At 49.5% G+C, this 114228-nt stretch carries 107 protein-coding genes, 1 tRNA gene and 1 other annotated feature (2 of these 109 cut by a window edge); of the genes, 62 read left to right on the plus strand and 46 right to left on the minus strand.

All coding sequences use genetic code 11. From position 1 onward, the window contains the following. Together NDA01_RS05580 and NDA01_RS05585 are read left to right on the plus strand one after the other, a co-directional pair. Positions 1-1623, plus strand: the 3' portion of a protein-coding gene (locus NDA01_RS05580) for an O-linked N-acetylglucosamine transferase, SPINDLY family protein (protein ID WP_348227165.1). The gene continues 627 nt to the left of window position 1, outside the view; only the last 1623 of its 2250 coding nucleotides appear in the window; its start codon lies beyond the left edge, outside the window; it ends in the stop codon at positions 1621-1623. A 17-nt stretch (positions 1624-1640) separates the two neighbouring features. Beyond that, on the plus strand, positions 1641-5969 hold the full coding sequence (locus NDA01_RS05585) for an O-linked N-acetylglucosamine transferase family protein (protein ID WP_348227166.1): 4329 nt from the start codon (positions 1641-1643) through the stop codon (positions 5967-5969). On the opposite strand, the gene NDA01_RS05590 is transcribed toward NDA01_RS05585, so the two are convergent. Next, a complete protein-coding gene (locus NDA01_RS05590; protein ID WP_348227167.1) occupies positions 5966-8050 on the minus strand; it encodes a chromosome segregation ATPase in 2085 nt (694 codons plus the stop codon). The genes NDA01_RS05585 and NDA01_RS05590 overlap by 4 nt on opposite strands. A 164-nt stretch (positions 8051-8214) precedes the next feature. Continuing rightward, positions 8215-9111: an Hsp33 family molecular chaperone HslO gene (gene hslO / locus NDA01_RS05595; RefSeq protein WP_190431250.1), complete on the minus strand. Its 897-nt coding sequence runs from the start codon at positions 9109-9111 to the stop codon at positions 8215-8217. 223 nt (positions 9112-9334) lie between these two features. Here hslO and NDA01_RS05600 point away from each other — a divergent pair, with 223 nt between their 5' ends. Continuing rightward, positions 9335-9724, plus strand: a complete 390-nt coding sequence (locus NDA01_RS05600; RefSeq protein ID WP_348227168.1) for a hypothetical protein — start codon at positions 9335-9337, stop codon at positions 9722-9724. 65 nt (positions 9725-9789) lie between these two features. Beyond that, positions 9790-10368 carry a GNAT family N-acetyltransferase gene (locus NDA01_RS05605; protein WP_348227169.1) on the plus strand — a complete coding sequence of 193 codons (579 nt, stop codon included), beginning with the start codon at positions 9790-9792 and terminating at the stop codon, positions 10366-10368. A 6-nt stretch (positions 10369-10374) separates the two neighbouring features. Here the strand turns inward: NDA01_RS05605 and NDA01_RS05610 are convergent, their stop codons facing one another. From NDA01_RS05610 to NDA01_RS05660, 11 genes are all read right to left on the minus strand, one after another. Further along, positions 10375-11043, minus strand: coding sequence for a DUF6882 domain-containing protein (locus tag NDA01_RS05610; protein WP_348227170.1), 669 nt, complete (start codon positions 11041-11043; stop codon positions 10375-10377). A 17-nt stretch (positions 11044-11060) separates the two neighbouring features. Further along, the gene (locus NDA01_RS05615; protein WP_348227171.1) at positions 11061-14393 is read right to left on the minus strand and encodes a PAS domain-containing sensor histidine kinase; all 3333 of its coding nucleotides are present in this window, start codon (positions 14391-14393) and stop codon (positions 11061-11063) included. A 148-nt stretch (positions 14394-14541) separates the two neighbouring features. After that, the gene (locus NDA01_RS05620; RefSeq protein ID WP_348227172.1) at positions 14542-14913 is read right to left on the minus strand and encodes an S-adenosylmethionine decarboxylase family protein; all 372 of its coding nucleotides are present in this window, start codon (positions 14911-14913) and stop codon (positions 14542-14544) included. Between the two features lie 54 nt (positions 14914-14967). Next, positions 14968-15573 (minus strand): DUF4178 domain-containing protein, encoded by a 606-nt coding sequence (locus NDA01_RS05625; protein WP_348227173.1) that lies wholly within the window; start codon positions 15571-15573, stop codon positions 14968-14970. Positions 15574-15589: 16 nt separating this feature from the next. Beyond that, positions 15590-17203 (minus strand): polyamine aminopropyltransferase, encoded by a 1614-nt coding sequence (locus tag NDA01_RS05630; RefSeq protein WP_348227174.1) that lies wholly within the window; start codon positions 17201-17203, stop codon positions 15590-15592. A 1-nt stretch (position 17204) separates the two neighbouring features. After that, complete coding sequence (locus NDA01_RS05635; RefSeq protein ID WP_199299864.1) at positions 17205-17432, minus strand: hypothetical protein; 228 nt, start codon at positions 17430-17432, stop codon at positions 17205-17207. A 39-nt stretch (positions 17433-17471) separates the two neighbouring features. Next, complete coding sequence (locus tag NDA01_RS05640) at positions 17472-18461, minus strand: hypothetical protein (RefSeq protein ID WP_348227175.1); 990 nt, start codon at positions 18459-18461, stop codon at positions 17472-17474. 178 nt (positions 18462-18639) lie between these two features. Continuing rightward, on the minus strand, positions 18640-19383 hold the full coding sequence (locus NDA01_RS05645) for a Crp/Fnr family transcriptional regulator (RefSeq protein WP_348227176.1): 744 nt from the start codon (positions 19381-19383) through the stop codon (positions 18640-18642). Positions 19384-19670: 287 nt separating this feature from the next. Beyond that, positions 19671-20105, minus strand: coding sequence for a VOC family protein (locus NDA01_RS05650; RefSeq protein WP_348227177.1), 435 nt, complete (start codon positions 20103-20105; stop codon positions 19671-19673). 133 nt (positions 20106-20238) lie between these two features. Then, entirely contained in the window at positions 20239-20787 is a 549-nt protein-coding gene (locus NDA01_RS05655; protein ID WP_348227178.1) for a hemerythrin domain-containing protein, read from the minus strand. A 51-nt stretch (positions 20788-20838) separates the two neighbouring features. Beyond that, positions 20839-21882, minus strand: a complete 1044-nt coding sequence (locus tag NDA01_RS05660) for a hemerythrin domain-containing protein (protein WP_190554392.1) — start codon at positions 21880-21882, stop codon at positions 20839-20841. 653 nt (positions 21883-22535) lie between these two features. Here NDA01_RS05660 and crtO point away from each other — a divergent pair. The 4 genes from crtO (at position 22536) to NDA01_RS05680 (ending at position 26481) form a co-directional block, all read left to right on the plus strand. Continuing rightward, positions 22536-24230: a beta-carotene ketolase CrtO gene (gene crtO / locus NDA01_RS05665; RefSeq protein WP_348227179.1), complete on the plus strand. Its 1695-nt coding sequence runs from the start codon at positions 22536-22538 to the stop codon at positions 24228-24230. Positions 24231-24395: 165 nt separating this feature from the next. Then, a complete protein-coding gene (locus NDA01_RS05670) occupies positions 24396-25529 on the plus strand; it encodes a saccharopine dehydrogenase family protein (protein WP_348227180.1) in 1134 nt (377 codons plus the stop codon). Positions 25530-25637: 108 nt separating this feature from the next. Then, positions 25638-26009: a hypothetical protein gene (locus NDA01_RS05675; protein ID WP_190431236.1), complete on the plus strand. Its 372-nt coding sequence runs from the start codon at positions 25638-25640 to the stop codon at positions 26007-26009. A 175-nt stretch (positions 26010-26184) separates the two neighbouring features. Then, a complete protein-coding gene (locus tag NDA01_RS05680; protein WP_190431235.1) occupies positions 26185-26481 on the plus strand; it encodes a hypothetical protein in 297 nt (98 codons plus the stop codon). Here NDA01_RS05680 and plsY read toward each other — a convergent pair. The 4 genes from plsY to NDA01_RS05700 are packed head-to-tail and all read right to left on the minus strand — an operon-like array spanning position 26478 to position 29566. After that, complete coding sequence (plsY, locus tag NDA01_RS05685; protein WP_348227181.1) at positions 26478-27173, minus strand: glycerol-3-phosphate 1-O-acyltransferase PlsY; 696 nt, start codon at positions 27171-27173, stop codon at positions 26478-26480. The genes NDA01_RS05680 and plsY overlap by 4 nt on opposite strands. Positions 27174-27217: 44 nt before the next feature. Beyond that, entirely contained in the window at positions 27218-28294 is a 1077-nt protein-coding gene (locus tag NDA01_RS05690; RefSeq protein WP_348227182.1) for a DUF3086 domain-containing protein, read from the minus strand. Between the two features lie 25 nt (positions 28295-28319). Further along, the gene (locus NDA01_RS05695) at positions 28320-28718 is read right to left on the minus strand and encodes a DUF3119 family protein (RefSeq protein WP_348227183.1); all 399 of its coding nucleotides are present in this window, start codon (positions 28716-28718) and stop codon (positions 28320-28322) included. Between the two features lie 50 nt (positions 28719-28768). Then, positions 28769-29566 carry an MlaE family lipid ABC transporter permease subunit gene (locus tag NDA01_RS05700; RefSeq protein WP_190431231.1) on the minus strand — a complete coding sequence of 266 codons (798 nt, stop codon included), beginning with the start codon at positions 29564-29566 and terminating at the stop codon, positions 28769-28771. A 322-nt stretch (positions 29567-29888) separates the two neighbouring features. Between NDA01_RS05700 and NDA01_RS05705 the strand changes: the two genes are divergently transcribed. Beyond that, entirely contained in the window at positions 29889-30182 is a 294-nt protein-coding gene (locus NDA01_RS05705; protein ID WP_190431230.1) for a hypothetical protein, read from the plus strand. 99 nt (positions 30183-30281) lie between these two features. On the opposite strand, the gene NDA01_RS05710 is transcribed toward NDA01_RS05705, so the two are convergent. Beyond that, on the minus strand, positions 30282-30443 hold the full coding sequence (locus NDA01_RS05710) for a hypothetical protein (protein WP_348227184.1): 162 nt from the start codon (positions 30441-30443) through the stop codon (positions 30282-30284). Between NDA01_RS05710 and NDA01_RS05715 the strand changes: the two genes are divergently transcribed. Both NDA01_RS05715 and NDA01_RS05720 read left to right on the plus strand, forming a co-directional pair. Further along, positions 30442-32070 (plus strand): M16 family metallopeptidase, encoded by a 1629-nt coding sequence (locus tag NDA01_RS05715; protein ID WP_348227185.1) that lies wholly within the window; start codon positions 30442-30444, stop codon positions 32068-32070. The two genes, NDA01_RS05710 and NDA01_RS05715, sit on opposite strands and share 2 nt — an antisense overlap. Positions 32071-32136: 66 nt before the next feature. Further along, positions 32137-33639 (plus strand): M16 family metallopeptidase, encoded by a 1503-nt coding sequence (locus tag NDA01_RS05720; RefSeq protein ID WP_431193325.1) that lies wholly within the window; start codon positions 32137-32139, stop codon positions 33637-33639. Here NDA01_RS05720 and NDA01_RS05725 read toward each other — a convergent pair. Beyond that, a complete protein-coding gene (locus NDA01_RS05725; RefSeq protein WP_348227186.1) occupies positions 33636-33803 on the minus strand; it encodes a hypothetical protein in 168 nt (55 codons plus the stop codon). The genes NDA01_RS05720 and NDA01_RS05725 overlap by 4 nt on opposite strands. Before the next feature lie 82 nt (positions 33804-33885). Next, on the minus strand, positions 33886-35016 hold the full coding sequence (locus NDA01_RS05730; protein WP_348227187.1) for an EndoU domain-containing protein: 1131 nt from the start codon (positions 35014-35016) through the stop codon (positions 33886-33888). A 347-nt stretch (positions 35017-35363) separates the two neighbouring features. On the opposite strand from NDA01_RS05730, the gene NDA01_RS05735 reads away from it, so the two are divergent. Next, positions 35364-36713 (plus strand): efflux RND transporter periplasmic adaptor subunit, encoded by a 1350-nt coding sequence (locus tag NDA01_RS05735; protein WP_348227188.1) that lies wholly within the window; start codon positions 35364-35366, stop codon positions 36711-36713. A gap of 24 nt (positions 36714-36737) precedes the next feature. Here NDA01_RS05735 and NDA01_RS05740 read toward each other — a convergent pair whose 3' ends face one another. Both NDA01_RS05740 and NDA01_RS05745 read right to left on the minus strand, forming a co-directional pair. Then, positions 36738-37727 carry an AEC family transporter gene (locus tag NDA01_RS05740; RefSeq protein ID WP_348227189.1) on the minus strand — a complete coding sequence of 330 codons (990 nt, stop codon included), beginning with the start codon at positions 37725-37727 and terminating at the stop codon, positions 36738-36740. A gap of 149 nt (positions 37728-37876) precedes the next feature. Then, entirely contained in the window at positions 37877-39133 is a 1257-nt protein-coding gene (locus NDA01_RS05745) for an HhoA/HhoB/HtrA family serine endopeptidase (RefSeq protein WP_348227190.1), read from the minus strand. A 368-nt stretch (positions 39134-39501) separates the two neighbouring features. Here NDA01_RS05745 and NDA01_RS05750 point away from each other — a divergent pair, with 368 nt between their 5' ends. Continuing rightward, positions 39502-40266 (plus strand): alternative oxidase, encoded by a 765-nt coding sequence (locus tag NDA01_RS05750; protein WP_348227191.1) that lies wholly within the window; start codon positions 39502-39504, stop codon positions 40264-40266. A gap of 1 nt (position 40267) precedes the next feature. On the opposite strand, the gene dusA is transcribed toward NDA01_RS05750, so the two are convergent. Further along, positions 40268-41251: a tRNA dihydrouridine(20/20a) synthase DusA gene (dusA, locus tag NDA01_RS05755; RefSeq protein ID WP_431193326.1), complete on the minus strand. Its 984-nt coding sequence runs from the start codon at positions 41249-41251 to the stop codon at positions 40268-40270. Here dusA and NDA01_RS05760 point away from each other — a divergent pair. Further along, positions 41250-41495, plus strand: a complete 246-nt coding sequence (locus NDA01_RS05760; RefSeq protein ID WP_348227345.1) for a hypothetical protein — start codon at positions 41250-41252, stop codon at positions 41493-41495. The two genes, dusA and NDA01_RS05760, sit on opposite strands and share 2 nt — an antisense overlap. Before the next feature lie 38 nt (positions 41496-41533). Here the strand turns inward: NDA01_RS05760 and NDA01_RS05765 are convergent, their stop codons facing one another. Next, complete coding sequence (locus tag NDA01_RS05765) at positions 41534-42016, minus strand: hypothetical protein (protein ID WP_348227193.1); 483 nt, start codon at positions 42014-42016, stop codon at positions 41534-41536. Positions 42017-42251: 235 nt separating this feature from the next. On the opposite strand from NDA01_RS05765, the gene NDA01_RS05770 reads away from it, so the two are divergent. Further along, a complete protein-coding gene (locus tag NDA01_RS05770) occupies positions 42252-42683 on the plus strand; it encodes an S-layer homology domain-containing protein (protein WP_348227194.1) in 432 nt (143 codons plus the stop codon). A 101-nt stretch (positions 42684-42784) separates the two neighbouring features. Here the strand turns inward: NDA01_RS05770 and map are convergent, their stop codons facing one another. Together map and NDA01_RS05780 are read right to left on the minus strand one after the other, a co-directional pair. Beyond that, positions 42785-43609: a type I methionyl aminopeptidase gene (map, locus tag NDA01_RS05775; protein ID WP_290227394.1), complete on the minus strand. Its 825-nt coding sequence runs from the start codon at positions 43607-43609 to the stop codon at positions 42785-42787. A 91-nt stretch (positions 43610-43700) separates the two neighbouring features. Then, entirely contained in the window at positions 43701-46535 is a 2835-nt protein-coding gene (locus NDA01_RS05780) for a M16 family metallopeptidase (protein ID WP_431193327.1), read from the minus strand. Between the two features lie 420 nt (positions 46536-46955). Between NDA01_RS05780 and NDA01_RS05785 the strand changes: the two genes are divergently transcribed. From NDA01_RS05785 to rplL, 11 genes are all read left to right on the plus strand, one after another. Beyond that, the gene (locus NDA01_RS05785; protein WP_348227195.1) at positions 46956-48026 is read left to right on the plus strand and encodes a metal ABC transporter substrate-binding protein; all 1071 of its coding nucleotides are present in this window, start codon (positions 46956-46958) and stop codon (positions 48024-48026) included. Between the two features lie 21 nt (positions 48027-48047). Then, positions 48048-48884, plus strand: coding sequence for a metal ABC transporter ATP-binding protein (locus NDA01_RS05790; protein ID WP_190431215.1), 837 nt, complete (start codon positions 48048-48050; stop codon positions 48882-48884). 27 nt (positions 48885-48911) lie between these two features. Further along, the gene (locus NDA01_RS05795) at positions 48912-49769 is read left to right on the plus strand and encodes a metal ABC transporter permease (RefSeq protein WP_348227196.1); all 858 of its coding nucleotides are present in this window, start codon (positions 48912-48914) and stop codon (positions 49767-49769) included. A gap of 83 nt (positions 49770-49852) precedes the next feature. Continuing rightward, complete coding sequence (rplS, locus tag NDA01_RS05800) at positions 49853-50215, plus strand: 50S ribosomal protein L19 (RefSeq protein WP_190431213.1); 363 nt, start codon at positions 49853-49855, stop codon at positions 50213-50215. Positions 50216-50307: 92 nt separating this feature from the next. Beyond that, positions 50308-50380: transfer RNA gene (locus NDA01_RS05805), tRNA-Trp, on the plus strand. 235 nt (positions 50381-50615) lie between these two features. After that, the gene (secE, locus tag NDA01_RS05810; RefSeq protein WP_190431212.1) at positions 50616-50837 is read left to right on the plus strand and encodes a preprotein translocase subunit SecE; all 222 of its coding nucleotides are present in this window, start codon (positions 50616-50618) and stop codon (positions 50835-50837) included. Continuing rightward, positions 50837-51481 (plus strand): transcription termination/antitermination protein NusG, encoded by a 645-nt coding sequence (gene nusG / locus NDA01_RS05815; protein WP_190431211.1) that lies wholly within the window; start codon positions 50837-50839, stop codon positions 51479-51481. The genes secE and nusG overlap by 1 nt, the downstream gene beginning before the upstream one ends. A 7-nt stretch (positions 51482-51488) precedes the next feature. Further along, the gene (gene rplK / locus NDA01_RS05820; RefSeq protein WP_190431210.1) at positions 51489-51914 is read left to right on the plus strand and encodes a 50S ribosomal protein L11; all 426 of its coding nucleotides are present in this window, start codon (positions 51489-51491) and stop codon (positions 51912-51914) included. Positions 51915-51982: 68 nt separating this feature from the next. Then, complete coding sequence (gene rplA / locus NDA01_RS05825; protein WP_190431209.1) at positions 51983-52699, plus strand: 50S ribosomal protein L1; 717 nt, start codon at positions 51983-51985, stop codon at positions 52697-52699. 64 nt (positions 52700-52763) lie between these two features. After that, positions 52764-52916, plus strand: a sequence feature (ribosomal protein L10 leader region). A gap of 69 nt (positions 52917-52985) precedes the next feature. Beyond that, positions 52986-53522 (plus strand): 50S ribosomal protein L10, encoded by a 537-nt coding sequence (rplJ, locus tag NDA01_RS05830; RefSeq protein ID WP_348227197.1) that lies wholly within the window; start codon positions 52986-52988, stop codon positions 53520-53522. Between the two features lie 95 nt (positions 53523-53617). Further along, positions 53618-54007 carry a 50S ribosomal protein L7/L12 gene (rplL, locus tag NDA01_RS05835; protein ID WP_190431207.1) on the plus strand — a complete coding sequence of 130 codons (390 nt, stop codon included), beginning with the start codon at positions 53618-53620 and terminating at the stop codon, positions 54005-54007. Positions 54008-54132: 125 nt separating this feature from the next. Here rplL and NDA01_RS05840 read toward each other — a convergent pair whose 3' ends face one another. Both NDA01_RS05840 and NDA01_RS05845 read right to left on the minus strand, forming a co-directional pair. Continuing rightward, a complete protein-coding gene (locus NDA01_RS05840; protein ID WP_348227198.1) occupies positions 54133-54672 on the minus strand; it encodes a GIY-YIG nuclease family protein in 540 nt (179 codons plus the stop codon). A gap of 21 nt (positions 54673-54693) precedes the next feature. After that, positions 54694-55017, minus strand: a complete 324-nt coding sequence (locus tag NDA01_RS05845) for a hypothetical protein (protein WP_348227199.1) — start codon at positions 55015-55017, stop codon at positions 54694-54696. 429 nt (positions 55018-55446) lie between these two features. On the opposite strand from NDA01_RS05845, the gene NDA01_RS05850 reads away from it, so the two are divergent. After that, positions 55447-56439, plus strand: coding sequence for a YsnF/AvaK domain-containing protein (locus tag NDA01_RS05850; protein WP_242016723.1), 993 nt, complete (start codon positions 55447-55449; stop codon positions 56437-56439). An 88-nt stretch (positions 56440-56527) separates the two neighbouring features. On the opposite strand, the gene NDA01_RS05855 is transcribed toward NDA01_RS05850, so the two are convergent. Continuing rightward, positions 56528-57115 (minus strand): rhomboid family intramembrane serine protease, encoded by a 588-nt coding sequence (locus NDA01_RS05855; protein WP_348227200.1) that lies wholly within the window; start codon positions 57113-57115, stop codon positions 56528-56530. Positions 57116-57356: 241 nt separating this feature from the next. Continuing rightward, complete coding sequence (gene fabG, locus NDA01_RS05860) at positions 57357-58127, minus strand: 3-oxoacyl-[acyl-carrier-protein] reductase (protein ID WP_190554373.1); 771 nt, start codon at positions 58125-58127, stop codon at positions 57357-57359. Positions 58128-58345: 218 nt separating this feature from the next. Here fabG and trxA point away from each other — a divergent pair, with 218 nt between their 5' ends. Continuing rightward, positions 58346-58675, plus strand: a complete 330-nt coding sequence (gene trxA / locus NDA01_RS05865) for a thioredoxin (protein ID WP_348227201.1) — start codon at positions 58346-58348, stop codon at positions 58673-58675. 54 nt (positions 58676-58729) lie between these two features. Then, the gene (locus NDA01_RS05870; protein WP_348227202.1) at positions 58730-59341 is read left to right on the plus strand and encodes an adenylate/guanylate cyclase domain-containing protein; all 612 of its coding nucleotides are present in this window, start codon (positions 58730-58732) and stop codon (positions 59339-59341) included. Between the two features lie 10 nt (positions 59342-59351). Here the strand turns inward: NDA01_RS05870 and NDA01_RS05875 are convergent, their stop codons facing one another. The 4 genes from NDA01_RS05875 to NDA01_RS05890 all read right to left on the minus strand — a co-directional run bounded on the left by NDA01_RS05875 (position 59352) and on the right by NDA01_RS05890 (position 65959). Beyond that, on the minus strand, positions 59352-61136 hold the full coding sequence (locus NDA01_RS05875; RefSeq protein ID WP_348227203.1) for a glycosyltransferase family 39 protein: 1785 nt from the start codon (positions 61134-61136) through the stop codon (positions 59352-59354). A gap of 186 nt (positions 61137-61322) precedes the next feature. Continuing rightward, entirely contained in the window at positions 61323-62549 is a 1227-nt protein-coding gene (locus tag NDA01_RS05880) for a glycosyltransferase (protein ID WP_348227204.1), read from the minus strand. Between the two features lie 10 nt (positions 62550-62559). Continuing rightward, positions 62560-64326 carry a glycosyltransferase family 39 protein gene (locus tag NDA01_RS05885; RefSeq protein ID WP_348227205.1) on the minus strand — a complete coding sequence of 589 codons (1767 nt, stop codon included), beginning with the start codon at positions 64324-64326 and terminating at the stop codon, positions 62560-62562. A 25-nt stretch (positions 64327-64351) separates the two neighbouring features. Continuing rightward, positions 64352-65959 carry an LA_3751/LA_3752 family putative glycosyltransferase gene (locus tag NDA01_RS05890; protein WP_348227206.1) on the minus strand — a complete coding sequence of 536 codons (1608 nt, stop codon included), beginning with the start codon at positions 65957-65959 and terminating at the stop codon, positions 64352-64354. A gap of 987 nt (positions 65960-66946) precedes the next feature. Between NDA01_RS05890 and NDA01_RS05895 the strand changes: the two genes are divergently transcribed. The 16 genes from NDA01_RS05895 to NDA01_RS05970 all read left to right on the plus strand — a co-directional run bounded on the left by NDA01_RS05895 (position 66947) and on the right by NDA01_RS05970 (position 91623). Next, complete coding sequence (locus NDA01_RS05895) at positions 66947-68779, plus strand: fatty acyl-AMP ligase (RefSeq protein ID WP_348227207.1); 1833 nt, start codon at positions 66947-66949, stop codon at positions 68777-68779. A 61-nt stretch (positions 68780-68840) separates the two neighbouring features. Continuing rightward, positions 68841-70649, plus strand: coding sequence for an acyl-CoA dehydrogenase family protein (locus NDA01_RS05900; protein WP_348227208.1), 1809 nt, complete (start codon positions 68841-68843; stop codon positions 70647-70649). Further along, positions 70618-71049, plus strand: a complete 432-nt coding sequence (locus NDA01_RS05905; RefSeq protein ID WP_348227209.1) for an acyl carrier protein — start codon at positions 70618-70620, stop codon at positions 71047-71049. The genes NDA01_RS05900 and NDA01_RS05905 overlap by 32 nt, the downstream gene beginning before the upstream one ends. Positions 71050-71194: 145 nt before the next feature. Continuing rightward, positions 71195-72658 carry an MBOAT family O-acyltransferase gene (locus NDA01_RS05910; RefSeq protein WP_190431193.1) on the plus strand — a complete coding sequence of 488 codons (1464 nt, stop codon included), beginning with the start codon at positions 71195-71197 and terminating at the stop codon, positions 72656-72658. Next, entirely contained in the window at positions 72658-73620 is a 963-nt protein-coding gene (locus tag NDA01_RS05915; protein ID WP_348227210.1) for a hypothetical protein, read from the plus strand. The genes NDA01_RS05910 and NDA01_RS05915 overlap by 1 nt, the downstream gene beginning before the upstream one ends. Positions 73621-73757: 137 nt before the next feature. After that, complete coding sequence (locus tag NDA01_RS05920) at positions 73758-75047, plus strand: NAD(P)/FAD-dependent oxidoreductase (RefSeq protein WP_348227211.1); 1290 nt, start codon at positions 73758-73760, stop codon at positions 75045-75047. A 54-nt stretch (positions 75048-75101) separates the two neighbouring features. After that, a complete protein-coding gene (locus NDA01_RS05925; protein WP_348227212.1) occupies positions 75102-76919 on the plus strand; it encodes a DCC1-like thiol-disulfide oxidoreductase family protein in 1818 nt (605 codons plus the stop codon). 35 nt (positions 76920-76954) lie between these two features. Next, positions 76955-77941, plus strand: coding sequence for a glycosyltransferase family 2 protein (locus NDA01_RS05930; RefSeq protein ID WP_348227213.1), 987 nt, complete (start codon positions 76955-76957; stop codon positions 77939-77941). Between the two features lie 114 nt (positions 77942-78055). Then, complete coding sequence (locus tag NDA01_RS05935; RefSeq protein ID WP_242024592.1) at positions 78056-79705, plus strand: hypothetical protein; 1650 nt, start codon at positions 78056-78058, stop codon at positions 79703-79705. A gap of 68 nt (positions 79706-79773) precedes the next feature. Continuing rightward, a complete protein-coding gene (locus tag NDA01_RS05940) occupies positions 79774-81360 on the plus strand; it encodes a hypothetical protein (RefSeq protein WP_348227214.1) in 1587 nt (528 codons plus the stop codon). A 60-nt stretch (positions 81361-81420) separates the two neighbouring features. Further along, entirely contained in the window at positions 81421-83850 is a 2430-nt protein-coding gene (locus tag NDA01_RS05945) for a GH116 family glycosyl hydrolase (protein WP_348227215.1), read from the plus strand. 157 nt (positions 83851-84007) lie between these two features. Then, positions 84008-86935, plus strand: coding sequence for a zinc-dependent metalloprotease (locus NDA01_RS05950; protein WP_348227216.1), 2928 nt, complete (start codon positions 84008-84010; stop codon positions 86933-86935). 186 nt (positions 86936-87121) lie between these two features. Next, on the plus strand, positions 87122-87337 hold the full coding sequence (locus NDA01_RS05955) for an Hcp family type VI secretion system effector (protein ID WP_348227217.1): 216 nt from the start codon (positions 87122-87124) through the stop codon (positions 87335-87337). Positions 87338-87714: 377 nt separating this feature from the next. Beyond that, entirely contained in the window at positions 87715-88134 is a 420-nt protein-coding gene (locus tag NDA01_RS05960; protein ID WP_348227218.1) for a hypothetical protein, read from the plus strand. A gap of 461 nt (positions 88135-88595) precedes the next feature. Beyond that, positions 88596-89963 carry an NAD-dependent succinate-semialdehyde dehydrogenase gene (locus NDA01_RS05965; protein ID WP_348227219.1) on the plus strand — a complete coding sequence of 456 codons (1368 nt, stop codon included), beginning with the start codon at positions 88596-88598 and terminating at the stop codon, positions 89961-89963. Between the two features lies 1 nt (position 89964). Beyond that, entirely contained in the window at positions 89965-91623 is a 1659-nt protein-coding gene (locus tag NDA01_RS05970; RefSeq protein WP_190431182.1) for an acetolactate synthase large subunit, read from the plus strand. Here the strand turns inward: NDA01_RS05970 and NDA01_RS05975 are convergent. Both NDA01_RS05975 and NDA01_RS05980 read right to left on the minus strand, forming a co-directional pair. Then, positions 91586-91786, minus strand: coding sequence for a hypothetical protein (locus tag NDA01_RS05975; protein ID WP_190554354.1), 201 nt, complete (start codon positions 91784-91786; stop codon positions 91586-91588). The two genes, NDA01_RS05970 and NDA01_RS05975, sit on opposite strands and share 38 nt — an antisense overlap. A 65-nt stretch (positions 91787-91851) precedes the next feature. Continuing rightward, entirely contained in the window at positions 91852-92079 is a 228-nt protein-coding gene (locus NDA01_RS05980) for a hypothetical protein (RefSeq protein ID WP_348227220.1), read from the minus strand. Positions 92080-92212: 133 nt separating this feature from the next. Here NDA01_RS05980 and NDA01_RS05985 point away from each other — a divergent pair, with 133 nt between their 5' ends. Both NDA01_RS05985 and NDA01_RS05990 read left to right on the plus strand, forming a co-directional pair. Then, positions 92213-92761, plus strand: a complete 549-nt coding sequence (locus NDA01_RS05985; RefSeq protein WP_348227221.1) for an FHA domain-containing protein — start codon at positions 92213-92215, stop codon at positions 92759-92761. A gap of 23 nt (positions 92762-92784) precedes the next feature. Continuing rightward, positions 92785-94776, plus strand: coding sequence for an FHA domain-containing protein (locus NDA01_RS05990; protein ID WP_431193328.1), 1992 nt, complete (start codon positions 92785-92787; stop codon positions 94774-94776). A gap of 7 nt (positions 94777-94783) precedes the next feature. Here the strand turns inward: NDA01_RS05990 and NDA01_RS05995 are convergent, their stop codons facing one another. Continuing rightward, positions 94784-95425 carry a MarC family protein gene (locus NDA01_RS05995; protein WP_348227222.1) on the minus strand — a complete coding sequence of 214 codons (642 nt, stop codon included), beginning with the start codon at positions 95423-95425 and terminating at the stop codon, positions 94784-94786. Between the two features lie 113 nt (positions 95426-95538). On the opposite strand from NDA01_RS05995, the gene NDA01_RS06000 reads away from it, so the two are divergent. The 3 genes from NDA01_RS06000 to NDA01_RS06010 all read left to right on the plus strand — a co-directional run bounded on the left by NDA01_RS06000 (position 95539) and on the right by NDA01_RS06010 (position 97391). Continuing rightward, a complete protein-coding gene (locus NDA01_RS06000) occupies positions 95539-95967 on the plus strand; it encodes a hypothetical protein (protein ID WP_348227223.1) in 429 nt (142 codons plus the stop codon). Between the two features lie 64 nt (positions 95968-96031). Then, complete coding sequence (locus NDA01_RS06005) at positions 96032-96514, plus strand: DUF4332 domain-containing protein (RefSeq protein ID WP_348227224.1); 483 nt, start codon at positions 96032-96034, stop codon at positions 96512-96514. Positions 96515-96524: 10 nt separating this feature from the next. Further along, entirely contained in the window at positions 96525-97391 is an 867-nt protein-coding gene (locus NDA01_RS06010; protein WP_348227225.1) for a shikimate dehydrogenase, read from the plus strand. Between the two features lie 90 nt (positions 97392-97481). Here NDA01_RS06010 and NDA01_RS06015 read toward each other — a convergent pair whose 3' ends face one another. Beyond that, the gene (locus NDA01_RS06015) at positions 97482-98111 is read right to left on the minus strand and encodes a hypothetical protein (RefSeq protein WP_348227226.1); all 630 of its coding nucleotides are present in this window, start codon (positions 98109-98111) and stop codon (positions 97482-97484) included. Between the two features lie 335 nt (positions 98112-98446). Between NDA01_RS06015 and NDA01_RS06020 the strand changes: the two genes are divergently transcribed. After that, entirely contained in the window at positions 98447-98881 is a 435-nt protein-coding gene (locus NDA01_RS06020; protein WP_190554430.1) for a hypothetical protein, read from the plus strand. Positions 98882-98932: 51 nt separating this feature from the next. Here the strand turns inward: NDA01_RS06020 and NDA01_RS06025 are convergent, their stop codons facing one another. The 3 genes from NDA01_RS06025 to upp form a co-directional block, all read right to left on the minus strand. Further along, positions 98933-99217: a YggT family protein gene (locus tag NDA01_RS06025; RefSeq protein WP_190431172.1), complete on the minus strand. Its 285-nt coding sequence runs from the start codon at positions 99215-99217 to the stop codon at positions 98933-98935. A 175-nt stretch (positions 99218-99392) separates the two neighbouring features. Further along, positions 99393-99722: a ssl2009 family thylakoid membrane protein gene (locus NDA01_RS06030; protein ID WP_190431171.1), complete on the minus strand. Its 330-nt coding sequence runs from the start codon at positions 99720-99722 to the stop codon at positions 99393-99395. Between the two features lie 67 nt (positions 99723-99789). After that, entirely contained in the window at positions 99790-100440 is a 651-nt protein-coding gene (upp, locus tag NDA01_RS06035; protein WP_190431170.1) for a uracil phosphoribosyltransferase, read from the minus strand. 492 nt (positions 100441-100932) lie between these two features. On the opposite strand from upp, the gene crtH reads away from it, so the two are divergent. Continuing rightward, positions 100933-102480 carry a carotenoid isomerase gene (crtH, locus tag NDA01_RS06040; protein ID WP_348227227.1) on the plus strand — a complete coding sequence of 516 codons (1548 nt, stop codon included), beginning with the start codon at positions 100933-100935 and terminating at the stop codon, positions 102478-102480. A gap of 53 nt (positions 102481-102533) precedes the next feature. Here the strand turns inward: crtH and NDA01_RS06045 are convergent, their stop codons facing one another. Then, the gene (locus tag NDA01_RS06045) at positions 102534-102686 is read right to left on the minus strand and encodes a hypothetical protein (RefSeq protein WP_348227228.1); all 153 of its coding nucleotides are present in this window, start codon (positions 102684-102686) and stop codon (positions 102534-102536) included. Between NDA01_RS06045 and NDA01_RS06050 the strand changes: the two genes are divergently transcribed. The 4 genes from NDA01_RS06050 (at position 102685) to NDA01_RS06065 (ending at position 106566) form a co-directional block, all read left to right on the plus strand. Then, entirely contained in the window at positions 102685-103287 is a 603-nt protein-coding gene (locus tag NDA01_RS06050; RefSeq protein WP_190431166.1) for a superoxide dismutase, read from the plus strand. The two genes, NDA01_RS06045 and NDA01_RS06050, sit on opposite strands and share 2 nt — an antisense overlap. Before the next feature lie 179 nt (positions 103288-103466). Continuing rightward, on the plus strand, positions 103467-103673 hold the full coding sequence (locus NDA01_RS06055) for a hypothetical protein (protein ID WP_190431165.1): 207 nt from the start codon (positions 103467-103469) through the stop codon (positions 103671-103673). A 66-nt stretch (positions 103674-103739) separates the two neighbouring features. Beyond that, complete coding sequence (ppk1, locus tag NDA01_RS06060; RefSeq protein ID WP_348227229.1) at positions 103740-105899, plus strand: polyphosphate kinase 1; 2160 nt, start codon at positions 103740-103742, stop codon at positions 105897-105899. Between the two features lie 262 nt (positions 105900-106161). After that, on the plus strand, positions 106162-106566 hold the full coding sequence (locus NDA01_RS06065; RefSeq protein ID WP_190431163.1) for a response regulator: 405 nt from the start codon (positions 106162-106164) through the stop codon (positions 106564-106566). 65 nt (positions 106567-106631) lie between these two features. Here NDA01_RS06065 and NDA01_RS06070 read toward each other — a convergent pair whose 3' ends face one another. Then, positions 106632-106814: a hypothetical protein gene (locus tag NDA01_RS06070; protein ID WP_190431162.1), complete on the minus strand. Its 183-nt coding sequence runs from the start codon at positions 106812-106814 to the stop codon at positions 106632-106634. 194 nt (positions 106815-107008) lie between these two features. Then, positions 107009-107266 carry a hypothetical protein gene (locus NDA01_RS06075; protein ID WP_190554345.1) on the minus strand — a complete coding sequence of 86 codons (258 nt, stop codon included), beginning with the start codon at positions 107264-107266 and terminating at the stop codon, positions 107009-107011. A 72-nt stretch (positions 107267-107338) separates the two neighbouring features. Here NDA01_RS06075 and NDA01_RS06080 point away from each other — a divergent pair, with 72 nt between their 5' ends. After that, entirely contained in the window at positions 107339-107491 is a 153-nt protein-coding gene (locus tag NDA01_RS06080) for a hypothetical protein (RefSeq protein ID WP_348227230.1), read from the plus strand. Positions 107492-107621: 130 nt separating this feature from the next. Then, positions 107622-108191 carry a DUF2854 domain-containing protein gene (locus NDA01_RS06085; RefSeq protein ID WP_348227231.1) on the plus strand — a complete coding sequence of 190 codons (570 nt, stop codon included), beginning with the start codon at positions 107622-107624 and terminating at the stop codon, positions 108189-108191. 22 nt (positions 108192-108213) lie between these two features. Here the strand turns inward: NDA01_RS06085 and NDA01_RS06090 are convergent, their stop codons facing one another. Further along, entirely contained in the window at positions 108214-108471 is a 258-nt protein-coding gene (locus NDA01_RS06090) for a CRR7 family NDH-1 assembly protein (RefSeq protein WP_190431158.1), read from the minus strand. A gap of 158 nt (positions 108472-108629) precedes the next feature. On the opposite strand from NDA01_RS06090, the gene NDA01_RS06095 reads away from it, so the two are divergent. The 4 genes from NDA01_RS06095 (at position 108630) to NDA01_RS06110 (ending at position 114027) form a co-directional block, all read left to right on the plus strand. Continuing rightward, positions 108630-109631 (plus strand): YegS/Rv2252/BmrU family lipid kinase, encoded by a 1002-nt coding sequence (locus tag NDA01_RS06095; RefSeq protein WP_348227232.1) that lies wholly within the window; start codon positions 108630-108632, stop codon positions 109629-109631. A gap of 457 nt (positions 109632-110088) precedes the next feature. Continuing rightward, a complete protein-coding gene (locus tag NDA01_RS06100) occupies positions 110089-110619 on the plus strand; it encodes a hypothetical protein (RefSeq protein ID WP_190431156.1) in 531 nt (176 codons plus the stop codon). Positions 110620-111384: 765 nt separating this feature from the next. Then, positions 111385-113379: a sulfite reductase, ferredoxin dependent gene (gene sir / locus NDA01_RS06105; protein WP_348227233.1), complete on the plus strand. Its 1995-nt coding sequence runs from the start codon at positions 111385-111387 to the stop codon at positions 113377-113379. A gap of 246 nt (positions 113380-113625) precedes the next feature. Then, entirely contained in the window at positions 113626-114027 is a 402-nt protein-coding gene (locus tag NDA01_RS06110; protein ID WP_190431154.1) for a BON domain-containing protein, read from the plus strand. Between the two features lie 14 nt (positions 114028-114041). Here the strand turns inward: NDA01_RS06110 and NDA01_RS06115 are convergent, their stop codons facing one another. Then, positions 114042-114228 carry the 3' portion of a hybrid sensor histidine kinase/response regulator gene (locus tag NDA01_RS06115; protein ID WP_348227234.1) on the minus strand. The gene runs 1364 nt beyond the window's last position, so only the last 187 of its 1551 coding nucleotides appear in the window; the start codon falls outside the window, past its right edge — the gene reads right to left on this strand; it ends in the stop codon at positions 114042-114044.

Genomic DNA, 114228 nt, shown 5'->3' on the forward strand with positions numbered 1-114228 from the left:
CAACATCTCAATCAATCCCAGAGAGCCGCCGAAATTTATCAAGCCGCAGTAAAACAGTATCCCCAAAAGCCTGACTTTCACATTAATCTGATTGCAGCTTTACGGAACAGCGGCCAAACGAGAAATGCGATCGCCGCAGCCGCTACAGCCGCTCAACTCTTTCCAGAGATGGTGCTGTTTGAGCGCGATCGCCACCTAGTTTTGCCAATTCTGTACGAGTCAAGCACAGAGATCTCAACTTATCGACAGCAATTTAACCAAGGTTTAGCTCAGCTGATTCAATATGTGCAGTCAAGAGCTGATGTTAATAATGCAGAAAGTCGCGTTGTTTTTTTGAAGAGCTTAGGGTCTCAAACTAATTTCTATTTGCACTACCAAGGCCAAAATGATCTGGAGCAGCAAGTTCAATTTGCTCAGTTACTTCATCAACTGATGGCTGCTCAACATCCTGAATTGAGCCAACCTTTAGCGATTAAAACCCCAAGCGCTAGGCAAAAAATTCGAATTGGTTATGCCTCTGCTTGTATGTGGAAGCAAACAGTTGGAGTCCTATTTTTAGGCTGGTTGCGGCATAGCGATCGCCAAAATTTTGAGATTTACTCCTATCACTTGCATCCCCATTCCGATGAGCATACGGAAAAATTCCGAGCTTCTAGTGATGTTTTTCGTCATCTACCTGTTAAGGAAGCGATCGAATTGGATTACATCCAAGCGGTCGGTGAACAAATTAGAAAGGACGAGCTTGATATTTTAGTGTTTCTGGATGTAGGAATGCATCCTTATATGAGTTTATTTTCTAGTCTGCGTCTGGCTCCAGTTCAATGCGTTACTTGGGGGCATCCAGTTACTACAGGCTCTCCCACCATCGACTATTTCTTATCGAGTGAATTGATGGAACCTGAAGATGGAGACAAGCATTATTCAGAAGAACTAGTACGTTTACCTAATATTAGTATCGCCTACAATCCACCGGATCTAAGTGAGGCCATAAAAACTCGCGCTGATTTTGGCTTGCGAGAAGATGCAGTTCTATATTTATCCTGTCAAACTCTATTTAAATATCTCCCTCAATATGATTACATTTTTGCCGCGATCGCTCAACAAGTACCGCAAGCACAATTTGTTTTTATTTCGCACAAAAGTGCTGCGATTACTGAAAAATTCTCTCAACGTTTAGAGCGATCTTTTGCTCAGTATGGCCTCAAAAGCCCTGACTACTGCGCGATTTTGCCCCGCCAAGGGCACAATAGCTACTTAAGCTTAAATCGCATTGCTGACGTGTTTTTAGATACGTTTAGTTGGTCAGGAGGCAATACTGCCCTAGAGGCGATCGCTTGTCACTTACCTGTGGTGACTTGCCCTGGAAAAATGATGCGTAGCCGCCACTCCTACGCCGTGCTCAAACAATTAGGAGTGACAGAGCCGATCGCTGCTAACGAGACAGAATACATTCAAATTGCAGCTCGTTTAGGTCTAGACCCAAAGTGGCGTCATCAAGTTTCCCAAAAAATTAAGGCTGCCCACTCCCGCCTTTATGACGATATTACCTGTGTGAAAGCCTTAGAGAATTTCTATCAGCAAGTCGTTCATCAACAAGCTTCTCTAGCTTCCAATTCAAGATGACTTTGAATTCAAACCCAATGATTAATCAATCCATTCACCAAACAGCTAATCCCTTAAAACTATATTTGGGCTGTGGCCGCAAAATCAAACCAGGGTATATCAATGTAGACCAGTATTTAGCTGGTCCAAACATCACCCAAATGGATGTTTTTAATTTGCCATTTCCTCCAAATAGCGTGGATGAAATTTTTACTGAGCACATGCTAGAGCATCTGAGTAAGTATGAGGTGCCTCAAGTATTAAAAGAATGGGCTAGAGTTCTAAAGCCGGAAGGCCAACTCGTCATGAATTTGCCCAACTTGGAATGGTGCCTGCGGCAATGGCTTGACAAACCAGAATCAGAGCGTTGGGGCTGGCAGCTTGATACTATCTTTGGTCTCCAAAGCCATCCGGGTGAGTTTCACAAAACTGGTTTTACAGCTCCTCGATTACGTCAATTGCTCGCAAAAGCTGGCTTTCGCGACATTAGCATTGCAGATTGTTGGTCCCACGAACAGAGCTGTTTTTGGGTGAAAGCTAGTAAAGCGCCTAAAAATACAAATCCTTTAGATAAGGTGGCTTATTCCACGAGTATCGTTGTACCTTGGTGGGATCACGGTGAGTTATTGGAAATTTGGGAACGCAACTTAAAACATTTATCGGACATTGAAATTATTTTTGTTGACAATGGTAGTCAGCCTCCCACCAGAGATGCTCTAAAGAGATTTTGTCAGACTCATAATATTAAGTTAATTCGTAATTCTGAAAACCGAGGTTTTGCCGCAGCAAATAATCAAGGAATTCAAGTTGCCAGCAACGAGTATATTTTATTCCTTAATAACGACATTGAGGTGTTGAACACTCCGGTTCCATACCTATGTCAACTTGCTGGCGAAGGATTGGCAGGCCCAGGCCCTAAACAAACTGAAACTGGGGAAGTTTATTTAGAAGGCTGGGCTTTGTGTGTCAAAAAACAGGTTTTAGAAAGCTTTGGTGGTTGGTGTGAAGACTATGGGCCAGGATATTGGGATGATGTTGACTTCTGTCATCGCGCTAAATCCAGTGGGTATTCACTTACTCCAATTCCTGAAGAGATTAAGCATCAATTATTTACCCACAACCAAAACACAACAGGTCGAGATGGACGACTCAATCAGTTGAAGTTACATGTCCGTAATCGCGGCATTTTTATTCAAAAGTATTACCTGAATAAAATGCCTAAGATTGTCATTGATGGCATGTTCTTTCAGTTTTCTAATACTGGTATTGCTCGTGTTTGGTCAACCTTGTTAGCGGAATGGTCTAGAAGCAATTTCGCTGATCATCTTTTAGTGTTAGACCGTAATGGTTCTGCGCCGAGAGTTCCTGGTATTCGCTACCGCGTGATTCCACCCTATAGCTATAGCAATGCTGCTCTCGATCGCGCCATTCTTCAGCAAATTTGTGACGAGGAGCAGGCTAGCTTATTTATTTCCACCTATTACACCACTCCGATTTCAACGCCTTCGGTATTCATGGCCTATGACATGATTCCGGAGCAAATTGGCTGGGATGTAGACGAGTTTATGTGGCGGGTCAAGCACTATGCCATTCAGCATGCTGACCGTTACATCGCAATTTCTCAAAATACTGCGCGGGACTTAGCTAAACTCTTTCCTTACATTGCTCCGGAAGCGATCGCCGTTGCGCCTTGTGGGGTACAACCCAGTTTTGTCCCGGCTGGGGATGCAGAAGTGAATGAGTTTAAACAGAAGCACCAGATTACGCAGCCTTATTTCTTGATGGTCGGCACGAGAAACGGCTACAAGAACACCATTTTGTTTTGCAAAGCCTTTGCTAAACTCGCGAATGCTACCAACTTCAGTATTGTTTGCACAGGTGGAAACCCCACGCTGGAGCCTGATCTGAGTGCTTGCTTACCCGCAGGTACCAGAGTTCATCTACTGCAACTAAACGATGCCGAATTACGAATGGCCTATGCTGGAGCGATCGCACTCGTGTACCCTTCCCAGTACGAAGGCTTTGGGCTACCTATTTTAGAAGCAATGGCTTGTGGTTGCCCTGTCATTACTTGCCCCAATGGTTCCATCCCAGAGGTGGCGGGTCAAGCTGCCCTTTACGTCAAGGACTCAGATGTTGCAGGACTGACTGCGGCGCTGCAAAATGTGCAGAACCCAACTTTGCGCGACCCACTAATCAAAGCAGGCTTGGAGCAGGCTAAACAATTCTCTTGGCTCCAGATGGCGAAAACTGTGAGTGAAACGTTGATGGCAGCAGCTCAGCAAGCGCCTCCATCAACGCCCTACAGCGCTCCAATGACGATCGCAGCGGTGGATAATCGGCGCTTGATTGCTCTAGATAGCAGCCCTGACACCAGTTCTGGTATTAGCCTTACTGCTAGCTCTGGTAGCCAAGCGGCTTTGCCACTTCAGCCTGTAGCGCTCCCATTACCCACGCCACCCGCAAATCTCGAAACCTATGAGCAGTACCAGCAGATGGGCAGAAGCTTGATCGCAGAGCATCAGCTAGAAGATGCCATTCAAGCTCTGGAAAAAGCTCACCAACTGAGTCCTCGCGATCCGGTTGCACTCCAGGATTTGGGTACTGCCTACAAAGCCAAGGCAGATGAGTCTCGCATGCAGGCTGACTTTTATCTAGGGTTTGCTTTATACCGTCAAGGCAAATACCAAGCGGCGATCGAGCGGTATCAGAAATTCCTCAGGTCTGAGAAAACAGGAGTCGCCCCGGAACTGATTCAGCGAGTTTATAAGTGCTTAGGTGATTGTTTTCAGCGCTTGGGGCAGTACGACGCGGCCATTCAGCTCTACCGGGAAGCGGTACAGGCTTATCCTACCGCCACAAAGCTTTACTTTGACCTAATTTCTGCCTTGCGAGATGACGGCCAAACTGAAGCCGCGATCGCCGCTGCTACCGAAGCTTTGAGTTTGCTACCGAATGATCTTTCTCTCAAGCTAGCCCAGCAGTTAACTTTACCTATTCTGTACGCAACCACCGAGGAGATTGCAGTATCTCGGCAGCGGTTCAGTCAAGGCTTAGCCCGCATTGGGGCTGAACTCGACTTATCTACGCCAGAAGCTAGCAAAAATGCCCTCGAAGGCATTAGTCGTTACGCTAACTTCTATCTGGCTTACCAGGGTGAAAACGATCGCGCTCTACAACAACAATACGGGCTGTTGGTGCATCAGATTATGGCGACCAACTATCCCCAGTGGGTGCAAGATCGACCGATGCCACCTTTAAGCCCGAGTGGCAAAATTCGCATTGGCTATCTCTCAGACTGTCTACGTCTGCATACAGTCGGCAAGTTGTTTTTGGGCTGGCTGCGTCATTGCGATCGCGAAAAATTTGAAATTCATTGCTATTCTCTGAATCGAGAGCAGGACGCAATTACGCAGGGAATTCAACGTTACAGCGATGCCTTTCATCAGATTTCTGGCGATTTGACAGGCATGTGTCAGCAAATTCTAAACGATGAACTACACGTACTCACGTTTCTCGATATTGGCATGCATCCCAAGGCTAGCCAGATTGCCAGTCTGCGCTTAGCTCCGGTACAGTGTATGACTTGGGGGCATCCAGTGACATCGGGCTTACCCACGGTTGACTATTTCCTCTCTAGCGACCTAATGGAGCCTGAGAACGGTGAGGAACACTACTCCGAGCAATTGGTGCGGCTACCCCAAATCGGTATTGCTTATGCCAAACCTACTATTCCCGAGCTAATCAAGACTAGAGCTGATTTTGGATTGCGCCCCGATGCGGTGGTCTATTTGTCTTGTCAGTCACTGTTCAAGTACCTGCCGCAGTACGACTTTGTGTTTGCCGCGATCGCGCAACAAGTGCCTCACGCCCAGTTTGCTTTTCTCGCTCACTTTAGTGCTGCTGTCACTGAAAAGTTTCGTCAGCGCTTACAGCGGGCTTTCGCCGCAATAGGTCTAAACAGCGAGAACTATTGTGTGATTTTGCCTCGACAGAACCAAGCAGGGTATTTGCAGCTCAATCTTTTGTCCGATATCTTTTTGGATACGTTTGACTGGTCTGGCGGCAATACCACCCTAGAGGCGATCGCCTGCAACTTACCCGTCGTCACTTGCCCAGGCGAATTTATGCGAGGACGACATGCAGCAGGAATTTTGCAAGCTTTGAGCATCCCGGAGGCGATCGCGGCGACTCCAGAAGAATATGTGGCGATCGCCGTGAAGTTAGGGCTGGATTCTGCGTGGCGGCAGGAGATCGGGCAGCGCATTACCCAAGGCCATGCCCAGCTTTTTGATGACTCAAGTTGTGTGAAAGCGCTTGAGTCCTTTTATCAACAGGTGGCTCAAGGGAGTAGCTCCAAACTTTAGTTGATCGGGCGAATCTGTGGAGGAGTGGGTTCTACAAGAACTTTAGGAGGTTCAGGGGGTTGTAGAGCCTTCCTCCACTCGCCAATTTGGAGCTGGGCTTGAGCATAGGCTTCCGTACGAGCAGGAACCTTTTGGGCGATCGCGATCGCACTGGGTAAGTCATAGTTGGCTTGGTTTTGGGCCAGCACTAAAATAGATTGGCTCCACTGATTGATGGCGGATTCAGCATCAATTCGTAGGGAACTGGAGGCGGGAATTTGATCCGCTTTTTGGATCGCCGCTGCTAAGGCATCTGGGGTTGCGGCAGTCGCTAAGCTTTGAGCTTCTTGCCAATTTTGCTCTGCTTGAATCAGGCTGCGCCAAGAGCGGATTTCATCCTGCGCCTCATCATAGAGCGCCCGACCAGAAGTGATTTGGTCGGCGGTAGCGATCGCACTGGTTAAATCTCCACTGCTCGCGAAGGCTCGGGCTTGATCTAAGTAGGGTTGGTCTTGCTGTCGCTGAATTTCCCTGGTCCACTGGCGGATCTTGTCTTGGGCTTCACCGTACAAAGCGCGACCTGAACCGACTTGGCTGGCTTCATTAATCGCGGATTGCAGCGAGTTAGCATCTCCCGCCAAGGCATATTCATCCGCGCGATCGAGGTAAGGCCGATCTTCCGTAGTTTCAATTTGGCCGCGCCAGCGAGCAATTTCTTTCTGAGCTTCATCCCAGCGAGGATTGGAGCGGTTGACTAAGCTAGCTTCTGCGATCGCCGATCCTAAGGCATTCGGAGTCCCCCCTTGCGCTAATTGACGGGCCCGATCGAGATGAGCCACACCTTCAATTTCTCGTTGCCAGCGGGTAATCAACTGCTGCGCTCTAGCGTACATCGGACGCTTACGATCGAGCTTTTGAGCTTGAGCGATCGCGGCTTCTAAGTCTGCGACCGTCCCTTGCCAGGCTTGAGCTTGAGCATCAGCCAGATCAATAAAGTCTTGCGCTTCTTCCTCTAAGTTGGCACTATCAGGAATCTTGCGGGCAATGGCGATCGCTTCTGTCGCGTTGCGTTCTTCTAGGGTCGCTTGGGCTAAATTCAGCATTTTGCGACCAAACTTGGCGATCGCGGTTTGTGCCTCTTTGTAGATGTAACTGTTGGGGCTGATCGACTCCGCTAGCTTAATCGCCTTGAGCAAATTGTCGAGACCGCCAATGTCTGCCAGTTCTTCGGCTTTAGCTAACTTGTTGCCTTCTTCCTTAGCAACTCGAATGCGTTCGTTGAGTTCTTGATACTTCGTGGTTTCCCAATAGGTATTACCCACGTAAAGCAGGCGCACTGCCTCGGTAAACGCTTGATGCCACTTGCGCTCTCGCATAGCGGCTTCTGATTTTTGATAAATTGCCTCTGCCTTCTCCCAAATCGATTGCCAGCGCTCGATCCGTTCATTCACGAGGGCATGAGCCGATGTGTTTTCTGGAATTTTGCGGGCTGTAGCAATCGCTTCTTCGAGCTTGCCAGCGTTGAAAGAAGTTTCAGCCAAGTTGAGGATATCTGATGACCACTGTTGAATCGAGCGGTCAATATCGGACCGCAAAGGGTGATCGAGAGGCAAGTTGTGAACTAGCGCGATCGCCTCTAGCAAATTCTTCACGGTCTGCTTGTTGGCTGCAACCTGAGCACAGTAGAGCCGCATGGAAGCAGATGCCATCGGCCAGAAGATCGAGGGGCAATTCGGCAACGCAGGCGATCGGACCAACAACGCCACCGAGACAACTGCCGCTCCTCCCGTGAGCAACAAGGTAGTCAAGCCCCAAAATCTTATGCTTGTGGGCAATCTTAACCGTTTGCGATCGCGGGGACTGGGGGGCTGGGTCAGCGGCGGGGGAGCAGACCCCGTTACGGCATAAGCAGGTTGCTCCGTCTGACCGAGCGTCGAAACCACAGGCCGAACTGGGTCTGGAGGCACAGCTCTGACCACAGGACGCGGAGTCGGATGGGTTGAGGGACGAGGAGCAGGGGGGCGGTCGGGGTTGCTTGAATTCTTCATCCGAAGAGGCCGATCGGCTGGCCTACGGTCTGGAGTTCCGCGATCTCTGGTCATAGCCCACCTAACAACTCCCACCTAACAATTCGTAGTGCAGCGGCTCTGGCTGCTCCAAAGCAAATGCAGTAGTTGTCATCCTACCCTCCTCAAGCCCCAAAAAGTCAAATCTTTAGGTTTAGATGACACTCTTCGTAGACTTTCTCTAGCCTCCCGGACTTTCGTTAGGATTCGGCTCGCAACTCGGAAATCAGTTGCGCTAGTTCATCACTGCTGGCTTGATAAACCTCATTACAGAAGTGACAGGTGGCTTCAGCGCCGTTGTCTTTTTCGATCATGTCTTGCAGTTCCGTTTCGCCCAAAATCTTGAGCGCCCCTAGCATGCGATCGAAGGAGCAACCACAGTGGAACCTGACTAACTGAGTTTCTGGAAAGATTTCTAATCCCATATCACCCAACAGTTGCTCGAACATTTCTGGCAGCGTTTTGCCTGCTTGCAACAGCGGGGTAAACCCAGACAATTGGCCAATGCGAGACTCTAGAGTTGCTACTAGTTCTTCATCGCGAGCCGCTTTAGGCAAGACTTGGATCAACAAGCCTCCTGATGCGGTTACACCTTCCGCACCGACGAATACGCCCACCACCAAGGCTGAAGGAGTTTGCTCGGAAGTCACTAAATAGTTGGCGATGTCCTCCCCAACCTCACCAGAGACGATCTCTACAGTGCTGGAGTAGGGATAGCCATAGCCCACATCCCGCACCACATACACATAACCTTCGTGACCTACCGCACCACCGACATCCAATTTGCCTTTGTCATTGGGAGGTAGCTCAATTTCTGGATTATCGACATATCCGCGAACAGTTCCATCTAAGCCCGCATCGACTAAAATGCCGCCCAAAGGTCCATTGCCGCGAATCCGGATATTGATACGCGATCCGGGCCGTTTCATACTGGAGGCCAACAGCAATCCGGAGGACATGGTACGCCCCAGAGCTGCTGTTGCTACATAGGAGAGCTGATGCCGCTGTCTAGCTTCTTCGGTGAGGCGAGTTGTAATCACTCCTACCGCTCGAATGCCGCCATCAGCCGCAGTTGCCCGCATTAACTGATCCGCCATGAAAAACCTTACATTTCTTAATTCACTATTTCTATTCTAAGTTGTGGGTTGATGGCCTTGGGAGCGATCGCCAGGATCTCGCCAAGGTCTTTCTGGTCCTGAAGCAAGCCAGGGACGCAGCCAAAGCGATCGCGTTGCTCACGGTTCGGCTAAGAACTGCCTGAACTTGGCATACTGAAAGAACTAGAGAACCAACTGATCTGCGGAGCCGCCATTCAAGCTTATGTGGGGTACTTTTCAACAAAGCAACTTGCGAATTGAGGTCAACGCCTCAGCCGCTACCATTCGGGATAGTTTGCTCCAACCCGCTCAACTGCAAAAGTGGTTGTGGCCAGAACGCTTATCCCCCGGATTGCCAGAACAGTTGCATGCTGGGTTATCATTCACCAGTTGGCTAGGTCCGATCGCAATTCAGCATCAAGTGGATGTGGCGGAACCGAATTGTCTGCGCTTGCTCTTGAGCCAAGGCGTTGATGGCTTCCATGAGTGGTGTTGGGGCGACGGCTGGCTGCAATCGCGGCTAGAAGGGGTTTCGCTCTTACCGCTAAATGCGGGGCAAACAGTGGCGCTTTTGAGTTTGCGACAATTCTTAGCCAGACAGTCTGAGAGCTAATGCCTTTAAGTTTCAGGGTTATAGAGCGAGTAGCAGAACGGGTAGGCAGCGGAGTGTAGTGATTCATGCTGGCTAAAACTTCGCTGTCTGGAAGCCGAGTCCGATTAACCAGTTGGACGCCCCAAGATTTACCTGCTTTGGCGCATTGGTATCAACAATCTGACTTCTTGCGACTGTTGGACGCTCAGCCTGCTTACCCCTACTCTGAAGCGTTTTTAGGCCAATGGCTAGAAGAACGCCAAAAATCTAATCATGCTTTCATCTTTGCGGTGCGTTCTACCACTCCAACCGAACCTGCGACCATAGGCACCAACGACACGCTACTGGGCTATGTAGAACTAGACGGCATCCTGTGGAATCACCAAGTGAGCTGGATCAGCATTGCCATTGGAGAGGAGCACTGGGGCCACGGTTATGGCTTTGAGGCGATGCAACTGGCGCTGACCTTTGCCTTCGAGGAGCTAAACTTGCACCGCATTCAACTCACCGTCTTTAGCTACAACGATCGCGCGATCGCCCTATACGAAAAACTTGGGTTTCAGCGCGAAGGCATGTATCGAGAGTTTGTCCACCGCAGCGGCGATCGTCACGATATGTACCTTTACGGTCTCCTCCGTCCCGAATGGAAAGCCAGGTTTGGTTAATTGGCCCTAATCTTGTGTTTTTAATTCAATCAAGCGCTGATTTTGATCGAATTTTGCAGTAATCGCCCGATCGCCGTTAAAGCGTCCCAGTACATAGTTCTCTCGCTCTGAAACTTCTAAGTTGTAAAAGCTTAGGTAACAGGCAAAGGCTTGGCGATGATTGCTGAGTGCAAAAGTTGAGATGAACTGGGGAAACACAAACGCAATTCGGGCGATCGGGTCATCAATCGGCCAACGATAATCGGCTTGCTTGAGTAAGACGAACAAAGCTCCACCTGCATAGGGAGCGCAGTAATAAGCATTAGCTTGGCAAAGCCCACTCGCAACCATTGATAAAGCATGGCCGTTGATTTCATCGCTAAGCGATAGCTGTGGTTGCTTAAGTTCAGCAATTGCAGCGCGATCGCCAAAGGCCGCTAACTCCAACGCATCTTGCAGTAACGGTTCAGGAATATGACTCTCTGCATTAGCCCAACCCCATAACCAGGTTTGGCTACTATCTGACTCACTGCCCAGAATTTGCACTGGAAAGGTCAAAGTTTCATTAAACTCCAACGTGCCAGCTTCCATGTCAAACCACCAAGTATGCTCGCCGAGCAATTCACTCAAACACAACTGTTGATCAAAAGCTGCGGCTCCATGAGCCAACAAAAGTTCTGCAAATGTCGTTACCATTGCTAGCTCTGATAGTTTTAGTTAAGGTGAGCGGCTTGGTGCAACGGAATTGTAATCACGAACTCGGTGCCTTGATCCAGTTTGGAGGTGCAAGCCAGAGAGCCACCATGCTTTTCAGTAATGATTTGATAGCTGATTGACAGCCCCATGCCTGTGCCTTTGCCCACCGCTTTAGTTGTGAAGAAAGGATCAAATAGTCGTTGCTGGATGGCGGCAGGAATGCCCAAACCATTATCTGAAATCCGAATGATTGCCTCTTGACGAGGAGTTAGTTCGGTTTGAATTTGAATTGTGGGGATAAACTGCTTACCCTGCTCTAGCGCCTCCTCTAGGGCATCGATGGCATTACTCAGAATATTCATAAACACCTGATTCAGTTGGCCAACGTAGCATTCTACCCGTGGCAAATCGCCGTAATGCTTAATCACTGGAATTTCGATGCGATCGCTCTTAGCTTTGAGGCGATGCTGCAAAATCATCACGGTGCTGTCGATGCCATCGTGTAGGTCTACTGCTTTCACCTCTGCCTCATCCATGCGCGAGAAAGTCCGCAGCGAAGTCACGATCTTCTGAATCCGCTCGGCTCCGACCTGCATCGAATCAAGCAGCTTTGGCAAATCTTCTAGCAGAAACTCTAGATCAATGGCCTCCGCTTCAGCGGCGATCGCCGGAACTGGCGTGGTGTAATGTTCCTGGTAAAGCTGCACCAAGCCCAACAGATCTTGCGTGTAGGTGCGAGCATGGCTGAGGTTGCCATAAATAAAGTTGACTGGGTTATTAATTTCGTGGGCGACTCCTGCCACTAATTGCCCCAGGCTCGACATCTTTTCGCTTTGCACCATTTGGGCCTGGGTGCGCTGGAGTTCTTGCAGGGCGGCTGCCAAGTCTGTGGTTTGCTGTTGCAATTGCGCTTCTGCTTGTTTGCGCTCTTCTTCAACCAGCTTCCGTTCACTAATATCTGTCACGGTGCCTACATAACCTACGACTCCGCCCTCAATGCCCTTTTCTGCCACCGCCTGACCAAAAACCCAGGAAATGGAGCCATCAGGACGCTGAAAGCGATACTCCAGGCGGAAGGCCTGTTTAGCCTGGACAGATTGTTGCCATGCGAACGAGACGCGATCGCTATCTTCAGGATGAATCGCCCCTGCCCAACCGCTACCCTTAGCTGTTGAGGGAGTCAGACCCGTAATTTGGCACCAGCGCTGATTTACATAGATACAGCCACCCTCGGCATCGGTCCGAAAGATGCCCACCGGAACCGTGGCAGCCAAAGTGGCATAGCGTTTCTGGCTCTGACGCAAAGCTTCTTCCGTCTGTTTGCGCTCGGTCGCATCCGTGCCCACCGACAGGATTTCTACCAGTTGATTTTGTTCATCTAAAATCGGTTTATTCGCCCAGGCAATCCACACCCGTCGTCCATCCTGGCAGCGATTTTCATTTTCGTTGTGGGCGTAGTCTTCGGGATGCTGATGAATGGCGATCATCAGCATTTGCAGATCTCGGCCAGAGGTTTCGGTTTCAGGAACGATGGTGCCAAGGACATTCTGACCAATCAGTTCGCCTGTGGCAAAGCCGAAAAAGCGGGCTCCGTAATCATTAATAAACCGAACCGTGCCAGTTGTATCCCAGCGGAGAATGATACAGTTAGCCGTCTGCACTAGGTCGCGATACTGGGCTTCGCTGGCTTTGAGCGCTTCTTCGGTTTGCTTGCGTTCGGTAATATCGCGAGCAGTGGCGTAGATCAGCCCTTCTTGCGCGTAGGGTGTAGAAGTCCAGGAGAGCCAGCGGTAGGAGCCATCTTTGCAACGGTAGCGGTTCTCGAAAGAAATGCTGCCTTTGCCACTCAGAAGTTTGGCCGCCTCGGCAGCGGTCGTCGATTGATCCTCAGGATGGACAAAATCAAGGAATGGCTGAGCCGTCAACTCCTCAGTTGTGTAACCCAGTGTGTGCTCGAAGGCGGGGTTGATCCGCTTGAAGTAGCCATCCACTCCAGCGATGCCCAACATATCGCCAGCCAAGGTAAAGAAGCGATCGCGCTCTGATTCCGCTTGCTGGCGTTCATCTTCTGCCCGCTTGCGTTCGGTAATGTCCTCCACCATCGCCACAAAGAATTGAAACTGCCCCCTGGCATCACGAATAGTGGAAACGGTTAAGTTAGCCCAGACTAAGGTACCATCGGCACAAAGAAAACGGCGTTCTCGCTGGAAGCTGTCTCTGGTGCCCGCAATGCAAGCCAGACACAAGGGTTCCTCGATCGCCCAATCTTCTGGCAAGGTCAGGTCTTGGGGGGTCATGGTGGGTAATTCTGCTTCACCGTAGCCCAGCAGTCGTTGCCAGCAAGAATTAGCTTGGCGAAACTCCAGGTCTGGGCCCACGACCGCAATTCCCATGCCAGAGTTTTCAAAGATGGCTCGGAAGCGTTCTTCACTGGCTTCGCGATCGCAAATCTCTTGTTGGAGCCGAGCGACGAGTTGCTGCAACTTGGCGGTTCGGACTTCCACCCGACACTCCAATTCTTCGTTGGCTTGTTGCAGGGCCAATTCTGCCTGTTTGCGCTTAGTGATCACTTGGGTAAACATGATCAAGCCGCCCACTTCACCAGTGCGCTCGTACCAAGGCCGTACTTCCCACTTCAGCCAATCTGCCGTGCCATCTGCTCTAGCAAACACTTCTTCGTCACAGCATTCTACCGCTCCTGCCAAACAACGTTGATGCACCTCCCGCCAGCGATCGGGAACTTCCGGGAAGAGATCGTAGTGGCAACAACCTTGAATGTTGCGATCGCCTAAACCATAGTCTTCTAGCCAGCGGCGGCTCACCATCAGGTAGCGCATCTCGCGATCGAGCATCGCCACTGCCGCAGGGGTATGTTCGATGAATAAGCGCACTTGCTCTTCGCGCTGTTGTAGAGCCAGAGCTGATCGCTGGCGTTCCGCTTCGATTTGCTGGCGTTCGTTTTCGACGCGCTTCGCTGCGCTGATGTCGCGAATGCTGCCAATCAGCAGAGTATTGCCTGTGTCATCCACAAAGACTGATTTTTTCGTGGCAATGACATAGGTTTCACCACGGACATTGGTAAAGCTTTCCTCGTTTTCCTGGGGCCTACCCGTCGTGAAGGTCAGCTCATCTTGCTGCCAAAAGACCTCTGATTGGTGCTGCGGAAAGAAGTCATAATCTGATTTGCCCAGCAAAATCTCGCGGCTGTGGCCTAAAAACTCGCAGAAGGCATCATTGAGAAACAGCCATCGGTGTTGACGATCCTTGATGAAAATGGGATCAGGCATCCCATTGAGCACTTTCATCAGAAAGCTTTGGGACAAGGTTAAATCGTTTACCGAAGTCTGCATGGTTGGTAGTGCCGAGAAATCGCTAGGCGGATGCTATTCTCCATAATTCCCCCCAAGTTCATATCGGCTTACATACAGCCAAAAGAGGTAAAAAAAGCTACCCACTCATCTACTCAAAACAGCTCTCCCAGTTTTTCCTACAACAGGATTAACTAGTAATCGACAAACAGTGCCAATGCTCTACACAACTCTCACCTGTAATTTGCAGGCTCAGTAGTTGCGCCAATTGTTCAGCTTTGATCTGGTTGCCTTGCTCAAAATCACAGACATGAATGTCAATCGTGATTTTGCCCTTCTCTGGCCAGAAGTGCAGGGCCACATGGGATTCCGCTAGCATGGCGATCGCAGAAACGCCGTGGGGCTGAAAGGTAAACGCCAGCTCTCCCACTATCGTCAACCCGACTTGCCCAACCACGCTTTGCAGCAAGCTGAGAAAATCAGCTTCTGTCCAGTGATATACAGCGGCGGCAGCTGGAAGAATTGCAGAGAGATGGTGAGAGCTAAGTGTGGAGGTGGTCATGAGCGATCGCCAATCATCTATAAAAAAGGGAAAAATCTAAAAAAAAGGAGAAACCTAGGCACCATAAACTCGGTGACCATCCCCAGGTAGCAAAGTCAGAGCCGTGGGACGAATCCGAGTTCCGACTGTGACTTCTAAATCTCCTTCCCAATCTTCGACGGAGAGCACTTGGTCGTTAGAGGCGTCATCAGAGGCGGCGTAGTCAAAGTAGCGGCATTGTTCGGCTTGGCGGTTTAAGGTGGTGCCGGCACGAGTCATTCGCGCTGTGCCCGCTTCCACTTGCCGATAAGCCACACCGCCAAACGTGAGATGCGTGGGAGGCGTGCTAGGAATATCTAAACCTTGGGTTGGCTCCAAGAAATTGACTTCCACTCGGTCATCTTCTTCTACGGAAAGCCAACGGAGGCGATCGCCGTCTTGCAGCAAGTACTCTAGCCAGGTGTAGCCGTTGCTGTCGTAGGTAAGCTTGCCCTCTACGACCCAGTCGGTGCCCATATATTGCACAATATCTCCCACCTCTAAGCTGAAGATGGTACGAGCCAGAGAGGAGAGTTGAGCGCGATCGCCCTGGTTGGGTAGACGCCCCTGCGACTGGCGCACGACCAAAACCACACCAACTACCACCACTGCAATCACGCCAAGCCAAACTAATGTGATCATCCTCCACCTCTCTTCCTTAGTGATAAGCCGCCCAACGTGGATCAGCTTGATACTTCACTAGCACTGGGTTTGCTAAGCGATTGATTTCTACGTTGCCAAGTTGCACATCTTTAGGCAGTTGGAATAGTTGTTGCAACAATGGCTCGGTCAAAAACTTGGTGGCAACAGGTAACTTCAGCGTTGCAGCTTGCAAGGGGGCACGCATTGCCAAAACAAAGCCCCAAGGCCCAAAACTCGGTACATCCGTGACGTAAGGATGCACCGATAAACCAACTGATTCCAGCGTTGCGGCGACACAGGCAAAGGCTCGCGGGGCAAAAAAGGGACTCGATGCCTGCGTCACCAATACTCCAGCAGGCGCTAAGCGGGTTAATAAACGTTGATAAAAGCCTTGAGCATAGAGCTTAGCAAGTGTGTCTCGGTCGGGGTCTGGAAAGTCTGCAATAATCACATCAAAGGTTTCGGGCAGCGTCGGTACGGTTAGGAAAGCATCTGCCTGTCTGACCTCTACACGTGGATCATCCAAAGCGTGAGCATTGGCTTGCACGAGAAAGGGATGTCGTCGCGCCAAATTAATCACCGCTGCATCCAGGTCAATTAACAACACCCGCTCTACTTCTGGCCATTTCAGCACTTCCCGCAGCGCTAGGCCGTCACCTGCGCCCATCAGTAGTACTCGACGGCGATCGCGACTGGCACTCATGGCAGGATGTACCAAGGCTTCGTGGTAGCGGTACTCATCTAGAGTGGAGAACTGCAAATCGCCATCCAGAAATAAGCGCACATCTGCTGCTTGGCGAGTCAGCACAATCCGCTGATAGGGTGACTGGATACGGCTGATCACCGGAGCATTGTAGAGCGTGTTTTCCAAGCGATCGCCCAATGGCACCGTCAGCGGAGCCAAGGCAAAGAGGCCAAAACAAACTACTAACCCCCAGCGCCGCCAACGTCGTAGTTGGGGAAAAGTTCGACCGAGGGCAAACACCATGAGAGCAGGTAACGCCCCAATCAGTGCCGCCGACGGAAACATCCCTACTGTGGGTAACAAAACCACAGGCAGCGCCAACGACCCCACTAGTGCCCCCAAGTAATCCAGCGCTAAAACCCCAGAGAGAGCATCTCGTACTCCCGCCTCTTGCTCCAAGATTCGAGTCAGCAGCGGCACTTCCAAACCTGCCAGGGTGCCCAACAGCAACGTCACTAGAAACAACCCAATCCAGACGGGACCGTTGACCACAAATAAAATGAACAGCCCTAGTGGTAGCAGCGCACTCAGCGGCGCGATCGCGAGTTCAATCTGGGCAAAGGTGGTTAGGAGTTGCTGCTGCTCCTGTCGCAGGCGATCGCTCTCTGCCTGGACTCCTACTAGTTCATTGCCAGGGACTGCAATGAATCGGCTCAAATAAGACCCAACTCCCATCGCGGCTAGGAAACCACCCACGGCCACCCCATAAGCGAGCGCTTGATTGCCAACCAGGTAGCTCGCCAAAGTCCCCAGGAGCAGTTCAATCGCTAATCCGCAACTCGAAGAAATCGCCGTTGCTGCTAACAACAAATGCCGCTGACGCCGACTTAAACTGAGGTTTTCTGGCTCCCCAGCCTGCATAGTCGCTTGCCCTAGAGATGCCATTTTACTTACCTGCTCCGGGTCCACCCCCACGAAACTCCCCGTAACTGTTCCGTTCCGGGTTAGCCAGCCAAAGGCGGTTGTGGTAGCGACCCGATAAACTAGTGCCGTAGCGGGGCCAATACATCGGTTGCCGTTCTTCCCGCAGATGCAGTGAGGAACTTTGGGTATACCCAGCGGTGAGAGTAATGCCTGTAACCAGGAGAGCCGCGATCGCAAATGCAGAAGTCATGATCTCATTCCTAACTTATAGGGACCAACAAACATTGAGTTAAATGGTTTTTAGGTGAACCACCTGAACAGGAATTAAAGTTTTGGCTCCATCCCGAACGACTAATTCGGTTTTGTCAATTGGGCCATCAGGAACCACTTCGACGTAGAAGCCATAGGAACTGCGCGGCTCTAGTAGAAAGAACAGGGTGAGGGTGCCAGTGCCTTCATCTACTTTGCCTTTTTCTTTAGACAAGCTGAGCTTGACCGGAAACGAATTGGTATAGATCTGCTCACCGTTCTGGTCTTTAACGAACAACTCGACTTCTAATGCTTTCGGAGAAGTTTCATCAGAGGTAATGTCTACTGTGACCCGCACCAAGCGATCGCTCCCACCCATTACCGCGCGATCGCCCACATCACTATCTGGGATAGTCTTTTCGATGACCTGAGCGCCTGTGAGCGGAACAGCGATTAGCGACAACAGGGCTAAGCTAGCAGTGCCGAGCAATCCAGCCCAGAGATAGCGACCATCCACCACCCCATTCTGCACTGTGACTGTGATCGGCACAGGTTGATCAATTTCTTGCCCGGAAGTGTTGGTATAGTCCAAAACTTGAATGGCGATCGTAATCGGTTCGGATTGGTTAGGGCGCACATCCAGACCACCTACCAAATCCGACTCTTGCCAAGTGCCTGATTCGCCCTCCTCACTCCAGGTACCCGACTCATTCCAGGCTTGCTTAATACCGCTGGCGAGTAAGTTACCTTGGCGATCGCGCAGTTGAATTTCGTAGGTGACCCACTGGTTGTCTGGAATCGTAGCTTCGGTATCGATTCGCAATGCGCCGATCGGTGTTTTTTCAACCTGAATCGGTTGCAGTTCTGTTGCTTCTTCTGGGTCTACATTCAAGCTCGTGGCGAGCAACGTCTTGCCTACAAAACCAGCATTGATTAACGCCAGCAACATTACTACCGCTGTAGCCAAGGTTAAGTAAGGCCAAGGGTCCATAAAGCGGCCCGATCGCTGGGTTTGCACTTGTACGGGCATAGGCTTCCCTCAACTTACGGTGATTCACAAGGCTACTAAAGCACTCCACGCTAAAGCACTCTAATAAAATTTAGAGTTCCCAGCCGGAATGCTTCTTGCTAATAATGCCAATACATTTGCAGCCGCCCTGTTTCCGCAGTGTTTTAGCGCGGAGATAGAGGACGCGGTTAGCAACTAGCTAACGTGGGCGATCGCTTTCCAAACTCAACAGGCGAGCGAATTCATTCTTAACCATTTGGTAACACTCACAAGATGATGCCTCTAATCTTTTCCGATCTAGAATCCGGATCTTGCCGCGACCATAGGAAATCAACTGCTCCTGCTGTAGCTGTAGAGCTGCTTCTGTCACGCCAGAGCGTCTCACTCCTAACATCGTTGCTAGAAATTCCTGAGTTAAAGCCAACTCATCTGAACCTACCCCATCGCTACTCATCAGTAGCCAGCGACTGAGCCGCATTTTTATGGCGTGATGGCGGTTACAAGCAGCTGATTGGGACGCGACAACCAGGAGGGTATGGATATAGCGGTGAATCAAGCTATAGAAGTCTCCCCGGCGATCGAAGGCCGCTTTGGCAATGTCTGACCTAACTCGGATGCCCTGCCCGGGAATCTGGACCATGTTCTGCATCGGAGTGATGCCAGCATCCAAGAAGACAGGCAAACCCACAACGCCTTCACAGCCAACCGAACCAGACTCTACAGTTGCTCCATCCTCCAACACGGTCACTAAAGAAGCGAGTGCCGTAGTTGGAAAGTAGATGTAGGGAATCGGCTCGTAGGGCAGGATCAACGGTTGACCATGAGTCAGCTCGACCTCCTCTAGGTGAGGACGCAGAAGTTCCAGCTCTTGACTGGGTAATTTAGCCAGCAAGCGATTTTGAATTTGCTGGCCTTTTGGCAGACGAGTCGATGTTGAGTCCATCTTCTGTGTGAGGTTGTAGGGTGACAGGACGCCAAGGACAGCAAGCTTAGAGCCTTGAATCATTTGAATTCAAGGTGTCATTCAAGCGATTAACTTTGATCGAAGTAAATGGCGTTGGTGAAGCACATAGTAATCACTCTTAATCTAACTATCACCGTAGCAAAACTGGCCCTGGTAATATTACCCTCTGTGTGATCGCCTATACAGTTCTATAGTGATTAACGGCCGCGATCGCCTATTACATCTGCCTTCGCTGAGCCTTACCTAGACTCGGTTTCATCTATTGTCTAAATAGTTTGATGCAAAATCAAACGATTCCCTTCCGGATCGTAAGCGTAGATTTCACGCCCATGAGTAGCCACAATGATTTCACCTAGGGGAGGAGCAGCGATCGCCGCTAAGTGAGCGATCGCTGTGTCTAAATTTTCCACCTCCAAACACAAACTCATAGCACTATGTTCTGGAGCTTGGAACTCTGGTTGATGGCTAGTTTTCGGCTTAAAAATTCCTAACTTTAACCCCGGAAGCCGAAACTCCGCATAGGCATTTGGCAAGAGAAGCTGAGGGTCTTGCTGCAAGAATTGGTGATAAAACTCCAGCAAGCGATCGAAATCAGTGGCAGCGATCGTGACCCAAGCAGTTTGGCAACGCATCATTTTCTTATCATCTACCCAACCTACTGTTTTCTCAAAAAAATAAACCGCACGAGGCGTTGCACTCAACGCTTCATACGGCGATCGAACCCTATAAGGGGATATTACCAACCTGCTGAAAACTGTCTTTGCTGGAATTTTAACTTGGATAATCAACTCAATTGGCGGTTTAACTAGGCGATTGCCCAGTTGCCTCGCAGCCTTAGAGAGAAGCGGCTTCTACGACCTCATCTTCAAGTTTAGTTTTGGCTTCCTGAAACTCTTGGCCTAGCTGCTTGAGTTGCTGCTCATTCATGCCATCTCGCGCAGTCTCAAATATTTCTGACTCTTCTTCCTGCACGTGGTGCAGAATAGCTTTCTTCAGTTCAGCAATTTTTTCTTTGAACTCGGCTGAGTCAGGGCTGAGGGCTTTAATTTCTTCTAAAAGTGTAGCCGCCTCTTCATGCTCTGATTCTGCTTCTGCGATCATTGCATCTGTATCTTCGTACTCCCTCAGCCCAGGGTAGAAAACAAGTTCTTCCGCCCGCGCATGCAAATTAACTTCCTTATAGAGCTGGTTGAAGTATCGATATAACTGCTCTAAATTAGACGCACTCTCAATTTGAGAAAAGATCTGCTCAACTTTGCGGTGGTCAGTAGCAATTAAATCCAGAATGTTTTGGTTCTTGTCTTTAGCCATCGCTTGCAACTCCTTGGATGTTGCTACTTTGCAAAACTTAGAAAATTCCCACCACTGTAGTGGTGGGAACATTGAGGTTATTGAGGTTTGCTAAACAGATAATGATTCAAATGCAGTTAATAACTACTTCTTGGAAGCAGACATTTGATCTTGAAGTTGGCTCTTAGCAGACTTAAACTGAGTCGCCAATTGCTCAGACTGATCGCTGCTGAGGTTGTTGCGAATTGCCGCAAACATAGTGCTCTCTTCTTGACGGATGTGGTCACCCACAGCTTCCATCAACTGACGCACTTTGTCCTTAAACTCGGAAGAAGCAGGGCTGAGAGCCTTAATTTCTTCAAGCTTGCGCTTCATCTCAGCTTGCTCGTCATACAGTTCTTGAGTGTCATTCTGACCGTAGAAGGGACGCACAGCAGGATAAACTACCCGCTCTTCTGCTTCAGCATGGACGCTCAAGTCCTTGTAAAGCTGACCAAAATACTCTTGGATTTTTTGAGGATCGTTGGAGCCGAGGATTTCGGTAAACAGAGTGTTGGTCTTATTGTGGTCTAAACGGATCACATCTTGGATGTTCAGGTCAGACTTATCTGAGTTCTGAGTGATCACGCTGCCCGCTACACCAGAGAGAGCGGCAACGGCATCTTGTACCCGTGCCCACAGACCTTGATCCGCTTCTTGTCCGGTGAGTTCACGCACACCTAGCACTTCTAGTACGCCCTTGAGTTGCTCTTGGTGCGCCCGGTTTTCAAAGTTGACGGTGTTGAGGGGAGTAATGGCGAGTTCAACGTCAGCACCGACTTTCTGAGCCGCTTTGTGAACGACCACTCCGCTCATCACTAGTTGATGCTTAAGTAGTTCATGCTGGAACACTTTCTCAAAAATGCTTAGCTCAGAACCGCCCATCAATTCTTGTAACTTGTCAACGAACTGACGGATGGTTTGCTTAGGCTCAGACTTGATACCGTACTGCACAATTACGGTTTCCAAGACGCCCATGTTCTTCTGGTCATCTTTGAGCATCTCTTGGAAACGATGACGAATATCTTGGTCATTGATTTCGCTGATGAATCTTTGCTCATTAGCGATGACCAGCTCTTGAAGAGCTTTAATATCAGCTAGCTTGGTACCAATCATCATCCGCTTTGTATCGTCAAGCGTTGTTACCATTTCTAAACTCTCCTGCTAGTAATCATTAGGATCGGAACTATCTCTGAGATTACTCAGGCGTTTAGCCAGGTTCATCCTTCTCCCGGCTGATAAAAAAGGCTGTTTCAGTAGGAAGAAACCTTTGATTTGGTGTTGCACAAAGGTTAGCAGATCTAGTTAGAATTGGAAGAATAACTAAAGTTATAAATTTTCAGGTCAGCAGCAATCTAAAGCTAGTTTTTATTAATATTCAAGAAACATTCAAAGATTTGATAAATCTAATTAGTTCCGTCATCCACCCAAAGGCATAGAATCACTTCAAAAAATCTATATTCTTTTGCTGATACTTCTTGCCAGGCTAAAATTCATAAACTATAAAAGTTATTTTTTGATTAACTTAATTAGTTTTCTCCTAACAGCTTCTTAGAGTCTGTTTAGATCGTGCACTTCCGTCTAAAGACGGCTGGTGTGGTTTGTGGCTTAGCTCTATGCGATTTTCGATTTGGTGCTGAGGCCAAAGGTTAGCAAAAGCTGATGGGCGAGACTAAACTAGCGCGATCGCCAAACCTAAGCCCAAAAGTTAGCCCAAAACTGGGTCCAAAACTGAGTCTAAACCTGAGCTGTTATCCCACCTACTTGATTGATTTAGGATTACGCCTTCGGAGCTTCATTTCATGGAAACATACGACGTTGTCATTATTGGTGCAGGCCACAATGGTTTGGTCTGTGCTGCTTACCTACTCAAAGCGGGCTATAGCGTTCTCCTATTGGAAAAGCGGTCTGTGCCAGGTGGCGCAGCAACCACGGAAGAAGCTTTACCTAAAGAAGCTCCTGGTTTTCAGTTCAATCTCTGCGCGATCGACCATGAATTTATCCACTTAGGTCCGGTTGTAGAGGAACTGGAACTAGAAAAATATGGCTTGGAGTACCTCTACTGCGATCCCGTCGTATTCTGTCCTCACCCTGACGGTAAGTACTTTTTAGGCCATCGCTCGGTTGAAAAGACTTGTGCAGAGATTGCTCGCTACAGTGAACGGGATGCCCAGAAGTATGCGGAGTACACAGATTTCTGGCAGCGGGTGATTGGCTCGATGGTACCGATTTTCAATGCGCCACCCAAATCCATCATTGATATCGTGGGCAACTATGACATCAAAAAGATGAAAGACCTATTTTCTGTCATTGGCTCTACCAACAAGACGCTGGACTTTATCCGCACGATGCTCACCAGCGCGGAAGACATTCTCAACGAGTGGTTTGATTCTGAGTTTTTGAAGGCTCCTCTGGCTCGATTAGCTGCCGAGTTGGGTACCCCCGTTTCCCAAAAGACTAATGCGGTAGGCGCGATCATGATGGCAATGCGCCATAACCCCGGTATGGCTCGGCCCAAAGGCGGCACTGGGGCCTTAGTCAAGGCTCTGTTGAATTTAGTGACTAGCTTGGGCGGTAAAGTCCTGACCGATCAGCATGTAGAAAAAGTCTTGATTGATGATGGGAAAGCGGTGGGCGTTCGGGTGGCGGGTGGTACCGAGTACAGAGCCACCAAAGGCGTGATTTCCAACATTGATGCGAAGCGGCTGTTCCTGCAATGTATGGATCACTCGGATGTGGATGCTGCTGATCCGGAATTACGGGAGCGTCTGGAGCGGCGGATTGTCAACAACAACGAAACTATCCTGAAGATTGACCTTGCTCTCTCGGAGCCACTACGATTCGAGCGCTATAACCATCAAGATGAATACTCGATCGGTTCGATTTTGATTGCCGATTCTGTCAGGCATGTAGAAATGGCTCACAGTGAAGCGAGCGTGGGCAATATCCCCGATTCTGACCCATCCATGTATGTGGTCATGCCCTCAATGCTAGACCCCTCACTAGCTCCTGAGGGCAAACACACAGTCTGGATCGAGTTCTTTGCCCCTTACCAAATTCATGGTGCAGAAGGCACTGGGCTACGCGGTACGGGGTGGACGGATGAGCTAAAAAATAAGGTGGCCGATCGCTGTGTGGAAAAACTGGCAGACTACTCTCCCAATCTGAAACACTCTGTCATTGCCCGTCGGGTAGAAAGCCCTGCTGAATTAGGAGAGCGATTAGGCTCTTACAAGGGCAACTACTACCACATCGACATGACCCTTGATCAAATGGTGTTCTTCCGCCCGCTTCCAGAGCTGGCAAACTACAAAACACCGATTGATGGGCTGTTCCTGACTGGAGCAGGGACGCATCCGGGTGGATCTATTTCTGGGATGCCTGGGCGTAACTGTGCCCGTGTCTTCATCCACGCTCAACAACCGTTCGCATCAGCTATCTCTGATGCGGGTAATTCTCTCAAGTCAGTCGCGAAATCAGTGTTTCGGATGTCTTAAGACCTCATCTCTCGCCCCTTCTCTCATAGGGAAGGGGAAATTTGATAGTTCAGTCTTTAAGTAGAGAAAAAGGTCGTTCCCACTACTGAGGTAGAAACTCAGTGAAGCTGGTGAACTATAAAGACGGGGCTGTGTCCCTTTGCTGAGTTGATTTGTGTTGGGTTGATGACGGAGCAAATTTTAATTTTCGGTGGCAGTGGGCGGATCGGCAGCAGTGTGGCAGCAGATATTGCGGCTCATACACAGGCCCAGATTACGATTACTGGGCGGGATGCGATCGCTGGACAAGCGGTTGGCGATCGCTTAGGTCCGCAGGTCCAGTTTCTAGCGCTTGACTTAGCAGAATCCGATAGAGTCCGAGAGGCGATCGGCCAATCCCGATTGGTCATCCACTGTGCGGGGCCTTTTCCCTATCGCGATGCCAGTGTACTCAAAACCTGTATTGAGCTGGGCGTAGATTATCTCGATGTCAGTGATCATCGCTCCTTTACCTGCAAAGCGGTGGATTACAAGGCAGAGGCCGCAGCCGCAGGCGTGACCGCGATCGTGAATACTGGAATTTTTCCAGGCATCTCCAACAGCATGGTGCGCCGGGATGTCGAGCAGTTAGACCAACCGGAGCGCATCCACTTGAGCTATGTGGTAGGTGGATCGGGAGGTGCTGGCATTACGGTGATGCGAACCACGTTTTTAGGTCTGCGCCGTCCCTTTGAGGTGTGGAGAGATCAGCAATGGCAGCAGATCAAGCCTTATAGCGATCGCGAAGCCATTCAGTTTCCAGCACCTTACGGGCGAACTGGGGTTTACTGGTTCGACATGCCCGAAGCCTTTACGCTGCCCGACACCTTCCCTGAAGTGAAAACCGTAGTGACGAAGTTTGGGACTGTTCCAGATTTTTATAACTATCTCACTTGGAGCGTTGCCCACTGGTGGCCTTCTAGCTGGTTGCGAAACTCGGCAGTGATTGAGTTTTTGTCTCAGGTCAGCCATCGCATGACCGATTTTACTGATCGCTTTAGTGGCATTGGCGTCGCGATTCGCTCTGAAGTCACGGGTCAGAAAGCAGGCGAGGCGGTTCGTTGTTGCTCTACTTTAGTTCACGAAAATACGGCGATCGCAGCAGGATACGGCACAGGGACTTTGGCGGAGTTGATGTTGGCGGGCAAGCTCAAGAAACCAGGCGTTTGGCCTGTAGAACAAGCCCTGCCCACTGACTTATTTGAGCAGATCATGGAAAGTCGGGGTCTGAAGATTCACCAGTCCTGGGAACCTATCCAATCCAATAGCCCAAAAGCATAGGGCAAGATGCTTTGTATAGCCAGAATGTTCCCTCTGACAGAAGGCAGTGCGATCGCTGGCTTGTAGGATGCCTTTCAGCCTGAGTTAATAGATTATGAGGGAATTTTAATGCCAGGAATTTTCTTGAAGTTAGGGAAAGCCCTACTGCAACAAGTCCTAGTTTTGGGATTGATCACGTTAATCAGTCTGGGTGGCTCATTAGCGTTTTTACAGCAACCTAGCTACGCTTCCGCCAGCACCAGCAACACTTTGACCCCTGAAGAGAAGATAGACCGGGCCTATAGTATCCGCGCTGGCACAGGCATCCGGGAAGAGGAATATCAACGCCGCCAACAAGAAGGCCAAGACCCAACTAAGATGAAAGATCCCTACACTAGGGAGATCAAGCCTGACCAAGAAGCCGTGCCCGAAACTAGTGGCTTAGAGAAGAAAATTGATCGTACTCGCAACCTAGTTAGCAAAGTAACGGGTCAGAAGTAATCGCGTTCATTTCCCTTTTCGGTGGTCGTTTTTCGGTTATAGGATAGCGTTTTAAGTTTAGAGGAGGTGCCTGCCAAAGGTGCCTCTTCTACATTTTGGCTACTTTTTCTAGTTTCAGGATGGCCAGTGGTAGCTTAGATACACATATTTATCAGAAGTTACCAGAGAGGCTGGAATGGATATCTCTCGTTTGTTTGTACAACTTGTCATTGCAATGGTGTGTGCTGGCGTGGGTAACATGCTGATTCCTCGCCAAATCCCCGGCAAGATCTTCGGTTTGCTCATCATCGGGCTGGCAGGGGTGTGGTTGGGTGAATGGACCACCAACCTCTTGAAGCGGCAATACAATCTCAGCTTCGGATTTTTAGAGTGGCGGATTGAAGGTGTGCCAATTATCCCTGCCATTATTGGCTCCGCGATCGTGCTCTATATCGTGACTGCCTTACTCAAATGGGGTCGTTACAATAACTAGTTGCTCTCCAAACCTTGCTCCGTTTCTGAAGCTAGTTTCTGCCCAATTCTAGGTTCGGTCCCTGCCAATAGCCGTTGAATATTAGCGCGGTGCCGCAACACCACATATAAACCACCCGCAATCGCAAACAACTGGTAAGGCAAAGGTTGGCCAAGCAGCACCATAAACACCAACACCGCGATCGCCGCTGTGATAGAGCTGAGCGAAACAATTCGCGAAACTGCCATCATCACACCAAAAACGGCGAAGGTAGACAAACCGACTTGCCAAGACAGTGCCAGCAATACCCCTAAGCCCGTCGCTACTGATTTACCACCTGTGAACTTGAGCCAGATCGATTTGCTATGTCCCAGTAGCGCCGCCAGTCCTGCTAGCGTCACCATCCAATCCAAGGCTGAGCCACCTGCAACGCTACCTGCTGCTGTTGCGAGTGCTTGGGTCAGGGCTAGGGAATACCACCAACGCACCAAGGCGATCGCGAGAACTCCTTTCAAGATATCTATGAGTAGGACCGCGATCGCTGGCCCTTTACCCAACGTGCGTAAAACGTTAGTGGCTCCTGTAGAGCCAGAACCATGCTCCCGAATATCAATGCCTTTGAGCAAACGACCTGCTAAATACCCTGGTGGAATTGACCCCAAAAGATAAGCCACCCCTAACAAAATTGCGTTCACCGCTAGCCAAAGTGCCATGCCTCTTTCCCCTCACCCGTTCAGATTGCAAACTCATTCAGTCTCTAGAAAAATCTTGGCATTTGAGGGTCCGGTGCAAAAGCCAACCACAGAGAAAACTGCAATAGAGACAAGCTAATTTGGTCTTCTGTGTCATCCACAATGATCAGCGGCAATTGATTTTCTTGGACCAAGCGATCGGCTTTTTGGATCAGCGGCTCTGGCGCTTCAAATAGCACAATGCCTTGCTCTGGGCCAAAGTCAGCACGAGAGATGCCTAAGCAATCTTGCAAACCGCGTCGCCACTCGCCCAATCGTTCCGGTGTGTTAGCCAAGATCAGAGTGCGGACGCGGTTGCCGTAGAGTCGGCGCAAAATGGAAACAATGGCAGCAGAAACCAAAATATTTTGTAAGCGGCTGCCCATTGTCCGTAGTGCTCCGCGTCCCCCTTGGGTAAAGAACCAGTTGGACACCCGCTCAGCATGGACCGGTTCAAAGGTGCGCCGCAACTGCCACGGTGGCCCATAGTAGTCGGGTGAGTTGCGATAGCGATCGAGTAAGCTGCGAATTTGCTTGGTTTGGTCTTGAAAAGATTGCTCCGCGAACTGCGGATTGGGGGCAGCTTGGCGCTCTGCTGACTTTGTTTCCGTCACCACCGCTACTGGAGCTTCTTCTGCTTCAGGTACGAGCTCCAGTTCTTCAGCTGCATTGACTAAGTCTTGCAGGCTACCCACCAAATAATCTTTGAATCCTTGCACCCGAATTGCTAGGTCTTGAGACACGCCCGCAAAGGTGGTTCGCATTTCGGTCCGAACACGCTCTTGCCGTCGCTCCAACTGCTCTACGGCAATTTGTAACGTCTGCTTGCGCTGCTCTAATTCCCGCAGCCCTTCTTGCACCAAGCGCCCCATCGTGGCCTGGGTTTCCGCTAGTTCGTCTTGCTGCTGCTTTAAGGTTGCTTGCAGAGCTTGAATTTCTTGTCGTAACGCTTGCTCTCGACGCTCCAACTCAGCCACTCTTTGGGCTGGGTCTGCGGTACCATTTGGCCCTATCTCGGCGATCGCGTCCCCAAAGTTCAACGGCTGCGAAGATAGCTTGACTTCAAAGGTGGGTTCTGGCGTTGGAAGTTCGTCTGAGTTCATAGGAAATTATCACAAACTATATTTCTTAGTTGGAATTCGCTTTGGGGCAATGTTGTTCTAAACAAGTTTGCAGCATTTTAGGGTCAAACAAGATGGGCAGAAAGTGAATACTCTTCACTTCCTTGAAGTAAAACAAAATGGGTACCTGGGGCCAAAAGATCTGCCAGTTTTGCCAATCTTGGTAAGCGAAACGGCGAATTAATGTTTCACCACGATAAATGTCTAAATCGGTAGAAGTGAAACGTAGGCGCAGTGTGACGGCTTGAAACAGCAAAAATAAGCCAAATAGCGCGATCGCCAAGCCAACCCAAACTTGAACTAGCAAAAGCGGCACCGCACCCAAAACCAGAACCACTGGCAAAACGTAGCTAGGCGATAGCTCCACGACAGAAGTGGATTGGCTGGAAGCAGGAGTGGCAGTCACAGGTGCTAACCCTCTTGTTGAGTGCACTACTATTCTAAGGGGTTGCGGCTTTACAACCCTTCCAGCACTGCACTACCTGTGCCCCGAAACAGCAGCCAGGACAGAAAAAAGTTAGAAATAAAGATTGCTAATAGCGCTGTCACTACTGCGGTAGTTGTAGATTGCCCTACTCCTTTAGCACCGCCTGTAGTAGTCAGGCCCCAACTCGTACCAATGACTGCAATCAGTGCCCCAAACACAACTGACTTAATCACAGAACTCAATAAATCGCCCACATCTAAAAAATTCCGGGCTGAGTTGAGAAAGGTAGACTGCGAGAGGTCATAGAGATTCGTCGCAATCAATAAGCCACCTGCCATGCCAGTCACAAAAGACATGAGAGTCAAAATTGGCAGCATTAAGCAGCAGGCAATCACGCGCGGAATAACTAAGTAATCAATCGGGTCAGTTTTGAGGACGTAAAGCGCATCAATCTGCTCAGTCACCTGCATCGTCCCGATTTCCGCCGCAAAGGCGGAACCCACTCGTCCTGCCAATACCACCGCAGTCAAAACTGGCGCTAGTTCGCGAGCGAGAGATAAGGCTAAGACGCCTCCGACAGCATTACTCGCTCCGAAGGTAATAAACTCACGTGCTACCTGAATCGTGAACACCATGCCGACAAAAGCGGCTGTAACGAGGGCGATCATCAGAGAATCTGGACCCGCCACTGCCATCTGATCGAGGGTGTTGCGACGGTGAATCTTACCTGCTAGGAGATGGATAAGAACTTGTCCACCTAGCAGAACCGCTGCCAGCAATCGCTGAGTCCATAAACCAAAATTGGAACCGGGTGTCGTTTCGCTCAATGGGAGGATGTAACAGGCAACAACCTTATCCAGAATAAGCCGATAGATCCTGATTCGGGTAGATCTCGAGTCGAGAACTACAGTCAGAGCGTGTTTGCTTGAAAGGTGAAACCCCACTCAATCTAATGAAGCACTGTTAAGTTTCTGAGCGATCGCCTCAATCAAATGGCGGGATCGGCCACAGTTCTTCAACAACCTTTTTAATGAAGATTTAAGATTTTTGAAATCTACTTTTAATTAGAGCGATCGCGATTATTGTAGAAACCAGTAAGTATGCTTACCCCATACTCATTGTCAGTCCCACCGGAGTATCCTTCCCTGCATGAGTATTTTAACCCCTTTTCTCCGTTCGCTACTGCTGACAAGCGTTTTGAGCTTCACTGCTCCTCTGATCTTAGTGGGAGCTATTTTAATCGGTCTCTCTTTACTAGGCTTCGTCCCCTTGTTAGAGTCGGTCGGGGCAACGGGAGTTAAGCAAGTTTTACAGTTTTTGGCTACATTCGGCAGTGGGCAGCCATTTCAAGGTCTCGTGATTATTGGCTTCGTCTGCGGTCTAGTTGGCGGCTTATTCGACACCTTTAACTTCTACCGCTACCAAAATCTCCGCAACCATTAAGCTCTGTGATGCTAGCCAGCAGAAAGCCCAACCAAATGGCTGGGCGGAACGTCACGCAAACCTAATTGCTATTTCTAGCTTCGCTTGATCTCGCTGAAGTTACGGGATTCGGCGTTGTAAGTTATCAAATCTTTTCACGGCGATCGCAACTGTATCCGTAAAAACCAAAACTGATTTTTTGGGCCGAGATGCGGCGGAAACGAACGAGATGGCTGAGCAGTCTTTATCCTGTAGATCAGTGCTGTTCGCTTCAAAGTTCATGATTCAGTTCAATCAAATTTTTCGAGTTTTGACATCGCTCGTCAAACCACGGCCGATCCCACGGTTAGGACCGCGCCAGTGGCCACAAGCGATCGCGATCGGTTTGGCTAGCCTCCTGCTGAGTTGGGCCATGCTACCTAGTGGAGCCTTTGCGGCCACCCCACAAACTGAGGCTAAGACTCCCGCACCTGCTCCTTCTATTCAGCCCTATCTGGATCGAGTCATGGATCGGGTGACTGAGTTTCGGCTTGAGAATGGCTTGAAGTTTATCGTGCTGGAGCGGCACCAAGCCCCGGTGGTTTCGTTCCTCACCTATGCCGATGTTGGAGGAGCCGACGAACCAGATGGCAAAACTGGAGTCGCCCACTTTCTCGAACATTTGGCCTTCAAAGGTACACAACGCATTGGCAGCAAGAACTATCGGGCAGAAAAAGCAGTACTCGATCGCCTAGATACCTTAGCCAAACAAATCAAGGCTGCTGAAGTTGCAAAAAATTCCGCTAAAGTGGCTCAGCTCAAGCAAGCTTTTGAGAAGGCTGAAGCTGAAGCAGTCAGCTACGTTCAGCAGAACGAGTATGGTCGGATCGTTGAGCAAGCAGGAGGCGTGGGCCTCAACGCTACTACCTCTTCAGATGCCACCCGTTACTTCTACAGTTTTCCAGCTAACAAGCTAGAACTGTGGATGTCGCTGGAGTCGGAGCGCTTTTTAGAACCCGTATTTCGTGAGTTCTACAAAGAAAAAGACGTGATTTTGGAAGAGCGGCGGATGCGGGTGGACAACTCACCCATCGGCCAAATGATCGAAACTTTTCTAGATGCTGCCTACGACAAGCACCCCTACCGTCGGCCTGTTATTGGTTACCCGGAAGATCTCAAAAACCTGACACGCCAAGATATTGCCCAATTTTTTGACACCTATTATGTCCCCAACAACCTAACCATTGCCGTGGTGGGGGACGTGAATCCGTCAGAAGTAAAACGCTTAGCCCAAACTTACTTTGGCCGCTACAAAGCTCGTTCAGCGCCACCTAAGCTAACGGTCGTGGAGCCACCCCAAACTAAAACCAAAGAAGTGACGGTGCGGCTACTCTCACAGCCTTGGTATCTAGAGGGTTATCACCAACCCGCGATGAACCATCCCGATCATGTGGTTTATCAGATGATTGGTAGCATCTTGAGTGACGGACGCACTTCGAGGCTTTACAAGTCATTGGTAGAAAAGCAGCAGATTGCGCTCTCGGCTCAAGGATTTAGCGGTTTTCCCGGTGATAAATATCCCAGCTTGATGCTGTTTTATGCCCTGACTGCCCCCAACCATACCGTTGATGAGGTGGCCACCAGCTTGCGCTCAGAAATTGAACGGCTGAAAACAGAACCCGTCTCTGCGGAAGAACTCGATCGCGTCAAAACCCAGTCACGGGCTGGCTTACTGCGATCGCTCACCTCCAACTCTGGCATGGCCAGCCTACTGTTGGAATACGAAGTCAAAACGGGTAGTTGGCGGAATTTGTTTGAAGAATTGGATGCGATCGCGGCAGTCACGCCTGCTGATATTCAACGAGTGGCCCGGGAAACCTTCCGCCCCGAAAACCGCACCATCGGACGGCTGTTACCTCAAGCTTCATAACTACCTAATGGCCGTTCTTCGTCTTATGTTCAGTTTTATTTATAGCCACAGGAGGCTCGATTGATCGTGCGGCAGTTTCAGTTGCCTAAAGGCAGCCTTGGCAGAAAATTTGTGCGTCGTTTGGCCGTAGGGTTCGCTTTCCTCACGCTGCTCCTTCTAGCATTGAGGCCTGCGCCTGCCTCAGCCCTCACCGCCAAACACTACACCGAATTAAACTTCCCTCCCCTACCAGAAGTTCAAATTCCTCAGTACAGTCGCTTTCAACTCAAAAACGGCATCATTGTGTACTTGATGGAAGACCATGAGTTGCCCCTCGTCAGCGGGACGGCTTTATTTCGCACAGGCGATCGCCTAGAACCGAGCGATAAAGTAGGTTTAGCCGGATTGACCGGGACTGTCCTTCGCACTGGAGGCACTCAACAGCATCCCGCCGATGCCCTGAACCGACGCTTAGAACAACTGGCTGCTTCTGTAGAGACAGGCATCAGCGCCGCCTCAGGCAGTGCCAGTTTTGACGCCTTGGCAGAAGACTTGGGAGAAGTATTTGGTTTATTCACTGAGGTTCTGCGTCAGCCCACCTTTGCCCAAGACAAACTAGACCTCGCTAAAACTCAAACCAGAGGCGGAATTGCTCGACGCAATGATACTCCCGACGACATCGCGGGTCGAGAGTTTGAACAGCTGCTGTATGGAGAAACCAGCCCCTACGCTCGGATTGTGGAATACGCCACCCTCGACAATATTTCGCGGGATGATGTGTTGAGCTTTTACCAAACCTACTTTCACCCCAACAACATGATTTTGGGCGTTGTCGGTGACTTTGACAGCAAACAAATGCGATCGCTGATTCAGGCCAAGTTTGGTGATTGGCAAGCTACGCAACCGATTAAGCCGACGTTACCAACGGTCACCCAAGCTAATCAGGGCGGGGTCTTCCTAGTCGATCAACCGCAATTAACCCAAAGTTATGTGCAAGTGGGGCACTTAGGCGGCCAACTCAATAGCCCTGACTATCCAGCCCTAACGGTGATGGATGGCGTGCTGAATGGCTTTGGTGGACGCTTGTTCAATCAGGTGCGATCGCGCCAGGGCTTGGCTTATTCGGTCTATTCAGCTTGGAGTGCTCGCTACGATTATCCAGGTGTATTCTTAGCAGGGGGACAAACGCGATCGGATGCCACCGTGCCCTTTATTCGGTCGGTTATGGCAGAAATTGAGCGCATTCGCACCACTCCTGTTTCCACCCAGGAACTCGCTTATGCCAAGGACTCAGTGCTCAACTCGTTTGTGTTCAACTTTCAAGACCCAGAACAAACTCTCTCGCGATTAATGCGCTATGAGTACTACGGCTACCCAGCAGACTTTATCTTCCGCTATCAGCGCGGGGTGGAAGCAACCACCAGTTCTGATGTGCAGCGAGTGGCTCAAAAATATCTCAAACCAGAGAATATTGTGACGCTAGTGGTGGGTAACGCTAAAGCGATCGCGCCCCCTTTAACGAGCCTCGGCCCCAAGGTCAAAGTCACTCCCATAGACATCACTATCCCAGAACCCAAAGCTGCAAGCTAGCAGTAGCCTGTGATAGAGGTGTCGGTAGGGGTAAAGCATTCAGCCGTTGAGCTAGAAGCAAAGACCATCAACTCAAAACTGAATGCTTTACCCAGCCCAAAGGAGTTGATGAGGCACCATTGACTGCGATCGCCCTCAAAGGGTTTAGCATTTGGGGCGCTCATTCACGTTTCTGGCTCCCCAATTTGGCTCAAATGCTAAACCCCTAAAAGCTTTTATGACTTTTTCGCGCCCTAAAGATGCACCTTAGCTACGGCAAGGTCTGCCACTGGGTGTGGCATCGGGATAAAAGGTAACAATGGCATTGCGATCTTTGACAAACACGGCTTGGTAGGATTTGCCCGTAGGCTGGTCTTGAACTTGATATAAGCAGGCTCCCTGAGCGTTGCCCCGGGCTTTGAAGGCTTTCGTCGCGTCTAATAACATCTCTTGAGCATCGCTGATCAGCGGGTAGCCTTTGACCGTATCGGTCCAGGTTTGGTTGCCTCGCTTAACCACTACTCCTAAGGTATAAAGCACGCCGGGCTCTACTTCTTCGCGATTGAGGTTGTTACCTAAGCGGCCCCCTATCTTCTCGTTTTGCAATTGTAGGTAGCGACCGACAAAGTGTAGCCCACCAATTTTCTGTGGGCCTTCTAGCTCCCCGCAAAAGATGTGTTCAAACCCACCCCGATCTGACCAGGCTGCTGTGAGATCATCGAGAAATTCTGCTTGCGTGTTCCGTCCGGGTAGAAGTTCACCCCCCACAGCGGTTTGAATTTGGCGCAGCACCTCAGGATGATTAGCCATTAGCTGCTTGAAGCGGTTGGCATTGACTGTACTACCAATGGGGCCACAAGTCTGCAACACGGCTTGGTCAAAGGCGGTCAAGCTAGGTACTGGTGGCGTAATATCGGCGGGGCGACCTGCGGGAAAGCGATGTACTTCTAAGTTGTTGGATTGATCAAAGAAGGGAAGCAGGGCTGTGCTGCTAGGATTGGAGGGACGAGTTCTCGTCTCACTAGTACTGCCATTTGGGGCATTGCTATTTGGGATATTGCCGTTAGCAGCCGAACCTGCTTGGAAGGTGCCGCAGTTAGCACTAACCCAACGGCGCTCAGGATTAGCATTAGGGACTTTGATTAAGACAAATCGCCGCTCGGCGCTATTAAATCCAATTACTTGATAGCGCTGATTCTTCGCGACTCTGATATTGCCTGGGTTGGGGCCATTGATCGCTCTGGTGGCTGGGCAGGTCTGAGTGATAATTAGAGTTCCGGATTGCAGCACTTGAGCTTGGGCTGGAGCGATCGCCAGATTGCTGATAGCCAGACTCAACAAGACAGCTCCAAGCGTCAGACTAGCGGTAAAGGGAAGTTGATTGATCTGTCGTTTCATAAATAAATTTCAGTTAAGTAGACGAACACGCGCAAGAATTTTCTGCTCACTATTTTCTATCTCTCCGGTTCTTCCGGAAGCATGCTTAAACTAGCTCAAGAATTAGATGGGTTAACTCACCAGCTAGGGTGAGCAACAGGGCGATCGCTAGCCTGAGCCTGCGGCTTTACTCCCTTTAGTAGGATGAACTAAGGCCCCATCAATGCCAGGCTAAGATATGTCACACTTTGTAATATTGCGCCCTAACGTATGGCGATATTGCACCTTTTTATTTCGTGCTTTCTCCATGCTGGGCGCGACCTTGTCTCTGTGGTTATTTTGAGCGGCTACTTCCTAGGAGCATTTCCATGCAACTGCCCATAATTGGCAAAGTTGAGAAACCGACCCCCTGGATCTTGGGGCTAATTGTGGCTGGAGTGCTGGGTGTGTCCGGAACTGCATTCCTCGTGAACCGAGCCGCAGCCCCCCGAGAAGATATTTCCGAGTTGACTGTGCCTGTGCAAGCTGAAAATTTGCGGGTCCGCATTACTGCTAACGGCACGCTAGTCCCCATCCAAAGCGTCAATCTCAGCCCCAAAGCAGCCGGGATTGTCAAAGAGCTTTATGTCGAGCAAGGCGATCGTGTGGAAGCAAATGAGGTGGTTGCCCGAATGGATAGCAGCACCTTTCAAGCAGAGCTAACTCAGGCTCAGGCAAATTTATCTCAAGCTCAAGCTAACCTAGCCAAGGCTCGCGTTGGCAATACGACTGCTGCGATTGGTCAGGTACAAGCCAGCGTGGCCCAAGCCGAAGCCCAAGTGCGTGAAGCTGAAGCTCGACTAGCTCTGGCTAGCGATCGCGTCCGCCGCAACGAAAGTTTGGCCGCAGAGGGAGCCATTTCTCGCGATCGCCTAGACGAAGTGATCAGTGAAGCCGACCGAGCCAGAGCTAGTGTCGAACAAGCCCAAGCAGGCGTGCGAGAAGCTAGAAGACGTCTAGAAGATTTGCAAAACGGCTCGCGTCCAGAAGATATTGCCGTGGCCGAGGCGCGAGTCCGGGAAGCGGAAGGCCGAGTTCAAGCCGTGCAAACTCAGATCGACGATACGGCTGTGCGTGCCCCTTTCGCCGGAATCATTACACAGAAGTACGCCACAGCAGGAGCGTTTGTCACCCCTACTACCTCCGCTTCGACTAACTCCTCCGCCACCTCTACCTCCGTCGTCGCTCTCGCCAGTGGCCTAGAAGTGCTCGCTGAAGTGCCCGAAGTAGATATTAACCAAGTGTCAGAAGGTCAGGGTGTGGAGATTGTGGCCGATGCCTTTCCTGATCAAGTGTTTCAGGGCAAAGTCCGCTTGATTGCCCCTGCGGCGGTTAAGGAGCAAAACGTGACTTCTTTCCAGGTCCGGGTCGCTTTGGTGACGGGGAAAGACAAGCTGCGATCGGGCATGAATGTTGATCTCACCTTTCTAGGCAAACAGTTAGACCAAGCCTTGGTCGTTCCGACAGTCGCGATCGTGACTCAGGAAGGCCAAACGGGGGTCTTAGTGACCGATGCCAAGAATCAGCCCATCTTTAAGCCTGTCACCATTGGCCCTACGATTGGCAACCAAACTCAGGTTTTGCAAGGGTTAGAAACAGGTGAAAAAGTGTTTGTCGAGTTACCAGAAAACAAGAAGCTAGAAGACTTCACCAAAACTAAAGGCGACCAGAAAAAATAACTAATAAGAAATAACTAACGAGTGCTAGCTAAACCAGGTCAGCCAGAGTGGTAGCACTAACAACAACCCGATAAAGCTGAGAGCAATACTACCTGTGAGCAACTCGCGATCGAGATTATAAACCTCCGCCAAAATCAGCACCGACAACCCTGTGGGTGTACCCGACATCAGCACCAAAACCAATCGAGGTACCCCTGTCACACCAAAGCATGTTGCCCCTAGTCCCACCAAGCCAGGCACAATCAAAACTTTTAGTAGGGTAGGCAAGATAGCACGTTGGAGACTGTGCCAGCCTTTAATAGAACCGAGACGTAACCCGACAAGTAACAAAGCACTAGCCATCACAACCCACACCGCTTGGTCTAAACCAGTCGCGATCGCCTCTGGTAGTGCGATCGAACGGGTGCTAAACCCTAAGAAAAAAGCCCAAGTGCTCGGAACGGTTACTACATCCCGCAACTGAATCCACCAATGATTCTTAGTCGCGCTGTGGCCAAAGTAGCTAGCAATAAACACAGCAATGCCATAGTTGCCCGCTACGTTGCTAGTGACGCTAAATAGGACTGCCCAGCCTAGATCGTCGATGCCAAACAACACCTGGGCCAGAGCCAAGCCGACAAAACCCGTATTCCCCAACATCGCCGCCAAAATAAAGCTGCCAAGCGTCGCTCTGGGAGATACAGCGGCACTGCTAGAGGTTGAGGTGATTGGACTCGGAGCTGAGTCAGCAGTAATTTCTATCGAGCTAGATTGCCTTTGTGCAGTCCACCAAAAAATTAAGGATAACCCCAAGCTCAGCAACAACACCCCAACTGCTACCGCTGGAATGAAGCCGACGCGATCGGACCACTCAGTTTGCCGTCCGAGCACCAGTAATTGTAAAGGCACCCCCACCCAATACAAGGCTTGCCCCAACAACTGAGGAAATCGCTCAGGCACGAACCGGAGGAGCAATAGCCCTAACCCTGGCCAAATCAGCAACGGAGTGTAAGCACGGAACAGGGTATCCAGCATAAAAAGGACTCGGTAGGGCTATTGAACCGTAGTTGGTTACCAGGCTGACCGCTCCCAAAACCCCTCGCCGCTCCAGAGAGGAACTTTGAATTTCTCTCCCCTTGTCAGCCAGGGAAGGGGTTGAAGCTTAGGTTTCAAGGTCATTTTATTTAGGAACGAGGCGCATCTTGCAAATCTCCTGGTCGGATGGATAGTTGCTGAGTTTGTTCACCCCGCTGCACTTGCAACTGTAAAGGCTGATTGACCCGACTTTTTTCGACCGATCGCTGTAATTGCTCAGCAGTTTTGACCGATTGGCCATCTACAGCAGTAATTACATCACCCCGACGTAAACCTGCTGCTGCCGCTGGGCTATTGGGCATCACCTGCATCACCAAAACGCCATTGACTTCTGGAACCGTAAAAGGAGAGTTGGGGTTGCTATTAGATTCTTGCGCCAGTGCTGGGGTAAGGGTGAGGAGGCGCACCCCGATATAGGGATGGGGTACCTTGCCGCCGCGAATCAACACATCTTTGATCGCTTTGGCTTTATCAATGGGAATGGCAAAACCAATGCCTTGAGCATCGGCGCGGATAGCGGTGTTAATTCCAATCACTTCACCGCGATCGCTCAGCAGCGGTCCTCCAGAGTTTCCGGGGTTGATGGCTGTATCCGTTTGGATAAAGTCGAGGCGCTTATCGGGAATGCCCACTTGGGCGCTGGAACGGTTGAGGGTGCTGATAATGCCTAAGGTGACGGTGTTATCCAGCCCCAAGGGGTTGCCGACTGCGATCGCCCAATCTCCCACCTGCACATCGCTAGAGTTACCCAACGGAGCCACAGGCAGATTTTGGCCGTTGATTTTCACCACTGCTAAGTCAGAGGGTTCATCAATGCCGCGCACTTCTCCCTTGAAGGTCCGACCATCCTTGAGCGTCACGCTCACCGTATCTGCTCCACTCACCACATGGGCATTGGTCAAGAGAATGCCATTGCGATCGATGATGAAGCCAGAACCTTGACCCCGCTGGTGATATTCCTGCGGGGCGCGGGAGTAGCCATCGCCAAAGAAAGGGCTAAAAAAAGGATCATCAAAATAGGGATCGGCGGGACGAGTGGTAATTGTGCGATCGGTGTCAATCCGCACCACGGCTGGCCCAACTTGATTAACAGCAGCAGCCACAAAATTACGGCTGGTTTCTTGGCTAGGCGCAATATTGGGGGCGATCGCAGGAGCAGGGGCAGGAGCTTCCACGGTAGCAGGGCTGATCTGCGTGGCTTGATTGATCAGCGCTGAAACCTTGGGAAGCCAAGCTGAGGGAAAAGTCCACAGCACAGCCAAAGTCAAAGCAACGCTCAACACAATCACCAGGGCGTAGCTACTAATTTGACGAAGCGGAAAAAAGCGTTGCTCCGAGGACGACATCACAATTCCTCCAGGTTCTTCGATCGCTTATTAGAACTGCAAAAACAAAATCAAGATATGACAAAACACTCGGTGTGACCATGACACCCCTAACGCAGCAAACGCTGTTGCAGCCCCAACGTTAATTATGCTCTGGTAGCAGCATAATTTTTACCTGTTTTGGGGCTAGGGATGATAACGGCAACGGCCAAGCATCTACCCTCGTATTCTAATTTTTCCACCCGTAAAACTTGAATATTTCACGGCCTATCGGCGCTCTGTATCCGGAAATACCAAAACTATTGCATGACAGCCTGAGTTCCTTCCTAATATTGATGCGAGTTACGGTTCCATCAGTTTCATAGAAGAAGCTGTAGAAATTTCGCTTTATGATTCGCCTGCTGGTCAACTTGCTGGTCGCTGTGTTGAATACCTTCTATAGAGAGGACGATGGCCCTGATTTGTCAGTACAGGTCTACCGTCGCTTTTTCGTGCTGGAAACAGTAGCGCGGGTGCCCTATTTTGCCTACCTGTCAGTGCTGCATCTGTACGAAACAATGGGCTGGTGGCGCAAATCGGATTGGTTAAAGATTCACTTCGCTGAAGCTTGGAACGAGTTGCACCATCTCCTGATTGCGGAAGCACTGGGGGGCGATCGCTTTTGGCTCGATCGATTGCTAGCGCGAGCAGGGGCGTTTTTCTACTACTGGATTCTGGTGCCTGTCTATATGATTTCACCACGAACCGCTTATCACTTTATGCAGTTGGTGGAAGAACATGCCTACCAGACTTACGACACCTTTCTACAAAAACATGAGGCGGCTCTCAAGGCCGAGCCCGCACCTGAAGTTGCCACCAAGTACTACTTGGAAGGTGATATGTACCTGTTTGATGAGTTTCAAATGTCGCTGGGTTCGGAGCAGCGCCGTCCCCACATTGAGACGCTCTATGATGTGTTTGTGGCAGTGCGAGATGATGAGCTAGAGCATGTCAAAACCATGATTGCTTGCCGGCAAACCGACGCTCAAGCAACCTTCCAAAGCCCGCACAGTGCTGAGAAGCTTGCTTTACCAGAAGCTACGCAGGTGGCGATCGAAGAAACGACACAGCAGCTCGTGAAAGAATCCCCGGCTGAACCTGTCGAGATTGGGTAGATCAATCGCTACCTGAATGGCTAACCTCTGCAAGCATCCTAGCGGTTGCACCTTTGGATACCAGCGCTAAAGCTTCACGGACGACTTCGGAGCCAGCACCTGTGAGACAAGAATTTTCTGTGAGATGTCGTTTCCAAATTCGGCTTCCTGGTTGCCCCGCAAACAGTTGCAGCATGTGACGGGTAATTTTGTGGAGTTTCAGACCTTGAGCCGTCCAAAAATCAATGTAGGGCAACATCGCTTCAGCCACATCCTGAGGAGTGGGAGGGGCAGTTTCTTCGCCGTAAATGAGGCGATCGCTTTGAGCAAACAGATAAGGCTGATCGTAAGCGGCACGACCAATCATCACTGCATCCACCGAGCACAACTGTTCTTGCACCTGCGCCAAGCTAGTGAAACCGCCGTTGATCTCAATAAATAAGTGGGGGAAGTCTTGCTTCAGCCGATGCACGTCTGCGTAGCGGAGGGGGGGAATATCGCGGTTTTCTTTGGGACTGAGTCCTTGCAACCAAGCTTTGCGAGCATGGACAGTAAAGCGATCACAGCCTGCCGCAGCAACGGTTTGGACAAACGCCACCATATCTTCGTAGCGATCGCGATCATCAATGCCGATGCGGTGCTTGACGGAGACTGGAAGGCTGGTTGCCTGCATCATGGCAGCGACACAATCGGCCACTCGTTCCGGTTGGGCCATCAGGCAAGCGCCAAAGTTACCATTCTGGACGCGATCGCTAGGGCAACCGACGTTGAGGTTGATTTCGTCGTAACCTAGGTCGGCGGCAATTTGGGCACAGATAGCAAGGTCTTTGGGGTTATCTCCGCCCACTTGCAGCGCTAGGGGTTTTTCTTCGGGGGAAAAGGCTAGTAATCGTTCGCGATCGCCGTGCAAAATGGCAGAACTCGTCACCATTTCGGTGTACAGCAGGGTTCGCTGGGTGATTTGCCGCATGAAATAGCGGAAGTGGCGATCGGTACGATCCATCATGGGGGCGACGCTGAGGGGGTTGCCGATGGGGGCGCAATCGCGGGGGGATGAGTTGGTTACGGGTGCTGTGCTGAAAGCGGTCATTGGTTTGAGGGATGTTTCCTCTGGTTTTTCATCTCTGCTGAAGAGCCGAACCCTTGGGGGCGCTTGCCCCCAAACCCCCGCTGAAGGACGGCTGCGTCCTCCAGACCTCCTCCAGAAAGGTACGGATATAGTTGTAACTTCTGAATCCAGCTTCCCCTAGTATTGGGGGACTGAGGGGGCAGTGCAAGGAGTTGAAGCTTAAGAGGCAACGGCGGTTTTGTCTGCTTCGCGGGCTCCGACTGCTAATACTAAGCATAGGGCGGCGATCGCGGTTTGCCATTCTTGGCGAATGCTGGTGTCTTCTACATCATCAAATAAGCTAACTAACCGTGGGATGGAGCGTTCCATGGCGGGACGGGGCACGGGTTGGTGCAGTTCGACTAAGCGGGTTAAGCTTTCTTGGTTGTTGAGGAAGTTGACAACCCAGCGAGTGGCATGGTCAGGGCTATCTGGCACCCGCTTCACATCTAGCTCTGTTTTCAACCAGATATAGAACGGGGGCAGGTTCTCTGCTAAGACTTGACCTGCAGTGGGTAAGGTTTGCCGTAGTAGCTCAACATTCAGGCTAGCTAGCTTTTGTTGAACTGCGGGGTTTGCCAACAACTCGGACAAGTTGCAGGCTAGCAAAACTTCAACATCAGTAGTAGCAAGATTGAGGTGCTGGGCAAAAGTATTTAACATGATCAATTCTGACAGGAACTAAAGTACGACTGACTTATGGAAATGCTGAGGCGCAAAGACGGCCTTGCGGCATCTACGTATCTTCAGCACTTAAGCACAAAGCACAAAGGAAATGGCCAGTATAAATGCGGGACTAGGGTCAGTGGTTTCCGACCACGACAAGATGATGGGAACTCTCGGCCTCCAATCAAATTCTGATCAGATAAGGTGGAATTAGTGGGAAGGAGCAGCAGCGATGTCTAGAGTTGCGTTTGTTGGTCAGGCAATCAGGTCTTCTTTGGGAATAGCGATCGCCCTTGGAGTAACAGCGATCGCCTCCTTGCCCAGCCAAACACTGGCTCAAACTGAGCCTACAAATACTCCTAACAGCAATCCACCCCCTCAATCTGGCTGCATTTCTGGCTACCCGGATGGCACCTTTCGCGGTGATCGCCCGGTGACTCGTTACGAATTTGCGGCTGGCTTAAATGCTTGCCTGAATAATATCGAGCAGCAGATTCCAACAAACCGCGCTAACTTAGCGACCAAGGCCGACTTTAGAGCATTGATTGAACGGCAGCGGGAGCTAAATACTCAGGTCAAAGATTTATCGAGCCGCGTTGATGGCATTTCTACCAAAACCATGACTCGGCCTCGTCAACCACTGAGACACGGCCCCAAGCTATAGACTCATCAGGTTATAGAGCCATAAAGGAGCGATCGCCCTCCAGAACCCTAGTGGCAAGCGATCGCTTTTCTATTGGTTCGTCTAAAGATTCGTCTGAAGTTTTAGACTTTGGTGCGATCGGTGAGGATTTCGTAGCCCTCTTCGGTCACCAAAACGGTGTGCTCAAATTGAGCTGAGAGGGAGTTATCTACTGTCACCACCGTCCAGCGGTCTTGCAAGGTGCGGGTGACTTTGGAGCCAGCATTCAGAATCGGCTCGATGGCTAGGGTCATACCTGCCCGCAGCTTCACGTTGGGCATTTGGCGAGTGCGGAAGTTAAACACAGAAGGCTCTTCGTGTAGGTTACGACCCACACCATGCCCGGTGTAGTCTTCTACGATCACGAAACCATTCGCCTCAACGTGGTCTTGCACCGCACCCGCCAAGTCCAGTAGGTACTTGCCCGCTTTAACTTGCTCAATGCCTTTGTAAAGGGCTTCTTCAGCCACTCGGATTAACTTAGCTGCGTCCGGGGTCACTTCTCCCACACCGATGGTGATGCAAGAGTCGCCATGAAAGCCTTGGAAGTAAGCTCCGGTGTCAATCTTGACCACATCTCCAGTGCGAATCACCTTTTTGGCGTTGGGAATCCCATGCACCACTTCGTTGTTGATGCTGGAGCAAATGGAGGCAGGGAAGCCATGATAGCCCTTAAAGCTCGGTGTAGCTCCCATTTCGCGAATCCGCTTTTCTGCATGAGCATCCAAGTCAGCAGTTGTCATCCCCGGTTGAATAATTTGGGAGATTTCTTTCAACACGGTCGCGACAATTTTGGCTGACTCCCGCATAATCTCAATTTCGCGCGGAGACTTAATCTCGATTCCCCGACGTTGCTTAACACGGGGTGGCTGAGACGCTTGAGGAATCAAATTGCTGAGGATGTTCATGGAGATCGAGGAGTACTGATAGGAGCTGATCTTTAGATCTAAGTTAACCCAATTTGCTCTAGGACAGCAGAGCGATCACTGTCCTAATTCTTTAGCGGGCGGCTGCGGCTGGTGCACCTGCGGTCACTACCACTAAGCGATCCGGTTGGAGCAATTCTTGGATGGCTTGGTTCACTTGTTCAACGCTTACGGCTTGAATCTTGTTGCTAAACTGCTGCAACTCTTCCCGCTTGAGGCCATAAACCTCATTCAGCAGAATTTGCTCAGAGAGAATCTCAGGGTCAGCCAGTTCCACCGGATAGCCACTGGCTAAAGATTGCTTCGCGATCGCGACTTCAGAGGCACTGACTCCCTGCTCACGCATCTGCTTCAGCAAAGCCAACGTGCTATCGATCGCCTGCTGCGAGTCTTCGGGTGCAGTTTGCATTGAGATCAAGAATGGTCCTGCCGAGGTGCCAGCCTGGAAATAGCTATAAATGCCGTAGGTGAGTCCTTGGCGATCGCGAATTTCGGTTCCGAGTCGGCTAGAAAGCGTACTACCTCCCAAAATCTCATTTAGCACTAAAGCTGCGTAATAGCGGGGATCTTGGCGATCGATCCCTTGGTAGCCCAAGTAAGTGACTGATTGGGTTTTTCCGGGCAAAGGAGCCGCTAAATAAGTCGATTTTTCGGGAGCAGCTACGGTTGGGAAATTGAGTTTCGGAGCTTGTCCAGCCGCTTGCCAAGTTCCTAGTTGTTGCTTCAGGAGCGATCGCACCTGTGCAGGGTCAAAGTTCCCAACTAAAGCCAAAACAGTTTTGTCCGGTCGATAATGCGTGCGATAAAACTGCACTACATCGTCACGGGTAATTTGCTTCAGGCTTTCAGGGGTAGGGAAGCTGTGGAAGGGATGATTGGCTGGATAAATGGCTTGCTGAAATTGGCGACGACCCAGAGAGCGGGGATCATCTAATTGCTCTTGCAAGTCGCTAAAAGCTCGCTGCCGACTTAACTCCACCTCATCGGCAGGGAAGGAAGCGTTTTGTACGACATCAGCCAAAGTTTGCACCAGCAAAGGTAGATCGGTTGCTAGGCCATCGCCATCAATCGTCACCCCTTCGCGATTGGTATCAAAGGCTAAGTCAGCTCCTCGATCTTCCAGCGTTTCAGCCAACGTCAAGGCATCTTTGGTTTTGGTGCCGTTCATCACGTTTTCAGCAGTCAAGTCGGCCAGTCCTGCTTTCTCATTGGAGTCGTACTCGGTGCCAGCGGCAATATGACCACTCAGCGTAACCGTTGGCGTGCTGGTGTCTGGTAGCAAGAGGATGCGTAAGCCATTTTTCAGCGTAATTGCTTCTGGCAAGGCTTGGCTGTTCCGGGAGGTCGTTGTCTCTAAGGGGGGTAGATATCGCCCTAGTTCCGCCGGATCAACGGGTTTGCCCGCACCAAGATTTTCGGTCGTTTGGGTCGTCCCCGCTCCAGTCCCTCCGGCGTCTGCTTGGAGTTGAGTCGGTTCAAAGAAGCCAACGGTACGGCTAGCAGGCTGGAAATAACTTTTGGCAACGCGCTGTACATCCGCTGCTCTGACTTGGGCGATCGCAGCCAACAAGCGATCGCTATAACGGTAGTCTCCCGCGACGCTTTGGTCATCGGCTAGCTGCATGGCTTGACTCGTGACATCACGGTTTTGCAGCAGCCGGGAAGCGCGTAATTGGTTTTTAGCTCGTTGGAGTTCTGCCTTGCTCACGGGCTTATCTTGGAGATTGGCGAGCGATCGCTGCAAAACTCGATCAATTTGGTTCAGCTTTTTGCCAGGGGCTGCGGTCACAGACAAGCTATACCAGCCAGAGCTGAGTAAGTTAGCAGCATAGCCACCCGCTTCACTGGCTAAACCGGACTCCACCAAAGCTTGGTACAGACGAGAGCTACGGCCTCCGGTCAAAATGTAATCCATAACCTGAAGCGCAGGCACATCCGGGTGGCTCAAATTAGGCAATGGATAAATTGCTTGCAGGAGGGATGCACTTCCAGGCTCTCGCAGCATAATCGGTGCTTGAGTAGCGGCAGGTTTTGGCGTAGTTGGGGCGATCGCTGGTACGGGTTTTGCGGTCCCCAGCCTCTCCTGATTCGGAATTTGTCCAAACGCTGATTTAACAGCTTGCAAGGTGGGTTCAGTCTCAAAATCTCCCACAATCACGAGTGTGGCATTGCCGGGACTGTAGTATTTGCGGTAGTAGTCTCGCACTTGCTCAACCGTAAAGCTCTCCACATCCGCTTTAGTGCCGCCAATTGTCAAACCATAAGCCTCTTGGGGAAATGCTGCTCTGCGTACCGCGCGCTCTAAGCGATAACCTGGTTCATTCTCATAGCCTTGCAACTCCGAAACTACTACCCGCTTTTCACTCCTGAGCTGTTCAGGATTAATCAGCGCATTCTTCATTCGGTCTGCTTCTAGAACTAGCAGCGCTTGCAGCTTGTCTCGCTCTACAGTGCCAAAATAGGCCGTTTGGTCGTAAGAAGTAAAAGCATTAGACTGACTGCCGAGCGCGCTAAACAAACGCCCAAACTGAATCGGGCGATTGTTAGTTCCTTTGAACATGAGGTGCTCCAGCAGATGGGAAATCCCATTGAGACCTGCTTGTTCATCCCGCGAACCAACCCGATACCACACTTGCACGCTGACAACAGGAGCGGTGTGCAGTTCTTTAGTTAAAACCGTTAAACCGTTATCTAGGACAGTTTTTCTTACCCCTTGAGTCAAGGAAGCAGCAGGCATGACACTAGAAGACGACTTCATATCAGGCTTAGTCTTAGCATTAGGAGTGGCAGAAACGCTGGGAAGTACCAAGGTAGCGGCAGTTTCACTTGAAATCAATAAAACAGTGGTTAAGCAAAGGGCGAGTAAAGCAGGCCCGGTAGCGCGACGCACAAAAGCTGACAATGACATGAGAAATCACGATGCAATAATTGCACTAATTACGAATCGCCTTAACTGAAAATTCAGCTAGGTAGGGCTGCGTGAGCCTGACATCTACTCTAGTTCACTTCTCCTATACTCAGCCTGAGGCCGTTTAATCAGGCAATTGCGATCGCTTTTCCCCATCGCTGCGCTTTTCCCCATCGCTGCGCTTTTCCTCATAACTCAAACCAAGGGGAAGTCAGGCCATTGTGACTAACTTGACACGAAAAAATAACATTGCTTGGAGCTCTTCACCTAAAGTCTTTCTTTAGAGAGATTTTAGGCAAAACAAAAGCAAATTTATTCTTAAAAAGCGAAAAATTAGCGCTCAGATGCCCCAGCGGGGCATTGCTTGTTTAAGCAAGCTAAAGCTCTAATTCTCTATGCCCCCCGTGAAGGAAAGTCAGGATGAAGCCCTTTGTCGTTCTGCCACTGCTGAGTTTGCTACTGCTAGGCTGCAACCCAAATCAGACTGCAACTTCTCCTAGTTCAGCCCCTGCCAACTCCTCTGCTCAATCTAGCCAGTCGAGCGATCGCCAGTCTCAAGATAAGCCAATTGTGATCACCACGGTGGCTCCTTTGACGAACATCGTCAGCAATATTGCGGGCGATCGCGCTGATGTCAGAGGCATTGTTCCAGAAGGAACCAACTCTCATACCTTTGAACCTCGTCCCTCCGATGGTGAGTTGATCAAGCAAGCTGATTTAGTTATTGCGAATGGTTTACAGCTAGAAGTCCCTACCTTAGAGTTGGCTGAGGCTGCTAAGCCCAAAGAGACGAAAATCTACGAAGTGGGTACCAACACCATCGCACAAGACCAGTGGATCTTTGATGCCAGCTTCCCTAAAGCAGGCGGTAAGCCCAATCCGCACCTCTGGGTCAACCCCAAATATGCAGCGGCATATGCTCAGCAAGCTGCTGAGCAACTCACCGCTCTAGATCCCGCTGGAGCTGACTACTACGCCGCCAACCTGAAAAGCTATCTACAACGCTTAGACCAGCTCGACCAAGTCACCCGAAAAGTGGTCGCCAGCATTCCGCCCGAAAATCGCAAACTCTTGACCTATCACGATTCTTGGGCGTACTGGGCCCGTGAATATGGAGTTTACATAATCGGTGCCATTCAACCCTCCGACTTCAACGAACCTTCCGCTCAGGATGTCGCTAAGTTGATCGATCAAATTCGAGCTACCCAAGTCCCTGCTATCTTTGGGTCGGAAGTATTTCCTAGCAAAGTGGAAGAGCAGATTGCCCGCGAAGCCAATGTCAAAACCGACAATACCAGTGATGATGACCTACCCGGTGAAGGCTCGGCCAATGCGATGGAAAATACCAATCCTAAACACACCTATATCGGCATGATGGTCGAAAACCTCCGTATCCTAGCGAAGAACTTAGGCGGTGATCCGAGCCTGGTAGATAGCCTAGAAACGGCCAACATTGTCGGACCAACCGCCACCGCTAAAGCCAAGCCATAAGCAAGCCATAAGGTAGAAAGCATGCAACCTTTGCTGGAAGTAAAACATCTTGCCTGTGGCTATCAAAGCCAAACCATTTTTACAGATGTCAGTTTCACTTTGTACCCAGGCCAGTTTTCAGGGTTAGTGGGGCCTTCAGGCAGTGGTAAAAGTACTTTACTCAAGACGATTGTGGGATTGCTGCGTCCTTGGTCAGGAGAAGTTTGGTATCGGGGACGCCGCTTAAAACCAGGAACTTCCCCCATCAAGGTAGGCTATGTTCCTCAGGTAGAGACAGTAGATTGGGGTTTCCCTGTCACCGCAGAAGAAGTGGTGATGATGGGGCGTTATCGACAACAAAAGATTTGGCCTTGGCCCTCTGCTTGCGATCGCGCCAAGGCCAGAGAACTACTCAGCCGAGTTGGCATTGAGCATGTAGCGCGTCAACCCATCGGTGAACTATCTGGCGGACAGCAGCAACGAGTGTTTCTAGCGCGAGCGCTCGTGGGCGATCCCGAAATCGTTTTACTCGATGAGCCAACCAGCAGTTCCGACTTGCATGTGCAACACGAGCTACTACACTTGTTAGCCGAGTTGGGACAACAGGGCTTAGCCATCTTGATTTCTACCCACGACCTCAATTCGGTTGCCACGCACCTGCCTTGGGTGATCTGCTTCAACCACGGCCTGATCTGCCAAGGCCCACCCAAAGACGTTTTCACGCCCGAAAGCTTGGGGAGAACCTTCCGAGGTGAAATGGTGGTATTTCGGCAAAATGATCGGATTTTGGTTGCCAGTGGAGCCACCTCCTTGCTGCACGAAATGCAAGCCAATCTGCCCCCCGCCCTCTACAAATCTCTACCTTCCAAATCTGTCTAATTTCTTGCCCCAACGTCTGGACTGACTATGGAGTTCCTGCTCAAACCTTTTCAATACGAGTTCTTTGGTCGAGCCATGTGGGTCGGGATGATGGCAGGGCTGTTGTGCGGTGTCATGGGAGTCTATATCACCACCCGACGCATGAGTTACATCGCCCACGGTTTATCTCACGCCATTTTGGGAGGTGCTGTAATTACTTATGTTCTAGGCTTCAACTTCTACATCGGCTCCGGAATCTGGGGGTTTGGCACTGCCCTGCTGATTCAATACCTCACGGGCCGCAAAATCTACTCTGATGCCGCGATCGGTATCGTCACCACCGCTAGCTTTGCCTTGGGCGTTGCCGTTATCAGCACCTATCGCAGCTTCACTCAGAGCTTCGAAGCTGCTCTTTTCGGTAATGTACTGGGCATTACGCCTACAGACCTCTGGGTCGTAACAGCCGTGACGGTGCTCTTGCTCAGTCTAGTTTTCATCTTCTACCGACCCCTGCTATTTTGGTGCTTTGACCGGGAAGTAGCGAAGGTGCATGGCGTCCCAGTTTTTGCAATGGATACGCTGTTTGCCCTGATGATGGCAACGTTACTAGTGGCGACTTTACAAGTGTTGGGAGTAACTTTAATCATTTCAGCCGTCGTGATTCCTGCTTCGATCGCTCGCCTCTTAAGCAATCGCTTTGGCACCATGATGCTGCTCTCCGGCGGATTAGGAGCCGCGATCGCCTTTGTGGGCATCTATATTAGCTATTACTTTGACATCGCCTCCGGAGCCAGCGTCGTCTTGCTTTCCACCCTGGTTTTTAGTCTCGTTCTGGCGTGGACCCGCTACCAGCAGCGCCAAAAACGTTATTTGCCCTCACCGCTGCATACGGAAAAATTGCAGTAAGCAAAGCAATTCTAAAAACAAAAAACTAGACCGAAAGCCCTTCTTCGAGTTACTATTGGAGACTGTGAGTTTTTTGAAAACCTATGAACGCGCAGGAAGTTATCCGCTCAATAGAAGCGGAGCAGTTAAAGACGAATCTCCCTGACATTTATGTGGGCGACACCGTTAAGGTGGGCGTCATCATTCAAGAGGGAGGAAAAGAGCGGACTCAGCCCTATGAAGGTGTAGTCATTGCTAAGCGCAATGGTGGCATTAACGAAACGATCACGGTGCGTCGCGTCTTCCAAGGCGTGGGTGTAGAGCGAGTGTTTCTAGTAAACTCTCCTCGCATTGATAGTATCAAGGTGATTCGTCGAGGCAAGGTGCGCCGCGCTAAGCTATACTACTTACGCGGTCGCGTTGGTAAGGCAACTCGCATTAAACAGCGCTTCGATCGCGCCCTCTAAATCAAGCTCAGCCGCCACCGCTCTAAGGTTGACGCAACGCAGCTTTAGAATTACAATGCAAAAGCTGAGCGTTGAGCCTGAGCTCAACTTGGGCGCTCTTAGTTCAGTTGGTAGAACGCAGGTCTCCAAAACCTGATGTCGGGGGTTCGAGTCCTCCAGGGCGCGCTGGATGATTACCATGACGGTTCTACTCGGAAGTCACTCCTTAACGGGTGAACGGGGGCTAAAACCACCTGCTTTCGGGTAGAATTGTTGTTTGGGCGATCCACCGAGCATTGTAATTGAGTTCCTACTTTGGGCGAAGCAACAGTGCATACTTGCTTGCAGATTTCTTGAGCAGGGTTGCCCAACTTTAAGCGGGAAACCGCTCATAGCTGCACTGATAGGGGATTAGGCAATTGTGGCCAAAAAAGACGAAGTAGAAACACAAGAGAAAAGTTCAGGATTTGATGCAGTTGGTTTCTTCAAAGAATCCAAAGAAGAGCTAGATAAGGTTGTTTGGCCAAGTCGTCAACAGCTCGTCAGTGAATCCTTAGCAGTACTGCTGATGGTGACCCTATCTGCAACCCTCATCTACTTGGTGGACAACTTCTTCGACTGGGTCGCAGGAAAGGTGTTTTGATGACTTCTGCATCGGATGAATCATACAATTCCATCGCACCAGAAGCGAACATGGAAACCAATGAAGAGTCATTTGATCCGAATGCTTCTCATTGGTATGCCGTTCAAGTCGCTTCCGGTTGTGAAAAGCGGGTAAAAACCAACCTGGAACAGCGAGTCCAAACGATGGATGTCGCCGAGCGAATTGTCCAGGTCGAAATTCCTCAAACTCCTGCTGTCAAGATTCGGAAAGATGGCAGTCGGCAAAATTCGGAAGAAAAAGTCTTCCCTGGCTATGTGTTAATTCGCATGGTCATGGACGATGAAACTTGGCAGGTTGTCAAGAACACCCCGAATGTGATTAACTTTGTCGGCGCTGAACAAAAGCGTCGCTATGGACGCGGACGAGGCCACGTGAAGCCCATGCCACTGGGTGCGGCAGAAGTGGAACGTATTTTCAAGCGCGCGCAAGAGCAAAAGCCAGTCATCAAGATTGACATGGCAACTGGAGATAAAATTCTGGTGCTCTCAGGTCCTTTCAAAGACTTTGAAGGGGAAGTGATTGAAGTGAGTCCAGAGCGGAGCAAGCTTAAAGCATTGCTTTCCATCTTTGGGCGGGACACTCCTGTCGAACTGGAGTTTAATCAGGTTCAAAAACAGAGCTAGAAGATAAATGGCAAAGAAAGTAGTTACGGTCATTAAGTTGGCCATTAACGCAGGCAAGGCGAACCCTGCACCCCCGATCGGCCCTGCGCTCGGTCAGCATGGTGTCAACATCATGATGTTCTGTAAGGAATACAACGCTAGAACTGCGGATCAGGCAGGCCTAGTAGTTCCTGTAGAAATCTCTGTTTACGAGGATCGCAGTTTCACCTTCATCCTCAAAACTCCTCCTGCTTCTGTGCTTATTCGCAAAGCCGCAGGTGTAGACCGGGGTTCTGGTCAACCCAATACTAAAAAAGTTGGTTCGATCACCCGCTCTCAATTGCGAGAGATTGCTCAAACAAAGCTGCCCGACTTAAATGCTAACGATGTTGATGCTGCCATGAGAATTGTTGAAGGCACTGCACGTAACATGGGTATTACGGTCGGCGACTAGAAATCGAGTATTAAACAATTAATTAGGGGGGAGAAGCAGCGCTTCGTTAAACACCCCAGGAGAAGAAAATGGTAAGAAAGGTATCGCGTCGGCTCCAAGAGCTGAACAAAAAAGTAGAAGAAAGAGCGTATGAGCCGTTAGAAGCGCTCAACCTCTTGAAAGAGACAGCAACTGCGAAGTTTACAGAATCAGCAGAAGCACACATTCGTCTTGGGATTGATCCCAAATACACTGATCAGCAACTGAGAACCACTGTGGCTTTACCCAAAGGCACTGGACAAGCGGTTCGGGTTGCGGTCATTGCCCGTGGTGAAAAGGTAGCTGAAGCCAACAACTCTGGCGCTAATATCGCTGGCTCGGAAGAGTTAATTGACGAGATTCAAAAGGGCATGATGGACTTTGATGTCTTGATTGCAACGCCTGACATGATGCCTCAAGTGGCTAAATTAGGTCGCTTGCTTGGTCCTCGGGGTTTGATGCCTTCTCCTAAAGGTGGTACAGTTACCTTTGATTTAGGTCAGGCCATCGGAGAATTTAAAGCTGGGAAACTGGAATTCAGAGCTGACCGGACGGGAATTGTCCACGTTCTCTTTGGTAAGTCTGACTTTTCAACCGAAGATTTGCTGACTAACCTAAAAGCCCTCCAAGAGACGATTGACCGCAACCGTCCTTCTGGTGCCAAGGGTCGTTACTGGCGATCGGTTTTTGTTTCTGCAACGATGGGGCCTTCAATCGAAGTAGACATCAATGCTCTCCGAGACTTGAAGCTGACTGACGTAGCTTAAGGTTAGTCTTGCATCAAAACAAATTCTCCAGAGTGGAGGAGCAACAAGTTTTACCCAGAAGTTCCCAATTGAATAAACAAAGCCAGAGACAGCAGGCGCAAAATGCTTAATCTCCTGCCGAGGTTTTAACTCTACTAGTAATTGGTCAGTCTAGTTTTTGAAGACCAACCACTGTAGTGTTTAACCCGGCTCAACGTCCGGGTTTTTTTCTGGCTTACGTTTGTCTTGATAAGGGGACGGGTTAAAGTTTGGCATTCTGCGTTTTTTTAAGGAGGTGATATCAAGTATGGGTAGAACGCTAGAAGATAAGAAGGCAATCGTGGCGGAACTCAAACAACAGTTGAGCGAGGCCCAACTTGCGTTCGTGATCGACTATAAGGGCCTGAGTGTTGCTGAGATCACGGATCTACGGCGACGTTTACGTCCAAAAGGCGCGACATGCACAGTAACGAAGAATACGCTGATGCGGATTGCGGTTGACGGGGATGAAACCTGGCAACCGATGACTGAACTTGCATCTCAGTCTTCTGCCTTCTTGCTAGTGAAGGAAGACATTGGCGGTGCCATCAAGGCCTACCAAGATTTCCAAAAAGCCACGAAGAAGACTGAGCTTCGCGGCGGTGTAATGGAAGGTCGTGTCCTCAGTGCTGATGATGTCAAAGCGATCGGTGACTTACCGTCTAAAGAACAGCTTATTGCTCAGATTGCTGGGGCAATCAATGGTGTCGCTACCAAGCTGGCTGTCGGTATCAACGAAGTTCCTGGCTCTCTGGCTCGTGCCATCAAGGCTGTGTCTGAGAAAGACGACCAACAAGCTGCTTAATGCTTTTTGTTTCTGGATTTTAGATTTTGGATGTTTACCAAGTTCTAACTTTCCTAGCCCAACGGTTTACGCAAAAAATTTCTAGGAGTTAACTCATGTCTGCTACAACTGACCAAATTCTGGAACAACTAAAGTCTCTGACCTTGTTAGAAGCAGCTGACTTGGTGAAGCAAATCGAGGAAGCTTTCGGTGTTAGCGCTGCTGCTCCCGCTGGTGGCATGATGATGATGGCTGGCCCCGGCGCTGCTGCTGCGGAAGAAGTAGAAGAGCAAACCGAGTTCACTGTCAGTCTTGAAGAAGTTCCTGCTGACAAGAAGATTGCGGTTCTGAAAGTGGTCCGCTCTCTGACAGGCTTAGGCTTGAAAGAAGCGAAAGACCTCGTTGAAGCTGCACCTAAGCCCGTTAAAGAAAACGTGGCTAAGGCTGATGCTGAAGATGTGAAGAAGCAACTCGAAGAAGCTGGTGCTAAGGCAAGCATCAAGTAAGCAGTATGACTGCTATTTGATTTGTCTCAATTAAAAAGGAGCCTAAATAAACTAGGCTCCTTTTTTTGGGATTTTCCTGATGAGGGGCGATCGCTACACTAGCTTTCTTGAAAATTCGGATCTAACTACTTGAGATCTAACAAACCTGTTTCTTTTAATTTAGGGTTAAAGCGAATTTGCATTTGCACACCTCTGGCTTGTAATTCTGCTAAGACTTGTTCTTCCACTCGTCTAGCTACACGCTTGAGTAGCTTTACTTGAGTTATTTCGTCAGCTTCACGGTAATCAATCTGTTCTTCCTCGGTCATAGTTAGCTTGGCATCAATTGGCTGATTCCAGAGATTCTGCTCCTCAGCGTTGCCAAGAGGCGTAGTACCATTTTCTGCAATCCAGGCATCTCGGATGGCTTCTAGAACGGTACGATTGGGGCGATCGCTCGTCTGAACTTTGAACCAGTAACACGATTGCGGACGACGTACTAAATGTTGCTGAAGACTGAGATAAATATCGCGAGAATAACCAATAAACTGTAGGATTTTCGCTTGGTCAAAAATGCCGTAGACGCCTACTTTACCTTGGTACTGATCATTCACTTGACCCGCATCATCGATGTAGGCAATATATTCTAGGTCGGCGAGAACAGGGATATTAGTTGTGGAAGTCATACTCTGCTCAAAGAGATAGTTTTATCCAAGTTTGTGATAAACCGCACACAAGCGGCTAGGCCGAAAAATTTTAGCGTTAAACATAAAATTAGGAGGCACATTCACAATCACATAGTCCTTAGCTCCATGATATTTTTCAAATTCATGGGGCATTCCTTTGGGGGTTGAAGTGCTATAAGGCACAGGTTGAAATAATAATTTCGTGAATTCTACTTGCTGGCACTGCGACTGTTGCGAAACTTGCTGCAAAAAAGCTTCATTTTGCAATAGGTTAAATAAACTCTCTTGAGCAGCTGGCTCTAGCTCAAAGCTGCCATCGAAATGTTCAAGAACTTTTAGACCCATGATTAACAAAGAATTAATAAACGTTTAACTACAGAATAAGCCTGCGATCGCCTCTTATCACTCTACAGAATTGAGGCTACTTCAGGGATAAAAAGCCTAAGTTGTAAATTTACTTGAGGCTATGAAATTCTGATATTGCTGTCGTCAAAGCTATCCAAAGTCTCAAGATTCAGAATCGTAAAGTTTCTTTATCTATTTCCTTTTTAAATAACTCTATTGAAAAGTACCTATAGCTGGAGATTTTCCGGCTCGATCGGGTTACATCGAGTGGCTTTAGATCTGACTTAAGCCATAAAAATTTATCAAAATCCCCTAAGTCTTACTTGAGGTATAAAGCCCTGCTAAAACCAGCGCCTAGGCTGGGAAGGTGGCAGTAAAACAGAATTTAGGTCTGTTGTTTGCCAACCATAAGAAAACAGGAGGAAAAATATGGCTGATTTAGACAAAAATAAAAACCATGATTTGAATCAAAAAAACGACACCCATGAGCCCGATGCAAATCGTGACCCGCTCTCTGGTCAACCTGGTGCTCACCCGGTAGGAACTGGCATTGGTGCCGCTGGAATTGGGACAGTAGGTGCAGTTGTGGGCGGTGTGATTGGCGGCCCAGTAGGTGCAGTTATCGGTAGTGCAGTTGGAGCAGTCGCTGGGGGTTTAGTTGGTAAGAGTGCAGCTGAATCCGTTGACCCTACTGTAGAAGACGACTACTGGCGCAACAATTACAACTCTCGGCCTTATGTGGAACCAGGCCACACGTATGACGATTATAAGCCAGCCTACCAGACTGGGTATGAGGGATATGGTCTGCATGCCAACACCGGGAGAAAGTTTGACGAGATTGAGCCAGACTTACGGAACCACTATGAAACCCGTCAGGGTAATGCAGGATTAGGTTGGGATAAAGCCAAGCATGCTGCTCGTGATGCGTGGGACAAAGTTGAAAGTAAAGTGAAAGGCTCTGACAGTGGCGATCGCGACATTTCGGGCAGCAATCTAACTGACCGGAATCTGTCTGCCCAAAATACTCAGCAAGTGAATCTGTACGAAGAAAGACTGATTGCTGACAAGACCCGCGTCAAAACTGGGGAAGTTAATGTGGGCAAGCGTGTAGAAACCGAAACTACCCGAGTTCAAGTTCCAGTTGAGAAAGAGCGGATCGTTGTAGAGCGTACGACTCCCACAAATGCAGGAACTGCTGTTCCTGCTGGAGAAGCTGATTTCCGCGAAGGAGAAGTGGCCCGAGTCGAGATCTACGAGGAGCAAGCTGACATCCATAAGGAAGCAGTGCTGCGGGAAGAAGTCAAGATCCGCAAAGAAGTAGAGCGTGATACAGTGCAGGCGGAAGAGCAAATTCGCCGCGAAGAACTCGATATTGACGACCAAGGTCGTGGAATTATCGATCGCTCCAATCCTCGCATCTAACTCAGCGCCTAGTGAAGGCTGCGTTGCAGCTAGAACAGTTTAGCTAATAGTAAAAAGGGTGAGTCTAATACCTGGCTCACCCTTTTTATTAGATAGGTTTTTTGCGTTGCGCTAGAAGACGAGCTGCTAAGACTCCGCCGAGGAAACCAAATAAATGGCCCTCCCACGAAATGCCATTACTCACGGGCAAAACTCCCCAGATCAAGCTGCCGTAGAGAGTGCCCACTAGAAGTGAAAAGGCGATCCCTACCGCACTTTTTTCAAAGTAGCCCCGTAATAATAAAAAGCCAAAGTAGCCAAAAATTAAACCACTAGCCCCAATATGAATTGAGTTAGGGGAGCCAAATAACCACACGCCTAAGCCGCTCGCCAGAATTGTAATCAGACTGACGATGAAGAAGTCGCTGACTTCTCGGAGCATCACGAACCATCCCAACACTAGAAAAGGGATGGTATTGGCCATTAAATGTCCTAAGCCGCCATGTAGAAACGGTGCAAATAGGATGCCACGCAGGCCACTAATACTTCGAGGGCGAATGCCAAAGACGTTAAGTGCATTGCCTAAAACAAACGAATCAACAATTTCTAGCAACCAAATACAGATAATAAAGCCGCCCAGAATCAGAGTATGGTTTCTGAGTTCGCGGGCGATCGCCTTTCTGTCGTCATTCCTCATTGCTTTGCCTCAGCAGTGTCCCAATTGGGAAATTTGCGCCTTAAACCATCATGGTCTTGTTCTACAGTTCTAGCTTGCTGAGACTAATTTTTTCTAGAGTCCGCTTCAGGATTTATCAAGTAACTGCGATATTACCTGGATGGAGGTGCAGGTGTTGATAAGTCGCTTTGAGCTAATAGTGGGCCAATAGCCAATAGTGTAGGGCAACCACAAGAGATTGCCCTACAGTTTCCCGAGGCCCTTAAGCCATTACCATGCCACCATCGACATTCATCACTTGTCCGGTGATGTAGGCGGCGGCAGGGTCAGCGGCTAGAAACTTCACCAAGCCAGCGACTTCTTCTGGCTGTCCGTAGCGGCCTAGGGGGATAAACTTCAAAATTTCGTCTGTGTTGTTCAAGCCACTGGTCATATCGGTGGCAATGAAACCGGGAGCCACAGCATTAACCGTTACCCCTCGACTCGCTAATTCCTTGGCGACAGTCTTGGTAAAACCAATCACCCCAGCTTTAGCCGCACTGTAGTTTGCTTGGCCCGGATTGCCCATTTGTCCTGCCACAGACGTGATATTGACAATGCGGCCAGAGCGTTGCTTCAGCATAATTTTGCTGGCCGCTCTAGTGCAGAGAAACACACCAGTCAGGTTGAGATCGATTACAGATTGCCAGTCTTCTGGCTTCATCCGCAACAGTAAGGTATCGCGTGTAATTCCAGCATTGTTAACCAGAACATCAATGCGGCCCCACTTTTCCATCACAGCGCTGAACAAGGCATCGACCTGATCCGCTTTGGAGACATCGGCTTGTAGCGCAATCGCGTTACTGCCCATTGCAGTAATATCAGCCACAACTTGGTCCGCCGCAGTACTGGAACTGGCGTAGTTAACTACAACATTGGCTCCTTCAGCCGCAAGCGCCAACGCAATAGAGCGACCAATGCCTCTAGATGCTCCAGTGACGATCGCGACTTGTCCTGGCAATCGTTTCGATGCAGTCTCTTGCAACGCCTCCATACTTAATTCCTCTTTTCAAACTCAGTGGCCAATTGCTCAATCATCTTAGGCCATTTACGTCCCCACTCCGTTCCTTAACGAGTAGTCCTAAATTTGGTAATGATTCATTACCCGTGTACCACCACCCCTTAGCTGAGATACCCCTTAACCGAGGACAGATGAGCCACAAAAGATTTGCACTAGGATCAAAGCAATGATCAGCAACTGGGTTGTGTATTATGGCTACCAAAAAACAGTTCAGTAATTTTCAAGAATTGTTATCTGGTTCTGAGTTACCCACACTCGTAGATTTCTATGCGCCTTGGTGTGGTCCCTGCCAGGTCATGGGTCCGATTCTAGAGCAAGTGAATGCTCAAATGAAGGAGCAACTGCGCGTCGTAAAAATCAACACCGAAACCTACCCTGAATTAGCTTCGCAATACCAAATTCATGCACTGCCCACACTGGTCTTATTTAAGGGTGGGCAGCCGATCGATCGCATGGAAGGGGTGATGCAGGCGAAACAAATTGTGCAACGTTTACAGCCATTAGTTTCCGGAAAGTCTTAGGCAGGATGCGAGGGTTGCTAAAGTAGTCGCGATCGCCATATCTCTCCTGACTCTATGCACCCTCAAAACACCAAAGCTGAATTGCACCGCCTGCTTCAAGTTCGCAACGAGCATCCCGAAAAGGCATCTGAAATTGATGCTCAAATTCACACCATTTTTGCCGAAACTCACGCAATTTTGGTGCTGGATATGTCGGGCTTTTCTCGACTCACAATTCGGTATGGCATTACGCACTTCCTAGCCATGATCCATCGCTTGGGCGCGATCGCAAAGCCTCTAGTCGAACAGGACCGAGGGACTGTAATCAAACAAGAAGCTGATAACTTATTTGCGATTTTTCCGAATGTTGATGCTGCGGTGAGCGCGGCGGTGGATATCCTAAAAAGCCTAGCGGCTGTCAATTCTGGCCTACCAGATGCAATGGATTTGTACGCTAGCATTGGCATTGGCTACGGGGAAGTGTTGCTGGTAGCAGGAGCAGATCTGTACGGCAACGAAATGAACTTAGCTTCTAAGCTAGGGGAAGACCTGGCCCGAACTAATGAGATTTTACTCACGGAGTCGGCGTTTCAGCAGTTGCAATCCAGCACTTGGACTTGTGAAGCGATCAATCTTTCTGTGTCTGGGTTAGAGCTAATGGCCTATCAGGTGCAGTTCACCAAGTGATCCCAATTCTCTAACAACGATACAAACGATATCGGTAGCCTTCAGTGCGATGTTTGTGCTGTGGGTCGGCCACACAGCGCTCTGCCGACAGTAGGGAAGCCAAACTCGGTGTCTCGTCTGGATTAGGGAAGTTAAGCAACCATAGATCCAGCGGTCGAGGCAATTGGCTTAAAGTTTGCTGAAGTGCGATCGCACTGGATAATGGATTCTGATCTTGATGGGCCAGCAAAAAGAGCGGATTGGCTAATGCCCCTGTGGTCTGTTGGTGTTTTAGTTCCCAAGCCAGACCCATCAGCCTGCCTGTTTGTCCGTGAGTCGCATGGGCGATCGCAATCAAGGTAGGAGATTGAGCTGCCTGCTGGAGATGCTGCACCACTACATCAGGCCGATGCGTTTTTTGATAACCCCATCCTGTCGAAACGGTTAAGCCACTAAGCAGACCAACCAGCCAAATAACGAGCACCACCGTTTTACCGTTGGGTTGCCACCATTTCAAGAAACCACCCACTATTCTTGCTGTAGATGCCCTCGGTTGAGACCCGACAGACCCAGACCAAACAGCGGCGAGGCTTGCTCCCAACAAGGCAATGACGGCAGGAAAAAAAACAAAGTTGAAACGAAAGGCACTATTAATCTCGGTTTCTAAACCGTAAGCGATCGCAAAAAACAGGGCGATCGCACTCAGAACAAAGCCACCCAATACTTGCAGCGCTAATCGGCTCTGGAACTGCTGCCCTTGCTGCTTTAACCCTCGCCAAATTAAGGGCACTGACCAGACCAAAAAGAGCAGCATACCCAGGCCAGAAACAATCACGGCCACGGGATTCGGTGCTTGAACGGGTAAAAAGACCAACATGGTGATCCATCCCACCAAAGCCTGTAGCAGTGGATCGAACCAACCAAGTCCAGCCCGACTGCCGCTATAGATCCAATCAGTCAGCTGGTTGCCATAAACCCCTTGCCAAGCGGGCAGCCAAGCTACAATGCCAGCTATGGTGCCAGCGGCCACCGCATAAATTCGCCCCCAAAGTTTGAACGCTGGCCACTGAGACGTCTGCTCATGCTTCTTGAAGAGGCTTGCCCAAGCAGCCAAAAGCCAAAACCCTAGTAATACCAGAGCCTCGGCTAACAAAGTTAGAACAAAGAAGTAATGGGTTGCCATCCCTAGAGCATTGACTGCAACCCAACCCAGTCCAATTAGGACGGGTAAAGGTTTATGCGCCCGTAGCGATCGCACAGCGGCAACCAAGCAATTTAGTGAAGCGATTACCCACAACACAGCCAGCGTATAGTGACGCGCTTCTTGAGCCAGATAGATGCCATAAGGAGAAACAGCCATAACAGCGGCTGCCAAGTGCCCAACTAAGCGAGACTCAAACGCTAACCAGCCTAAGCCAAACATTGCGGGGATAGAGAGCGCTCCCAAGATAGCAGGTAGCGATCGCGCCGCCCAAATAGAGACCAAGCCTTCCTGGGACGGAAACCATTGCAGCCACCAATGAGCCAGCACAAAATAGAGCGGAGGATGGGTACTCTCCTGCATCAAATGCTCCAGTACCGCAGCAACTCCTGTTTGTGGTTCTAGCTGTAGAGGTTGCAGGAGCGTGTCTAGGGCGATCGCCTGATTTAGAGGAATCGTCCGAAAACTGTGCCCTAAGCTAAAGACCAAAGTGGCAAATTCATCAGTCCAGACTGATTTCAAGTCAAGGCAGAGGAAACGCAGCCCTAGGCCAATCACTAACCAAAACAACAGCAGTAGGAGATGCAGCCAGTGGCTGTGAAGCAAAGTTTTCAAGTGCCAGCACCCAAAGCAAGCGCTTTCCAGAATCAAAGGTCAGTCACCCAGATTATGAATTGCCACACCCAATTTCAGCAACTCGTCTGCGTGCTCTCCTTCAAGTCGATCAGTCTCTCACAAATTTAGGTTGAGCGCCTGTTTGCAAAACGCTTTTGCTGCCGCTGCCTATGTCTTATTTAACTTCTATTTAACTTCGGTGACTCGCCAGCTCAATTTCAGGTTGATCCAGAAGTTCCAGAACAGCACTACTGCGATCGCGATCGGCTTGGCAACATATGGGTTCACATGCAAAATATTGAACAAAAAGTTGACAATGAGGTTATTAAGAATCAGGCCCATCAAGCAAATCACATTAAACTTCAACAACCGTTTAGCTCTTTGTCGCCACCCTTGTTGGCGCTTGGAAATGTCACCAAAAGTCCAGGCATCATTCCAGAGAAAGTTATTAATAATCGCCAGCTCTACGGAGATGGTGTTGCTTCTAGTCAACCCCCACTGTAGCCCATCAAACAGCAGATAGAACACCGACATATCTATAAATAAGCCTGTTAGCCCCACAAAGCCAAAGCGGATAAATCGCCCAAACGGCGACAAGGCTAAACGTAAACGAACTAGATGACGAAGATATTCGACATACTGCTTCCAAGTCACCTTACTCTCACCGCTTTGGCGTTCCTGGAACACATAACCGACTTCGGCAACTCGGCCAATGTTGCCTCGGCCCAACACTTCAATCAAAATTTTGTAGCCTACAGGACTCAGCGTTTTTCCGGCGATCGCGCTACGCCGCACTAAGAAGTAGCCGCTCATTGGGTCTGAAACTCGACCAATCACCCCCGGTAAAATGATCAAGCCAATTAATTGAGCGCCACGCGATAGAAACCGCCGCACCACGCTCCAGCTACTCACGCCACCTCCTTCGACATGGCGGCTCGCTGTGGCCAAATCTGCCCCCTGCTGCGTCTCGGCGACCAACTGCAACAAAACTTCTGGAGGATGCTGGAGATCGCCATCGATGACCCCAAGCACTTCTCCTCTAGCAACTTGCCAGCCTCGAATCACAGCAGTGGAGAGTCCCCGTTCCTGCTGCCGTCGCATGACTCGGAGTTGCGGATATTGACTCACCATCTCCTGCGCAATTTTCCAGGTATAGTCTGGGCTATCGTCATCCACCACAATCAATTCGTAGTTACCTGGAAGCGCCTGATCCAGAAGCTTGCTCAGCAGCTCAATCATGGCTTCAATGTTCTCACTTTCATTGAAAGTGGGGATCACCAGGGATAAATAAACGCTAGAAGAAGGAGATGCTTCAGGAGCATCCAGTTGGAGGACAGGATCAACCTTGGGTTCACTAATTGTTAAGGAGCCAGAAGGTGGAGCTAAAAGGGGACGGGATGGGTCAGTACTCATCTAAGAAGCCTCAGGTTGCAGGAGAACGGGTATAAAGACGGACAGTCAAATCATCCAAAAGCATCGTGCCAGTTAAACGCTGAGTTTGGACTGGGTTGTAGTGCTGATCCAGCAGCTGTTGCACTTGCTGTTTTTCAGCTTCGGTGGTGCTAGGAGACCACACGGGTTTCGCACTCTCTAACCAGAGCACGCGATCGTATGCAGTTGGAGTTGAAGCCAAACAGTTAGATGCTGAGAATTCCTTACAGCTTTTTTCTGAAATACTTTGTCCCTCCAGAACCTTTTCTAGGGATGGTGCTAAATCACTGCTCTCTCTCGCTAATAGCGTCACAGGTGCTTCAGGAGGAATGTAGTATGCTAAACGCATTACATGTCCCCAGGCCTGAGAGTTCATCACAATTAAAGTAGATGTCGGATTGCTAGCCCCTGCCTGGGATGTAGCGGTGATGATCTCTGATAACTCATGAAACATCGAGCGCGGTCTGAGGGTAAAGTCGCCAACATTAATGCCGATATACAACAGCAAAACAGCTGCAGCTACCGATTGACGCCAGCTCACAGATGCCTGTTCCAAGCCCACTGCGAGCAACAGTAAACATCCGGGCAGGATGACAATCATACTCCTTCCCCAACCAAACCCCAAAGTAAACTTACCTGTGACAACGTCCAAACCCAGGGCTAGCAGTAAGGGGAAAATTCCTAAAATTAGAGCGACTCCTAAGGTTCGCCTTTCACTCTGCTTCCAGAGCCTGGGCACCGCGACTAACAGCAGCCCGATTACGGCTACACCCGCAGTTGTGATGATGGTTTGTGGCAGGCTAGTCACCCAGTCTCCCAAGAGCAGATGCGTGCCTAGGGTATTAACAACATCTCCTAAATGGGCGATCGCAGCTCCTAAAAAGCCCGCTGGAGCATCAAAGCGCCCTAAGTCTGCATTCCGCAGTTGCTGTCTAGTTCCCCACAGCACCCAAGGAACGGTCAACAACACACTCGATCCAAAGCGCAGCCCATGATGCCACCATCGCCGCCAGTCTAAATAGAGCACCACGACCGCCAGAGCTACTACCCAGTAGGCAAAAAGGTAAAACGTCATCAGTCCAGCCGTTACAGAACCAATGAAGATGAGGCTCCAAAGAATTTCTTGGGTCTTTTGGCCTTTTTGTTGAACATCGTTGGCTTTCTGCTGCTTGAAACCAATGATTTCTAGCAGAGCCCAGGCACTTAACACGGACCAGAGCACTAGCGGACCATACATCCGCACGTTAAGGGAGTGAAAGAGATAAAAAGGATTAGTCGCTAGGAGTGCCGCCAGGAGCAAGCCACCACGATGGCCTAACAGCACTCGTCCTAAACCATAGGAACTGGCGATTGCTCCCACGCTGAGTAAAGCCCCCAAGCTCCGCACTGCTACTACGCTGTCACCAAAGAGGCGGAGCCATACATGTTGAGCCAGGAAAAAGAGGGGGGGATGGGGCTCTCCGCCTGCAAGACCTTTCAGGAGGTTGACCACTGTTTTCACAACATCCTTGACTGTAGCTTCTGGTGGTAAGTCCAGTAAAGGAGTGTATTGGGCTAAGACAACAGGTAAATCCTTGGGTCCACGATAAGCAGTTTTTTGCCCAGTCGACAAAAGCAGTGACAAGACTTCGTCGTACCAAAACTCGCGGCTACCTAAGTTAATCAAGCGGAGCAAAACACCAATCGCGATCGCCAGGATCAGCAGAGTTTCTAGGGAAACAACAAACTTAAATCCAAGAACTTTAAAGTGCTTATACATAAGCTTGGGCTATCTATGCCTCATTTCAAACTTGGTTAGATGGAGCGTCTGCGTCGCTAGAACTCTGCATGATCGACACTTCATAGATGGGATACTTACCCAACTTACCCAAATCCGAGAACTGTAGCGTAAATCGCTGATTTGCTTGCGAAAACTTTAAATTATCCGGGCTAGTTTGAGGAGTATTGCAGTCGCGATGGGGGTAGCAAACATACAAAAACTTTTTATATCCCTGAGTTAACAGCGTTCCACCCAGATGCTTCACTGCTTGGCTGTCCTCAGTCAAGAAAAATGTTTTATCGGGTAAAGATGGAGCTAGGGCTTGAGCGACATACTCATGAGACATAGCAATCATTGGATCAGGTTGCGATCGCAGCCCCTTTACCGCAGGCAAAATTACTTGGTAATTCCGAGCTAAATCAACGGCTCCCAAATAACTGTTGATATACAGGCCAGTGGTCAAAAATACAGCAAATAATCCTAATAATGCCAACTGTAGGTTGCGTTGATAAGTTTGTAAAAGTAGCTTGAGCTGCATTGCTGCTAGTAAAGAAACGAGTGGCACCGTGATTAATAAAAAACGCGGCCCCCATTGTTTGCCACCTGCGCCTGCGGGCACGATCAGAGGCACTGCCAAGACAAACAAAGTGCTAATTAGCAAAATTACCTGCATTTTGCCAGTCAGTTTTAATTTACCGCTGACTAAGGCTAAGCAGACGTAGATTAATGAAAAGAAAACAATTGGGAAGTAATAGGACAGGCTAAATAGTAGTTGTTTGAAATTACTGAATGCCTCTGTTAGCCGTTCTTTTAGCGAGAACTCTTCGACAATTTGAACCGAATGGATTCCTAAAGGATGTTGGTAGATAAGCAAGTTAAGGCTGAAAAACAATGCCGTCGTTAAAAGCATGCTTACGGCAAAAGCAGCAGCTTTGTCTGAGATGATTTTGAAATCTTGTAGCGCTTTGATCTGAGTTGCACATAACCAAAAAAATATGATGCCAACCAAACACAAAAACTCAGGCCGAAACCATACAGATAAACCAATTAGACTACCGCTAACAACTGCATCTCTAGTAGAGAGACCTTCAGGTGGAACTAATGCTATAGCCAAACCTTGAAAGGCTAAGGCAACTGCTAAAGTATGTTCCCAGTACATGCCGCTATATAAAGAAAGTGGTGCAGCAAAAATCAGAAGCACTAGAGCGATCGCCGTAATTGTTCTACCCAGTTTCAATCGCCGACAAGCTGAATAAAAGCTCAACCATAAAGCCCAGGTGGCCAGCAGAGGAATGACATAAAGACCTCTAAACCCAAACAAAGCGTGAAAAGGCGCAGTAATCAGAGGAAATGTGAAAGGAAATGTAATAAAGTAACGGCTTTCTACGTTGTAGACAAAAGGAGGCCGAAAAGGATACAGCCCACCATCCCAAAGATTCTGTATCCAATTATTTGCTGGTAAGCGGAGATCAAAGTGGAGCTTTCCAGCGCTAAACTGCTGTGCCAATAAAGCTTTGAGTCCACCATCCCCGCTGTAAAAGACATCGTTGGGTACCAGAGCTTGCAGGCATAAAGAAAATAAAATACCGATAAAAATGATGGTGAGTGGGAGATTAAAGCGCAGGATTTTCATGGTTGCCTTACCTAAGGGGGCCTTAGCGTTAGGGTTCGGTTTGCTGGTAAATCAGAAAACTCATGTTTTGCGAAATAGAGCTGATCACACTGGGGTATCTATCGCTGGTAGACATAGCTAATCTCAGTTAGCAAGTTTGAGGTTCGTTAAAACTGCACCTTGACCGGAAAGGCAGGACTGGAATCACTTAGGCTGCTTTGCCGCTCAACATCTCTTTTCTCGGTCTTTATCGATGGATAGAGAACTTAGTGAATTTACGGCTGCTGTGCTAAGTACTTGTTTAATTGCTGGCTGGAAGTGCAATTTTGTTGTAGTGACAACAGCCGGAAAGGCGCGCTTCAGACAGGCTTCATGGTTCAGCCAAAAACCTAAGTACTTTTACTGCAACTTGAAAATTAAATAGAGATTTAACCCCAGCCAGGTGAGCTAATTAGCCACTAAAAGCCGTATTACTAGCTAGAGCAGGGCTTTTCCTAGCGATTTTAGGCTCAAGTGGGCGATCGCCAGGCTGAGAAGATATCCATCTCAGGCGATCGGCACTGCTTGATTAAGAAATGTTTACGTAATTACCGAGGATTCGTTATCTACTCTGAGCATGTATTTAGCAGAGTTAACTGTACTTTCGACCACAAAATTCGGTAACTATACAGAAACTTTATATTTCTTTCAAGCAAAATTTGATTTCTGGTTGAACTCAGATTGCCCCAAAATGCTGGTTTTGGGGGACTCACTGAGGCAATATCTCACTCTTTAGGAGTATGAAAAAATTTTTTTTTGATAAATCTAATCTAAAAGACTGGCGATCGCTAGTTTTGGTATGCCAGTATCTGCACGTAAGTTCAGTATCTACTTAGAGAAGCAACTTAGGTCTTGTTCACTGTAGGGCTTAAGTAAATTCCCATAATAAAAAGCTTAAAATCCCAACTTTGGCCAGAGCGTAACCGAGGAACTCCCTAGAGTTGGTTTCTATCCTTGCGGAGTCTAGAGATGACCCAATGTCTTTCTCAACCCACTGTTGAGTTTTCTACACTAATCGAGTTATTGCGTTGGCGATCGCAACAACAGCCCGAAAGCCACGCTTACACATTTTTGGTTGATGGCAAAACGGCAGGACCTACCCTCACCTATGCCGAACTGGATCGTCAAGCCCGCGCCATCGGAGCGTTGCTGCAACAATACCAAGCTCAAGGAGAACGAGCTTTACTGCTCTATCCTCAAGGATTGGAAGTAATCGCAGCCTTCTGTGGGTGTCTCTACGCCGGAGTGATTGCTATCCCGGTACCGCCTCCAGATGGCAGTCGTCTGAAGCGGACATTGCCTCGGTTACGAGCGATCGTCAAAGATGCTCAAGCTTCGGTTGTGCTGACCACCAGCCGTATCTTCGATATCTTGGCCAATGCAGGATTGGAATTTCCTGAGTTTCAAAGTATGCGGTGGATCGACACCGAGCAGGTAGATCTCACCTTGGCAGAGCAGTGGCAAGACCCCAACGTGAACAGCAACACGTTGGCTTATCTGCAATATACTTCTGGCTCGACTTCTACACCCAAAGGGGTGATGATCAGCCACAAAAATCTCATGTTTCACTCGGCATATCTGCAAAGAGCTTGTGGATATACTCCAGAGAGCGTGACCGTCACTTGGATGCCTTACTTCCATGATTACGGTTTGGTGGAAGGGTTAACTCAGCCGCTCTACAACGGCACGCCTTGTTATGTGATGTCGCCGTTTGCCTTTATTAAACAGCCCGTCCGATGGTTGCAAGCTATCTCACGGTATGGAGCCACCCATAGCCAAGGCCCCAACTTTGCCTACGACCAATGTGTCCGGCGAGTCACTCCCGCTCAACTAGAAACGCTAGACCTCAGCAGTTGGCAAGGAGCAGGCAACGCTGCCGAACCGATTAACCCGAGGGTCATGGAAAGCTTTTATGAAACATTTGCTCCTTGCGGTTTTCAGTGGCATGCGTTTGCGCCCGCTTACGGACTAGCCGAAGCCACTTTGCTTGTCTCTACCAGCCCCGTCCGCACTTCGCCTGTCATCTGTACGGTTGAGGCTGCCGCGATCGAGAAAAATCGCATCGTGCTGGTACCGCCGACCCAAACAGAAGGAGTCCGGACGATCGCCAGTTGTGGGCGTTTAGTCTGTGAGACTCAAGTGGCGATCGCCAACCCTCAAACTCTAACTCGTTGTGCAGCGGACGAAGTCGGCGAAATCTGGGTCTCAGATCCCGGTGTTGCTCAAGGCTACTGGCAACGTCCCGACGAAACCAAAGCGACCTTCCAGGCTTACTTGCAGGACACCGAAGAAGGCCCCTTCCTCCGCACCGGCGACTTAGGGTTTATGCAAAATGGGGAGTTATTCATCACGGGTCGCATCAAAGACCTGATCATCATCCGAGGCACAAATCACTATCCCCAAGACATTGAGTGGACAGTGCAAGAAGTGAGCCCAGCTCTGCGCCCTGACTACGGTGCAGCCTTCTCCGTCGAGCTTGAGGGAGAAGAACGGCTGGTTGTAGTGCAAGAAGTTGAGCGGCAAGCTCAAAACCTGGATGCCGATGAGGTGATCAGTGAGATTCGACAGGCGATCGCTGAGCAACATGAGCTGCAAGTTTATGCGGTTGTCCTCGTTAAACCAGGCAATATTCTCAAAACTTCCAGTGGCAAGATTCAGCGCCAAGCTTGTCGGTCTAGCTTCTTGGCTGGAGAACTAGAAGTCTTAGCAGACTGGAGCGAGAATCCCCAAATTCGGTCTAACTTCCGCCATTTGCAAGGAGATGTCAACTCTCTCCTTCAGCGCATCCAAACCACTCACTAAACCCTGGCTACGGCTCTACTGTAGCCTCTGCTCACATTGCGATCGCTCCAAGGAGAATGTCATGCATTCACTCAAACAATACTGGGTCGCGGAAGCCCTGGAACGAGATCTCGGAGATCCTGGCAATCCAGATAGCGTGATGTCTTTTCAACAGGTTGTAGCGCTAGACGAGCAAGAAGAATTTCCTGAAGCTCTGCTCAACTGGCTCTACAACTGGAAGTTGAATCATTACTACATCCCAACCGAATGCGGCGGCGAGTTCACCTCCTTTGAGGAGTTTGTCGCCTTTGTTCGAGTTATGTCTCGGCGGGATCTGACGACTGCCATCAGCTTCACTACCTTGTTCTGGTCTTATCTAGTTTGGATGGCAGGCACCGATGAACAAAAACAACGCTTAGCCAGCTTTATCAAAGACCATAATGGCGCGATGTGCCTCGCCTACTCAGAACGCGCCCACGGCAGTGATTTGGTCGGCAGTGATGTGCGAGCTACCAAGGTTCCAGGCGGCTATCTGCTGAATGGGGAGAAGTGGCCGATTAACCGAGCCACGATCTCTGGGGTCTCCTTTGTCCTGGCTAAAACCGATGAATCCGGTGGAGCCCGCAGCTTATCGCTCTTCATGGTGGAGAAAAAACAACTCGATCCCAACTCCTACTACAACCTGCCCAAAATCCTGACTCACGGGATTCGTGGATCGGATATGAGCGGCATTGGCTTCAAGGATTGTTTTATCCCAGAATCCAGCCGGATTGGAGCCGAGGGAGCGGGTCTAGAGTGGGCGCTGAAAGGATTCCAGGTAACTCGGACTCTCTGTGCTGCTTTCTCCCAGGGAGCCGTAGATACCGCCCTGAGAACCACACTCAACTTTGCTTTGAACCGCCAGCTTTACGGCAAAACAGTCTTTGACATGCCACAGCCTCGGCGAACTCTAGTGGATGCTTTTCTAGATATCTTGATCTGCGATTGCGCCACCATCGGTGCTGCTAGAGGCTTCCATGTGGTGCCTGAGCAGTTTAGTGTTTGGTCAGCCGTCGTGAAGTACTTCGTCACCACCCAGCTAGAGGGCATGGTGGCAGATATCTCAGTGGTGCTGGGGGCGCGCTACTACATGCGGGATGCACATGATTGGGGCATCTTCCAAAAAGTGGTGAGAGACAACGCCATCATTAGCGTCTTTGACGGCAGTACGGTCGTGAACTTACATGCCCTGCTGCTGCAATTACGCCAATTGGCAAAACAGCGATCGCGTCAACGTGGAAAAAACGTAGAAGCATTGCAATCCCGTCTTGCTGCTTGTTTCTCCTTAGATCAACCAGTGCCTACCTTTGACGGTCGCAAACTGGAGTTGTTTAGTCGGGGTGTAGATGATGTCTTACAAGGTCTGGAGCTAGCGCTGACACAACTGCAAACCTTAGAGACAGATGCAAATCTCACACCAGCGGTATTAGAGCAAATCGGAGGTTTCACGCATCTCCTTTTAGAGGAACTCAGCACTCTCGATCACAGCTTGGAGCATTCTACGTTTGAGTTTGGGCATGACCAATCGCCAGAACTATTTGACCTAGCAAAACAGTATTGCGCCTTACATGCAGGTGCCGCTTGTGTGCAGATGTGGCTCCACAACCGCCATCATCTCGGTGCCTTTTTTGCCCAGGGAGAATGGCTAGCGCTTTGTCTCAGACGCTTGGCGCTGAAGTTCCGCCCTGCTCACAGTCTTGCTTCTCGGATTAACGACGAAGCGATCGCTCAAGAGCTACTACGGCTCTACCAAGAAGACAAACTCTTCTCTATTGTTCCTTTTCAGTTAGCAACATCTAAAGTACAAGGGGATCAAACCAATGCAACTTCAGAACTCCAGCTACAAGCCTAGCGAAGTTTTGAGCCCAATTGATGCAGGCACCAGCCAGGCGATTGAGGCTTCTCCGGTCGAAGCAATTCAACAGTGGCTAGTCAGCCAATTGGCCAAGCAGCTATCTCTTGATCCCAAAAACATTAAGGTGCAAGAGCCGCTTACTCGTTATGGTCTCGACTCTATTGATGCAGTAACTCTGGTAGGAGAGCTAGAAGACTGGCTTGAACTAGAACTTCCTTCTACTCTCTTGTGGGATTACCCCACGGTTGAGAAGGCCGCGAACTTCTTAGTGCAAGAGTTTGACATTGCTGCCGCACTGAGCGGCGCTAAAGCTGAGCCAGCCCTCAATGCTCCCGCAGAGAAGGCGGAGAAATCTTCTGGTTGGGGTGGCTTATGGAATCGCATTAGTGGTAGCTAGTTGACGACCTGAGAGCCTAAATGTGTGGCTGATGTAAAACCAAGCGGGATTTTTAAGGCTTTCTCAGATTCTACTGATCAATCTCTGAATCAAGCTTGGTCAAGGTTTGGAACGGATGAATTGCAGCTTGGGGAGGATGGGTTAATTGAACTTCTCAGAGTTCTCCTTCTGGTGGGTATTACTGCTCTTTAGTATTCCTTTTTTCACGGTTCGCTGGATTGGCCAATACTTCAACCTCTGGCGAGGTTCTTTTGACAGTGTTGGCTTAGCAGCGATGTCATTGTTCCTGTTTGTCAATGCCTCGCGCTCTAGCTTTATCATCTTTGCCTGCGAACTTATTTTTAACTACATCCTGGTACGGCTGATGCTGCGTCGCCAAGGATGGGAAGCCAAGATGATCGCTACTAGCTTAGTTGCGATCGATATTGCCATCCTTGCTTACTTCAAGTACCTCAACTTCTTTGTAGAGGATGTCCTAGGGCTGCTATTACCGGGGGTTGCTACTAGTTGGCAGGCGCAAGGTGGAATCCCAGGCATGGGGGCGATTCCACCGGGTCTCTCCTTCTATACCTTTCAGATGGTTGCCTTTGTGGTTGACTCTTTTACCAGCAAGAAGAAGCGCCCCATTGGAATCGTTGATTATGTCAACTTTGTCTCCTTCTTTCCCCAAGTTGTTGCAGGTCCGATTGAACGCCGAGCCGATTTCTTCCCCCAAATTGAAGCGTTTCGCTTTAAATTCACGCTGGATAACTTTGAGGCAGGTCTACGTTGGCTCTCCCTTGGCCTATTCATGAAATTTGTCCTTGCCGATAACATCTCTCCCTATATTGACTTGGAAGAGACAGGTAATGCTTGGCTAGTCTGGTTTTCGGCTTATCTCTTTACTTTAAGAATTTATTTTGACTTCGCTGGCTACAGCTTTATGGCCTTGGGTCTGGCCAAGTTTGTAGGAGTCAAGCTCACTACCAATTTCCTGGCTCCTTACACCTCCCAAAGCATTAACGAATTCTGGCGACGCTGGCATGTCACTCTTAGCACTTGGTTCCGAGATTATGTGTTTCTACCCCTGATGGGTTCTAGGAAACAGTGGGCACCTTTCTTTTTGTTTCTGACTTTTACTCTCTCGGGATTTTGGCACGGTGCCGCCTGGAACTTTATCCTTTGGGGTGCTTATCACGGTCTACTATTGTTAGTCCTGCGCTATGCGGGGCGGCCTTTTTACAGCTTTGTCGGTCAGCGGTTGTTCATGCCTCAGTTCATTTCCTGGATCTTGACCTTTGGCTCAGTCATCTTGGGATGTCTGTTTTTCATGGAGACCAATGTGCATCGTTTAGCCACCAAGCTACAAACTCTGGTCAGTCCAGGAGCGTACTCTTTTGCCAACATTGGCAGTGCTTTTAGTTCTTTCAGCGGTAATGAAGCCACCGTCTTGGCCTTAACCCTGGGACTCGCAACTTTAGTGTTGTTACTTGAACATATAGCAGTTTGGCAAAAACGTGAGTCTGAATATGACTTGCTCACTTCTCCTTGGGTCTCACGAGCCTTACTCGCTTTGACGGTTCTACTGGCTGCCAATACTCCCTCGCAGTTTATCTACTTTGAGTTCTAATGCGGAAACTTCTAAACCTCACCAGTTGGGTTGCGATCGCAGGTTTAGCCTGGACGGCTGGCTACATCTACAACGCCCGCTATGGCGGTGAACTGAGCTGGCTACGCATCATGTATGAGCAAAAGATGGCCTTAGCTGATCAAGTGCAGGGACCCAAGCGAGTCTTGATCTTAGGTGGCTCGGGGGCGCACTACACAGTTGATGCTGGGGTGATGCAGCAAGAGTTAGGAAGACCCGTGCTGAATCTGGGCTTAGATGGCCCGATTGGTTTAGATGTGATTCTCCCCAGCGTCAAGGATAAGATTCGTCCCGGAGATGTGGTGCTGCTAATCCCAGAATACTTACTGCTACTAGATGAGGATGGCTTTGGCGATCGCTCTGGTCAGTTTGGCATCGCGATCGGTAAGCCTGGGTTAGGCAGGATTCCTACTCAGCAGCTGGCTCAAGACACGTTGATGGTGGGCGCTCCAACTTTGCGAGCTTTGACCAAATCCTCTCTAGATGTGGTGGAGAAGGGCAAGCTAACAGGTTACTACTCTGACCCGATTACCCAGAATGGCGACCCGACGGTGTTGAAGCAGCGCACCAAGTCTAAGTGGTGGCAGATGAAAATCAAGGCTCCCATCTCTGACTACGCCTATCAGCGCATTGTGCAGTTTCGCGAAGAAGTAGAAGCCAAAGGAGCCACTTTAGTCTTGGGACTACCTTGGCTATATGCCAGTGATGACCCACAAACGATTGAGAATGTGCAGAAAACCGCGACTAAACTAGCGACGATCGCACCGCTGCTTCACGACCCAACTTCCTTCAATCTCAAAACAGACTCTAGCTTTTTTGCCGATACCCATTACCACCTCAACCAACCTGCTAGAAGAATACGCTCGGTCGAGCTAGCCCAACAATTTAAGCAAGTGATGGGAGATCAAATTGCATCATCACCGATCAATCAACCTTCGCAATAGCGATCGCCCTTTGCAACAGAGCTAAGAATAATCCGTTCTGCTCCCTCAGGCTGTCAGCGCTGCTAACCCTATTGGTGGAAAAGATGATGTACTGCAAAAAAAATAGGCTTGCAGATCAACCTGGAACCCCTTCCGTTTTGCGTCCGGGTCGAGGTCCGGTACAAATTTGTATTTTGGGAGGAGGATTTGGGGGACTCTATACAGCCTTATATTTGCAGCGCACCCTAGGATCGCAGTTAAAAAACTATCAAATCACTCTGGTTGAACCGAAAGATCATTTTCTATTTACGCCGCTGCTTTATGAGTTGGTGACAGGTGAACTACAGGCTTGGGAAATTGCACCGACCTATCGACAACTGCTGGCACATAACAAGATTGAATTTTGCCAGGAAGCCGTTTCTAGCATTGATTTAACAGCTCGTTATGTTTATCTCTGTAATGGTGACTCTCTCACCTATGATTATCTAGTTTTGGCGGTAGGCGGAGAAACTTGCTTAGGTAGCATCCCTGGCGCTGTAGAACATGCTGCTCCTTTTCGCTCCTTGGCGGATGCTGTGCATTTAAAGGAGAGATTGCGGTTTCTGGAAGCATCCAGGCAACATCACATCCGAGTTACGGTGGTGGGAGGAGGGCCGAATGGCGTAGAACTCGCTTGTAAACTAGCCGATCGCCTCAAGACTAGAGGCCAGGTGCGGCTGATTGAGCGGGGCGATCGCATCCTCAAAACTTTTTCAGGTGCTAGTCGAGCAGCAGCTTACAAAGCCTTACGACAACGAGGGATACAGGTTGAGCTAAACACTGGCATTGAGGCGATCGCGGCCAACCACATCACGTTAACCCAGCAAAAGCAAACCCACACGATAGATACAGATTTAGTTTTGTGGACTGCTGGCACCCAAACGCTCGATTGGGTCCGGAATCTCCCTTGCCAACAAAATACCCAAGGGCAACTGCTGACGTTACCCACGCTGCAACTTGTAGATCATCCAGAGGTATTTGCGCTGGGAGATTTAGCCGCGATTCAAGATGCGGGAAGACCGCTGGTTCCGGCGACTGCTCAAGCCGCTTACCAACAAGCCAGTTGTGCTGCTCGTAATCTCCGGGCTGTGATGACAGAGAAGCCACTGCTTTCATTTCGCTATCTGCATTTAGGAGAGATGTTAACGCTGGGTACCAACGCCGCTGTGGTCTGTAGCTTTGGTCTCACCTTACAAGGCGCGATCGCCTGTGTAATGCGCCATTGGATTTATCTCCAACGCATGCCAACGGTGCGCCATCGTTTGCGAGTCATGGGGCATTGGCTGGCGAGTGGTCTCCTGCGCTGGTTGCCCACCCCAACTCGACAGCCTGTGCGCCAAGCTTGGCAGCGATTAACCAGGCGATCGCGACGCACGGTCACTAATTATCCTCGACGTTTGCCCTACTAAAAATAACAACGAGATCTCCGCGAACTTAACAAAAGATTTTTCTGAGGTTGAAGTATGGTGGCTGAGGCGCAAAAACCCAAATCTTTAATCAAAACCAGGAGCAAGCTAGAAGAACTGTTTGGCTTAGACCTGCGTTCCTTAGCTCTCTTTCGCATCGGCATCGCCCTACTGCTACTCACAGATTTGTTCATTCGTTCGGGAGATCTAGTAGCTCACTACACCGATGCAGGTGTGTTGCCGCGATCGCTCTTAACAGAGGAATTATGGAAACCAGGGTATTGGTCCATTCATACCATCAGCGGTCAGCCCCTCGTCCAAGCCTTGATCTTCTTGCTGGCTGGCTGCATGGCTTTAGCGCTCTTGGTGGGCTACCAAACTCGCCTCGCTGCGATCGCCTCCTGGGCCTTGGTCGTCTCCCTCCATAACCGCAATCCAGCGCTAATCTTCGCGGCTGATGATGTGTTGCGAGCGCTGTTATTTTGGTGCATGTTTCTACCGCTGGGAGCCTACTACTCCATTGAGCGCGCCCTCAACACTTCTCCCAAGCCACTACCTAAGCGCATCCTTTCGGGAGCCACCTTAGCGCTCACTCTGCAAATCTGCTTTGTCTATTGGTTTTCTGCCGCCTTCAAAACCACTAGCCCGATTTGGTGGCCGCAAGGAAACGCAGTTTACTATGCCTTGAGCTTTGACCAGTATGCAACTCATTTTGGTCAATTTCTGCTCAAGTTCCCACCTTTACTCACTTTTTTCACCTTAAGCACACTCTGGCTGGAGTGGATTGGGCCGTTATTTCTCTTCGTGCCGTTCCGCACAACTTGGTTCCGCTGCGTCACCATTCTCACGTTTATCTCGCTGCACATCGGTTTTGGTCTCAGCCTTCAGATTGGCATCTTTCCGGTTCTGAGTATCTTTTGCTGGCTGGTGTTTATTCCTAGTGAAGTTTGGGATAGTTGGGGTAAACGCCTGTATACGCCAGAGCGAGCAGGGTTACGGATCTATTACGACAGTGAATGTGGCTTCTGCAAAAAAGTTGTTCATCTCCTCCGCACCTTTCTCCTGTTACCCAATATCCCCTTACTGATGGCACAGGAAGATCCCAGCATCTTTGCAGATATGCAAACCTACAATTCCTGGGTGGTTGTGGATTGGCAAGAACGTAGACATTACAAGTTTGAAGCGATCGCCTATATTTGCTCTCTATCTCCTGTATTCAAGTTCCTGACCCCGGTACTACGATGGCGACCCGTGATGTCAGTTGGCACTAAATTCTACGAAACTGTTGCCTCCAATCGCCGCACGGCTGGGAAGTTTACCAAACCCCTCAAGTTCCGCCCGATAGAGGTGCGATCGCCCCGTCCGCTGAATCTGATCACGCTGTTGCTGTTTGCCTATACCTTTATCTGGAATCTACGCAGCTTTGCTCCCGAAGTCTTTAACCGGAGAACACTCAACTCTGTAGATTGGATTAGCCGCGTCACTCGTCTCGATCAATCGTGGAGTATTTTTGCCCCTTCTCCCCCCAGAGATGATGGTTGGTATGTGATTCCCGGTCAGCTTGCGGATGGCACACAAGTTGATTTGCTGAAAGATGGCACCACTGTTTCTTATGAAAAACCGACTGTGCAGACGCGCAACGCCATCTATCACAACATGCAATGGCGTACCTATTTCATTAATCTGAATCGAGGTATCGGCAAGAAACTATATCCCTACTATGGCGAGTATCTCTGTCGTCGTTGGAATGCCCGCCATCAAGGGCTGAAGCAACTAAAAAACTTTGAAATCCACTTTATAAACGAGAAAACCGTTCCTCGTGGTCAACCCCAACCAGTCGATCAAAAAACAACTTGGCAACAGTCCTGTTCGTAGCCCCACGAATCATTCACATTTAAGGACATCCGCTCATGCTGCAACAGTTTCCTACTATTCAGCCCACAGCTCGCCTGACATCTAGTGTGGCGGTCTTAGTTCCTTGTCATAACGAAGCGTTGACGATCGCCCAAGTGGTTGCGGATTTCCAGGCATCGCTGCCAGAAGCCAAAATCTACGTTTATGATAATCGCTCAGTAGATGATACAGCCGCGATCGCAGATGCAGCAGGCGCGATCGTGCGTTATGAGCCGATTCCTGGCAAAGGTAATGTGGTTCGGCGGATGTTTGCTGACATTGAAGCCGACATCTATGTGATCGTAGATGGCGACAACACCTACGAAGCTGGAGCCGTCAGGCATCTCGTTGCTCGCTTACTGGAGCATCAATTAGATATGGTGGTGGGCATGCGCCGGAGTACCCCTAGCGAACTAGCCGCCTATCGGCTCGGGCATCGGGGTGGCAATCTGATGTTGACCTATTTTGTCCGGATGCTATTCGGTGCTCGATTTTCCGACATGCTTTCGGGATATCGGGTTTTCTCGCGGCGGTTTGTCAAATCCTTCCCGGCACTATCCAATGGTTTTGAAATTGAAACTGAATTCACCATTCATGCCCTAGAGCTAAAAATGCCTTTTGCGGAAGAACCGACTTGGTATAAATCTCGGCCTCCTGGTTCTACCAGCAAGCTGAAAACTTTTAGTGATGGTTGGCGAATTGTTGGGACTGCTTTACTGCTGTTTAAGGAGATACGACCGCTCCTATTTTTCAGTCTAATTTTTCTCCTTTTAGCCCTCACGTCGATTAGTTTGAGTATTCCAATTCTGTCCACCTTCTTAGCAACAGGATTAGTGCCGCGATTTCCGACAGCCATCCTCTCCGCCTCGGTTATGCTGCTGGCTTTTCTGAGCCTGACCTGTGGCATGGTCTTGGACTCCGTAGCAAGAGGACGACGGGAAGCCAAGCGCATGGTTTATTTATCCTATCCAGCCCCAGGCACCTCTGAGTTGATCCATCAGTAAGGCGAGATTAAACCTGGCACAGATTTACAACATCACAGCCAGAACTCAAAACTTAACTGCATCATCCACTACATCAAAGTTCTAGCCCCCTGAGATCTACTGGAGCGCACCAACATGCAACGGCTCAGCCCACTCGGCAAGCTCACTAAGGCCAAAGATACGCCACCAAGATTGGCTGGAAAAACTGCCGTCAAGACCATCCTGACGATCGCGCTGATTGCTTCGCTCTGGGCGATCGCTGTCACCTCAGACACGATAGGGCTAGACACAGATTTGCGGCTACAAATGGCTCATGCTTGGTGGACCGGAACGGAAGAAGTTATTATCACGCCGGATATGACGCCCAAGGTCAGAGGCGATATCCGGTTTGGTGTCATGGGCGCAGGTGGAAAGCGGTATATCGCCTATGAAGTGGGGCAGTCAATGTTGATGTTGCCTGGAGACTGGGTGGGCACTCAACTGCATCGGCTGTTTCCTGCGATCGATTCCTTCCAGTGGCGTACTTTAGCCGTTAACTTTCTAATCTTTATTCCCCTGAATGCCGCCGCTGTTGTGGCCTGTTTCTGGCTGCTGCGTTTATTTAACTTTGACGAGCAAGTGGCTGGGCTGACCAGTGCCACACTGTTCCTCGCGACTACAGTACTGCATTACGCCCAAATCCCCCAACACAACAATCAGTTGTTGCTGTTGGTGACGCTCGGATACGCTGCTGCTTTGGCTTATATACACCATCGACAACGTTACTTTGTGCTTCTGAGTGGTCTAGCTTTAGGCGCAGCCTTACTGATTCGCTCTACCAGCACTTTACACGTCGTCACCGTCTTACTCTTTTTAGCCAGTTGTGAGTTTTACCAAAGCCGTAATCTTACTAAAACTGCACAAGCTGTCTGCTTCTGGTTTGTGGGCTTTTTACCCTTAGCCCTGCTGAGCCGCATCCTAGACTACTGGCGGTATGGTAACTTTTGGGCGACTGGTAAATTTGTCGAGCAACAACAACTTACGACCGATCCTGTATGGCAGGGCTTGCCAGATTTACCAGCTAATTATCCGTTAATCAATCATCCCTCCATCGGTATTTTGGGGGCGCTGTTCTCTCCCGCTAAAAGCATTTTTCTCTATGACCCACTCCTCATTCCCTGTCTGATTTTAGGGGTCGTTCTATGGCGCAAACTACATCCATTTCTCAAGTTTTACTTAGTTGCTGGCGTAATTAACTTAGGGCTGCATCTCCTGGCTTACAGTCGCTTTGTATTTTGGCATGGAGATGCCGCCTGGGGAGCGAGATATCACGTCACCTCTGTTCATCTTCTGCTCATTCCCCTGCTGGCCCTGTTTATTCAGCGCTTACTTTATAGCCGAAAACTCACAGCTTGGGTGATGCGGGGTTTGATTGTTTTGGCGATCGCAATTCAACTTACTTCAGTGGCGATGCCCAGACAAATGGAGGAAACCCAAACTCTAGTTGGCGCACCAGGCTCACGTCTCCAGTTCCGTTTGGGCCAACGGGCGATTAATATTGCCTGCTTAGCCAATAGCTCTATCTCCGATCGCTGTCCAAGCCAACTACCGCCAAAAATCAGTGATCACCTGAAGGAATATAACGTAATCAGCCTTCTGCCCTTTAGCTTCAGTCAGCAAGCCAAAACTCAGCCAACGCTAGCACCGATCGCTAAGACTTTATGGGTGATCTGGGGAGTTGTGGTAGCGATCGCGATCGTTAGTACAGTCTTGTATCTTCGGCCTCTGTTCGTTCCAGTTGCTTAAATCATCTTCAGTTCACAGGGTTAACTTCTACATCAACACCTAAATCACTCATAACTTTTGAGCTAGCAATGAGACTTAAAAAACTGCTCCTCACGCACACAGCCAATCCAACCGAATTAGCTGGAAAAATTCTCATTCTTCTAGCGATCGGTTTTGGCTTCTTTAGCCGAGTGGTGAGTGTGTTTCAGTACAACACTTTTGATGTAGGATTCTCTCCCGATCAAGTTCGAGATGCCAATATCTACATGCAAATGTGGCGAGGAGTTTGGCCAAGTTTAGGGCCAGCCTCTTCAATTGGCGGTTATAATACGTTGCCACTTTATTATTATTTGGTATTTCCGTTTACCATCTTTGGACCTGAGCCAGTTTTTCAAGCCTTACCTAATGCTTTATTTTCTTTTTTATCAATTCCATTTCTAATCTATTTGGTCTATCAACTTTTAGAAAATCTAACTCCGGCAAAACGATTGTTTTTGGCAGGCTTAGCAGGATTCTGGTATAGCAGCTTATTTGTTGACATTTACTTAAGCACCTATGAATGGAACCCTAGTCCAATTCCGTTCTTTTTAGTTTGTTTTGCACTACTCTACCAATTTCAGCTAGAAAATAACGCTTCTACGAAGCTTCAAATACTTTCTTGGGCAGCTTATGGCGTGGTTTTAGCGATTCTGGCTAGTCTTCACTCCAGCACCATGTTTGTGATGCCTGTCGTTTTCATTGCCAGCTCTATTTTATTTATTGCTAAAAATCGGAAGCGATCGCGTCAGTGCTTACTGCCCCTTATTTCCGTTATATCAGCAATCATTGGTTTGTTGCCTTACTGGAAAGGTGAAGTCAGCCGTGGCTGGGTGAATACCAAGGAAATCCTTCTCACTGTCTTCAATTCCAACCGAGAAGTCCAAGCTTATACACCCTGGGAGAAAATTGGTAGAATTCTGTTCAACTATGCAGAATTGGGCAGACAAGCTTATTTTCTAAATGCTTCTTGGCTCTTTACAATTATTGCCGTTACATTTTTGTTTTTAGTTCTAATCCTAGGTAGCTTTAAGTTTAGAGGAAACAAAACTATCTTTGCTTTTTTAGCCTTCACCTGGTTGGTCTATTTCTACGCCGCTTCTAACCATACGGGTGTGTATCCTATCCACTTTAAAATGCCAATTTTATTTAGTCCGATTATCTTTACTGTTCTCAGCCTTGCAGCATTTGGCACTAATTCCCAACCAAAAACCCTGGTTGACAATATTACGATTTTCTCTTTGCTATTAGGCATCGTGGTTTCAATTGGCATTAATCTCAACATGGACTATGAGTATATGTCTGGCAAGTATGGAGCCAGGCGGGTGATTACTACTCAAGAAATGGTGGAAGTGCTGAATCAAATACCAGCAGGTTCTACGATTTGCGATCGCAACATCAGAGGATGGCGAAAAGTGAATCATCCATACCGTTACCTTGACAAATACATCACCAAGAAATCGTTTACGATCGCCGCTGAGTGTCAACCAGGCAGTTACGCTCTACATTCCAAGTTTTACTACCAGTTTTTAGAAGATAATTTGTGGCCTGCGCTTAAGGTTGCGCCGACTAAACCCTTTTCAGGAAATGCAACGCTGCTTTGGGAAACACCCACGACTTCTGTGTATCGTTTTCAGTAAATTCTTCACAATTTCAACTCCCGAATTTTCAAGTGGGGCAGCAGCCTCTAAAATCGGGAGATGACGAATCAGCATCCTCTTTCAGCAATTTCTGCTTGTGCTTGGCAACGGCCTATTGGTCTAGGTTGGGACAAGCCTTACACCGTTCGCTACCCTAGCAATTTAGATGATGGTCCCTGGCATGGCATGCCTTTAGGCGGCTTTGGGGCTGGGTGTATCGGTCGTTCCTCGCGGGGAGACTTCAATCTCTGGCACATCGACGGCGGAGAACACGTTTTTCAATCGATTCCAGCCTGCCAGTTTAGTGTTTTCGAGCAAGTTGGCACAGCAACTCCTCAAGCTTACGCCCTCTGCACCGAACCCCCAACAGACGGTAGCCTCAGCGAGTGGCAATGGTACCCCCAACAATCTGGCACCTATCACGTGCTCTATCCCAGAAGTTGGTTCGTCTACTCTGGTGTGTTTCAAGCCGAACTCACCTGTCAGCAGTTCTCACCAATTTGGGCGCACAACTACCAGGAAGCCAGTTATCCGATCGCAGTTTTTGAATGGACTGCCCATAATCCCACTGATCAACCAATCACTCTCAGCATCATGCTGACCTGGCAAAATATGGCGGGTTGGTTTACTAACGCCAACAAGTCACCGGATATCCAGGTGCGAGATGATGGCAGCCCCGTGTATGAGTACCAGCCGCGCTTAGGCGAGAGCCAGGGCAACTTCAATCAGTGGGTGGTAGATCGTCATCGAGTGGGGTGCTTGCTAGATCGTGCAGGTCGAGACCCTAACGCCAACCCGCAGGAAGGAGAGGGGCAGTGGGCGATCGCTTCTCTCGCACCTCCTTACACCTCGGAAGTGTTTTACCACACCCGCTGGAACCCCGTGGGCGACGGAGCTGACGTTTGGCAGACCTTTGCCCAAGACGGTTCTTTGGCAGACTGTAGCGACGAAACCCCAGCGGCAGCAGGAGAGCAAGTCGGTGCAGCGATCGCCATCCGGTTTACCCTTGCCCCAGGTGAGTCGCGCCAGATTCCCTTTGTGTTGGCCTGGGACTTCCCTGTGACTGAATTTGCTGCTGGCGTGGAGTACTACCGCCGTTATACTGATTTCTTTGGTCGCAGTGGGCAAAATGCCTGGTCAATGGCTCGGACTGCGCTCAAGCACTACGAAGACTGGAACGCCAAAATTCAAGCGTGGCAGCAACCGATTCTAGAGCGAGCCGATTTGCCCGACTGGTTCAAGATGGCGCTGTTTAATGAGCTGTACGACCTCACGGATGGCGGAGCGTTATGGAGTGCGGCAAGCGATCGCGATCCCATCGGTCAATTCGCCGTCTTAGAGTGTATTGACTACCGCTGGTACGAAAGCTTAGATGTGCGGTTGTATGGCTCCTTCGGGCTGCTGATGCTGTGGCCAGAGCTAGAAAAATCGGTAATGCGAGCCTTTGCCCGCGCTATCCCCGCTGCTGACGATCGCACTCGTGTGATTGGCTACTACTACACCATTGGTGCAGAAAGCCCTACAGCATTGCGGAAAATTGCCAACGCCACTCCGCACGATTTAGGCGCGCCGAACGAGCATGTGTGGGAGAAAACCAACTACACCAGCTACCAAGACTGCAACCTCTGGAAAGACTTGCCCTCCGATTTTGTCTTGCAGGTGTACCGAGATTACCTGCTAACCGGAGCCAATGATATTCAGTTTTTAGAAGAATGTTGGCCCTCGGTCGTAGCCGCGTTGGCTTATCTCAAAACCTTTGACCTCGATGGCGATGGCATCCCGGAAAACTCCGGTGCTCCCGACCAAACCTTTGATGATTGGCGCTTGCAGGGAATTAGTGCTTACTGTGGTGCTTTGTGGATTGCGGCCTTAGAAGCCGCGATCGCGATTGGTCAGATTTTGATTAATCAGCACACAGATACCTCTAATGCGGAGATTGAAGCGGCGATCGCAACTTATCAAACTTGGCTGGTTCGAGCACGACCTCTCTACCAAGCCAAACTCTGGAATGGTCAATACTACCGTCTCGACAGTGAAAGTGGCTCGGATGTGGTGATGGCCGACCAGCTCTGCGGCCAATTCTACGCGCGGTTGCTCAGCTTGCCAGATGTCGTCCCTCTAGACTGCGCCCAGTCAGCCTTAAACACCGTCTACGAAGCCTGCTTCTTGAAGTTCTTTGAGGGGAAATTTGGAGCGGCCAATGGAGTCAAACCCGATGGCTCTCCCGAAAACCCCCAAGCCACCCATCCATTGGAAGTTTGGACTGGAATTAACTTCGGACTTGCTGCATTTTTGCTGCAGATGGAGAGGAAGGCTGAAGCATTCCAACTCACCGAGGCAGTAGTCCAGCAAATCTATACTCATGGTTTGCAATTCCGCACACCCGAAGCCATCACTGCGAATGGTACGTTCCGAGCGAGCCATTATTTGCGAGCGATGGCAATTTGGGCGATCTATGGCGTGCTGACTGAATTCAATACAGAGTCCTAGTTAGGACAATCCGTAGATTGTTTGAATTTGCGCTATTTCCCCCGTTATTTGGGGATAGCTTTAGTATGAATGCTTCATTTAATGGTGCAGGAGTTTCTCCCTACCCTCCGGCACCGTTCACCTTTTCGTCATTGGCAGTAGGGGCGTAGTGGGTGAAATGAAAAAGTTTTCGTTCTATATCGCTTTTCTCTGTGGCCTATTTCTATTTGTAGGAGTAGGTCTAGTCCAGGCTTACGAACCCAATGTCAGCACTCATGCAGCGATCGCACCCAACTCCACACTCGTAACCAGCGATCCAGCCACTATCCACCCCCTGGTCGAGCCAACCATAGATCAGGCTTTGGATCAGGCAGTGGGAAATGCTGAAAGCTTGGTTAACTCCAAACCCTTCGCGATCGCCGCATCGGACGATTCCTCCGAAGATGCAGACGAGGCATCAGACCTACCAGATCTGCAACCCTTCGATAAAGTCATTAAGAAAACTCAAAAAATCAGCGGGCTGTTTACCCTCTACCGCAACAAAGAGACAGGTAAACTCTACGCCGAAATCAAGCCAGGACAGTTGAACCAAAACTTCTTGGCCACCATGACTTTAGAATCTGGAATCGGGGAAAGCGGACTCTACAGTGGCTTGCCCACCGGAGACTTTCTTTTTCAGTTTCGCCGAGTCAATCAGAACATTCATTTCGTGGTGCCCAACACCTATTTCCGCACCCGTGCTGGTGATCCACTCCAGCGATCCCTTGACCGCTCCTTTAGCGATTCTGTCCTCGCGTCCCTACCGATCAAAAGTATCCATCCCAAACGCAAGACAGTCTTGGTCGATTTAGGTCCCCTCCTACTCAATGACTTTGCCAGCCTCTCTCCAGTTGTAAGCTGGATGCTAGAAAGTCCCTACAGCATTGATTCCAATAAGTCTTACTTCGGTCCAGCCAAGGCGTTTCCGTTCAATGTAGAAATCGAGTCAGTGTATGGCTTTTCTGGCGGAGGTGGAGAGAGTGCCCCCTCCTATATCAATGCGTTACCTGACAGCCGCGCCTTGACCTTACGAGTTCATTACAGCTTCTCGGAGTTGCCCAAAAACAATCCCTATCGACCTCGGATTGCAGACGATCGCGTGGGTTACTTCATCACTGCCTATCAAGATTTTTCGGATGACAACCGCCGAGAACCGTTCGTCCGCTACATCAACCGTTGGGACTTGCAGAAACAAGACCCAGATGCAGCTCTGTCACCTCCTAAGCAACCGATTGTCTTCTGGATTGAGAACACAGTGCCGCTGGAGTACCGCGAGGCAGTCCAAGAAGGGGTACTGATGTGGAATCGGGCCTTTGAGAAAATTGGCTTCCTGAATGCGATCGAAGTCAAGCAGATGCCAGACAACGCCACTTGGGACCCTGCGGACATTCGCTATAACACGATTCGCTGGTTCAACTCCTTCGACAGCGCCTTTGCGATGGGGCCTTCTCGCGTCAATCCGCTCACAGGCGAAATTCTCGACGCTGACATTATTGTCGATGGCAACTTCATTCGCTATCTCAAGCAAGGTTTTCAGGCCTTGGTGTCCCAAAGCCAACCTTCCGGTCAGCCCTCTAGTCAGCCTTCTGGCCCAGCTACTGCCAAAAACTTATGTGCCCTAGGCGGAGTGCAGCCTCGTTACTTGCGGGCCATGCAATCTGACTCTGCGATCGCTCAGCCTGCCATTCCCCCTGCGGTGGCTCGGATTGTGCAGCAAACCCACGAGCAAGATGCTTGTTATGGCATGGAGCTAGCCCACCAATTTGCGGCTGGGCACCTCTCGCTCTCCTTGTTGCAGAATGCTATGCCGAGTGGGGCGGAAATGCAGAAATATATCCATCAGTTCATGCGAGAGCTGATTGCTCATGAAGTCGGGCATACATTGGGGTTGCGGCATAATTTCCACGGCAGCACAATGGTTCCGCCCCAAGACCTCAACAATACTAAACTCACCCAATCTCAGGGCTTAGTCGCCTCGGTGATGGACTACAACGCTGCCAACCTAGCTCCTCAAGGCGGCAAGCAGGGAGACTATTTTACGGAAGTGATTGGTCCCTACGATGAGTGGGCGATCGAGTACGGTTACAAGCCGATTGTCGCGACGGTGCCGCAAGCAGAAATTCGGGGGTTACAAGCGATCGCCCAACGCGCTCCGCAAGCTCACCTAGCCTATGCCACCGACGAAGACGTCATCGCAGGTCTCGATCCAGAGGTAAACGCCTTTGATTTGAGTGGCGATGTTTTGCTCTACTCACAATGGCAAATGGACAACGCTCGTGAAATGTGGAAACGGCTCGATAAGCGTTATCCCGTAGCAGGAGAGAGCTATAGCGAAGTTCGGGACGTCTTCGACACTATCTTTTTCTACTACTTGGGCTACGCCCTCAATGCCAACAACTTTATCGGTGGTCAATCCTTAAGTCGTTACCACGGGGGAGATGCGGCTGGGCGTTTACCGCTAGAATCGATTCCGGTGGAAAAACAGCGGCAAGCCTTAGCCCTGGTCCAGAAATATGTGTTCAATGAAGAGTCCTTCCAGTTCTCGCCCCGACTCCTCAACAAGTTAGCGCCCTCACGCTGGAACCATTGGGGCACGAACGTTCCAGTGTTTAATCTGGATTATCCCATTCACGATCGCGTCTTGTTTCTCCAAAGCATTGTGCTGCGAGATCTCCTCTCTGCCGATCGCCTGAGCCGACTGCAAGACACAGAGCTCAAAACCGAACCTGGAAAAGCTTTAACGCTGCCAGAACTATTCGACACCCTCCAAACCAGCATTTGGCAAGGAGTGGTACGACCTAGTGACCAGCCGATGAAATTCTCCAGCCTCAATCGCGCCCTGCAACGCGAGCATCTGAATCTCTTAACTGCGATGGTGCTGCGGAAGAGGGAAGCTCCAGAAGATGCCCGAACCCTAGCATGGTATGAGCTACGACAATTACATGGCTCGCTGAGCGATACCTTACGCAAACAAGGCCGCAAGCTAGACACGTACACCAAAGCTCACTTAGAGGAAACCCGCGATCGCATTGCTAAAACCCTAGAAGCTCAATTGCAAACTAACTGAGTGCTTGTCCTCCGTAAGCATGACAGCTCCCCTCAATTTATACTGAACCTGAGAAGGGGAGCACGTTAGCCTTTCGAGACAGGATTTGTCCGGAGTCTTGGCGCATCTTTAGAAATATCTATTGGCTCAAGTTCGTGTCACGACACTTCATGGGCTGACATGGAATGACGAATTCAAGAGAAGACCATGTTTGCAGACTCCAAGCCAACTGCACTTCTAGACAAAAACAAATTTCCTGAGCAAGACTCCCCACTCGATATTGCGGGTGCCTTTGATCCATTTCTCAGCTTTGGAGCCATTGATGGCGATGCTGAAAGCTGGACGGAGCTACTTGCTTACTCGTGGGGCGTTGATTGGAATGCTTCAGATTCTTCTGTTAACGATGAATCAGTTGGTGTGTAAGTACATTCAATCGCAGCAACGCCAGAAACCATCACTCAGGCTTTAAGGCAGCCTCAACCGAGATTCATCCACAATTGCAAATTAAATACTTTCTAGCGATCGCCCTTTGTCATCCCCCTAGACAAAGCGGCGATTATTTTTTACTGCGAGGTTGGGCATACTGAATCTTGGACTCTGAGCCTTTATCTGTGGGCCAAGCCTTCCAGACGAGAGCAATTTCTGCAATTTTTTACTCTTCAGGAACAGTATAAATTTATACTTCGTCTATTCCTGTATAAGAAAGATTTCCCTTCCCTTCGTTCAGGTTTCAGGCTTCGTTCCCGCTGCAATTCGCGATCGCTAGAGCATCACCCATTCTTAAGTTTCCCCAGACAATCATGAAGAAATTATTGTATTCGGGCCTGATCATTGTCTGCCTCGCCACCGTGACAATGCCTGCAATGGCTAAAGGCAAACCCCAAAAGCAGCAGAAGCCGCAAAAAACAGAGAAAATTTCCGAGCAGTCTAGCTCAACCGATCCAAATCTTCAGCCAATTTGTCAACAAAGCCCTTTAGTCACTGAGAGTAAGACTGCTAACCTACGTTCTAACAAAGGTGGAAAACTCCGTGGTCAAGCTCGGGCTCAGTATGTGCATCAACTCAACCAAGCTAAAAAGCAGCAACGTTTAGCAGGGCAAGTGCCAAATGCTTGCACAGGCCTACCGCAGCTACCCCCCAGTTCTACAACTGCGCCCTCAACGACTACAACTTCCACCAGTCAAACTTCTACTTCAGTTGAGATCAACACCGTAAAGTAAGCGTTTACGAAACCTAGGTCTCCGCTCAGATCTTGCCTTGCCAGGTAACGCTAATTTCGATTTACCAGATCTGCATCTTGATCAAACAACCTCTGGCCTCCGGGTTGGAGGTTGTCTCCTACTTGGGATAGGGATCGAGGGCTCAATATCCGCCATTCAAGAAATTTGTTGTTAGACTCGTGCTAGCAGCTGGTAGCTACACAACTGATTTAGTAAGCACATTGACTAATCTCTTACCCTCCAAGTATCCAACTGACTGCCATTTCTTTACAGCAGATAAACCTCTTCTCAACACGCTGCGAAAGCTGAGAATTTTTTAGAACTGCTGGCTCCATGTCTGTTTTTACGCATTGAGCGTCTATGAATTGAGCAGAATCAGACACTTGAGGCACTTGGGGTATTTGAGTTAGCAAAGGCGAGCTAGATGAGCTACCTCATTTGTGTTCAACGGGAGGTTGGATATGGGGCTCGCAACGATTAACCCAGCCACGGGAGAGACGCTCAAGACATTTGAACCCCTTACAGACGCAGAACTAGAAGCTAAACTTCAGCAAGCAGATCAAGCCTTTCAGCAGTATCGAAAAACTGCGATCGCTCAACGAGCCGAGTGGATGCAGGCCGCCGCGCAAATTCTGGAGACAAACAAAGAGCACTTCGGCAAAATCATGACCCTGGAAATGGGCAAAACTCTTAAGTCAGCGATCGCTGAAGTAGAGAAATGCGCCTGGGTCTGTCGCTACTACGCGGAAAATGCCGCAGAATTTTTGGCGGATGTACCCGCTCAAACGGATGCCAGTCAGAGCTTTGTGCGCTATCAACCCATTGGGGCAGTGCTCGCGGTGATGCCGTGGAATTTTCCCTTTTGGCAAGTCTTCCGCTTTGCCGCACCCGCTCTGATGGTCGGAAATGTTGGCTTGCTTAAACATGCCTCAAACGTGCCGCAGTGCGCCTTAGCGATCCAAGACGTTTTTGATAAAGCTGGTTTTCCGGCTGGAGTGTTCCAAACGTTGCTGATCGGCTCGGATCGCGTGGCGGCTCTAGTTGCTGACGATCGCGTCAAAGCAGCCGCCCTGACCGGAAGCGAACATGCGGGCGCTAGTCTCGCCTCTGCTTGTGGCAAGCAAATCAAAAAAACTGTGCTGGAACTGGGTGGCAGTGACCCATTTATTGTCTTAGAGAGTGCGGATCTAGAAGCAGCAGTGAGCACCGCTGTAACTGCGCGTCTCATGAACAACGGCCAATCTTGCATTGCTGGCAAGCGCTTTATTATTGCTGAAGCGATCGCCGATGAGTTTGAGCGCCGCTTAGTCGAGCAGTATCAGGCGCTGAAAGTGGGCGACCCGATGAATCTCGACACCGATATTGGTCCCTTAGCCACCCCTGACATCCTGCAAGATTTAGACCATCAGGTGCAGGCTTGCCTAGAAAAAGGTGCAAGAGCGCCAGTGGGTGGGCATCCTATAAAAGAGCGCCCTGGGAATTTCTACGCTCCTACAATTCTCACCGGCTTTCCCCCTGGTACCCCTGCTGACCAAGAAGAATTTTTTGGTCCGGTGGCACTGTTATTTCGGGTGAAAGATATCGATGAAGCGATTCGCCTCGCTAACAGCACTTCTTTTGGCTTGGGAGCCAGTGCTTGGACCCAAGTCGCAGACGAAGCCAGCCGCCTGATCGAAGAACTAGACGCGGGTGCTGTATTTATTAACGGGCTTGTCAAATCCGATCCGCGCCTGCCCTTTGGTGGCATTAAGCGATCGGGATATGGGCGAGAGTTAGGCATTCAGGGCATTCATGAATTCGTCAATATCAAAACCGTTTGGGTGAAATGACATGGGTGAAACGACAGGTCAAATCAACACTGCTGAACTGTTGGTTAAGTGCCTAGAAAATGAGGGAGTTCGCTACGTTTTTGGCTTACCTGGTGAGGAAAACCTCCACATGCTGGAAGCCTTAAGCCATTCCTCAATTCAGTTCATCACCACTCGTCACGAGCAAGGCGCTGCTTTTATGGCAGATGTCTATGGTCGTTTGACGGGGAAAGCGGGAGTTTGCCTCTCCACCCTCGGCCCTGGTGCCACCAACTTAATGACTGGTGTAGCAGATGCCAATCTAGACCGCGCCCCACTCATTGCTATCACTGGGCAAGTTGGCACCGATCGCATGCACATTGAGTCGCACCAATACCTCGACTTAGTGGCTATGTTTGCGCCCGTAACCAAGTGGAACGCTCAAATTGTTCGCCCTAGCAATACTCCAGAAATCGTCCGCAAAGCGTTCAAGATCGCCGAAAGCGAGAAACCAGGTGCCGTTCACATCGATTTCCCAGAAAATATTGCCGCCATGACGGCTCCAGGGCAACCCCTGTCCAAGTGCTCGATGGAGAAAGTCTACGCTTCATTCCACAGCATTGAGCAAGCGGCATTGGCGATCGCTAATGCTAAAAACCCGATCATTCTGGTAGGTAACGGAGCAATTCGGGCACATGCTAGCGAAACCTTGACTAAGTTCGCTACAGAACTCAACATTCCTGTGGCGAATACCTTTATGGGCAAAGGGGTGATTCCTTACACCCATCCTTTAGCTTTGTGGTCAGTGGGTTTGCAATTGCGCGACTACATCAGTTGTGGCTTCGATCGCGCTGACTTAGTAATTGCGATTGGTTACGACTTAATCGAATATTCACCCAAGAAGTGGAACCCCAACGGCACGATTCCGATTGTGCATATTGGCGAAACCACCGCAGAAGTTGATAGCAGCTATATGCCGATCGCCGATGTCGTGGGAGATATTTCTGATTCTCTAGAAGAAATATTGAAGCGCTCTAACCGCCAAGGCCAGCCAGAGCCTTATGCCATTAGCTTACGGGCAGACATTCAAGCTGACTACGAGCAGTATGCCAAGGATGACGGTTTCCCCATTAAACCCCAGAAGCTAGTCTACGACCTACGGCAAGTCATGGGGCCAGAGGACGTGGTGATCTCCGATGTGGGTGCACACAAAATGTGGATGGCGCGACACTACCACTGCGATCGCCCCAACACCTGCATTATCTCCAATGGGTTTGCGGCGATGGGCATTGCCATACCAGGGGCGATCGCGGCTAAGCTGGTGCACCCAGACCGTAAGGTAGTCGCGGTAACTGGAGATGGTGGTTTTATGATGAACTGCCAAGAGCTAGAAACCGCGCTACGAGTCGGCACCGCCTTTGTCACAATCATTTTTAATGACGGTGGCTATGGCTTAATCGAATGGAAGCAACAGAACTACTACGGCCATTCTGCCTTTGTCAAATTCACCAATCCTGACTTTGTCAAGCTGGCTGAAAGCATGGGCTTGAAAGGCTACCGAGTTGAATCTGCAACCGATTTGATTCCCACCTTGAAAACCGCTTTAGCTCAGGATGTTCCAGCAGTGATTGATTGCCCAGTGGACTACAGCGAAAATCTGCGCTTTACCCAAAAAGCTGGAGATCTAAGCTGTGCGATGTAGTTGGTGACTTGGGCGGGTTCTGGCGGCGCTGCTTGAGCTTCTGCCAGAGCATCACCACCAGTTCTTTTTCTCGGGGGGCGAGGTCTGTCATCTCGCGCCCCCAAAACTTAGTCACCTCATCCTGGTTAATATTGTCTCGTTTGGGAGCGCCACTTGTAGCCATAAGTTATGCTCCGTGAAAAGCTACAACAACGGACTGAGTTGATCTCTTTGATATTTAATAAAGATTTAATTAATTTTGCTGTGAGACACATCACAATCAGAAGAATTTTGTACTTTTCTATCTAAAAGAAATATAGCAATCCTAAATGATTTATCAATTTGCTGGGTTGCGAGAGACGCACCCCATTTAGGATTGCTAGACCTAAACCAAGCAGATAATTCGCTGCTTTTATTGCGTTGAAAAAAAACAATATCAAGATTGTCAGCCGAATTTTGATAAGCAAATTTACTCATTAGAAAACACAAAGTTAAGCAGAAGATTCAGACTTGTGAATCCGAGCCGTTTCATAAATCTGGCAAAACAGAATAGGGAATTGCACCCGCTACACCTGAGGTAATTGATAGCAAGTCATTAAAAGCTGGGACGATGTACGAAATCACTTTCGTCTGGACTGAGTCAGGTCAGACCAAAACTCAAACGCTGCATCCCTTTCAACCCACCAAAAATGCGGGTGTTTTCCGGGTTGGGCGTGATCCAGAGCGCTGTGATTGGATACTATCGCACCCGACCGTCTCCGGTTTGCATGTTGAGATTTTCTGGCAACCGCACCAGCAGCACTATTATTTGCGCAATCTGCGAGGTCAAAATCCTCCTGTAATTGATGGTTTGCCTTTGATGCAGGGCGAGGCAGCGCTCAAGGTAGGTAGCCAGATTAGGTTAGGCCAAGTAGATCTGACCGTTACTGCGATCGCGCCAATTATGGCCACCCTGCTTCTAACACCCCAGTTTTTTGCCACTCCCATGACTCCTGCTCCCTTTCCACTGCCCGCTGCGGTTCCGGTAGCTAGTCCTGTCTACGGCCTCAAGTGTCCCAAATGCCACCAAGTTTTAGCCTATGAGCATGTAGCGGCAGGGTGTCATTGGTGTGGGGCTTCCTTAGCAGCGGCAGTCAGTGTCATACTGGCGCCAACGTAGCCATCAGGTGATAGGAGTTACCCATGATGGGGGCTGCACCATTCCAAATTCAATTGAGCTGGGAAGAACCTGTTACCGGGGAGCGGCGATCGCCAGTTTTGACGGTACCGATCGCTCTGGGACGAGAATTTTCTCACATGCCCGCTCTGGTCGGCGAACAACGAGTTTGCCGAGTTGTTCTAGCCAGTGACGATATTTCCCGCTTCCATGCCTTGATCACCTTCGAGCCAGATGGCTTAGTCGTGACCGATCAGAGCAGCATTAATGGCACTCTAGTCAACGGAGTGCTGCATCATCGCAGTTTCTTAGCCAACGGGGACACGATTCAGATTGGTCCCTATGCGATCGCCATTTCCTTCGCCGTCACTCCTCCGGCACCTGCCGCATCTCCGCCAGCTCCACCTTCTCTGGCGGCAACTCAGTTACCTGATCCTCCTTTTGCTGTCACAGAGTTACCGAGCCCCGAAGAGGTCAATCTAACAGATGCATCTTTTCCACCCACTCTGTTTCAAAATCAGCAAGTCTCAGTACAAGATTTGTTTGCCACAGGGTTACCCGTTCAAGAAACTGACTACGCTGCGATCGGAGCAGGGTTAGGTAGCTTCTGCTGGGTTGATTTGCTGCGGATTTGTGGAGTCCATACAGCTCAAATCATCGCTTTAGGCATGGAGCCTCAGCCCTATGCTCGCTATCAACGTCTCTGCCTCAACTCTCAGATTCCTTCGCATGAACGGTTACGCTCCAACTCTGATTCTTGCCCGGATAATATTTGGGGCTGGCCCAGCTATGCGTTGCGGGAAGCTTGGCACGACTTAAGCAAAGGTAGACCTCTTGCAGCACTGAAATATCTGTGGCAGGTATTTGCCGAGCCAACCTTTGCTGAAACCTATACCCCACGGGCTAGCAATGTCTTTGCATCTCTCGATCGCGAAGCTAAACGGATCGGTTGGGAGCAAATGTTTCTCTACGGGCGGGTGCGGGGGATTCGCAAAACCAATGATGGACGGTACGCGATCGCCTATTCTCGCTCAACCTCGCAGCAACGCGATCATGCCTTCCTGGTGGCCCGCTATGTGCAACTTGCCACCGGATATCCCGCGATTCAGTTTTTGCCTGACTTGCAAGCTTATCGCGAGCAAACGAAAGACTTTAAATCGGTGGTGAATGCTTACGAAAACCACGACCATGTGTATGAACACTTGGAACGGCAGGGGGGCACTGTATTAATTCGAGGGCGGGGCATTGTAGCCTCGCGGATTGTGCAGCGGCTCTACGAAGCTCGACAAAAAAATCCTCACATTGCGGTTTTGCATTTGATGCGATCGCCCAAACCGCAAGGCAACAAGTTCGGCTTTGCTCAACGCCACGTCGAGAATCATTATGAATTCCAACCGTTTAATTGGCCGAAAGCTTGCTGGAGCGGGGAGCTGCGAACCATGCTAGAGCAAGCCGATCCGCAACAGCGGCAGAGTCTTTTAGCAGTTTGGGGTGGCACGACTACAGCCGATCGCGCAGATTGGCGACGCATGGTAGAAGAAGGGCTGAGTCAAGGTTGGTATCAAATTACCTTTGGGGAGGTGGAGCGGGTAGAACCAGATGAACGCGATCGCCCTGTGACCTACATTCAAGAACAAAACTTGAAGGGGCAGATGCGCCTGGAAGCAGATTTTGTCATTGATGCCACGGGTTTAGAAGCAAAGGTCAAAACAAACCCGCTTCTAGATGATTTGGTGACGCAGTACAGTTTGCCGCTCAACCCGTTAGGTCGCTTGAGTGTAGCTAATGATTTTGAGCTGGTAGAAATGCGGAATGGTCGAGGGCGCATGTATGCAGCGGGAGCTATGACGCTAGGTGGCCCCTATGCAGCGGTCGATAGTTTCTTGGGCTTACAATATGCGGCTCTTTGCGCAGTGGCAGACTTAGCAAAAATGCGCGCTCCTAGTTTACAACGCTTACACCCTGTGCGATCGCTGAGTCAGTGGTTCAAGTGGGTGATTGGGCAACCTCCCTCTTAACAGCCACCTAGTTGAATAGCTCCGGAAGCGAATCTTTGAGGAGGGCGATCGTTCCTTCGGCAATGAACTGTACGGCGATCGCCAAAATGAAAAATCCTAAAACGCGGTTGAAAGCGCCCACGCCACTCTTACCTAAACGAGCCATGACGCGATCGCCTACGGAAAGGCAAAAGTAGATCATGGCACCTAGTAGTAGAATCGCGATCAGAGCGCCTACGTGATCTAGCCATTGGCTTGATCTCGCTGACAACCCCATCACCACGCCAATCGCACCCGGACCGCTCAACATGGGCACAGCCATTGGCGTAAAGGAAATATCTTCTTTTTCCGCTACTTCCTCTCGTTCCGGGGGAGTGAGCCTGGGTCGCACAGTCACCATTTCCCAAGCCGTGTGCGCGATTAGCAAGCCCCCAGCAATTCGTAAGACTCCTAGGGAAAGATCAAAAAATTCTAAAATCAGTCTCCCAGCTAGAAAAAAGATAACCAAGACGCAAATCACATTCAGCGAGGTTTTCCGAGCCTGCGCCTGCCGATAAGCTTTGGAATCTAAAGCCGTTAAGCTATAGAACAAAGGAACCGCTCCAATGGGGTTAGCAATGGGAAGTAGGGCCAGAAAGGTAGCGGTGACTTCAGCTAGAAGTTGCTGCATGAAACTCGATAGGCTCAGCCGTAGCAGATTAGATTCAACAGTTCTGTAATATCCTTTACCTACTAGTTTTTCATCAATCTAGTGGCTGAGGTCGTGAAGTCTAGGGTAGAAGCATGACACCCACCTTGTTCGGGCGCTGGCAAACTCGTTTATTTCTCTTCGCTACAGTTGGTGTCTTGGTGACGCTGCCGTTTGCGCTTGGCTATATCGGCTCTGGTGCAAGCGCACAATTTTTCTGGGTGCTGTTCTATGTAGCGCTGTTTGGCCTGGGGTGGGATGTCTTGTACACCTGTTTGCAAAAGTTTCGCTGGGACCGCGATTGGCCTGGAGCCTTGCAACTGTTAGCGGGGCTGTGGGAAGCGGTGTTTATTGTATTGCTGCTAAAAACGGTGGGTTTGTTTGGCATCGATCGAAACCTATCCATGTCAGGCTTTTTGTGGCACTACAGCTCAATTTGGCTGGCAATTTATTTAGCTGCTCACAGTTTGATGCGGATTCTGTTTCCGCGATCGCGCTTCCGAGGAGGACAATGGCTGTTCTAAGCGCCATTCCACGCAGATTTAGACAACATGCGCCAGAATAGGATTCTTTGTCAGTAACACGATTATGGGTACGCGCGATCGCCATCGTTCCGGGTCTCGTCCTCAACCCCTACGGCCCTGTAGCTGGCCCATTGAGCAACTGCCAGGTCTGAGCCAAGAAGACCAAACTCGCTTACAAGATCACGGCATTCACAGTACTCAACAGCTATTGCAGCAAGCTGCTACACCCGCTCAGAAACAGCACCTAGCAGCTCAACTGCAAATCCATATTCAGCATGTCAACAAATGGGTAGCCTTGGCTGACCTGGCGAAAATTCCCAGTGTGGGCTGTCAATATTGCGGTTTGCTCCTACATGCAGGGATCGCCTCTTGCGCTCAACTAGCCCAAACCCCCTTGCATCGACTGCACCCCCAAATTATGCGGCTGCAAGTTGCCATGATGCAGCGACCTGATTTGTGTCCACCTGTGGAAGTAGTAGCGATCTGGATGCAACAGGCGCGATCGCTCACAGCTAGCTCTATGCTGAAAGCAACCGAATCTAAATAGCTAGCAGTGAATGAAGTTGATTACCGGGACGACTAAACTTTTGGGTGTAATTGGAAACCCAATTAAGCATTCTCTGTCACCCGTGATGCACAATGCGGCGATCGCCGCGCTGGGTTTGGATTACGTTTATGTAGCTCTGCCCGTCGCACCATCCGATTTAGCCACTGCGATCGCTGGATTTGCTGCCATTGACCTACGCGGGTTTAGTATCACGATTCCGCACAAACAAGCCATTATTCCCTTACTGAATCAGGTGTCGGATGTGGCGCAGGCGATTGGTGCGGTGAACACGGTTTGGCGCACAGAGCAAGGCTGGAGCGGCACGAATACAGATGTGATTGGTTTTCTGGCTCCCCTCAAAATCTACGATCGCGATTGGAGCCAAACAACGGCGGTGATTTTAGGCAATGGTGGCGCGGCGCGGGCTGTGGTGGCGGGCTGTGCTCAGTTGGGTTGTGCGGCGGTGAAGGTGGTAGGGCGCGATCGCCAAAAGTTAGCGGCGTTTCAACAAAGTTGGGTTACTTCTCCAATTCCAGTTGAGCTTTCGATTCATACTTGGGACGAGTTGCCGAGTCTTTTGCCTGACGCAGATTTGATTGTAAACAGTACGCCGATTGGCATGCATCCCCATGATCAAGCGTCGCCATTGGAGGATGCGATCGCAACTCAGATTGCTCAAGGGGCGATCGCTTATGACTTGATCTATACGCCGAGTCCCACGCGGTTTTTGCGGCAGGCTCAACAGCAAGGAGCGATTGCGATCGATGGGTTGGAAATGTTGGTGCAGCAGGGGGCAGCAGCACTAGAAATTTGGTTGGGGCAGACGGCTCCGGTGGAGGTGATGCGGCAAGCCTTGCGGGATTATTTGGGCTTGTAGGTTAACTAAAACCGAGCCATTGGGGGCGCTTGCCCCCAAACTCCCGCTGAGGGACGGTTGCGTCCCCCAGACCCCCTCCAAAAAGTTGACTTATGTACTAGGCCAGCGCCAGTTGTAGCGGTTCCAACGGTAGATGCCTTGGATTTCGTATTCCATGCCGCTGTCGAAGCGAATCAAGCAACTGGTGTAGGCTTGGCCGTTGTCGTCTTTCTCAGCGATGCCAATGACGGTACAAGGAAACCATTCTGGGGCACAAGGGCCTGCTTCTTGGACCCATTCCCAGAGGCTATTGCAAACTTCAATGCGATCGCCCACTTTGACCTTTAAGGTTTCGCGATTGTCTAGCTCGGCGTAGGCCGCAACGTGCCTAGGTTGAACTCGATTAAGCCACTGTGGGCCGTACAACTCTCGAATAAATTGCATTGAGGCAGAGTTGCGATTGTGTAGCCAATCGTTGAGTAGCTTAATTTTCCAGGGATGGTTTTGTTGCTCTTGCTCTTGGACAAATTCTAGGAGAAGGCTTCGTTGCTCAGCAGTCAGTTCATCCAGCGGATTCTCTTCACTGTGATCATCGCCATTGTTACTTTGGCGCTGTAAACGCTCTAATTCCACTACCAGGCCCAGCAGAATTTGCTTTTGTTGCTCGTTGAGCGGGTAGTTGACGGCATCACATCGGCTAAATGCTGCTTGTAGGACCGCTTCAATCTCAGCTTTGGTCATGGCAGATGGTAGCTAAAGTGGATGAACCAACCTCAAAACCAATGTCTACTCCTACATCACTCCGCGCTGCTCAATCAGCTTTACTATCAAATCACCAAAATTTTGAGAGTCATCTTTGGAGTTTTTGATGAGCTTTTAGGAGTTGGACTTCGCACCAATCATTAATAAAAATATTAACTTTTTACAGCGAAGATTAAATTTCCATTATTACAGAAGGGCTTAGCGAAGCAGGCTCAGTGAACTGAAAAGGTTTAGAGCCAATTCACGCTAAGCTGAGTTTAGGCTGCTTTACAATCAGCTCACCTAGTCGTTATTGAGTCATTACAGTGAAGTTTATGCGCTTTCGGGCCTTTGCTGTCCTTGTGATTGCTTGCCTATTCTCGGTAGGCAGTTGGCTGGTGAGTCCTGCTGCGATCGCACTCACCCAAATTAAGTTGTTTGACATTTCTTATCACGAATGTCCAGCGGAGCTAGCCGAGGGAACTGTCACGAGTGGCGGTGCAGCCATGCCCGCTAACTGCTTTCTGGTAACTGGCAAAGCTCAAAACGATTCCGGCAAGCCTGTGATTAATGCAGATATCTTTGGCCGCATTTACGATGCCAATAATGATCTAGTCATGCAAAATCGTACCCGGTTGGGCTCTATTGATGAGTTACCACCGGGTGTCAGCGATTTTCAATTGAGAATTACTGTTCCAGCCAGCCAACCTACTCCTTTAAAGCTAAAGCAGTTCAAGGCAGCAGGTTTTACTGGCAAGGTCCGTCGTTAGTTGAGCGACTGAGGCAACTTGCTTTAACGACAGGCAGCTCTAATTCCACTTTTAGATCCCGTAGGAACCCTGCTGCAAGCTGCTGAAAATTTGAGCCAAAAATTGCAGCAGGAAAATAGCCAAAATGGGGGAGAAATCCATGCCACCCAAGGGAGGGATAAAAGAGCGGAATAAGTTGAGGTAAGGATCAGTTAACTGGCTCACGATGGAGAACGGTGGATCAGACCAGCTAATGTTAGGAAACCAGCTTAAAAGAATCCGGAAAATCAACAGAACCACATAGATATTCAAGAAAGTAGCAAAGGTATCAGTCAGCAGCGCTACTGAGGAATTCATAAATAATCTGGCTTCCTTCTAGAAGAGATACAAGCAATCTAGGCTTGAATTTACTTTAACGAATATCAGTGCCTTCGAGATTGGTCAAGCAGAAGTTACACCTTGGGAAGTATTACAGCTTGTTGCTTGAGTTGGCAGGACAAGTATTTGAAACTTTTGGTTTGACACGCTTCGGTTAGCGATCGCGCTGGGCCTGCTCTTCCCAACCCACGACCTCGCGTTCTTCTGGTCTGCCGTTTACGGTGCTGAGTTGCTCACGCACATCATCAATGGCTTCGTTAAGTTGGGCAATTTTGTCTTCTAAGCCACGGCGGGACGCTTCAATACTCTGCTCGGTGGGAGGCTTGAGATTGCGTTTTTTACCTTTACCGCTCAAAGCGTCATCACCGGGAAGCGACTCTTGCAAGCGATTGGAAGTCAAGAGGGTGCCTAGAATACCACCCACAATGCCGCCAAAGAGGGCTCCTGCGATAAAGCCGCCTGTGAAACCGTCTCGATTGCTCATCTCGTACTGTCCTGCTTTAGTGTTCAGCTTAGCGTAACTACTACGAATTCATGGAGTAGGGAAAGTCCTAAGTGCCAAAGGTGCGATCGCCCGCATCTCCTAGCCCTGGCACAATAAAGCCGTGGCTATTCGTCCCTTCATCAATGGCAGCCGCGTAGATCGTCAAGCTGGGATAGGCCGTGCTCAGCTTTTGTAAAGCTGGAGGAGCCGTTACTACAGAAATAATGCGGGTGAAAGCTGGATCAATCCCTCGACGGGTCAATTCTGCCATTGTTGACATAATGGTGCCACCCGTTGCCAACATCGGTTCACTAATTAAGACATGGGTTTCGGGTGGAAATACTTCTGGCAACTTGTTGAGATAGCAACTGGCTTCTAGGGTAGTTTCATCTCGCACAAAACCCAAATGATAAATTGAGGCCAAGGGCAACAGAGCTTGCGCTCCATCTAATAGTGCTAAACCTGCCCGCAAAATCGGCACTACCACAACCGGTACTTCTGGATTTACAAACGTGGCAGCACAAGGACTGAGGGGAGTTTCCACCGTGGTTTCTACGGTAGGCAACCAGTCCCGGATGGCTTCGTAAGTTAGCCAGCGCCCTAACTCGGTCATGGCACTGCGAAAGAGAGCGGGGGGAGTCGAAATGTCACGGGCTACAGCGAGCCAGTGCTTAATTAAAGGATGGGGCGGAACATAAACTCGCAGTTGCAAAGCCATAGCCAGAAGTTAAAGAGGTAGAAATTGCCAGGTCTCAAGCGTTCACTATGATACTCCTTTCCCCTCTGCATAGATGCGAACCACTAAGGGCACTTCATCGGATTCTGATGCAATCGCCACCGGAAATTCATCATACTTGTTGCAACTAATTTTCATTAGTGATTGACAATCATTTTCAATAAGATTATATTAACTTCAAGTGTTCTCCTCTCTAAGGATCGGCAGGTGGGATCGGTTAGCGGCAGCAGACTGGTCCCCTCTTTTTTGGTTATATTTTGATTGTATTTTGGTTGCAAATTTAGCGATCGCCCCGATTGATCACTGCTGATCACGGCCATGATTGCCGTTATGGTGATCGCCGTTATAGATATACAGACTCAGATACACTGAACAGAGGAGCGGGTGGACTGGCAAAGGTGAGTTGCGATCGCCAACTCGTTGTTTTAGTCCTCATTACCTGCTTCCTGTACTGTTCTGTAATCTCCTTGGGTCATGCCTGCTTCCAATACATCTCCCGTTGCTTCTGGTCAAAGTGCCTTTGCTGAGTCCACAGAATTTGATGCCATCGTCATTGGCTCTGGGATTGGCGGTTTAGTAACAGCGACCCAACTCGCGGCTAAAGGAGCCCAAGTATTAGTCTTAGAGCGTTACTTGATTCCTGGGGGGAGCGCTGGCTATTTCGAGCGGGCTGGGTATCGGTTTGATGTGGGAGCCTCGATGATTTTTGGCTTTGGTCAGCAAGGCACTACAAATTTGCTGACGCGAGCCTTGGAGTCGGTGAATATGAGCCTGGAAACAATTCCTGACCCAGTGCAAATTCACTACCACCTACCCGACGGGTTGGACCTAAAAGTTCATCGAGACTATGAGAAGTTCTTGCAAGAACTGATTGCCAAGTTTCCCCACGAGCGCGAGGGCATTCGGCAGTTTTACGATGAATGCTGGAAAGTCTTTAACTGTCTCAATGCGATGGATTTGCTGTCGTTGGAAGAACCTCGCTATTTGACGCGCGTATTTTTTCAGCATCCCTTGGCTTGTTTGGGATTGGTTCAGTATTTGCCCCAAAATGTCGGAGATATTGCCCGCCGCTACATCAAAGATCCGGCACTGCTGAAATTTATCGACATGGAGTGCTACTGCTGGTCTGTAGTTCCGGCTGATAAAACTCCGATGATCAATGCAGGGATGGTGTTTAGCGATCGCCATTATGGCGGTATCAACTACCCCAAAGGCGGTGTCGGGCAAATTGCCCAAAAATTGGTCGAAGGCTTAGAGAAAGCGGGGAGTCAGATTCAGTACAAAGTCAGAGTCAAGCAAATCCTGATGGAGAATGGCCGAGCAGTCGGAGTAGAACTCGCTTCTGGTAAGGTTTATCGAGCCAAGCGAATCGTCTCTAATGCCACCCGCTGGGATACATTCGAGCATTTGCTGCCAACCGACAAAATGCCCATTGCTGAGAAGAAGTGGCAACAACGCTATCAAAAATCTCCCAGTTTCCTTAGCTTGCATTTAGGCGTGAAAGCCGAAGCCTTGCCGACTGGTACGGAATGCCATCACATTCTATTGGAAGACTGGCAGCGGATGGAGCAGTCTCAAAGTACGATTTTCGTCTCCATCCCAACTTTGCTCGACCCTGACTTAGCGCCGCCAGGTCATCACATCATCCATACCTTTACCCCCAGTTACCTGGAGGAATGGCAAGGATTATCCCCCAGTGACTACGAAGAAAAAAAAGAAGCAGCCGCAGCAACTTTAATACAACGATTAGAGAAGATTTTTCCTGGGTTAGAGCAAGCACTGGACTACCAAGAAGTGGGCACCCCTCGAACTCATCGTCGCTTCTTAGGGCGGCAAGACGGCACCTATGGCCCTATCCCTAAGCGCAAATTGTTGGGACTGTTGGGTATGCCCTTCAATCGCACTGCGGTGCCAGGGCTGTACTGTGTGGGCGACAGCACTTTTCCGGGGCAAGGACTTAATGCGGTCGCTTTCTCTGGCTTTGCCTGTGCCCATCGAATTGCCGTCGACTTAAAGCTTTAACGCCCTGAATAAAGCTTTGAAATAGGCTAAATGATTAGGATTCCGGGTTTGCTCTAGCTCTCACCGGACTTTTGATATAAAATCCTATCGTAAATTGCTGTCTCTACCAGTGCTGTCATGCAGCATTGGACAGAAGCGATCGCCGATTGAATTGGGCTTGCTACCCGCGATCGCTCCACCAGCCATTCGGAGAGGATTGAACACATGGCCTTTGAACTTCCCCCTTTACCTTACGACTACAACGCGCTAGAACCTTATATCTCAGCGCGCACCCTAGAGTTCCACCACGACAAGCACCACGCAGGTTACGTCGCTAACCTGAACAAGTTCACCCAAGACACTGAGTTGGCGGATAAATCGCTGGAAGAAGTGATCCAGGCCACCTTCAAAAACCCAGACAAAGTCGGTGTATTCAACAACGCGGCTCAAGTCTGGAACCACACCTTTTTTTGGCACAGCCTGAAGCCCAGCGGTGGTGGTTCTCCCAGCGGCGCTCTATCAGACAAAATCAATGCTGACTTTGGCAGCTTCGATAAGTTCGTTGAAGAGTTCAAGAACGCAGCCACAACTCAGTTTGGTAGCGGTTGGGCTTGGTTGGCGCTTGATAACGGCACCCTCAAGGTCACGAAGACCCCCAATGCTGAAAACCCGCTCGCTCACGGCCAAACTCCCCTCTTAACCTTGGATGTTTGGGAACATGCCTACTACCTCGACTACCAAAACCGTCGTCCTGACTTCATTCAAGCCTTCTTAGAGAACGTCGTGAACTGGGACTTCGTTTCTCAAAACTTGGCAGCAGCGGCTTAAACGACTGGCTCTCAATCGCAGCAGTTGACAGTTTTCTCAGTCATGAGCTGAGCCAAATCAACTGCAACCACACTCAAACAGTCACGTTTTATTTCGTGGCTGTTTTCTGTTTGGCCGTGTTTCAGCAGCATCAATCCTTACAATGAAATAGCTTAAGAAAATTAGTTATAAATTTAGCAATGAATAGCAACGAGATCGCTCAGTATATTGAGGCCACCAATGGTATGGCCAAGCCCTGGCTACTGTTGCAATTACGCTTGCAAAAACTGCAAGAGCGGCGAGACAGCATACCCGCCGATGAATATGCTAATGAGCTAGCTGACATCCACCAATCTCTAATGAATTTAGGAGAATGGTGGATAGGGATGGAAGACCAAGTGTTTTAAGCGAGCTGGCTTGTGACGCTGCTACTCCTGCTGTCCAGATAACGCTGCCGTGATTGCCTCAGAACCATGCCGAAAACTAAAAAGATCATTGCTGAGCCCAGCCTCACTGACTCCCAGTATTATTTCAGCCGCGAGATGAGTTGGCTGGAGTTTAATAACCGGGTCTTGCATGAAGCCTTTGACCCTCGCACCCCGCTAATAGAGCGCTGCAAGTTTATGGCTATTTTTAGCTCGAACTTGGATGAGTATTTTATGGTGCGGGTGGCAGCACTAAAACAGCAAGTAGAAGCGAAGGTCAGCCAGCTCACCTCAGAGGGGCGCAATCCTCAAGAGCAACTGGATGCCATCTGCGATCGCCTCCGTCCTATGGTGATCAAGCAGCATCGGCATTTTGAGCAAGCCTTGCGGCCCCAACTCGCCAACCAAGGCATTTATCTGCTCGACTACATGGACTTAAACCAAGAGCAGCGGGTTTATTTGCAGCGCTACTTTGAAGAGCAAATTTTTCCAGTGCTCACACCTTTGGCTGTTGATCCGAGCCATCCCTTCCCCTACATTTCCAATCTCAGCCTCAACTTAGCGGTGGTGATTCAAGATCCAGAGACGGAGGAAGAATTTTTCGCCCGCGTCAAAGTTCCTAAAGTGCTACCCCGCTTCTTGCAGTTACCAGAAAACTTACAGCTACAGCACAAGGGCCAAGGCGGAGCTTGGACAGGAGTGCCACTGGAGCAAGTAGTCGCTCATAACCTGGAGTCTTTGTTTCCAGGCATGAACATCCAAGAGTACTATCCCTTCCGGATTACCCGCAATGCCGACCTCGAATTGGAAGAAGATGAAGCCGATGATTTGATGCTCGCGATCGAGCAGGAATTACGGAAGCGGCGGTTTGGCGGTTCCGTGGTGCGTTTGGAGATTCAATCTTCCACTCCCCCAGCAGTACGAGAAATGTTGATTCAGGAGATGTCGCTCGAGGAAAGCGATGTCTACGAAGTGGAAGGCATGCTGGGACTGAGCGATCTGATGTCTTTTTTGGCCTTGCCACGGCCAGATCTTAAAGATACTCCTTGGTCTCCCGTCGTCCCAGCTCGTTTGCGGCGCTTGAGTCAACCTACGAGCGATCGCAATGGCGCAGAGGGAGAAGATAGCGAAGACTTCTTCAGCCTGATTCGGAAGCAAGACTTGATGGTACATCACCCGTACCAATCGTTTTCGGGGACGGTGCAGCGCTTCATTACCCATGCCGCCCATGATCCAGATGTGCTAGCGATCAAAATGACGCTCTACCGCACCTCTGGAGACTCGCCCATTCTCAACGCCCTGATTGCTGCTGCTGAGAATGGCAAGCAAGTAGCTGTTTTAGTGGAACTCAAAGCTCGCTTTGACGAAGAAAATAATATCAACTGGGCCCGCAAGCTGGAAAAAGTGGGCGTGCATGTGGTTTATGGCCTGGTAGGACTGAAAACTCATACCAAAATTGCCTTGGTAGTGCGCCGGGAAGAAAACCGCATTCGTCGCTACGTCCACATTGGCACCGGAAATTACAACCCCAAAACAGCACGCATCTACACCGATATTGGTTTGTTGAGCTGTCGCGATGAGTTGGGAGCTGATTTAACCGATCTGTTCAATTATCTAACGGGCTATTCCCGCCAACAGTCCTATCGCAAGTTGTTAGTCGCTCCAGTTAACTTGCGCGATCGCATGTTGAGCTTGATCTACCGAGAAATTGAAAACTGTAAAAACGGCTTGCCTAGTCGCATCGTCGCCAAAATGAACGCTTTGGTAGACAAGCGAATTATGGTGGCTTTATACGAAGCTTCTCAAGCAGGGGTCCAAATTGACCTCATCATTCGTGGCATCTGTTGTCTCAGACCTGGTATTAAAGGTGTCAGCGACAACATCCGGGTTGTTAGTATCGTAGGCCGTTTCCTAGAGCACTCCCGTATCTTTTACTTCCACAACGGAGGGGAGGATGAAGTCTTTATTGGCAGTGCCGACTGGATGCCACGCAACCTAGACCGCCGTGTAGAAGCAGTCGTATCCATTGAAGACCCAGACCTGAAAAAAGACTTACAAGAAATCTTGGGAACCATGCTCTCCGACAACCGCCATGCTTGGGAACTACAACCAAATGGCCGCTACATTCAACGTCGCCCCGCAGCGGACTGTCCAGAACTCAGCTCGCAAAAAATTCTCATGGAGATGGCAGCCAGCTCAACAACTTAAGCAACTTAAGAAGCGGCTTAGGAACGTCATCTTACCTGTATAACTCAATGCTTAAGCTGCTAAACATGAGATAACTATCAAGACCATCAAAAATAGTTTTCAAGGTATAAAATCCCACCTAAACCACCGTGATTTTGGCAGTCACCCGCTAGCCAGAAATTCCTTCTTGCGATTCGCCCCAACGGTAGAGGGATTTCAGTAGTGCCTACTACTAGACTAAAATTGTCTAAATCTGAAATGTCTCTTACTTGACTGAGTAGTCATGTTATCCTGTATGCGCTCTGCCCTCCGTGTCCTTGTTGTCGATGATCATGAGTTGACTCGACTCAGCCTCAAGCTGGCTTTACAGAACCAATCCAACATTGAACTGGTTGGTCTAGCGAGTAATGGTCAAGAAGCAGTTGAGCTGGTTAAGCATCAGCACCCTGATGTAATTATTATTGATTTACAAATGCCAGTTTTGGATGGTTTAAGCGCATCCACCCAGATTAAGAGCTTTGCTCCCAATATTCGCATCATCGCTTACTCATCAGTAGACGATCCTCAAACAGAGGTGATGATTCAAACAGCCAAAATTGACGCTTTCTGCAAGAAAGACGTTGCGACTCATGAACTTGTAGCTTTGGTGAAAGAACTAGGGCAAGCAGCTAAGAATGCGAGTGCCTAAGCATCCACAACCTTTACTGCCTGGAAGATAAGTCGTTCCAGGCAAGGGGTTAAGGCGATGGAGGTTTAGAGATTTCCCGCTTCTGGGAAGGTTCGTTGAAATTCGTCAATCAAATCATCCATCTCTTCTAAGGCCTGATTCACATCAATTCTTAGAGTTCCTAAATCAGGCTGTTCTAGTAATCTTAGTAAAGTTTCCCGTTTGCTTTTGATCAGCGTAATCCGCTCTTTAATGGTTTCGGCGTTCATTTCTGTATCTTTATATTTACTTCTATTAAGTAAGATAAACCATCTTCGGCCCTAGTCACGGACTCAACTCTATTCTTATAACCTAGCCCAGGTTAAGAGCTGCAAGTCACTGTGATTCAGCCTGTGATTTACCTTGAATTGGTAACACTAATTAATATAGACATGCCTCAGTCTCAGGATAGACGAGCGCAGAACTAGTGCAGAAAAGGTGGTCGCTTGCTATCACCTGTCTTAGTCCGCATTACTTCAGTGATGAAGCGCTTGAGTGCCTTCTCGCGGTTTTTCATAAAAGCGGCCCAAAATCCTGGCTGGAACTCATCCATAGTTTTAGCCAGTGCCCAAACATCCACGGCCAAGATGTTGTAGAGCGTTTCATCTTCTCGCTTGAGAGAATCAATCTGCTCTAATAATTTGCCTTTGGTTGCGGATGGCTGCTTTTCGTCTTTGATCATGGCTCGGACCTACTGAAGACCGTAAAGAGGGACTGAATCACATTCGCTGAGAGTGGCACTCATACTATCTAGATGAACCATAAAGACGAGTTAGATGGCCAAGCCTCGCCAGAATACCTCCCGCTGAAGTGGGCGATCGCGCCTCGGCACCTCCAGCATATCTCGCTATTCATGAACGCTCACTTTGCTAACCACAATCTTCTAGCTCCGGTTTCTGGCCTCTAGCTCTGCTTTTTGGCAAGAAACTTTAGGCTTCAGAGAAAAATTGTCGGAGCTTAGGTCCACCAAACTTCCTGTAAAGGTAATGATATAAAGGTTAACTTTGCACACCGCTTAATTCATCTCATTAACAAATATGTTACGTCAAACTTCTCTAGGAACGCTGGGATTAGGAGTAGGTGGGGCTCTAACCTTAGTCGGTTTTGTAGCTTACTTTTCTAGTAACGCCACCTTAAATCTTGTGGGATTTTTCTATGGCATTCCGCTACTTCTAGGAGGATTGGCGCTGATAGCTTCAGAACTCAAGCCAGTTCCTTATACACAACCCACACCACCAGCGATCGCTGAGCTACGGGATCAGCAAGCCACCACAACCCAGAATCAGATTCGTAAAGATGTGACTCGCTATCGGTACGGCCAATCTGCTCATTTAGACTCTTCGCTGAGCCACCTAGGGTTAAGCCCTACCAATGAGGAGCGTCCTGAGCTGATTGGCATTCGGGAAACGCAAATTGATGCCGCTTATGCCTTGGTTTTGGAGTTCAATTCTCCGCTCATTTCCTTGGAAACTTGGCAGCAGAGGCAAGCAAAAATAGAAGGTTTTTTTGGTCCTGGCATTCGAGTCCAACTAACCCAACCAGTAGAGCGTCAGATTGAAGTGGCTCTGATTACTGCACCCCCAGCCCAGCCTCAAGCCACTGACTGAGCAATTGCAACCCCCACGTTCCTTACTTTTCCAGTCTGACTACATACCACTGCAAAAAATCCCCAGGCCCCATATCGAGTTCGCAAGAAGTGTCTAGCAGATATTGGGCCTGGTCTGGGATAGAGCTAAGCTTCTGCAAATCTTGAGGCAGGCTGTCTTGGCGTTGGGCTAAAATCGCCTCCAGCTTGCTGAGCAGTTCAGCAGCCGTGAGAAATTGTTCTGGCTGATTAGCTGCCAAAACCACAAAATGGTCCTGCCTGTACATTAATGGGTCGGGCATAAGCTTTATAAATTGAGAGTTTCAGCTTTTTGGGCGATCGCGCTCATACAGATATCCTAACAACGCCTCCCGAGAAGGATGGCGTTTAGCTTTCAAGTTCTAAGACTTGAAATAGAGACGTTTGCAACCTTTCATCTACAGCCCCCGTCTGCATCCCTATGATCCGCTCAGCTTGCCTCATTTTCAATCCCATCGCTGGCCAAAGCGACCCAGCCCAAGATTTAGCTAAAATTCGGGCTTTGCTGGAGCCAGAGATGGAGCTAGAGATTCTATCGACGACCAAGACAGTCGATGCGGATCAGCTCGCCTATAACGCGGTGCAGCGAGGAGTGGAAGTTTTAATCGCCTCCGGCGGGGATGGCACTTTATCCGCAACCGCAGCCGCTCTGGTAGGTACCGATATTCCTCTAGGGGTGATTTCACGAGGCACCGCCAACGCCTTTGCCAATGCGCTCGGCATTCCTGACAGCATCGAAGCCGCTTGCGCCACCATCTTGGCCGGAGAAACTAAAAAGGTAGATGCGGCTTACTGTAATGGCAAACCCATGCTCCTGCTAGCTGGGATTGGCTTTGAAGCTGAGACGGTTGAACAAGCAGACCGCACTTCTAAAAATCGCTTGGGTATGCTGGCTTACATCCTAGCCGGAGTCAAGCAACTGGGGCAGCTACCTGCCTTTGATGCAGAAATTGAAACAGATGACCAAATCATTCAAGTTTCCGCTTCAGCGATTACCGTGGCCAATGCAGCCCCACCCACTTCAATTCTGGCGCAGGGACCGGCTGGGGTGATTTTTGATGATGGTTTGCTTGACCTAACGGTAGTGGCTCCCCGCAATGTAGCAGGGGCGATCGCAGCTTCCTATCATCTGCTGCAATCTGCTCTGACTGGCAACGCCACCGAGCGGGATGACATTGGCTATTTGAGAGCGAAACGTCTGAAAGTTTCAACTCAGCCTCCCCAAAAGGTAGTTTTGGATGGGGAACTAATTGGTACAACTCCCATCGAACTAGAGTGTGTCCCGCAGGGTTTAACTATTTTTGCACCGTCCGCACCTGAAACCGTGATCGAAGAAAAGTTAGATGGGTTGCCTAACTTAGTCGTGGTCTCTAAGGCGCAATTAGAGTCAGAGGACGACGAACAATCTGCTGAGGTTCGGTAATCTCACCAGACTTCCACCTATTTTCTCAATCTAATTAATCTATTTTCAATAAATATCCGGAGGCCAATTTCTTGGTTTGGATATTATGTATTCTTCATCAGAAAACCTAGTGCTCGGAGTAGCTTCTTGCTAGTGGCATCTATTAATTTGACTTGATGCTATCTGTGCCAGTTGAGAAAGCGACTGTGTCAACCAACTTAAACTAATCCGACACGCTAGATTAGAAATATCGGATCACATCCAGCAAACCTTTATCTAGAAAATATAGATAATGGTTTTTTTTGCTTTGAAGGTGAAAATTTTGAGCTGACCAGTCTTTTTAGAGAGTCAAAAACCCCACATCTGCTACCTCCAGAAATCTGAAATTAAGTGAATTTATCCTGGAACTTTCCAAGCAGGTTCTTCGACTATAAATTCAGGAACGCAAACATTAACTTCACCCTTTGAGGGAACCAAAATGACACTCTCTCTAAAATCTATTGCTGCTTTTTCTGCTTTGTCTGTTATTGCGATCGCACCCCTACTTTCTGCTGGTTCTGCTTCTGCTCAACCTAGAAAAGGATTCAGTGATAGCTATGTCGGTGCAGGTGTTGCGGCAGGTGTCACCAACGGTGGTCAAAACAATGATGCTGCAACCTTTGGCGGCACGATTGATGGTCGCTTCGGCCTCCGCAAAGCTCCCGTTTCTCTGCGCGGTTCTGTTATTTACAGCGATGACACTAGCGCTATCATTCCGATGATCACCTATGACAAAGGGATCACTAAAAATACCCAAGTTTATGGCGGTGTTGGCTATTCCTTTGTGGAAGCAAACGGCCAGCCAACCCCAGTAGGGAACGATGATGCAGTTATATTAACTGCTGGTGTTGAATCCAAAGTCACCAAAGATGTAGTGGTTTACGGTAACACCAAGTGGGGCATTAACGCTTACCAAAATGGCCCTGCTGATTCTCTAAGCTTCCAAGCTGGTGCAGGTCTACGCTTCTAAACTCACTGAAGCTACTTAGGCTTAATATTGCCTCGAAGACCGCTATGACAACAGGCTAAGTTGTAGGCATTCATCTGCTAGTTTTTAACCGTTAGTTCTGATGCAGCCTTTCAGCAACTCTACATCAGCTCAGCAAGACTGAATAGTAATTCAACTCAGCTTTAGTCAGCTCCTAACTTTGGTGTTAGGAGCTTTTTTAATGGTTAAAAATTAGCCTAATAAACAATATTTTTGAGTTTGATGGCTTAATTTTAACAACAAACTCAGCCGTCACTTTAACTTAAGCATTTTGCTTACAGCAGTTGTATAACAGCGAAATATCTGTTTTGAGCACCTTACCCCGAAAGATAAGGAGTGCTTGTCAATGTAATGCTGAGTTCGCTGGTTGTAGCTCTGCTTTCTCGCTTTGCTTCACACGAGTTTACAGAGAAATTCTGAAGCGATATCATCAACTTACTGGGTTACAACTTGAATGGGTAAAGTTGGCTAACGTTAGACTTGAATCTGCTTGGTTTAGAACTCCCTTTTCCCGCAAGTTGGGGTGGACTTTCATGCAAAATTCCTGACAAGCAGGTTGACCCAGCAAATGCAATGATAAAATAAATAGATTGACCGTAATTCCGGGCGGATTACCGGGAATCAAAAAGCTTAGAACTACTGAGGCTCTGAACTAACTAAAGGCTTTATGGTTCAGACCTGACTTTAACTGCAACGTTTGGTTGTATTCCACACCTCTGACTATTTTCAATTCGTACCGCAACTCCGATGGTTAAAACTCCGACTCCGACTCCCGTGGCTCGCAAACCTTCTAAAGTAGAAGGTCTTAAGGAACGTAGCCAATTTTTACGTGAACCTGTTGCCAGTGAATTGCTACTCGATACTAATTGTTTTACAGAAGATGCGATTCAAATCCTGAAGTTTCACGGTTCCTATCAGCAGGACAATCGGGACAACCGGGTTAAAGGGCAGGAGAAAGACTACCAGTTTATGCTGCGGACTCGAAGTCCAGGTGGCTTTATTCCTCCTCAGCTCTACCTGACTTTGGATCAATTGTCAGACGACTATGGCAATGGCACCCTGCGCGCTACGACCCGCCAAGGATTTCAACTCCACGGCATCTTAAAGAAAAATCTACGAACCGCGATCGCCTCGATTGTCAAGAGTATGGGTTCCACATTAGGAGCTTGTGGCGACCTGAATCGCAACGTCATGGCACCGCCCGCGCCCTACAAGAATCGGCCTGAGTATATCTACGCTCATGAGTACGCCAACAGCATTGCCGACTTACTCACCCCCCAAACAGGTGCTTATTACGAAATTTGGTTGGATGGCGAAAAGTTTGTCAGTGCTGAGGAGCGTCCAGAGGTTAAGGCAGCTCGGCAACAAAACGGTAATGGCACAATTTTTCAGGACAGTGAGGAGCCGATCTATGGCACTTACTACATGCCCCGTAAATTCAAAATTGCGGTCACGATTCCAGGAGATAACTCTATCGACCTGTACTCGCAAGATTTGAGCTTGGTGGTGATTACGAATGAGCAGGGCGAGTTAGAAGGGTTCAATATTCTGGCAGGTGGCGGTTTGGGCCGTACCCACGGCAAAGAAGACACTTTTCCTCGCATTGCCGATCCGCTAGGTTATGTCGATAAAGCCGACATTTACGAGGCAGTCAAAGCGATTGTGGCGACGCAGCGAGACAATGGCAACCGCAGCGATCGCCGTCACTCCCGCTTAAAGTACCTGATGGAGGAGTGGGGGGTTGCCAAGTTCCGCAGTGAGGTGGAGCAGTATTTTGGCAAGCCATTACAACCCTTCAAGCCGTTACCCGAATTTAAGTATCTAGATTTTCTCGGCTGGCAAGAACAGGGAGATGGCAAGCTATTTCTCGGCATCTCTGTAGAGAATGGCCGCATCAAAGATGAAGGTGCCTTCCAACTGAGAACTGCGTTGCGAGAAGTGGTGCAGCAGTACAATCTGCCCATCTTGCTGACGGGTAGCCAAGATGTGCTCCTGTATGACATTGCTCCTAGCGATCGCGCCGCCATTCAAGCAATATTCGATCGCTGTGGTGTGCAGGTTGATCCCGAGCAGATCGACTCTCTAGTGCGCTATTCGATGGCTTGCCCTGCTTTGCCCACTTGCGGTTTGGCTGTCACCGAATCTGAGCGAATTATGCCAGAGATTCTGGAGCGGATTCGCGCCCTGCTAGATAAAGTGGGTCTGGAGCAAGAGCACTTTATTATTCGGATGACAGGTTGCCCTAACGGTTGCGCCCGTCCTTACTTGGCAGAACTCGGTTTTGTGGGCAGTGCTCCTGAGCATTACCAAGTTTGGCTGGGGGCTTCTCCGAACCAAACCCGCCTATCTCAGCCTTATGTGGAGAAGCTCCACATCAATGACTTAGAAATTGGGCTAGAACCAATTTTTGTCTACTTCAAGCAATCTCGCACACCCGAAGAAAGCTTTGGCGATTTCTGCGATCGCGTTGGCTTAGAGGCAATTCGGCAGTTTGCCGTGGCTTACCAATCTGAACCGCCTGAGCTTGTGAGTAGCTACGCCGCTACCATCAGCACCGCTAACGATGAAGCGATCGCTACTGTGAGCGAGACTGATGGGCTTGGCAAAATCCGCCGCCGCATCACGGTTCGAGAAGACCTTTATGCCAGTCTGCAAGCGATGGCCACTCAGCAAGGTAAAAAGGTGTCTCAACTGGCTACCGAAGCGATCGCAGCTTATGTGCAAGCCAACCAAGAGCCGTAGTTCTTAAGATCTACGAAATCCGAACCTTGGGGGCAAGTGCCCCCAAGGTTCGCTGAGGGACGGTTGCGTCCCCCAGACCCCCTGCAAACGAACGTAATTGCAAGTGTTTCGAGATTTTTCTTTTCTCGCTTCTTAACTCCTGACTTCTTTCCGCCTTCATCTCATACCAAACGAGAGATGCCACACTAGGCTCATCCAGTTTGTAATAGAGGATACGAGAACCTATCTCTCCTATGGGGTGGAATTATGACTTGGCTAGAACGGCACTTTGGTCAGGAGTGCAGTAAAAAATTCCAGTCGGAGACTCAGAAGCACCCAGACGAAGCGGGGATGACTCCTGGGCTTACAGGTGAGTATGACTTAGAACTTCGAGAGAAGGCGGGTATGCATCAACCTCCGCCCGCTCCAGAGCATATGGGACTTGAAGGTGAATATGACCCGGCGGGTTTGTCGAAGCGAGTTGCGATCGCCTTCGATCGTGATCCCCAGATTAGTGAAATTGACAGCTTAGAAATTGACCAGAACGGTGGCACAATTATCCTCAAAGGCTCTGTGCCTAACTCAGAGATTCTGGAACACATCACAGGTATGGCAGCCAAAGTAGATGGCACCCAGGCAGTAGACACTTCACAAGTCAGCGTAGCTTAAGCCCATCCTGAGCCTTAGCTTTCTGGATTGGTCACTAAATTCAAGGGTGGTAGCTGCATCGTAAAAACTGTCCACCCGTGGCTGCTCTCGACTTGAATGGTACCTTGTAGCTGCTCTACTAGCCGCTTGACTAAGGCTAGGCCTAAACCAGTACCTCCTTGCTTCCACGGGTCAGCATGGGGAACCCGATAAAACTTATCA

This window comes from Trichocoleus desertorum AS-A10 (genome assembly GCF_039962155.1).
Classification (GTDB): domain Bacteria; phylum Cyanobacteriota; class Cyanobacteriia; order FACHB-46; family FACHB-46; genus Trichocoleus.

Excerpts from the sequence above, each read along its gene's own strand:
- rplL (WP_190431207.1), top strand. The coding sequence starts at position 53,618 with ATGTCTGCTACAACTGACCAAATTCTGGAACAACTAAAGTCTCTGACC.
- NDA01_RS06045 (WP_348227228.1), bottom strand. The coding sequence starts at position 102,686 with ATGTGTTCAATCCTCTCCGAATGGCTGGTGGAGCGATCGCGGGTAGCA.
- NDA01_RS05780 (WP_431193327.1), bottom strand. The coding sequence starts at position 46,535 with ATGTCATTGTCAGCTTTTGTGCGTCGCGCTACCGGGCCTGCTTTACTC.
- NDA01_RS05705 (WP_190431230.1), top strand. The coding sequence starts at position 29,889 with ATGAGTATTTTAACCCCTTTTCTCCGTTCGCTACTGCTGACAAGCGTT.
- NDA01_RS05885 (WP_348227205.1), bottom strand. The coding sequence starts at position 64,326 with ATGTATAAGCACTTTAAAGTTCTTGGATTTAAGTTTGTTGTTTCCCTA.
- NDA01_RS05840 (WP_348227198.1), bottom strand. The coding sequence starts at position 54,672 with ATGACTTCCACAACTAATATCCCTGTTCTCGCCGACCTAGAATATATT.
- upp (WP_190431170.1), bottom strand. The coding sequence starts at position 100,440 with ATGGCTTTGCAACTGCGAGTTTATGTTCCGCCCCATCCTTTAATTAAG.
- NDA01_RS05770 (WP_348227194.1), top strand. The coding sequence starts at position 42,252 with ATGTCTAGAGTTGCGTTTGTTGGTCAGGCAATCAGGTCTTCTTTGGGA.
- nusG (WP_190431211.1), top strand. The coding sequence starts at position 50,837 with ATGACTTCTGCATCGGATGAATCATACAATTCCATCGCACCAGAAGCG.
- NDA01_RS06020 (WP_190554430.1), top strand. The coding sequence starts at position 98,447 with ATGCGCTTTCGGGCCTTTGCTGTCCTTGTGATTGCTTGCCTATTCTCG.
- plsY (WP_348227181.1), bottom strand. The coding sequence starts at position 27,173 with ATGGCACTTTGGCTAGCGGTGAACGCAATTTTGTTAGGGGTGGCTTAT.
- NDA01_RS05715 (WP_348227185.1), top strand. The coding sequence starts at position 30,442 with ATGATTCAGTTCAATCAAATTTTTCGAGTTTTGACATCGCTCGTCAAA.
- NDA01_RS05630 (WP_348227174.1), bottom strand. The coding sequence starts at position 17,203 with ATGGCATCTCTAGGGCAAGCGACTATGCAGGCTGGGGAGCCAGAAAAC.
- NDA01_RS06110 (WP_190431154.1), top strand. The coding sequence starts at position 113,626 with ATGACTTGGCTAGAACGGCACTTTGGTCAGGAGTGCAGTAAAAAATTC.
- NDA01_RS05870 (WP_348227202.1), top strand. The coding sequence starts at position 58,730 with ATGCACCCTCAAAACACCAAAGCTGAATTGCACCGCCTGCTTCAAGTT.
- NDA01_RS05725 (WP_348227186.1), bottom strand. The coding sequence starts at position 33,803 with ATGAGCGCCCCAAATGCTAAACCCTTTGAGGGCGATCGCAGTCAATGG.
- NDA01_RS06070 (WP_190431162.1), bottom strand. The coding sequence starts at position 106,814 with ATGAACGCCGAAACCATTAAAGAGCGGATTACGCTGATCAAAAGCAAA.
- NDA01_RS05915 (WP_348227210.1), top strand. The coding sequence starts at position 72,658 with ATGCGGAAACTTCTAAACCTCACCAGTTGGGTTGCGATCGCAGGTTTA.
- crtH (WP_348227227.1), top strand. The coding sequence starts at position 100,933 with ATGCCTGCTTCCAATACATCTCCCGTTGCTTCTGGTCAAAGTGCCTTT.
- NDA01_RS05965 (WP_348227219.1), top strand. The coding sequence starts at position 88,596 with ATGGGGCTCGCAACGATTAACCCAGCCACGGGAGAGACGCTCAAGACA.
- NDA01_RS05680 (WP_190431235.1), top strand. The coding sequence starts at position 26,185 with ATGGATATCTCTCGTTTGTTTGTACAACTTGTCATTGCAATGGTGTGT.
- NDA01_RS05955 (WP_348227217.1), top strand. The coding sequence starts at position 87,122 with ATGTTTGCAGACTCCAAGCCAACTGCACTTCTAGACAAAAACAAATTT.
- NDA01_RS05850 (WP_242016723.1), top strand. The coding sequence starts at position 55,447 with ATGGCTGATTTAGACAAAAATAAAAACCATGATTTGAATCAAAAAAAC.
- sir (WP_348227233.1), top strand. The coding sequence starts at position 111,385 with ATGGTTAAAACTCCGACTCCGACTCCCGTGGCTCGCAAACCTTCTAAA.
- NDA01_RS05985 (WP_348227221.1), top strand. The coding sequence starts at position 92,213 with ATGTACGAAATCACTTTCGTCTGGACTGAGTCAGGTCAGACCAAAACT.
- NDA01_RS05605 (WP_348227169.1), top strand. The coding sequence starts at position 9,790 with ATGCTGGCTAAAACTTCGCTGTCTGGAAGCCGAGTCCGATTAACCAGT.
- NDA01_RS05795 (WP_348227196.1), top strand. The coding sequence starts at position 48,912 with ATGGAGTTCCTGCTCAAACCTTTTCAATACGAGTTCTTTGGTCGAGCC.
- NDA01_RS05610 (WP_348227170.1), bottom strand. The coding sequence starts at position 11,043 with ATGGTAACGACATTTGCAGAACTTTTGTTGGCTCATGGAGCCGCAGCT.
- NDA01_RS05980 (WP_348227220.1), bottom strand. The coding sequence starts at position 92,079 with ATGAGTAAATTTGCTTATCAAAATTCGGCTGACAATCTTGATATTGTT.
- rplJ (WP_348227197.1), top strand. The coding sequence starts at position 52,986 with ATGGGTAGAACGCTAGAAGATAAGAAGGCAATCGTGGCGGAACTCAAA.
- NDA01_RS06030 (WP_190431171.1), bottom strand. The coding sequence starts at position 99,722 with ATGAGCAATCGAGACGGTTTCACAGGCGGCTTTATCGCAGGAGCCCTC.
- NDA01_RS05600 (WP_348227168.1), top strand. The coding sequence starts at position 9,335 with ATGTGGGGTACTTTTCAACAAAGCAACTTGCGAATTGAGGTCAACGCC.
- NDA01_RS05785 (WP_348227195.1), top strand. The coding sequence starts at position 46,956 with ATGAAGCCCTTTGTCGTTCTGCCACTGCTGAGTTTGCTACTGCTAGGC.
- NDA01_RS05640 (WP_348227175.1), bottom strand. The coding sequence starts at position 18,461 with ATGCCCGTACAAGTGCAAACCCAGCGATCGGGCCGCTTTATGGACCCT.
- rplA (WP_190431209.1), top strand. The coding sequence starts at position 51,983 with ATGGTAAGAAAGGTATCGCGTCGGCTCCAAGAGCTGAACAAAAAAGTA.
- NDA01_RS05790 (WP_190431215.1), top strand. The coding sequence starts at position 48,048 with ATGCAACCTTTGCTGGAAGTAAAACATCTTGCCTGTGGCTATCAAAGC.
- NDA01_RS05645 (WP_348227176.1), bottom strand. The coding sequence starts at position 19,383 with ATGGACTCAACATCGACTCGTCTGCCAAAAGGCCAGCAAATTCAAAAT.
- NDA01_RS05675 (WP_190431236.1), top strand. The coding sequence starts at position 25,638 with ATGCCAGGAATTTTCTTGAAGTTAGGGAAAGCCCTACTGCAACAAGTC.
- NDA01_RS06085 (WP_348227231.1), top strand. The coding sequence starts at position 107,622 with ATGTTACGTCAAACTTCTCTAGGAACGCTGGGATTAGGAGTAGGTGGG.
- NDA01_RS05740 (WP_348227189.1), bottom strand. The coding sequence starts at position 37,727 with ATGCTGGATACCCTGTTCCGTGCTTACACTCCGTTGCTGATTTGGCCA.
- dusA (WP_431193326.1), bottom strand. The coding sequence starts at position 41,251 with ATGATGGATCGTACCGATCGCCACTTCCGCTATTTCATGCGGCAAATC.
- trxA (WP_348227201.1), top strand. The coding sequence starts at position 58,346 with ATGGCTACCAAAAAACAGTTCAGTAATTTTCAAGAATTGTTATCTGGT.
- NDA01_RS05970 (WP_190431182.1), top strand. The coding sequence starts at position 89,965 with ATGGGTGAAACGACAGGTCAAATCAACACTGCTGAACTGTTGGTTAAG.
- NDA01_RS05660 (WP_190554392.1), bottom strand. The coding sequence starts at position 21,882 with ATGGTAACAACGCTTGACGATACAAAGCGGATGATGATTGGTACCAAG.
- NDA01_RS06100 (WP_190431156.1), top strand. The coding sequence starts at position 110,089 with ATGACACTCTCTCTAAAATCTATTGCTGCTTTTTCTGCTTTGTCTGTT.
- NDA01_RS05615 (WP_348227171.1), bottom strand. The coding sequence starts at position 14,393 with ATGCAGACTTCGGTAAACGATTTAACCTTGTCCCAAAGCTTTCTGATG.
- crtO (WP_348227179.1), top strand. The coding sequence starts at position 22,536 with ATGGAAACATACGACGTTGTCATTATTGGTGCAGGCCACAATGGTTTG.
- NDA01_RS05690 (WP_348227182.1), bottom strand. The coding sequence starts at position 28,294 with ATGAACTCAGACGAACTTCCAACGCCAGAACCCACCTTTGAAGTCAAG.
- map (WP_290227394.1), bottom strand. The coding sequence starts at position 43,609 with ATGAACATCCTCAGCAATTTGATTCCTCAAGCGTCTCAGCCACCCCGT.
- NDA01_RS05620 (WP_348227172.1), bottom strand. The coding sequence starts at position 14,913 with ATGACCACCTCCACACTTAGCTCTCACCATCTCTCTGCAATTCTTCCA.
- NDA01_RS06010 (WP_348227225.1), top strand. The coding sequence starts at position 96,525 with ATGAAGTTGATTACCGGGACGACTAAACTTTTGGGTGTAATTGGAAAC.
- NDA01_RS06065 (WP_190431163.1), top strand. The coding sequence starts at position 106,162 with ATGTTATCCTGTATGCGCTCTGCCCTCCGTGTCCTTGTTGTCGATGAT.
- NDA01_RS05905 (WP_348227209.1), top strand. The coding sequence starts at position 70,618 with ATGCAACTTCAGAACTCCAGCTACAAGCCTAGCGAAGTTTTGAGCCCA.
- NDA01_RS06090 (WP_190431158.1), bottom strand. The coding sequence starts at position 108,471 with ATGCCCGACCCATTAATGTACAGGCAGGACCATTTTGTGGTTTTGGCA.
- NDA01_RS05590 (WP_348227167.1), bottom strand. The coding sequence starts at position 8,050 with ATGACCAGAGATCGCGGAACTCCAGACCGTAGGCCAGCCGATCGGCCT.
- ppk1 (WP_348227229.1), top strand. The coding sequence starts at position 103,740 with ATGCCGAAAACTAAAAAGATCATTGCTGAGCCCAGCCTCACTGACTCC.
- NDA01_RS05855 (WP_348227200.1), bottom strand. The coding sequence starts at position 57,115 with ATGAGGAATGACGACAGAAAGGCGATCGCCCGCGAACTCAGAAACCAT.
- NDA01_RS05745 (WP_348227190.1), bottom strand. The coding sequence starts at position 39,133 with ATGTCGTCCTCGGAGCAACGCTTTTTTCCGCTTCGTCAAATTAGTAGC.
- NDA01_RS05845 (WP_348227199.1), bottom strand. The coding sequence starts at position 55,017 with ATGGGTCTAAAAGTTCTTGAACATTTCGATGGCAGCTTTGAGCTAGAG.
- NDA01_RS05990 (WP_431193328.1), top strand. The coding sequence starts at position 92,785 with ATGATGGGGGCTGCACCATTCCAAATTCAATTGAGCTGGGAAGAACCT.
- NDA01_RS05735 (WP_348227188.1), top strand. The coding sequence starts at position 35,364 with ATGCAACTGCCCATAATTGGCAAAGTTGAGAAACCGACCCCCTGGATC.
- NDA01_RS05995 (WP_348227222.1), bottom strand. The coding sequence starts at position 95,425 with ATGCAGCAACTTCTAGCTGAAGTCACCGCTACCTTTCTGGCCCTACTT.
- NDA01_RS05960 (WP_348227218.1), top strand. The coding sequence starts at position 87,715 with ATGAAGAAATTATTGTATTCGGGCCTGATCATTGTCTGCCTCGCCACC.
- NDA01_RS05635 (WP_199299864.1), bottom strand. The coding sequence starts at position 17,432 with ATGACTTCTGCATTTGCGATCGCGGCTCTCCTGGTTACAGGCATTACT.
- NDA01_RS05655 (WP_348227178.1), bottom strand. The coding sequence starts at position 20,787 with ATGTTCCCACCACTACAGTGGTGGGAATTTTCTAAGTTTTGCAAAGTA.
- NDA01_RS05950 (WP_348227216.1), top strand. The coding sequence starts at position 84,008 with ATGAAAAAGTTTTCGTTCTATATCGCTTTTCTCTGTGGCCTATTTCTA.
- NDA01_RS05670 (WP_348227180.1), top strand. The coding sequence starts at position 24,396 with ATGACGGAGCAAATTTTAATTTTCGGTGGCAGTGGGCGGATCGGCAGC.
- NDA01_RS05710 (WP_348227184.1), bottom strand. The coding sequence starts at position 30,443 with ATGAACTTTGAAGCGAACAGCACTGATCTACAGGATAAAGACTGCTCA.
- NDA01_RS05900 (WP_348227208.1), top strand. The coding sequence starts at position 68,841 with ATGCATTCACTCAAACAATACTGGGTCGCGGAAGCCCTGGAACGAGAT.
- NDA01_RS05940 (WP_348227214.1), top strand. The coding sequence starts at position 79,774 with ATGAGACTTAAAAAACTGCTCCTCACGCACACAGCCAATCCAACCGAA.
- NDA01_RS06055 (WP_190431165.1), top strand. The coding sequence starts at position 103,467 with ATGAATAGCAACGAGATCGCTCAGTATATTGAGGCCACCAATGGTATG.
- NDA01_RS06075 (WP_190554345.1), bottom strand. The coding sequence starts at position 107,266 with ATGATCAAAGACGAAAAGCAGCCATCCGCAACCAAAGGCAAATTATTA.
- NDA01_RS05935 (WP_242024592.1), top strand. The coding sequence starts at position 78,056 with ATGCAACGGCTCAGCCCACTCGGCAAGCTCACTAAGGCCAAAGATACG.
- NDA01_RS06000 (WP_348227223.1), top strand. The coding sequence starts at position 95,539 with ATGACACCCACCTTGTTCGGGCGCTGGCAAACTCGTTTATTTCTCTTC.
- NDA01_RS05930 (WP_348227213.1), top strand. The coding sequence starts at position 76,955 with ATGCTGCAACAGTTTCCTACTATTCAGCCCACAGCTCGCCTGACATCT.
- NDA01_RS05895 (WP_348227207.1), top strand. The coding sequence starts at position 66,947 with ATGACCCAATGTCTTTCTCAACCCACTGTTGAGTTTTCTACACTAATC.
- NDA01_RS05730 (WP_348227187.1), bottom strand. The coding sequence starts at position 35,016 with ATGAAACGACAGATCAATCAACTTCCCTTTACCGCTAGTCTGACGCTT.
- NDA01_RS05890 (WP_348227206.1), bottom strand. The coding sequence starts at position 65,959 with ATGAAAATCCTGCGCTTTAATCTCCCACTCACCATCATTTTTATCGGT.
- NDA01_RS05625 (WP_348227173.1), bottom strand. The coding sequence starts at position 15,573 with ATGATCACATTAGTTTGGCTTGGCGTGATTGCAGTGGTGGTAGTTGGT.
- NDA01_RS06080 (WP_348227230.1), top strand. The coding sequence starts at position 107,339 with ATGAACCATAAAGACGAGTTAGATGGCCAAGCCTCGCCAGAATACCTC.
- rplS (WP_190431213.1), top strand. The coding sequence starts at position 49,853 with ATGAACGCGCAGGAAGTTATCCGCTCAATAGAAGCGGAGCAGTTAAAG.
- NDA01_RS05880 (WP_348227204.1), bottom strand. The coding sequence starts at position 62,549 with ATGAGTACTGACCCATCCCGTCCCCTTTTAGCTCCACCTTCTGGCTCC.
- NDA01_RS05945 (WP_348227215.1), top strand. The coding sequence starts at position 81,421 with ATGACGAATCAGCATCCTCTTTCAGCAATTTCTGCTTGTGCTTGGCAA.
- NDA01_RS05925 (WP_348227212.1), top strand. The coding sequence starts at position 75,102 with ATGGTGGCTGAGGCGCAAAAACCCAAATCTTTAATCAAAACCAGGAGC.
- hslO (WP_190431250.1), bottom strand. The coding sequence starts at position 9,111 with ATGGCGGATCAGTTAATGCGGGCAACTGCGGCTGATGGCGGCATTCGA.
- NDA01_RS05765 (WP_348227193.1), bottom strand. The coding sequence starts at position 42,016 with ATGTTAAATACTTTTGCCCAGCACCTCAATCTTGCTACTACTGATGTT.
- NDA01_RS05585 (WP_348227166.1), top strand. The coding sequence starts at position 1,641 with ATGATTAATCAATCCATTCACCAAACAGCTAATCCCTTAAAACTATAT.
- NDA01_RS06015 (WP_348227226.1), bottom strand. The coding sequence starts at position 98,111 with ATGACCAAAGCTGAGATTGAAGCGGTCCTACAAGCAGCATTTAGCCGA.
- NDA01_RS06050 (WP_190431166.1), top strand. The coding sequence starts at position 102,685 with ATGGCCTTTGAACTTCCCCCTTTACCTTACGACTACAACGCGCTAGAA.
- rplK (WP_190431210.1), top strand. The coding sequence starts at position 51,489 with ATGGCAAAGAAAGTAGTTACGGTCATTAAGTTGGCCATTAACGCAGGC.
- fabG (WP_190554373.1), bottom strand. The coding sequence starts at position 58,127 with ATGGAGGCGTTGCAAGAGACTGCATCGAAACGATTGCCAGGACAAGTC.
- NDA01_RS06005 (WP_348227224.1), top strand. The coding sequence starts at position 96,032 with ATGGGTACGCGCGATCGCCATCGTTCCGGGTCTCGTCCTCAACCCCTA.
- NDA01_RS05750 (WP_348227191.1), top strand. The coding sequence starts at position 39,502 with ATGATTCGCCTGCTGGTCAACTTGCTGGTCGCTGTGTTGAATACCTTC.
- NDA01_RS05760 (WP_348227345.1), top strand. The coding sequence starts at position 41,250 with ATGGGGGCGACGCTGAGGGGGTTGCCGATGGGGGCGCAATCGCGGGGG.
- NDA01_RS05975 (WP_190554354.1), bottom strand. The coding sequence starts at position 91,786 with ATGGCTACAAGTGGCGCTCCCAAACGAGACAATATTAACCAGGATGAG.
- NDA01_RS06095 (WP_348227232.1), top strand. The coding sequence starts at position 108,630 with ATGATCCGCTCAGCTTGCCTCATTTTCAATCCCATCGCTGGCCAAAGC.
- NDA01_RS06025 (WP_190431172.1), bottom strand. The coding sequence starts at position 99,217 with ATGAATTCCTCAGTAGCGCTGCTGACTGATACCTTTGCTACTTTCTTG.